The 113,151-nt window shown below is 70.9% G+C and carries 98 protein-coding genes and 1 pseudogene (2 of these 99 running past the window's edge); 42 read left to right on the forward strand and 57 right to left on the reverse strand.

The window, feature by feature from the left end:
- Window positions 1-1,038, reverse strand: partial view of a malto-oligosyltrehalose trehalohydrolase gene (gene treZ / locus ACIBW9_RS32475; RefSeq protein ID WP_398960589.1) — the 5' portion only. The gene continues 708 nt to the left of window position 1, outside the view; only the first 1,038 of its 1,746 coding nucleotides appear in the window; its start codon is at window positions 1,036-1,038; the stop codon falls past the left edge of the window.
- 173 nt (window positions 1,039-1,211) lie between these two features.
- On the opposite strand from treZ, the gene ACIBW9_RS32480 reads away from it, so the two are divergent.
- The 3 genes from ACIBW9_RS32480 (at window position 1,212) to ACIBW9_RS32490 (ending at window position 3,704) form a co-directional block, all read left to right on the forward strand.
- Window positions 1,212-1,763: an FHA domain-containing protein gene (locus ACIBW9_RS32480; protein WP_398960590.1), complete on the forward strand. Its 552-nt coding sequence runs from the start codon at window positions 1,212-1,214 to the stop codon at window positions 1,761-1,763.
- A 160-nt stretch (window positions 1,764-1,923) separates the two neighbouring features.
- The gene (locus tag ACIBW9_RS32485; RefSeq protein ID WP_398960591.1) at window positions 1,924-3,288 is read left to right on the forward strand and encodes a M14 family zinc carboxypeptidase; all 1,365 of its coding nucleotides are present in this window, start codon (window positions 1,924-1,926) and stop codon (window positions 3,286-3,288) included.
- Complete coding sequence (locus ACIBW9_RS32490) at window positions 3,285-3,704, forward strand: SSI family serine proteinase inhibitor (RefSeq protein ID WP_398960592.1); 420 nt, start codon at window positions 3,285-3,287, stop codon at window positions 3,702-3,704. Before ACIBW9_RS32485 ends, ACIBW9_RS32490 begins: the two co-directional genes overlap by 4 nt.
- A 43-nt stretch (window positions 3,705-3,747) precedes the next feature.
- Here ACIBW9_RS32490 and ACIBW9_RS32495 read toward each other — a convergent pair whose 3' ends face one another.
- The 3 genes from ACIBW9_RS32495 to glgX form a co-directional block, all read right to left on the reverse strand.
- The gene (locus ACIBW9_RS32495; RefSeq protein WP_398960593.1) at window positions 3,748-4,998 is read right to left on the reverse strand and encodes a M14 family zinc carboxypeptidase; all 1,251 of its coding nucleotides are present in this window, start codon (window positions 4,996-4,998) and stop codon (window positions 3,748-3,750) included.
- Between the two features lie 171 nt (window positions 4,999-5,169).
- Window positions 5,170-7,527 (reverse strand): malto-oligosyltrehalose synthase, encoded by a 2,358-nt coding sequence (gene treY, locus ACIBW9_RS32500; protein ID WP_398960594.1) that lies wholly within the window; start codon window positions 7,525-7,527, stop codon window positions 5,170-5,172.
- 296 nt (window positions 7,528-7,823) lie between these two features.
- Window positions 7,824-9,953 (reverse strand): glycogen debranching protein GlgX, encoded by a 2,130-nt coding sequence (gene glgX / locus ACIBW9_RS32505; protein ID WP_398960595.1) that lies wholly within the window; start codon window positions 9,951-9,953, stop codon window positions 7,824-7,826.
- Between the two features lie 193 nt (window positions 9,954-10,146).
- Between glgX and ACIBW9_RS32510 the strand changes: the two genes are divergently transcribed.
- The 4 genes from ACIBW9_RS32510 to ACIBW9_RS32525 all read left to right on the forward strand — a co-directional run bounded on the left by ACIBW9_RS32510 (window position 10,147) and on the right by ACIBW9_RS32525 (window position 14,515).
- Complete coding sequence (locus ACIBW9_RS32510; RefSeq protein WP_398960596.1) at window positions 10,147-10,947, forward strand: Tat pathway signal sequence domain protein; 801 nt, start codon at window positions 10,147-10,149, stop codon at window positions 10,945-10,947.
- Window positions 10,948-11,003: 56 nt separating this feature from the next.
- Window positions 11,004-12,326 carry a copper amine oxidase gene (locus tag ACIBW9_RS32515; RefSeq protein WP_398960597.1) on the forward strand — a complete coding sequence of 441 codons (1,323 nt, stop codon included), beginning with the start codon at window positions 11,004-11,006 and terminating at the stop codon, window positions 12,324-12,326.
- Between the two features lie 80 nt (window positions 12,327-12,406).
- Entirely contained in the window at window positions 12,407-13,684 is a 1,278-nt protein-coding gene (locus ACIBW9_RS32520; protein ID WP_398960763.1) for an SAV2148 family HEPN domain-containing protein, read from the forward strand.
- A gap of 102 nt (window positions 13,685-13,786) precedes the next feature.
- On the forward strand, window positions 13,787-14,515 hold the full coding sequence (locus ACIBW9_RS32525; protein WP_398960598.1) for a 3'-5' exonuclease: 729 nt from the start codon (window positions 13,787-13,789) through the stop codon (window positions 14,513-14,515).
- A gap of 88 nt (window positions 14,516-14,603) precedes the next feature.
- Here the strand turns inward: ACIBW9_RS32525 and ACIBW9_RS32530 are convergent, their stop codons facing one another.
- Window positions 14,604-15,476 carry a phosphotransferase enzyme family protein gene (locus ACIBW9_RS32530; RefSeq protein ID WP_398960599.1) on the reverse strand — a complete coding sequence of 291 codons (873 nt, stop codon included), beginning with the start codon at window positions 15,474-15,476 and terminating at the stop codon, window positions 14,604-14,606.
- 187 nt (window positions 15,477-15,663) lie between these two features.
- Between ACIBW9_RS32530 and ACIBW9_RS32535 the strand changes: the two genes are divergently transcribed.
- The 5 genes from ACIBW9_RS32535 (at window position 15,664) to mgt (ending at window position 21,101) form a co-directional block, all read left to right on the forward strand.
- Window positions 15,664-16,599, forward strand: coding sequence for a carbohydrate ABC transporter permease (locus tag ACIBW9_RS32535; protein ID WP_398960600.1), 936 nt, complete (start codon window positions 15,664-15,666; stop codon window positions 16,597-16,599).
- Window positions 16,596-17,447, forward strand: coding sequence for a carbohydrate ABC transporter permease (locus ACIBW9_RS32540; protein WP_398960601.1), 852 nt, complete (start codon window positions 16,596-16,598; stop codon window positions 17,445-17,447). Before ACIBW9_RS32535 ends, ACIBW9_RS32540 begins: the two co-directional genes overlap by 4 nt.
- Complete coding sequence (locus ACIBW9_RS32545) at window positions 17,447-18,754, forward strand: ABC transporter substrate-binding protein (RefSeq protein WP_398960602.1); 1,308 nt, start codon at window positions 17,447-17,449, stop codon at window positions 18,752-18,754. The genes ACIBW9_RS32540 and ACIBW9_RS32545 overlap by 1 nt, the downstream gene beginning before the upstream one ends.
- 297 nt (window positions 18,755-19,051) lie before the next feature.
- On the forward strand, window positions 19,052-19,831 hold the full coding sequence (gene erm(O), locus ACIBW9_RS32550) for a 23S rRNA (adenine(2058)-N(6))-methyltransferase Erm(O) (protein ID WP_398960603.1): 780 nt from the start codon (window positions 19,052-19,054) through the stop codon (window positions 19,829-19,831).
- A gap of 49 nt (window positions 19,832-19,880) precedes the next feature.
- Entirely contained in the window at window positions 19,881-21,101 is a 1,221-nt protein-coding gene (gene mgt, locus ACIBW9_RS32555; protein ID WP_398960604.1) for a macrolide-inactivating glycosyltransferase, read from the forward strand.
- 88 nt (window positions 21,102-21,189) lie between these two features.
- Here mgt and ACIBW9_RS32560 read toward each other — a convergent pair whose 3' ends face one another.
- The gene (locus ACIBW9_RS32560; protein ID WP_398960605.1) at window positions 21,190-23,448 is read right to left on the reverse strand and encodes an MMPL family transporter; all 2,259 of its coding nucleotides are present in this window, start codon (window positions 23,446-23,448) and stop codon (window positions 21,190-21,192) included.
- A gap of 389 nt (window positions 23,449-23,837) precedes the next feature.
- On the opposite strand from ACIBW9_RS32560, the gene ACIBW9_RS32565 reads away from it, so the two are divergent.
- Genes ACIBW9_RS32565 through ACIBW9_RS32580 form a run of 4 tightly spaced genes read left to right on the forward strand, consistent with a single transcriptional unit; the run spans window position 23,838 to window position 26,763 of the window.
- Complete coding sequence (locus ACIBW9_RS32565) at window positions 23,838-24,386, forward strand: DUF1697 domain-containing protein (RefSeq protein WP_398960606.1); 549 nt, start codon at window positions 23,838-23,840, stop codon at window positions 24,384-24,386.
- A 56-nt stretch (window positions 24,387-24,442) separates the two neighbouring features.
- Window positions 24,443-25,483 carry a ketopantoate reductase family protein gene (locus tag ACIBW9_RS32570; protein WP_398960607.1) on the forward strand — a complete coding sequence of 347 codons (1,041 nt, stop codon included), beginning with the start codon at window positions 24,443-24,445 and terminating at the stop codon, window positions 25,481-25,483.
- Window positions 25,484-25,493: 10 nt separating this feature from the next.
- Complete coding sequence (locus tag ACIBW9_RS32575; protein WP_398960608.1) at window positions 25,494-26,090, forward strand: TIGR03086 family metal-binding protein; 597 nt, start codon at window positions 25,494-25,496, stop codon at window positions 26,088-26,090.
- A gap of 55 nt (window positions 26,091-26,145) precedes the next feature.
- Complete coding sequence (locus tag ACIBW9_RS32580; RefSeq protein WP_398960609.1) at window positions 26,146-26,763, forward strand: DsbA family protein; 618 nt, start codon at window positions 26,146-26,148, stop codon at window positions 26,761-26,763.
- A gap of 313 nt (window positions 26,764-27,076) precedes the next feature.
- Here ACIBW9_RS32580 and ACIBW9_RS32585 read toward each other — a convergent pair whose 3' ends face one another.
- Window positions 27,077-28,387, reverse strand: coding sequence for an MFS transporter (locus ACIBW9_RS32585; RefSeq protein ID WP_398960610.1), 1,311 nt, complete (start codon window positions 28,385-28,387; stop codon window positions 27,077-27,079).
- 56 nt (window positions 28,388-28,443) lie between these two features.
- On the opposite strand from ACIBW9_RS32585, the gene ACIBW9_RS32590 reads away from it, so the two are divergent.
- Window positions 28,444-29,433: an ArsR family transcriptional regulator gene (locus ACIBW9_RS32590; RefSeq protein WP_398960611.1), complete on the forward strand. Its 990-nt coding sequence runs from the start codon at window positions 28,444-28,446 to the stop codon at window positions 29,431-29,433.
- 27 nt (window positions 29,434-29,460) lie between these two features.
- Here ACIBW9_RS32590 and ACIBW9_RS32595 read toward each other — a convergent pair whose 3' ends face one another.
- From ACIBW9_RS32595 to ACIBW9_RS32670, 16 genes and pseudogenes are all read right to left on the reverse strand, one after another.
- The gene (locus ACIBW9_RS32595) at window positions 29,461-30,204 is read right to left on the reverse strand and encodes a sirohydrochlorin chelatase (protein ID WP_398960612.1); all 744 of its coding nucleotides are present in this window, start codon (window positions 30,202-30,204) and stop codon (window positions 29,461-29,463) included.
- Between the two features lie 5 nt (window positions 30,205-30,209).
- Window positions 30,210-31,088 (reverse strand): ABC transporter permease, encoded by an 879-nt coding sequence (locus ACIBW9_RS32600; protein WP_398960613.1) that lies wholly within the window; start codon window positions 31,086-31,088, stop codon window positions 30,210-30,212.
- Window positions 31,075-31,860, reverse strand: a complete 786-nt coding sequence (locus ACIBW9_RS32605) for an ABC transporter ATP-binding protein (protein WP_398960614.1) — start codon at window positions 31,858-31,860, stop codon at window positions 31,075-31,077. Before ACIBW9_RS32605 ends, ACIBW9_RS32600 begins: the two co-directional genes overlap by 14 nt.
- Before the next feature lie 34 nt (window positions 31,861-31,894).
- A complete protein-coding gene (locus ACIBW9_RS32610; protein WP_398960615.1) occupies window positions 31,895-33,004 on the reverse strand; it encodes an aliphatic sulfonate ABC transporter substrate-binding protein in 1,110 nt (369 codons plus the stop codon).
- Window positions 33,005-33,235: 231 nt separating this feature from the next.
- On the reverse strand, window positions 33,236-34,564 hold the full coding sequence (locus ACIBW9_RS32615; RefSeq protein ID WP_389080443.1) for a sulfate adenylyltransferase subunit 1: 1,329 nt from the start codon (window positions 34,562-34,564) through the stop codon (window positions 33,236-33,238).
- A 2-nt stretch (window positions 34,565-34,566) separates the two neighbouring features.
- Window positions 34,567-35,505, reverse strand: coding sequence for a sulfate adenylyltransferase subunit CysD (gene cysD, locus ACIBW9_RS32620; RefSeq protein WP_398960616.1), 939 nt, complete (start codon window positions 35,503-35,505; stop codon window positions 34,567-34,569).
- Window positions 35,502-36,068 carry an adenylyl-sulfate kinase gene (cysC, locus tag ACIBW9_RS32625; RefSeq protein WP_398960617.1) on the reverse strand — a complete coding sequence of 189 codons (567 nt, stop codon included), beginning with the start codon at window positions 36,066-36,068 and terminating at the stop codon, window positions 35,502-35,504. Before cysC ends, cysD begins: the two co-directional genes overlap by 4 nt.
- Window positions 36,065-36,775, reverse strand: coding sequence for a phosphoadenylyl-sulfate reductase (locus tag ACIBW9_RS32630; protein ID WP_398960618.1), 711 nt, complete (start codon window positions 36,773-36,775; stop codon window positions 36,065-36,067). Before ACIBW9_RS32630 ends, cysC begins: the two co-directional genes overlap by 4 nt.
- Complete coding sequence (locus ACIBW9_RS32635; protein ID WP_030940226.1) at window positions 36,772-36,951, reverse strand: hypothetical protein; 180 nt, start codon at window positions 36,949-36,951, stop codon at window positions 36,772-36,774. Before ACIBW9_RS32635 ends, ACIBW9_RS32630 begins: the two co-directional genes overlap by 4 nt.
- A complete protein-coding gene (locus tag ACIBW9_RS32640; protein WP_398960619.1) occupies window positions 36,948-38,645 on the reverse strand; it encodes a nitrite/sulfite reductase in 1,698 nt (565 codons plus the stop codon). The genes ACIBW9_RS32635 and ACIBW9_RS32640 overlap by 4 nt, the downstream gene beginning before the upstream one ends.
- A gap of 126 nt (window positions 38,646-38,771) precedes the next feature.
- Window positions 38,772-38,855: a putative leader peptide gene (locus ACIBW9_RS32645; protein WP_309486338.1), complete on the reverse strand. Its 84-nt coding sequence runs from the start codon at window positions 38,853-38,855 to the stop codon at window positions 38,772-38,774.
- A gap of 127 nt (window positions 38,856-38,982) precedes the next feature.
- Window positions 38,983-39,555, reverse strand: coding sequence for a GNAT family N-acetyltransferase (locus ACIBW9_RS32650; RefSeq protein WP_398960620.1), 573 nt, complete (start codon window positions 39,553-39,555; stop codon window positions 38,983-38,985).
- Window positions 39,556-39,688: 133 nt separating this feature from the next.
- Window positions 39,689-40,963, reverse strand: a complete 1,275-nt coding sequence (locus ACIBW9_RS32655) for a hypothetical protein (RefSeq protein WP_398960621.1) — start codon at window positions 40,961-40,963, stop codon at window positions 39,689-39,691.
- 174 nt (window positions 40,964-41,137) lie between these two features.
- Window positions 41,138-42,427, reverse strand: coding sequence for a GAF domain-containing protein (locus ACIBW9_RS32660; protein ID WP_398960622.1), 1,290 nt, complete (start codon window positions 42,425-42,427; stop codon window positions 41,138-41,140).
- 293 nt (window positions 42,428-42,720) lie between these two features.
- Window positions 42,721-44,355: an acyl-CoA dehydrogenase family protein gene (locus tag ACIBW9_RS32665; protein ID WP_398960623.1), complete on the reverse strand. Its 1,635-nt coding sequence runs from the start codon at window positions 44,353-44,355 to the stop codon at window positions 42,721-42,723.
- 175 nt (window positions 44,356-44,530) lie between these two features.
- A pseudogene (locus ACIBW9_RS32670) lies at window positions 44,531-44,911 on the reverse strand (2,3-diaminopropionate biosynthesis protein SbnB); the annotation flags it as partial.
- 250 nt (window positions 44,912-45,161) lie between these two features.
- Here ACIBW9_RS32670 and ACIBW9_RS32675 point away from each other — a divergent pair.
- Window positions 45,162-46,304 (forward strand): YihY/virulence factor BrkB family protein, encoded by a 1,143-nt coding sequence (locus ACIBW9_RS32675; RefSeq protein WP_398960624.1) that lies wholly within the window; start codon window positions 45,162-45,164, stop codon window positions 46,302-46,304.
- 43 nt (window positions 46,305-46,347) lie between these two features.
- On the opposite strand, the gene ACIBW9_RS32680 is transcribed toward ACIBW9_RS32675, so the two are convergent.
- On the reverse strand, window positions 46,348-47,190 hold the full coding sequence (locus ACIBW9_RS32680) for an NAD(P)H-binding protein (RefSeq protein ID WP_398960625.1): 843 nt from the start codon (window positions 47,188-47,190) through the stop codon (window positions 46,348-46,350).
- Between the two features lie 80 nt (window positions 47,191-47,270).
- Between ACIBW9_RS32680 and ACIBW9_RS32685 the strand changes: the two genes are divergently transcribed.
- Together ACIBW9_RS32685 and ACIBW9_RS32690 are read left to right on the forward strand one after the other, a co-directional pair.
- Complete coding sequence (locus tag ACIBW9_RS32685) at window positions 47,271-48,245, forward strand: cupin domain-containing protein (protein WP_398960626.1); 975 nt, start codon at window positions 47,271-47,273, stop codon at window positions 48,243-48,245.
- A gap of 505 nt (window positions 48,246-48,750) precedes the next feature.
- Window positions 48,751-49,437, forward strand: coding sequence for a helix-turn-helix domain-containing protein (locus ACIBW9_RS32690; protein WP_398960627.1), 687 nt, complete (start codon window positions 48,751-48,753; stop codon window positions 49,435-49,437).
- Here ACIBW9_RS32690 and ACIBW9_RS32695 read toward each other — a convergent pair.
- The 3 genes from ACIBW9_RS32695 to ACIBW9_RS32705 all read right to left on the reverse strand — a co-directional run bounded on the left by ACIBW9_RS32695 (window position 49,420) and on the right by ACIBW9_RS32705 (window position 51,737).
- Window positions 49,420-49,821, reverse strand: a complete 402-nt coding sequence (locus tag ACIBW9_RS32695) for a VOC family protein (protein ID WP_398960628.1) — start codon at window positions 49,819-49,821, stop codon at window positions 49,420-49,422. The two genes, ACIBW9_RS32690 and ACIBW9_RS32695, sit on opposite strands and share 18 nt — an antisense overlap.
- Window positions 49,822-49,874: 53 nt before the next feature.
- Window positions 49,875-50,507, reverse strand: a complete 633-nt coding sequence (locus ACIBW9_RS32700) for a VOC family protein (protein WP_398960629.1) — start codon at window positions 50,505-50,507, stop codon at window positions 49,875-49,877.
- Between the two features lie 189 nt (window positions 50,508-50,696).
- Entirely contained in the window at window positions 50,697-51,737 is a 1,041-nt protein-coding gene (locus ACIBW9_RS32705) for a LacI family DNA-binding transcriptional regulator (protein WP_398960630.1), read from the reverse strand.
- A 317-nt stretch (window positions 51,738-52,054) separates the two neighbouring features.
- On the opposite strand from ACIBW9_RS32705, the gene ACIBW9_RS32710 reads away from it, so the two are divergent.
- Window positions 52,055-53,641, forward strand: coding sequence for a carboxylesterase/lipase family protein (locus ACIBW9_RS32710; protein ID WP_398960631.1), 1,587 nt, complete (start codon window positions 52,055-52,057; stop codon window positions 53,639-53,641).
- Between the two features lie 131 nt (window positions 53,642-53,772).
- On the opposite strand, the gene mmuM is transcribed toward ACIBW9_RS32710, so the two are convergent.
- Window positions 53,773-54,696 (reverse strand): homocysteine S-methyltransferase, encoded by a 924-nt coding sequence (gene mmuM / locus ACIBW9_RS32715; RefSeq protein ID WP_398960632.1) that lies wholly within the window; start codon window positions 54,694-54,696, stop codon window positions 53,773-53,775.
- A gap of 124 nt (window positions 54,697-54,820) precedes the next feature.
- Here mmuM and ACIBW9_RS32720 point away from each other — a divergent pair, with 124 nt between their 5' ends.
- Entirely contained in the window at window positions 54,821-56,209 is a 1,389-nt protein-coding gene (locus tag ACIBW9_RS32720) for an amino acid permease (protein ID WP_398960633.1), read from the forward strand.
- Between the two features lie 24 nt (window positions 56,210-56,233).
- Here the strand turns inward: ACIBW9_RS32720 and ACIBW9_RS32725 are convergent, their stop codons facing one another.
- Entirely contained in the window at window positions 56,234-58,330 is a 2,097-nt protein-coding gene (locus tag ACIBW9_RS32725; protein ID WP_398960634.1) for an autotransporter, read from the reverse strand.
- A gap of 186 nt (window positions 58,331-58,516) precedes the next feature.
- Between ACIBW9_RS32725 and ACIBW9_RS32730 the strand changes: the two genes are divergently transcribed.
- Together ACIBW9_RS32730 and ACIBW9_RS32735 are read left to right on the forward strand one after the other, a co-directional pair.
- Complete coding sequence (locus ACIBW9_RS32730) at window positions 58,517-59,617, forward strand: family 43 glycosylhydrolase (protein ID WP_398960635.1); 1,101 nt, start codon at window positions 58,517-58,519, stop codon at window positions 59,615-59,617.
- 1 nt (window position 59,618) lies between these two features.
- Window positions 59,619-61,028, forward strand: a complete 1,410-nt coding sequence (locus ACIBW9_RS32735) for an RICIN domain-containing protein (RefSeq protein WP_398960636.1) — start codon at window positions 59,619-59,621, stop codon at window positions 61,026-61,028.
- Window positions 61,029-61,030: 2 nt separating this feature from the next.
- Here ACIBW9_RS32735 and ACIBW9_RS32740 read toward each other — a convergent pair whose 3' ends face one another.
- Window positions 61,031-62,707 carry a rhamnogalacturonan lyase B N-terminal domain-containing protein gene (locus ACIBW9_RS32740; protein ID WP_398960637.1) on the reverse strand — a complete coding sequence of 559 codons (1,677 nt, stop codon included), beginning with the start codon at window positions 62,705-62,707 and terminating at the stop codon, window positions 61,031-61,033.
- A gap of 207 nt (window positions 62,708-62,914) precedes the next feature.
- On the opposite strand from ACIBW9_RS32740, the gene ACIBW9_RS32745 reads away from it, so the two are divergent.
- Window positions 62,915-63,958, forward strand: coding sequence for a rhamnogalacturonan acetylesterase (locus tag ACIBW9_RS32745; protein WP_398960638.1), 1,044 nt, complete (start codon window positions 62,915-62,917; stop codon window positions 63,956-63,958).
- 81 nt (window positions 63,959-64,039) lie between these two features.
- Window positions 64,040-65,746, forward strand: coding sequence for a DUF2264 domain-containing protein (locus tag ACIBW9_RS32750; RefSeq protein WP_398960639.1), 1,707 nt, complete (start codon window positions 64,040-64,042; stop codon window positions 65,744-65,746).
- A gap of 78 nt (window positions 65,747-65,824) precedes the next feature.
- Here the strand turns inward: ACIBW9_RS32750 and ACIBW9_RS32755 are convergent, their stop codons facing one another.
- On the reverse strand, window positions 65,825-66,829 hold the full coding sequence (locus tag ACIBW9_RS32755) for an esterase/lipase family protein (protein WP_398960640.1): 1,005 nt from the start codon (window positions 66,827-66,829) through the stop codon (window positions 65,825-65,827).
- Between the two features lie 691 nt (window positions 66,830-67,520).
- Between ACIBW9_RS32755 and ACIBW9_RS32760 the strand changes: the two genes are divergently transcribed.
- Window positions 67,521-67,784, forward strand: a complete 264-nt coding sequence (locus ACIBW9_RS32760) for a hypothetical protein (RefSeq protein WP_398960641.1) — start codon at window positions 67,521-67,523, stop codon at window positions 67,782-67,784.
- 104 nt (window positions 67,785-67,888) lie between these two features.
- Complete coding sequence (locus tag ACIBW9_RS32765) at window positions 67,889-68,308, forward strand: NUDIX hydrolase (protein WP_398960764.1); 420 nt, start codon at window positions 67,889-67,891, stop codon at window positions 68,306-68,308.
- On the opposite strand, the gene ACIBW9_RS32770 is transcribed toward ACIBW9_RS32765, so the two are convergent.
- From ACIBW9_RS32770 to ACIBW9_RS32785, 4 genes are read right to left on the reverse strand one after another with little or no spacing between them, the layout of a single operon-like run.
- Window positions 68,303-69,034, reverse strand: coding sequence for a hypothetical protein (locus tag ACIBW9_RS32770; RefSeq protein WP_398960642.1), 732 nt, complete (start codon window positions 69,032-69,034; stop codon window positions 68,303-68,305). The genes ACIBW9_RS32765 and ACIBW9_RS32770 overlap by 6 nt on opposite strands.
- A 46-nt stretch (window positions 69,035-69,080) precedes the next feature.
- Window positions 69,081-70,472, reverse strand: coding sequence for a hypothetical protein (locus ACIBW9_RS32775; RefSeq protein WP_398960643.1), 1,392 nt, complete (start codon window positions 70,470-70,472; stop codon window positions 69,081-69,083).
- Between the two features lie 29 nt (window positions 70,473-70,501).
- Window positions 70,502-71,320 (reverse strand): alpha/beta fold hydrolase, encoded by an 819-nt coding sequence (locus ACIBW9_RS32780; RefSeq protein WP_398960644.1) that lies wholly within the window; start codon window positions 71,318-71,320, stop codon window positions 70,502-70,504.
- The gene (locus ACIBW9_RS32785; protein WP_398960645.1) at window positions 71,313-71,921 is read right to left on the reverse strand and encodes a TetR/AcrR family transcriptional regulator; all 609 of its coding nucleotides are present in this window, start codon (window positions 71,919-71,921) and stop codon (window positions 71,313-71,315) included. The genes ACIBW9_RS32780 and ACIBW9_RS32785 overlap by 8 nt, the downstream gene beginning before the upstream one ends.
- Window positions 71,922-72,084: 163 nt before the next feature.
- Between ACIBW9_RS32785 and ACIBW9_RS32790 the strand changes: the two genes are divergently transcribed.
- Window positions 72,085-72,999 (forward strand): NAD-dependent epimerase/dehydratase family protein, encoded by a 915-nt coding sequence (locus ACIBW9_RS32790; RefSeq protein WP_398960646.1) that lies wholly within the window; start codon window positions 72,085-72,087, stop codon window positions 72,997-72,999.
- On the opposite strand, the gene ACIBW9_RS32795 is transcribed toward ACIBW9_RS32790, so the two are convergent.
- Complete coding sequence (locus ACIBW9_RS32795; protein ID WP_398960647.1) at window positions 73,000-73,464, reverse strand: hypothetical protein; 465 nt, start codon at window positions 73,462-73,464, stop codon at window positions 73,000-73,002.
- Window positions 73,465-74,039: 575 nt separating this feature from the next.
- On the opposite strand from ACIBW9_RS32795, the gene ACIBW9_RS32800 reads away from it, so the two are divergent.
- The 3 genes from ACIBW9_RS32800 to ACIBW9_RS32810 all read left to right on the forward strand — a co-directional run bounded on the left by ACIBW9_RS32800 (window position 74,040) and on the right by ACIBW9_RS32810 (window position 76,442).
- Window positions 74,040-74,675 carry a sigma-70 family RNA polymerase sigma factor gene (locus ACIBW9_RS32800; RefSeq protein ID WP_398960648.1) on the forward strand — a complete coding sequence of 212 codons (636 nt, stop codon included), beginning with the start codon at window positions 74,040-74,042 and terminating at the stop codon, window positions 74,673-74,675.
- Between the two features lie 7 nt (window positions 74,676-74,682).
- Window positions 74,683-75,402 (forward strand): hypothetical protein, encoded by a 720-nt coding sequence (locus ACIBW9_RS32805; RefSeq protein WP_398960649.1) that lies wholly within the window; start codon window positions 74,683-74,685, stop codon window positions 75,400-75,402.
- A 95-nt stretch (window positions 75,403-75,497) separates the two neighbouring features.
- A complete protein-coding gene (locus ACIBW9_RS32810) occupies window positions 75,498-76,442 on the forward strand; it encodes an MFS transporter (protein ID WP_398960765.1) in 945 nt (314 codons plus the stop codon).
- A gap of 28 nt (window positions 76,443-76,470) precedes the next feature.
- Here ACIBW9_RS32810 and ACIBW9_RS32815 read toward each other — a convergent pair whose 3' ends face one another.
- From ACIBW9_RS32815 to ACIBW9_RS32880, 14 genes are all read right to left on the reverse strand, one after another.
- Complete coding sequence (locus tag ACIBW9_RS32815; protein ID WP_398960650.1) at window positions 76,471-76,836, reverse strand: signal peptidase I; 366 nt, start codon at window positions 76,834-76,836, stop codon at window positions 76,471-76,473.
- Window positions 76,837-76,966: 130 nt separating this feature from the next.
- On the reverse strand, window positions 76,967-78,685 hold the full coding sequence (locus ACIBW9_RS32820; protein WP_398960651.1) for a hypothetical protein: 1,719 nt from the start codon (window positions 78,683-78,685) through the stop codon (window positions 76,967-76,969).
- 31 nt (window positions 78,686-78,716) lie between these two features.
- Window positions 78,717-79,169, reverse strand: a complete 453-nt coding sequence (locus ACIBW9_RS32825; protein WP_398960652.1) for a hypothetical protein — start codon at window positions 79,167-79,169, stop codon at window positions 78,717-78,719.
- 54 nt (window positions 79,170-79,223) lie between these two features.
- Window positions 79,224-80,024, reverse strand: a complete 801-nt coding sequence (locus ACIBW9_RS32830; protein WP_398960653.1) for an ABC transporter permease — start codon at window positions 80,022-80,024, stop codon at window positions 79,224-79,226.
- A gap of 5 nt (window positions 80,025-80,029) precedes the next feature.
- Window positions 80,030-80,833, reverse strand: coding sequence for an ABC transporter permease (locus ACIBW9_RS32835; protein ID WP_398960654.1), 804 nt, complete (start codon window positions 80,831-80,833; stop codon window positions 80,030-80,032).
- Window position 80,834: 1 nt separating this feature from the next.
- A complete protein-coding gene (locus tag ACIBW9_RS32840) occupies window positions 80,835-81,842 on the reverse strand; it encodes an ATP-binding cassette domain-containing protein (protein ID WP_398960655.1) in 1,008 nt (335 codons plus the stop codon).
- Window positions 81,839-82,924 carry an MFS transporter gene (locus ACIBW9_RS32845; protein WP_398960766.1) on the reverse strand — a complete coding sequence of 362 codons (1,086 nt, stop codon included), beginning with the start codon at window positions 82,922-82,924 and terminating at the stop codon, window positions 81,839-81,841. Before ACIBW9_RS32845 ends, ACIBW9_RS32840 begins: the two co-directional genes overlap by 4 nt.
- An 89-nt stretch (window positions 82,925-83,013) precedes the next feature.
- Window positions 83,014-85,887, reverse strand: coding sequence for a glycoside hydrolase family 2 TIM barrel-domain containing protein (locus ACIBW9_RS32850; protein WP_398960656.1), 2,874 nt, complete (start codon window positions 85,885-85,887; stop codon window positions 83,014-83,016).
- Window positions 85,888-85,915: 28 nt separating this feature from the next.
- A complete protein-coding gene (locus ACIBW9_RS32855) occupies window positions 85,916-86,782 on the reverse strand; it encodes a carbohydrate ABC transporter permease (protein ID WP_351467331.1) in 867 nt (288 codons plus the stop codon).
- Window positions 86,779-87,747 (reverse strand): carbohydrate ABC transporter permease, encoded by a 969-nt coding sequence (locus ACIBW9_RS32860; RefSeq protein ID WP_398960657.1) that lies wholly within the window; start codon window positions 87,745-87,747, stop codon window positions 86,779-86,781. The genes ACIBW9_RS32855 and ACIBW9_RS32860 overlap by 4 nt, the downstream gene beginning before the upstream one ends.
- Before the next feature lie 20 nt (window positions 87,748-87,767).
- Window positions 87,768-89,036 carry an ABC transporter substrate-binding protein gene (locus ACIBW9_RS32865; protein ID WP_398960658.1) on the reverse strand — a complete coding sequence of 423 codons (1,269 nt, stop codon included), beginning with the start codon at window positions 89,034-89,036 and terminating at the stop codon, window positions 87,768-87,770.
- 246 nt (window positions 89,037-89,282) lie between these two features.
- Window positions 89,283-91,127 carry a glycoside hydrolase gene (locus ACIBW9_RS32870; protein ID WP_398960659.1) on the reverse strand — a complete coding sequence of 615 codons (1,845 nt, stop codon included), beginning with the start codon at window positions 91,125-91,127 and terminating at the stop codon, window positions 89,283-89,285.
- An 11-nt stretch (window positions 91,128-91,138) separates the two neighbouring features.
- Window positions 91,139-92,380 carry an ROK family transcriptional regulator gene (locus ACIBW9_RS32875; RefSeq protein WP_398960660.1) on the reverse strand — a complete coding sequence of 414 codons (1,242 nt, stop codon included), beginning with the start codon at window positions 92,378-92,380 and terminating at the stop codon, window positions 91,139-91,141.
- 128 nt (window positions 92,381-92,508) lie between these two features.
- On the reverse strand, window positions 92,509-93,762 hold the full coding sequence (locus ACIBW9_RS32880; RefSeq protein WP_398960661.1) for an FAD-binding protein: 1,254 nt from the start codon (window positions 93,760-93,762) through the stop codon (window positions 92,509-92,511).
- 124 nt (window positions 93,763-93,886) lie between these two features.
- On the opposite strand from ACIBW9_RS32880, the gene ACIBW9_RS32885 reads away from it, so the two are divergent.
- From ACIBW9_RS32885 to ACIBW9_RS32900, 4 genes are all read left to right on the forward strand, one after another.
- Window positions 93,887-94,894 carry a hydroxyacid dehydrogenase gene (locus ACIBW9_RS32885; RefSeq protein ID WP_398960662.1) on the forward strand — a complete coding sequence of 336 codons (1,008 nt, stop codon included), beginning with the start codon at window positions 93,887-93,889 and terminating at the stop codon, window positions 94,892-94,894.
- A 130-nt stretch (window positions 94,895-95,024) separates the two neighbouring features.
- Window positions 95,025-95,405, forward strand: coding sequence for a pyridoxamine 5'-phosphate oxidase family protein (locus ACIBW9_RS32890; protein ID WP_398960663.1), 381 nt, complete (start codon window positions 95,025-95,027; stop codon window positions 95,403-95,405).
- Window positions 95,372-96,691 (forward strand): radical SAM protein, encoded by a 1,320-nt coding sequence (locus tag ACIBW9_RS32895; protein ID WP_398960664.1) that lies wholly within the window; start codon window positions 95,372-95,374, stop codon window positions 96,689-96,691. The genes ACIBW9_RS32890 and ACIBW9_RS32895 overlap by 34 nt, the downstream gene beginning before the upstream one ends.
- Window positions 96,692-96,905: 214 nt before the next feature.
- A complete protein-coding gene (locus ACIBW9_RS32900) occupies window positions 96,906-98,387 on the forward strand; it encodes a cellulose binding domain-containing protein (protein ID WP_398960665.1) in 1,482 nt (493 codons plus the stop codon).
- Window positions 98,388-98,461: 74 nt separating this feature from the next.
- On the opposite strand, the gene ACIBW9_RS32905 is transcribed toward ACIBW9_RS32900, so the two are convergent.
- The 3 genes from ACIBW9_RS32905 to ACIBW9_RS32915 are packed head-to-tail and all read right to left on the reverse strand — an operon-like array spanning window position 98,462 to window position 101,340.
- Window positions 98,462-99,457 (reverse strand): ABC transporter substrate-binding protein, encoded by a 996-nt coding sequence (locus ACIBW9_RS32905; protein WP_398960666.1) that lies wholly within the window; start codon window positions 99,455-99,457, stop codon window positions 98,462-98,464.
- Window positions 99,458-99,472: 15 nt separating this feature from the next.
- Window positions 99,473-100,537 (reverse strand): ABC transporter permease, encoded by a 1,065-nt coding sequence (locus ACIBW9_RS32910; protein WP_398960667.1) that lies wholly within the window; start codon window positions 100,535-100,537, stop codon window positions 99,473-99,475.
- Window positions 100,534-101,340, reverse strand: a complete 807-nt coding sequence (locus tag ACIBW9_RS32915) for an ATP-binding cassette domain-containing protein (protein ID WP_398960668.1) — start codon at window positions 101,338-101,340, stop codon at window positions 100,534-100,536. The genes ACIBW9_RS32910 and ACIBW9_RS32915 overlap by 4 nt, the downstream gene beginning before the upstream one ends.
- Window positions 101,341-101,485: 145 nt before the next feature.
- On the opposite strand from ACIBW9_RS32915, the gene ACIBW9_RS32920 reads away from it, so the two are divergent.
- From ACIBW9_RS32920 to ACIBW9_RS32935, 4 genes are all read left to right on the forward strand, one after another.
- A complete protein-coding gene (locus tag ACIBW9_RS32920; RefSeq protein WP_398960669.1) occupies window positions 101,486-102,502 on the forward strand; it encodes a LacI family DNA-binding transcriptional regulator in 1,017 nt (338 codons plus the stop codon).
- A gap of 232 nt (window positions 102,503-102,734) precedes the next feature.
- Window positions 102,735-103,832: a ribosome small subunit-dependent GTPase A gene (gene rsgA, locus ACIBW9_RS32925; protein ID WP_398960670.1), complete on the forward strand. Its 1,098-nt coding sequence runs from the start codon at window positions 102,735-102,737 to the stop codon at window positions 103,830-103,832.
- 256 nt (window positions 103,833-104,088) lie between these two features.
- A complete protein-coding gene (locus ACIBW9_RS32930) occupies window positions 104,089-105,483 on the forward strand; it encodes a DNA-3-methyladenine glycosylase 2 family protein (RefSeq protein ID WP_398960671.1) in 1,395 nt (464 codons plus the stop codon).
- Window positions 105,483-105,992, forward strand: a complete 510-nt coding sequence (locus ACIBW9_RS32935) for a methylated-DNA--[protein]-cysteine S-methyltransferase (protein WP_398960672.1) — start codon at window positions 105,483-105,485, stop codon at window positions 105,990-105,992. Before ACIBW9_RS32930 ends, ACIBW9_RS32935 begins: the two co-directional genes overlap by 1 nt.
- Here the strand turns inward: ACIBW9_RS32935 and ACIBW9_RS32940 are convergent.
- Entirely contained in the window at window positions 105,989-106,357 is a 369-nt protein-coding gene (locus ACIBW9_RS32940; RefSeq protein WP_398960673.1) for a PPOX class F420-dependent oxidoreductase, read from the reverse strand. The genes ACIBW9_RS32935 and ACIBW9_RS32940 overlap by 4 nt on opposite strands.
- A gap of 67 nt (window positions 106,358-106,424) precedes the next feature.
- Complete coding sequence (locus ACIBW9_RS32945) at window positions 106,425-106,907, reverse strand: DUF456 domain-containing protein (RefSeq protein WP_398960674.1); 483 nt, start codon at window positions 106,905-106,907, stop codon at window positions 106,425-106,427.
- Window positions 106,908-107,091: 184 nt separating this feature from the next.
- Between ACIBW9_RS32945 and ACIBW9_RS32950 the strand changes: the two genes are divergently transcribed.
- On the forward strand, window positions 107,092-108,606 hold the full coding sequence (locus tag ACIBW9_RS32950) for a protein phosphatase 2C domain-containing protein (protein WP_398960675.1): 1,515 nt from the start codon (window positions 107,092-107,094) through the stop codon (window positions 108,604-108,606).
- A 63-nt stretch (window positions 108,607-108,669) separates the two neighbouring features.
- Here the strand turns inward: ACIBW9_RS32950 and ACIBW9_RS32955 are convergent, their stop codons facing one another.
- Window positions 108,670-110,010 carry a helix-turn-helix domain-containing protein gene (locus ACIBW9_RS32955; RefSeq protein WP_398960676.1) on the reverse strand — a complete coding sequence of 447 codons (1,341 nt, stop codon included), beginning with the start codon at window positions 110,008-110,010 and terminating at the stop codon, window positions 108,670-108,672.
- Between the two features lie 309 nt (window positions 110,011-110,319).
- Between ACIBW9_RS32955 and ACIBW9_RS32960 the strand changes: the two genes are divergently transcribed.
- Entirely contained in the window at window positions 110,320-110,781 is a 462-nt protein-coding gene (locus ACIBW9_RS32960) for a hypothetical protein (protein WP_398960677.1), read from the forward strand.
- Here ACIBW9_RS32960 and ACIBW9_RS32965 read toward each other — a convergent pair whose 3' ends face one another.
- Window positions 110,782-113,151: the 3' portion of an alpha-mannosidase gene (locus ACIBW9_RS32965; RefSeq protein WP_398960678.1), read on the reverse strand. 639 nt of this gene lie beyond the right edge of the window; only the last 2,370 of its 3,009 coding nucleotides appear in the window; its start codon lies beyond the right edge, outside the window; it ends in the stop codon at window positions 110,782-110,784.

Here is a 113,151-nt window from a genome sequence, read left to right on the forward strand (position 1 = left end):
GTCGTGGAAGTAGCCGCGGGTGAGGGTCCGGGCCACAGCGGCGAGCGGAGCGCGGGCGAAGTCCGCGTAGTAGCCCTGGGACTCGCCGGTCAGCGCGGTGTGCAGGGCGTGATGGAAGTCGTCGTTCCACTGCGCCTGCAGCCCGTACCCGCCCTGTGTCCGGGGCGTGATGAGTCGCGGGTCGTTGAGGTCGGACTCGGCGATCAGGAACAACGGCCGGGCCAGGTCGGCCGCGAGGGCGTCCACGGCCGTCGACAACTCCTCGAGGAAGTGGCACGCGCGCGTGTCCGCCAGCGCGTGCACCGCGTCCAGGCGCAGCCCGTCGATGCGGTAGTCACGCAGCCACGCCAGCGCGCTGCCCAGCAGAAACGCCCGCACCTCGTCCGAGCCGGGCGCGTCCAGGTTGACCGCGGAACCCCAGGGCGTGTGGTGCGTGTCCGTGAAGTACGGGCCGAACGCCGGCAGGTAGTTCCCCGACGGGCCGAGGTGGTTGTGCACGACGTCCAGGACCACGCCAAGCCCGAGTTCGTGCGCCCGGTCGACGAACCGTTTCAGCGCCTCGGGTCCGCCGTACGGCTCGTGCACGGCCCACAGCGAGACGCCCTCATAACCCCATCCGTGCCGGCCTGGGAAGGGGCACAGCGGCATCAACTCGACATGGGTGACGCCCAGTTCGACCAGATGCCCGAGCCGCTCGGCGGCCGCGTCCAGGGTGCCCTCGCGGGTGTACGTGCCCACATGGAGCTCGTACAGGACCGCGCCCGGCAACGGGCGCCCGGCCCACTCGGTGCGCCATGCGTACCGTTCGTGCTCGACGACCGCGCTCAGCCCGTCCGGCCCGTCCGGCTGCCGGCGCGAACGCGGGTCGGGCAGCACGGGACCGTCGTCCACCGCGAACCCGTACCGCGAGCCGTCCCGCGCCGCGGCCTCCGTCCGCCACCAGCCCTCCCGGTCCTGATCGCGCTCCAACGCGTGCGTGGCGCCGTCGCACTGGAGCGTCACTCGGCCGGCCTGCGGTGCCCACACCTCGAACTGCACGGACGGTTCCCCTTCGTCTGCTCACCGTGATGTAGCCCGTCCATGGTGCTTCAAACGAGATCAATCCGCTTTTGATTCACCCCATTCAAGGTGGGTGTCGTCACGTACGCGCGCGTGGCGGCCGTTTTCTCGTTTTCTGGACACCCGCGGTTCACTGACCGACAATCACCAACGTGACGTCGTCTTTCGAGTTCAACACGTACCCCGCGCGGCTGTCCGACGGGGAGCGCGACAAGGCGCTGAAGGTGCTGCGTGACGGCGTCGCCATGGGACGGCTCTCGCACGACACGTTCGTCCGCCGCATGGAGCTGGCCCTCACCGCCCGCCGCTCCGAGGAACTCGCCGCACTCACCGCCGACCTCCCGCAGGAAAGCCGCGTCGCCCGCCTGGTGTTCGGCACCGTGGAGGCGGTCTCCGGCTTCACGGTACGGCTGCGCAGGGCGTGGCAGGCCGAGCGCCTCCCCAAGCTGCTGCTGCCCCACCCCGCGGGCGGTTACCCGCTGCGCATCGGTCGGGATCCGGCCAACGGACTGCGCCTCACGCATGAAACCGTGTCCCGTGTGCACGCCGAACTCAGCCGCCAGGGCGGCATGTGGGTGCTGCGCGATCTCGGCTCGACCAACGGCACGACGGTGAACGGCCGGCGGGTCATCGGGGCGGCCGTGGTCCGCGAAGGCGATCAGGTGGGCTTCGGGCGGATGGCGTTCCGCCTCGCCGTCGATTGAGCCCTGACTGAGTCACGCCTTAGCTTTGGCCTGGGCATGACAGCCTGTTGACGTGGGGTGATGGCGCAAATCGCATTGTGCTCCATGGTGTTGACGTACCCGTCAAGTCGTGACTGACTGTGCGTACGCCATGCACATCAGGTGAACCGACGGCGCCACATTGTGGAGGTGTGCCCTGCCGCCCCTCCTGCGCTACCCGACCGTCGACGAGCTCGGCGCGCGGGCGGCAGTACTCGTCTCCCGGCGTCCGAGCGACGCCCGTCTGCGCCGCGTCGGCACCTCGCGCGCGGGCACCCCCATGTGGCTGCTTTCCGTCGGTCACGGCAGCCGCCAGGCCCTCGTCGTCGCCGGACCGCACGCCAACGAACCCGTCGGCGGCGCCACCGTGCTCCGTCTGGCCGAACGGGTGCTCGCCGACCCCAGGTTCACGGAGGGCGCCGACGCCACCTGGAACCTGCTGCTGAGCCTCGACCCCGACGGCCTGCGCCGCAACGAGGGCTGGCTGCCGGGCCCGTACAGCCTCGGCCGGTACTTCCGGAACTTCTTCAGACCCGGCTTCCTGGAACAGCCCGAATGGCTGCCCGACGGCGCGGCCGCCGCCGCCCTGCCGGAGACCCGTACCCTGCTCGACCTCCAGGACGAACTGCGGCCCTTCCTGCAGTGCTCCCTGCACGGCGTCGACGTGGGCGGCGGCTTCGTCGAGCTCACCCACGACCTGCCGGGCCTCGCGGGCCGTATCGCGCACACCGCCGCCCGCCTCGGCATCCCCCGCGAACTCGGGCCCTACGACACCCTGTACTGGCCGAGCCTGGGCCCCGCCGTCCACCGCATCCCGCCGCCCCGCATCGGCGACCTGGCCGCGGCCATCACCGAGGCGGCCGTCGAGTCGACCTGGTTCCACCCCTACCGGCACGGCACGGTCACGGCGGTCGTCGAGGCGCCCATGTGGGGCGTGGCGGCCGTCGAGGACGGCTCCCCGCCCGCCGACGCGGCCGGCGTGCTGCGCGCCGTCAGCCACACGCTGCGCCACGACGCCCGGCTTCTGGAGGTGCTCCTCGCGCGGCTGCGGCCCCATCTCGCAGGCATGCCGGACGCGGCACGCCTGCTCGCCCCGGTGGACGACTATTTACTGGTCTGCCCCGGGCTCGCCGACGCGTGGGACCCCGACGTCGCCGACGGGGCGCGCCCCCTCCCGCCGCTCAGCACCGCCCATCTGGCCGCCCTGCGCATCGCCGGACGGCGGCTGGCACTGCGCACGGCGGGCCTGCTGCACCAGCTCGTGACCCGCGCCGGCCGTGACCCGGCCGGTGTGCTGCCTGACCTGGACCGTCTCGTCGACGACTGGTGCGCCGACTACCGCGACGGCATGGGGGCGCGCTGGATCCCGGTCCCGCGCCAGGTGGAGTACCAGTCACGCGTGGTGCTCGCCGCGTTCGAACTCGCCCTGCGGCACGCGCCCGCGTGCTCCCGTTCGGGTGAGTCGGGGTGGGGTTCCCAGGCTGCCGTGCCGATGCATCGGGAATGACGATCAGCACCACAGTGAAAGCGGTACGGGGCTCGCTGCTGGCGGCCGCCCTCCTCGCCGGCGGCGCGGCCCCGGCCCAGGCGGCGTCCCCGGGTTTCCCACCGACCGACTGGCTCTACCTCACGGTCACCAAGGGCGACGCCCGTTCCCCCCACACGCGTGACACCCTGCTGCTGTGCGACCCGCCCCAGGGGCATGCGCGAGCGGCCGACGCATGTGAGGAGCTGGCGGCGGCGGACGGCGACATCGCCCGCATCCCGTCGAAGAAGAACATCTTCTGCCCGATGATCTACGCGCCGGTTACCGTCCACGCCCGCGGGGAGTGGAACGGCCGACGAGTCGAGTACACCCAGACCTTCTCCAGCACCTGCGTCATGGCCGGCCGCACCGGCTCGGTGTTCGCGCTGGACGCCTGACCCGCGCGCTGCGGCGGCCTGCCGGGCGCGGGCCGGCTCGCGGTCAGGCCGTCCGGTCGCGCGCGTGCAGCGCCGCCGCGAGGACCGTCCGCAACTGGTGCTCGACCTGGTGCTCCAAAGGCACCCAGCGGGCACGGAAGCGCTCCGCGAAGGCGTCGCTCCAGGTCGCCACCAGCCGCTCCAGGCCCGGTGCCGCCCGGTCGTCCGCCTCCTGCAGGACACGCAGCAGCATGGCCGCCGCCCGCAGCGGCAGGCGGCGGCCGAACGCGTCCACACTGCCGACGTACGCCATCGTGTTGTCGGCGGGCGGCGTGCGCATCCAGTCCGCGGCCAGGCCCGGAACCAGTTCCAGCGCCCACTTGGCGGCCCGCAGCAACGGACCGTCGAGGCCGTCCAGACGCGGCAGCGCCTCGGCGAGCACCCGCTCCACCTCCAGCGCGTCCCGCAGCAGCCGGCGCGCCAGCCGGCGCATCGCCGCGGCCGGAGCGGGATGCGGAGCGGGGTCGTCCACCAGGTCACTCGCCCACATCGGCACCTCGACCACCGCCGTCAGACCGCCGTGGCGGTGGGTGTCGTACCAGGTGCTGTGGCGTGCGTCGTCCGGCATGCTCGGATACGCGGCACCCGCGCCGGCGGAGGGCATCACATGCACCCCGGGCCCGGACGCGGCCCAGCCCGCGGCGTCCGAGGCGCCCGTCTCCACCGGGATGTGCAGCTCGGCCGCGGATTTCGCGAACGGCTCGGCGAGACCCGGTATGTCCTTGGTCAACTGGACCCAGCTGCCGCCCAGGTCGGTCCCGTGCAGGGTCGCCTGGAGGTAGGGGCGCAGCTCGTCGATGACCCGGGTCAGCGCGCGCGTCTCGGGCGGCAGCCGGTGCGGCGGCAGCACCGACGGCGACCACTCCGGCTGCTCCTCGGCGGCCGGCCGGAAGAACCCGAGGTGGTAGTCGAACAGGCTGCGCGGTGCCGGGGTGCGGTGCAGACTCGCCCCGTCGGGATCGGCGCACAGCAGGAAGTGCCAGGAGGTGTCCGCACGCAACTCCCGCTCGGCCACCACCCGTTCGGCGAGCGCGAGCGCCGTGGAGCCGCCGGTCGGCTCATTGGCGTGGGCGCCCGCGACGACGAGCACGGCCCGCCGCGCAAGGCCCACGGACAGCAGGTGCAGCGGTCTGCCCGCCCGGGAGACGCCGACCTGCCTCAGCGTGCACAGACCGGGTCTGTGAGCGGCCAGCGCGCCTGCGGACGCGACGAGTTGAGTCACGGTGGGGTAGCGCAGCTGCAGCAGGAGACTCACCCCCGTTACGTCCGCCCGGCTTCGCAATCCGCAGTACCCCACGCTCCAGGTGAAGTGTCAATAACGCCTGGGGGGAGGCTCCAGGGGGCGCCCAGATGCATTCTGGCCGAAGCCCGCCGCGATCGGCAGCGCCCCATGGCGCGGAGCCGCAAACAGACAGCCCGCGAAGGCTCAGTCCGCGGCGACCCGCTCCAGCAAGGCCACCGGCAGCCGCCCGAAGAGCTCCCCCACGCGCGCGTGCCCCTCGAACTCCCGCCCCGGAGACAGTACATCGGACCAGCGCCCGCCCGGCAGCGGCAGCACGGTGTCCCGCCAGCCCCCTGCCTCCGCCAGCCGCAGCGACAACCGCGTCACGGCCGTGACGACCTCTCCGGACCGCGCGAACGCCACGCAGTGGCCCGCCGCCGGGCCCTCGGCGGTCAGCGGCGCGTACGTCGCCCCCTCCCCGAAGGCACCGGGCCGCCGCGCACGAAGCCGTAGCGCCGCCGCGGTCACCTCACCCTTCTCGCCGGGATCCGCGGAGGGCGGGAACCGCACCGGACGCCGGTTGTCCGGGTCCACCAGCGCCAGGTACTCGCCCTCGGTGCCCTGGTAGAGATCCGGCACGCCCGGCATCGTCAGCTGGACCAGGGCGGTGCCCAGCACGTTCGCCCGGATGTGGGCCTCCAGCGCCCCGCGCAGGGCCACCACGTGCTCGCCCGGAGCCCCGCAGGGCCCCGCCGAGACGAACGCCGCCACCGCCTCCTCGTAGGCGGGCTCCTGCTCCGTCCAGCTCGTCAGCAGCCCCGCCTCGCGCACATGCTTCAACAGGGCCTGCTGAACGCGCTCCTCGGCCGCCGCACCGAGCCCGAACACCGTCTGCCACGCCGCCCACGCCACCTGCGCGTCCGGCACGCCCTCGCCCGCGCGCGTCACCTCCGCCAGCACGTCCGCCCACCGCTGCGGGCACTCGGTGAGCACGGCCAGCGCCGCCCGTACGTCGGCACTGCGCTTCGTGTCGTGCGTCGACACGACGGTCCCGGTCGCGGGCCAGTCGCGCTGCACGCGCGCGCAGTAGGCATGAAAGTCCTCCACGGACACCCCGGGGCTCCCCGGGTTGCCGCCCACCTCGTTCGCCGACAGCAGCGGCACATACCGGTAGAACGCCGTGTCCTCCACGGACTTGGCCCGCAGCGCGGACGCGGTCTGCGCGAACCGCGCCCGGAACTCCACATGGTCGGGCCCGTCGCCATGACGCCCGAGGACCAGATCCCGTACGACGTCCACCGCGCCGGCCTCCTCCGGCACGGTGAAGGCGAGCTTGGCCTCGGCCGCGGCCTCCTCGGTGACCACGGCGGCCGCGTCCCCGGAGGCGTACGGCCGGTAGACCTCCAGGCGGACCAGCAGTTCCTGCAGCGCCGTGCGCAGCGCCCAGGGAGCGCGGTCGCGCAGCGCGGGGTCCGGCGCGGTGGCGCACAGTCGGCTCGCCACCCGGGTCAGCCGGTCCATCTCGGTGGCCAGCTCGTGCGTGAGCACCTTGTACGCCGCCCGCCGTACCGTCGCCGCCCAGTCGCCGCCGCGGTCCGTCTGCGGGGCCGCGAAACGCCGGTACTGGCCGAGGAGTTCCCCGAACCCGGCCGGATCGGTGAAGAGGCCGTCGATGTGGCGCAGGGCGTCGTAGCCGGTGGTGCCCGCCACGGGCCAGGAGGCCGGCAGGGGCTCCCCGTCGGACAGGATCTTCTCCACGACCGTCCAACGGCCGCCGCCCGCCTCGTGCAGCCGCCGCAGATACCCGTCGGGATCGGCGAGCCCGTCGGGATGGTCGACCCGCACCCCGTCGAGCACGCCCTCGTGCAGCAGCTGCAGGATCTTCGCGTGCGTGGCCTCGAACACCTCCGGGTCCTCGACCCGCACCCCGATGAGCTCCGAAATGCTGAAGAAACGCCGGTAGTTGAGCTCGGTGCGGGCCAGCCGCCACCACACCGGGCGATACCACTGCGCGTCCAGGAGCTGCGGCAACGGCAGCTCCTCGGTGCCCTCACGCAGCGGAAACGCATGGTCGTAGTAGCGCAGCACGTCACCGTCGACCCGCAGCTCACCGATGACCGAGCCGAGCGGGCCACCCAGCACCGGCATCAGCACCTGGCCGCCCTGCGCCTGCCAGTCGATGTCGAACCAGCGCGCGTACGGCGACTTGGGACCCTCCCGCAGCACCTCCCACAGGGCGTGGTTGTGGCGCGGAGCCATGGCCATGTGGTTCGGCACGATGTCCGCCACCAGACCGAGACCGTGCTCCCGCGCGGTCCGCGCCAGCGTGCGCAGCCCCTCCTCGCCGCCCAGTTCCTCACGCACACGCGCGTGGTCCACGACGTCGTAGCCGTGTGCCGAACCCGGTACGGCCTCCAGGACGGGGGACAGATGCAGGTGCGAGACGCCGAGCGAGGCCAGATACGGCACGGCGGCCGCCGCGGCCGCGAACGGGAACTCGGGCTGCAGCTGCAACCGGTAGGTGGCCGTGGGAAGCAGGGGGGCGGGTCGCTCAGGTGTCATGCAAACCTACGTACCCGCCCTGCCGCCCTTCGTGTCATCGTCCCCTCCACGGGTGCACACGCGCGGCTGCCGACGGCCACGATCCCGTTGGCGGCCCACTGCCCGTGGCCTGCACCAGCGGCCCGCCGGGCGCCGCGGGGCCGGCTGGCGGGGCGCCTCGCCGACCGCACGGCCGCCGCGATCGCCCTTCTCCCATGCCGCCGATCGGCCCCCCGGGCCACGCCCGTCTGGTGGCGCCGCCCGCAGCCCCCCGAGCGGCCGGCCACACCGACGCAGGAAGGGGACCTGGAGCCGACCTAGACCGGCCGCTGCAGCACCGTCAGGCTGCGGTCCACCAGGGTCAGCCGGTCGCCCGCCTGCACCTTCGGGCCGGTGTGGGGCGGCACCCCGTCCGGGCGGGCGGTGTCGACGACCACCTCCCACTGGCGGCCGTGGTTGACGGGCACCACGAAGTCCAGCGTCTTCGGCGAGGCGTTGAACATCAGCAGGAACGAGTCGTCGGTGATCCGCTCCCCGCGCGTACCCGGCTCGGAGATCGCGTTGCCGTTGAGGAACACCGTCAGCGCCGAGGCCGGCGCCGAGTCCCAGTCCCGCTGGGTCATCTCCTTGCCCTCCGGGGTGAACCAGGCGATGTCCGACAGCTCGTCATGGGTGCCCTCCACCGGCCGCCCGTGGAAGAAGCGGCGCCGACGGAAGACCGGATGGTCCTTGCGCAGCCACACCATCGCGCGCGTGAACGCCAGCAGCTCGCTGTCGGCCCCGTCCTCCTCCGCGTCCGGATCCGCCCATTTCACCCAGGAAAGCTCGTTGTCCTGGCAGTACGCGTTGTTGTTGCCGCGCTGGGTGCGCGCGAACTCGTCACCGTGACTGATCATCGGCACGCCCTGGGAGAGCATCAGCGTGGCGACGAAGTTCCGCATCTGGCGCGCCCGCAGCTTCAGCACCTCGGCGTTGTCGGTCTCGCCCTCCTCCCCGCAGTTCCAGGACCGGTTGTGACTCTCCCCGTCCCGGTTGTCCTCGCCGTTCGCCTTGTTGTGCTTCTGGTTGTACGAGACGAGGTCGTGCAGGGTGAAACCGTCGTGGCAGGTGACGAAGTTGATCGAGGCGAGCGGGCGCCGCCCGTCGTCCTGGTAGAGGTCCGAGGAACCGGTCAGCCGGGACGCGAACTCGGCGAGCGCACGCTGCTCGCCGCGCCACAGGTCCCGTACCGTGTCGCGGTACTTGCCGTTCCACTCGGTCCACAGCGGCGGGAAGTTGCCCACCTGGTAGCCGCCCTCGCCGACGTCCCACGGCTCGGCGATCAGCTTCACCTGGGAGACCACCGGGTCCTGCTGCACCAGGTCGAAGAACGACGACAGCCGGTCCACCTCGTGGAACTGGCGGGCCAGCGTCGCCGCGAGGTCGAAGCGGAAGCCGTCGACGTGCATCTCGGTGACCCAGTAGCGCAACGAGTCCATGATCAGCTGCAGGACGTGCGGGGACCGCATGAGCAGCGAGTTCCCGGTGCCCGTGGTGTCCATGTAGTAGCGCGGGTCCTCGGTGAGCCGGTAGTACTGCGGGTTGTCGATGCCCTTGAAGGACAGCGTCGGGCCCAGGTGGTTGCCCTCGGCCGTGTGGTTGTAGACCACGTCCAGAATGACCTCGATGCCCGCTTCGTGCAGCGCCCGGACCGCCGACTTGAACTCCAGGACCTGCTGGCCGCGGTCGCCCCAGGAGGCGTACGCGTTGTGCGGGGCGAAGAAGCCGATCGTGTTGTAGCCCCAGTAGTTGTTCAGGCCCATGTCGACCAGCCGGTGGTCATTGACGAACTGGTGCACCGGCATCAGCTCCAGCGTCGTCACCCCCAGCTCCACCAGATGCTCGATGATCACCGGGTGGGCGAGCGCCGCGTAGGTGCCGCGCAGTTCCTCCGGCAGCCCCGGATGCTGCATGGTGAGGCCCTTGACATGGGCCTCGTAGATCACCGTCTCGTGGTAGCCGCGCCGCGGCCGCCGGTCGTCGCCCCAGTCGAAGTACGGGTTGACCACGACGGACGTCATCGTGTGCGGCGCCGAGTCCAGGTCGTTGCGCCGGTCGGGCGCGTCGAAGTGGTAGCCGTAGACCTCCTCGCCCCAGCGGATGGAACCGCTGATCGCACGCGCGTACGGGTCGAGCAGCAGCTTCGCCGAGTTGCAGCGCAGACCGCGCTCGGGGGCGTACGGGCCGTGCACCCGGAAGCCGTAGCGCTGTCCCGGCATGATGCCGGGCACGTACGCGTGCCGTACGAATGCGTCGCTCTCGCGCAGTTCCACCGCCGTCTCCGAGCCGTCGTCGTGCAGCAGACACAGCTCTACTCGGTCCGCGGCCTCCGTGAAGACCGCGAAATTTGTGCCGGCGCCGTCGTATGTGGCGCCGAGCGGATACGCCTCGCCAGGCCAGACCTGCATGGACACGACTCTTTCAGGTGGAACGCGCCGCGGGGGGCGCCTTGGCGTCGAGTGTCCCCGAAAGTGATGGAACCACCTATGACTTACGTCCCTCTTACCGGGCGACCTGTGCATACGCCGTATGGCAACGCCGTATGCCCATCAGTGGGGCAGAAAAGTACTCCCGGGGAAAAAGGGGGAGTAGGGGGTAAATGTGCGCAAGATAGTGCACCGCCACCTTGGCAAGGTGGTGGCCGGTGCGGCCATAGCGGTGGCCGGAACTGCCGTGATGGTCGGGATCACGCTACCGGGGACGGCGGGGGCCGACGATTCGGGAGGGACCAGGGCGGGGCAGGCCCGGCAGGCGGCCCAGGCGAACGGCACGCCCGCTCCGGGCGTGGTGGAGCGGGCTCCGGCCGAGGGCGAGAAGGGCAAGGGCCTCGACCCGCTGACCGACGACGAGACCAAGCGCGTCGAGAAGATCGCCCTGAACCGGCAGCTGCTGAACTCCGGTGAGAACGTCAAGGGCGCCCGCGGCCCGCAGCGGCTCACCGTGGAGCTGACCGAGCCGGACACCGACCAGCCGGACAGCGTGAACGCGCCCCGGCGCGCGGACGTGACGTTCTACGACTACCGGAACGACACCGTGGTCACCAAGACCGTCAACCTGGACACCGGGAAGGTCGAGGAGACGAGCACCCAGCACGACGTCCAGCCGCCGCTCAGCATCGCCGAGCAGACCGAGGCGGCCCGGCTGCTGATCGCGGACCCGCTGGGCGCGGGTCTGAAGGCGGACTACAAGGACGCCACGGGCAAGGAACTCACCTCCCCGGACCAGCTGACGCTCACCAGCATGGTGTTCCGGGCGGCCCCGGGCGTGAAGCCGGCCGAACTCGGCACATGCGGCGAACACCGCTGCACCCGGCTCTTCCCGAAGGTCAAGAACGGTGCCTGGATCGACACCCGGGACTTCGTGATCGACCTGAGCGCCCGCAAGGTCGTCAAGCTCGGCTGAGCCGGGCTCCGTTCAACTTTCCACACTTGCTTCTCCTGTGAGGGAGTCACTTCGTCATGCACGTCAACAGAGACAGCCGTGCCCGCCGCAGTGCGCTGCGCAGACGGGCCCTGGTGGGCCCGCTCGCGGTCGGGCTCGCCCTCGGCGGCACGGCAGCGGCACCGGCCTTCGCCGACCACAAGGAGGCGGCCGCCGCCGCGGCCCCCCAGTGCAGCGCGGCCTACCAGATCGAGCAGAAGCTCTCCTCCGGCACCACCTGGCGGATGTGCTGGCGCTTCGAGAGCAGGTCCGGAGTCATCCTGGACGACATCTCCTACCAGCCGCCCGGCGAGTCCCAGCCGATCAAGGTCCTCAACAGCGCCAAACTCGCCCAGATCGACGTGCCGTACGACGACGGCAGCGTCGAGTACAACGACGTCACGGACTACAACTTCGGCGACGGCCTGCTGAACCTGACGCCCGACGAATGCCCGGGCGGCACCATCAAGACCGTCAAGGTCGCGACGCCCTTCTACTCGGACTCGCCGAACGTCAACGGCCTGTGCGCCACGACCCGTTCCCGCGGCCACGCCTACCACCTGCTGTCCGACGCGGGCAAGACCTACCAGGCGCAGGGCAAGGACCTGCTCCTCTACACGGTCAACAAGGTCGGCTGGTACGAGTACATCACCGAGTGGCGCTTCCAGGACGACGGCACGATGAGCATGAACGCCGGCGCCACCGGCAGCCTCTCGCCCGACGACTACGACGCGGGCGACGGCCGCGGCTGGCCCATCGGCAAGGGTGCCAAGGCCTACGCCACCAGCCACAGCCACAACATCTTCTGGCGGCTCGACTTCGGCCTCGACGGCTCCTCCAAGACCAAGGTCGAGCAGTACGACTCGAAGGTCAGCGCCCCGGTGGGCGGCCAGCAGGCACCGACCAACAAGACGACCCTCACCAAGGTCACCAAGGAGCTCGCCGGCGACGCCAAGGACATGCGCTGGTGGCGTGTGGTCAGCACGGCCGGCAAGAACAAGGACGACCACCCGCGCTCGTACGAGATCGTCCAGGGCCCCACCGCGAAGTACCTGGGCCGCAGCTTCACCAAGCACGACGTGTACTTCACCGAGTACAACAAGTGCGAGCAGTACGCCAGCGGCAACCCGCTCAACTGCGGCGCCGGACACGGCAAGTCCGTCGACACATGGGTCAACGGGCAGACTCTCACTCACCCCATAGTCTGGGTGAATGTGGGTTTCCACCACATAGCCCGCGACGAGGACCAGCAGCCGATGCCGGTCCACTGGCAGGGTTTCTCCATCGCCCCGCGCGACGTCACGGCTATGAATCCGCTCACTCCGGCCGCTTTGGCCGCTCAGAACGGGCACTGGCACTAAGGCAGTTGAGAATCGACCTGTCCATCCGGCTGCACCGCTGACTGCTCCCGGAGTACCCTTCCTTGATCGTTGACACGGGGATGCTCGGGGGAGCGGAAGGCGGTGCGCGGGTGGGGTCGGGAGGGCTGGAGTTGCCCCCTGGTGACGAGGGTCACGAGGGGAACTCCACAGATGTCCCGCCCGGCACGGTGTCCCTGGCCCGGCCGATGGCGACGAGTTCCATCGGGCCGGAGCTGGACTGGGACGCCGACGCCTGGCGCGAGGTGCGTACGCGCGCCCAGCGAGCCGGCCGGGCCTACATCTGGCTGAACCTCGTCGAACAGCGGCTGCGCGCGGTCGTGGCCGCTGTTCTGCGGCCCATCTACGAACCCGTCCACGGCGACGACTGGGTGGTCGCCGCGGCCGGGCCGGCCGGCCAGGAATGGGTGCAGCGCGCGGTCGCCGTACGCGAGGTCAGCCGCCGCAAGGGCTATCTGCTCGACCCGGCCGACGACAACGTGCTCAGCTTCCTCACCCTGCCCCAGCTGCGCGAACTGATGGTGCAGCACTGGCCCTGCTTCGAGCCGTACGTCGACGACCGCCGTGACGTCGAACTCGCCCTGGACGAGCTCGAGGTCACCCGCAACGTCGTCTCCCGCAACCGGGCCCTGTCCGAGGCCGTCCTGAACCAGGCCGAGCGGGCCTCGGCGAAGCTGCTGGACATCCTCGGCGCGGCCGGGGACGTGCCGTCGGCCCGCCGGCTGCCCGTGGACGCGGTGGAGGAACTCGTCGGCGACCGGTACGCGGACGTGGTCGCCGTGCACCCCGACCGGGTGCGGCTGCTGCGCCAGTTCCCGGCCGAGGACATCTTCGGCGGCGCCCGCCGCCTCGACGCCGTCGGCATCGGCCTCAACCTGCTCGTGCAGAACTTCTCCGGACGCCGGCTGGTGCGCCTGGCCGAGGCGGGCTGCCGGGTCCGGCTGCTGTTCCTCAACCCGGCCTCCAGCGCCGTCAAACGGCGCGAGCGGGAACTGGGGATGAAGCGCGGCGAGTTGAGCCGAGCGGTCGAGATGAACATCCTGCACATGCGCCGCGTCCGCTCCAGGCTGCGCGACCCGGCCGCCTTCGAGATCCAGGTCTACGACGAGACCCCGCGCTTCACGGCCTACCTCGTCGACGGCGACGGCTCGGACGGTGTCGCCGTCGTGCAGTCCTATCTGCGGCGCTCGCGCGGCATGGAGGCTCCGGTGCTGGTGCTGCGCAACGGCAGCCGGGTGGTGAAGCCGGACGACATGGACAAGGGAGTCGAGAGCGGGCTCTTCCCGACATACCGCGAGGAGTTCGAAACGTCCTGGGCGGATTCGCGACCTGTGTCCTGAACTGTCGTCGGGGCCAAGCGGAATGCGGTCCTCGGATTGTCAGTGGCCCATGGGAAGGTGGAGACCACTGGGGGAAAGCACCACCAAGAAGGGGGGCCACGCATGGGCTGGCACCGGGAGCTGCTGATCGGCTTCGACCTGGAGACGACCGGGACCGATCCGCGTGAGGCGCGCATCGTCACGGGGGCCGTGATCGAGGTCAGGGGCGGACAGCCCATAGGGCACCGGGAGTGGCTGGCGGATCCGGGCGTGGAGATCCCGGCGGACGCCGTGGCGGTGCACGGCATCAGCAATGAGCGCGCGGCGGCTCAGGGCCGCCCGGCCGACGAGGTGGCGAACGCCATCGCGGACGTCCTGACGACGTACTGGAAGACGGGCGTCCCGGTCGTCGCCTACAACGCGACCTTCGACCTGAGCCTGCTCTCCGCGGAGCTGCGCAGATACGGACTGCCGTCCCTGCGCGACCGACTGGGCGGCCTCGACCCCGCCCCGGTCATCGACCCGTACACCATCGACCGCTGGGTCGACCGCTACCGCCGCGGCAAGCGCAACCTCGAAGCGGTCTGCACGGAATACGGCGTCACCCTGGACGCCGCCCACAACGCCTCCGCCGACGCCCTGGCCGCCGCCGGCCTGGCCTGCGCCATAGCCACCCGCCACCCCAAGATCGCAGCCCTCGGCCCGGCGGAACTCCACCTCCGCCAGATCGAGTGGTACGCGGAGTGGGCGGCGGACTTCCAGAACTTCCTGCGCGGCAAGGGGGACACGGCCGCGGTGGTCGACGCCACCTGGCCCCTGCGGGAACCCGCGCCCGAAGGGGCGCGGGGCTGAGTCGATTTGCGGCTCCGCCGCGCGGGCGCGACCAGCCACATAGGACCCGCAGTCGCCCGGCAACGACAAGCCCCGGGTCAATCGGCGCTCAGAACGAATACCACCGCACTGACTCGTCCCCGTCACGGAGTGACGCCACCCGCCGCCTGAACTCGGCCAACGCGGAGGGGTTGGACGCAGCCTGCTGCGCAACCCACGCACAACTCGCCGTCTCCCGCGCACCGCGCAGCACACCGCAGCCGTCCCACTCCCGCACATCCCACCCGTACGCCTCGATGAAGGAGTCGTAGGCCTCGGCCGGCAGGCCATACCGGTCACGGGACAGCGCCATCACCACCAGATCGTGCTCGCGCAAATCCGCGGAGAAGGTCTCCAGATCGACCAGAACGGGCCCGTCCGGCCCGACATGCACATTGCGGGGCAGCGCATCGCCGTGGATGGGGCCCGGCGGCAGATGCGGAGTGAGTGCCGCGGCCGCCGAGGCGAACCCGTCGCGGCGCTCACGCAGATACGCCGCGTCCGCGGGGTCGATCGCGTCGCCCGCGAGCCGCAACCAGCGTTCCACACCGCCCAGCAGCTCGCGGGGCGGCAGCTCGAAGGCATCGGCAGGGGGAGTGGGCAGTGCGTGGACGACCCGTAGCAGTTCGGCCAAATCCCGGGGCTCGGCCGGCCGTACCGCATCCGGGATCCGGTGCCACACCGTCACCGGGTGGCCCTCGACCAGCAGCGGCTTGGACTCCGCGGCCCGCACCGCGGGCACCCCCGCCTCGGCGAGCCACAGCGCGATGTCCAGTTCACGGCGCGCCCGGTCCAGGAGTTCGGGGTCACGGCCCACCTTGACGACCAGGTCGCCGGAGGCGAACACCGCGTTCTCGCCCAGGGCGAGCAGCCGTGCGTCACGCGCCGGGCCGGGCAGTACCCGCGCCGCGGCCAGTACCTCGCGCGCCCGTGACTCGTCCATCGCCTTCCTCCCACGTCCGCGTATGCATCGGTGAACGGCGTCGAGTTTGCGCCACCCACCGGCCCAGTCTCGCATTCGCACAGGTCGGACCGTGTGCGTACGGCCTTGACGGTGCACACCCCCTTCACGACCATGACTCAGGCCCGCCGGGTCCGAACGTCACGAGCCGCGCAAAGGAGCCGATCACGTGACACTGGTGACCGCGACGAGGCGATCGGCGCAGGGCGTGCCACGCGCAGCCGGGGGCCGTCGGCTCCCCGACCGCGGGGCCTGGTTCCTGGTGCTGCCCGCGCTGATCCCGATCTTGGTGCTGAGCGTCGGACCACTGCTCTACGGCATCCTGCTGGCCTTCACCGACGCCCAGTCGGGCCGCACCCGGTCCACCGAGTGGATCGGCGGCCTGAATTTCCAGGACCTGCTGCACGACACGCTGTTCTGGGAGTCGTTCCGGATCGGGCTGGTGTGGGCGGTCGGCGTGACCGTGCCGCAGTTCCTGCTCGCGCTCGGCCTCGCCCTGCTGCTCAACCAGGACCTGCGGCTGAGATGGCTCGCCCGGGCCCTCGCGATCGTCCCGTGGGCCATGCCCGAGGTCGTGGTCGGCATCATGTGGCGGCTGGTCTACAACCCGGACGCGGGCGTCCTCAACGAGACCCTGCACGACCTGGGCCTCGGCGACGGGCGGGACTGGCTCAGCGGCCTTGGGTCCGCGCTGCCCGCGGTGATCGTCGTCGGCATCTGGGCCGGCATGCCGCAGACCACGGTCGCGCTGCTGGCCGGACTGCAGAACACCCCGCGCGAACTGCACGAGGCGGCGGCGGTCGACGGGGCGGGCGCCTGGCGGCGCTTCCGCACGGTCACCTGGCCCGCCCTCAGACCGGTCGCCCTCGCCATCACCGCCCTCAACCTGATCTGGAACTTCAACTCCTTCGCCCTGGTCTATGTGCTGACCAACGGCGGGCCCGGCGGCCGCACCCGGCTGCCCATGCTGTTCGCCTACGAAGAGGCCTTCCGCTACGGGCAGTTCGGGTACGCGGCCGCGATGGGGTGCGTCATGGTCGCGTTGATCTCGCTGCTCCTCGCGGCCTTCCTGGTCGGCCGGCTCAGGGGAGGGGACGACGCATGACGATCACGAACGGAAGGAGGACGAGGACCGGCACCCGCGTCGGTCAGTACGCCGCCCTGCTCGCCTATCTCGTCTTCCTCGCCTTCCCCTTCCTCTGGCTGGTCTCCACCGCCTTCAAGTCGCCGCGTGAGCTGGGGAGTCTGCACCCCACCTGGATCCCCCGGCACCCCACCCTGGGCAACTTCCGGCAGGCCTTCGACGAGCAGCCACTGCTGCACGCCGCGCTCAACTCCCTGTTCGCGGCGGCCGGTGCGGCGGTGATCGTCGTACTGGTCGCGACCCCGCTGGCGTATGTCATGGCCCGGCACCGCACCCCGCTGAGCCGGGCCGCCACCGGTTGGGTGGTCGTCAGCCAGGCGTTCCCACTGGTCCTGGTGATCATCCCGCTGTTCCTCGTGCTGAAGGACCTGCACCTGATCAACTCTCTGGCCGGGCTGACATTGGTGTACGTCGTGTGGGCGCTGCCGTTCGCGCTGTGGATGCTGGCCGGCTATGTCCGGGCGGTACCGGCCGAGGTCGAGGAGGCGGCGGCGGTCGACGGGGCCGGGCGGGTACGGACCCTGGTGTCGGTGGTGGCGCCGCTGCTCGCGCCCGGGATCGCGGCGACGGGGCTGTTCGCGTTCGTCACCGCGTGGAACGAGTTCTTCTTCGCGCTGGTCCTGCTGAAAACACCGGACAGACAGACCCTGCCGGTCGTGCTCAGCCATTTCATCGGGGCAGAAGGCGTCGCGGATCTCGGCCCCCTGGCGGCGGCCGCATTCCTCGCCACCCTCCCCTCACTGGTCGTCTTCGCGGTCATCCAGCGGCGGATCACCGGCGGCATGCTCACCGGGGCGGTGAAGAACTGATGCGCGGCAGAAGCGGATTCACGGGACACGCAGGATGCGTTCTGGCCCTCGTCCTCACGCTGCTGCTCGCGGGCTGCAGCGGCGGCGGCAGCGGAGACACGGTGGGCGGGCGGATCACCCTCCGCTTCCAGTCCCTGGCCTGGCAGCAGGAGTCCGTCGCGGCCAACAAGGAGCTGGTGAAGGAGTGGAACGCCGGCCATCCGCACGTCAAGGTCGAGTATGTGCAGGGGAGCTGGGACAGCGTCCATGACCAGCTGCTCACCTCCTTCGAGGGCGGCGAGGCGCCCGACATCATCCACGACGCCTCCGACGACCTGGCGGACTTCGCCTACGGCGGCTACCTCGCCGATCTCACCCACCTGCTGCCCCCACGGCTCAAGTCGGACATCCCGCAGCGGAGCTGGCAGACGGCGACCTTCGGCGACGGCGTCTACGGCGTGCCCTTCCTCCAGGAGCCGCGTGTCCTCATCGCCAACGCGGGCCTGCTGAAGAAGTCGGGCGTACGGATACCGACGCCCCAACGGCCATGGAGCTGGGCGGAGTTCCGGCAGGTGGCGAAGCGGCTGAGCGGCAGCGGGAAGTATGGTGTCGCCTGGCCGCTCAAGGAGCCCGTGTCCGCCACCCTCAACCTGTCCCTGTCGACGGGCGGCCGGCTCTTCCACCGCGGCCCGGACGGCAAGGTCACCGTCCGCTTCGAGGCGGCCGACCAGGTCGCGCCGCGCACGATTCACGACCAGGCGAACACCGACCACAGCGCCTCGCCCACCACCCTGGGCAGCGGCGGCTCGGACACCCTGCCCGGCTTCTTCGGCGGCAGGTACGCGATGGTGCCGCTCGGCTTCTCCTACCGGCAGCAGATCGTGCAGCAGGCGCCGAAGGGCTTCGACTGGCAGGTGCTGCCCGCCCCGGCCGGCGCCGACGGCCTCACCCAGGGCGTCAGCCCGCAGACCCTGTCCATCGCCGCGGACAGCCCGCACAAGAAGGAGGCCGCCGAGTTCGTCGACTACCTGCTCCGGCCACAGAACATGGTGCGGCTGGCACTGGGGGACTGGATGCTGCCGACGGGCACCCAGGCGCTCAAGGACCCCGCCCTGCACACGGCCAAGGACGGCTGGGCGACCGGCACCGCCCTGGCCGCCCACCTCCGCTCGGCGCCCGCCCAGTCCGTCCGCGGCTACCCCGAATGGAAGGACAAGGTGGCGACGCCCGCGTTCCAGGAGTACTACAGCGGGGCCATAGGCCTCGGTGAACTGCGCAGACGGCTGGAGAAGGACGGCAACCTGGTGCTCGCCCGCTACCAGCGCTGAGAGCGGGCAGCCGGACGGCCGCCACGGAAAACCCGTTGCCCGGTGAGCGGCCGCCTGCCTAGCGTGCCGTTCGTGGCAGCGAACACCGCGATCATCAACTCCGGTCTCGGCCGGGGCTGCACGCATTCCGTCCGGATGCGTCGTGGCCCCGGAGCCCTGACCGGCCCGGGGAGCTCCACCCGCTGATCACACGCGGTGCGATCCGCCCCCGTCCTTCGCTTCTCTGCTCTTCTTGCCTTCCGGTCAGGGCCTTCGGCTGCCCCTTTCCCATTTCCCGGAAGACAAGGACCGCAGGCCATGGCCCGCCCCACCCCCGTTTCCCGCGCGCTCTCGCAGAACTTTCTCGCCGATCGCGCCACCGCCGAGCACATCGCCCGCCTTGCCGTACCGCACGAACGGCGGGCGCCCCTGCTGCTCGAAGTGGGCGCAGGAAAGGGCGCGTTGACCGAACGGCTCGCCCCGCGCTGCCGCGAACTGCACGCGTACGAGATCGACCGACGGCTCGTCCCCGTGCTGCGCACCCGGTTCTCCGGCACGGCTCAGGTGCGGGTGATCGGCGGTGACTTCCTCGACGCGCGGCCCCCGCACACCCCCTTCTCGGTCGCCGGAAACGTGCCCTTCTCCCGCACCGCGGCCGTCGTCGACTGGTGTCTGCGGGCCCCCGCCCTCACCGACGCCACCCTGCTCACCCAGCTGGAGTACGCCCGCAAACGAACCGGCGACTACGGGAGCTGGACCCTGCTCACCGTCCGCAGCTGGCCCCGCCACGAGTGGCGGCTCGTCGGCCGCGTGACCAGGACACGGTTCCGGCCCGTGCCCCGCGTCGACGCCGGGATCGTACGCATCGAACGGCGTCGCACCCCGCTGCTCGAACCCGCCGCGTACGGCAGCTGGCGGCGCCTCGTGGAACTGGGCTTCTCGGGCGTCGGCGGCTCGCTGCACGCCTCGCTGCGGCGGGCGCACCCGAGGCGCCGGGTGGACGCCGCCTTCCGGGCGGCGGGCCTGGATCCCAGGGTGCTGGTCGGGGAGGTGGCGCCGGGCCGGTGGCTGAGGCTGCACGAGGTCCTGGTCGGGTGACCTTCGAAATGATTGGACGAGACGTATCGTCTCGTCTACCTTCGATGACATGCCTACCCCGACCCCCACACCCCGTCCCGCCCACATCGCCATGTTCTCCGTCGCCGCCCACGGCCATGTGAACCCCAGCCTGGAGGTGATCCGCGAGCTGGTCGCCCGTGGCCACCGGGTCACCTACGCCATCCCGCCGGCGTTCGCGGAGAAAGTCGCCGGGACCGGCGCCGAGCCGAAGCTGTGGAGGTCCACGCTGCCGGGCCCCGACGCGGACCCGGCGGCGTGGGGGAGTGAACTGCTGGACCACGTCGAGCTGTTCCTCGAAGACGCGATCCAGGCGCTGCCGCAGCTGGCCGAGGCGTACCACGGGGACGTACCGGACCTCGTGCTGCACGACATCACGGCGTACCCGGCCCGTGTTCTCGCCCACCGCTGGGGCGTCCCCGCGATCTCGCTCTCGCCGAACCTCGTCGCCTGGGAGGGCTACGAAAAGGAGGTCGCCGAGCCGATGTGGGCGGAGCCGAAGCGGACCGAGCGCGGCCGGGCGTACTACGCGCGCTTCCAGACATGGCTGGAGGAGAACGGGATCACGCAGCACCCGGACGACTTCGCGGGCCGCCCCGACCGCTCGCTCGTCCTGATCCCCAAGGCGCTTCAGCCCAAGGCCGACCGGGTCGACGAGACCGTGTACACCTTCGTCGGCGCCTGCCAGGGCGACCGCACCACGGAGGGCGACTGGCAGCGGCCGGCCGGAGCCGAGAAAGTGGTGCTGGTGTCGCTGGGCTCCACCTTCACCGACCGGCCCGGCTTCTACCGGGAGTGCGTCGAGGCGTTCGGCGGCCTGACCGGCTGGCACCTCGTCCTGCAGATCGGCAGGCGCGTGGACCCGTCGGTGCTCGGGGACGTACCGGCGAACGTGGAAGTACGGTCCTGGGTCCCGCAGTTGGCGGTGCTCCGGCAGGCCGACCTGTTCGTCACCCACGCCGGGGCGGGCGGCAGCCAGGAAGGCCTGGCCACCGCCACACCGATGATCGCCGTACCACAGGCCGTCGACCAGTTCGGCAACGCGGACATGCTCCAGGCCCTGGGAGTCGCCCGCCACATCCCCACGGCGGAGGCCACCGCTCAGACCCTGCGCAGGACCGCCCTCGCCCTCGTCGACGACCCCGAGGTCGCCCGCCGCCTCCAGGAGATCCAGGCCGGCATGGCGAAGGAAGGGGGAACTCGGCGGGCAGCCGACCTGGTCGAGGCCCAACTTCCCGCATCGATCCGGTAGTTCGGGCATGGCGAGGGCCCGCCGGCTCCCCTGTGGCCGACGGGCCCTCGGTCGGTGAGGGTTCAACCCCGCGGGGGGTTCAACCCCTTCAGACGCCCAGTCGTTCACCCTCGTCGCGCCGCGCCGAGTGCGTGATGACCTCCGCCGACTCGTCGTGCGTCAGGTCGGGCAGCCGGTTCAGCCACTTCGGCAGATACCAGTTGCGCTCGCCCAGCAGCGCCATCACCGCCGGGAGCAGCACACCCCGGATGATCGTCGCGTCGATGAGCACCGCGGCCGCGAGGCCGACACCCATCTGCTTCATGGACTGCATGGACAGCGTGCCGAAGATCGCGAACACGGCGACCATGATGACCGCGGCGCTGGTGACGACACCGGCAGTGGTGACCACACCGTGCTGGATCGCATCCCGTGTCGTACGGCCGCGCAGCCGCGCCTCGCGGATCCGCGAGACCACGAACACGTGGTAGTCCATCGACAGACCGAACAGGATCACGAACAGGAACAGCGGCAGCCAGGTGATGATCGCGCCGACGCCCTCCGCGCCCACCAGGGAGGCGCCCCAGCCGTGCTGGAAGACGGCGACGAGGATGCCGTAAGCGGCGCCCACGGAAAGGAGGTTGAGCACGATCGAGGTGATCGCGACCGTCAGCGAGCGGAACGACAGCAGCATCAGCGCGAAGGCGAAGACCACGACGAACGCGAAGACCGGGACGACCGCGCCGCCGAGCTGGGCGTTGAAGTCGTGCGAGCCGGCGACCTGTCCGGTGATCGGCGCCTGCACGCCGTCCAGCTTGCCGAGCGTGGCGGGCCGTACCTCGTCCCGCAGCTTCTCCAGGCTGGCGCCCGCCTTGTCCAGGTCGGAGCCGCCGACCAGCGGGACGTACACGTAGGCGATGTTCTGCGCGTCGTGCAGGGTGATCTGGACCGGGCCGCGCGAGGCGCCCGAACTGATCGCCCGCGCCTTGAAGTCGGCGAGCGCGGACTTCACCTCGGGGGCGTTGATGTCCTTGGCCTTGACGACGACCTCGGCCGGCTCGGAGCCGCCCGGGAAGGCCTCGTTGACCCGGTTGTACGTCTGCACGATCGGCAGCGAGTCACCGAACTCCTGGTCCAGCGTGAGGTTCTGGGTCTTCATGCCGAGTGCCGGAGCCGCGACGGCCAGCAGCGCACCGGCCGCGACGAGCACGGAGACCAGCGGCTTGGCGAGCACACCGCGCAGGACCGCCGTCCAGAACCGGCTCTCCCCGCCCGTGCGGGCGGCCCGGCGCTCCATCGCCTTGCGCAGGAAGGGAATCCTCCCCTTCTCGACCCGCTCGCCCAGCAGCGAGAGCAGCGCCGGCAGCACCGTCACCGACCCGACCATGGCGACCGCCACGACCATCAGCGAGGCCAGCCCCATCCCCTGGAACGTGACGAGCCCGGTGAACAGCATGCCCGCCATCGCCACGCACACGGTGATGCCGGAGACGACGATCGCCCGGCCGCTGGTGGCGGCCGCGATCCGCAGGGCCGTCTGCGCGTCCCGCCCGGCCGCGCGCTCCTCGCGCTCACGGCGCAGATAGAACAGGCAGTAGTCGACGCCGACCGCCAGACCGACCAGCAGCATCACGGAGTTGGCGGTGTCGCTCATCGGCATCACATGGCTGACGACGCCCATCAGACCCATCGTCGCCATGATCGCGGTGATCGCCAGCGCCACCGGCAGCAGCGCGGCCACCAGCGCGCCGAAGGCGATGAGCAGAATGCCGAGGGCCACCGGCACCGCGGACAGCTCGGCCTTCTTGAAGTCGTCGCCGAACGCGTCCTTGAACGTCTTGTTCATGCTGGCGCCGCCGATCTCCTCGATCCGCAGCGTCTCGTGGTCCTTCTGCACCCCCGCGACGGCCTTCAGCACCGGCTCCACGTGCTCGTACGCGGTCTCGGCGTCGCCGCGCATGTCGAACTGCACCAGCGCGCTGCGCCCGTCCCTGGAGATCGTGTGCGTGACGTACGGCGACTTCACGTCCGTGACCTTGCCGGTCCCGTCGACGGCCTTCACGACCGCGTCCACGGCCGCCTTGAACTCGGCGTCGGTCGCCTTGACGTTCCCGGCCTTCGCCTGGATCAGAACCGTCTCACTGGCCGGTTCCTCGATCCCCGCATCCTCGATGATCTTGGCGGCGGTGTGTGTCTCGCCCTTGAGCTGTTCGCTCTCCTTGACGTCGACCCGACCGGCGGCCGAACCGATCCCCATCGCCAGGACGACGAACAGCACCCAGATGCCGACGGCAGCCCATCGGTGCCTGGCGCTCCAGCCGCCGGCCCGGGCGGCTATGCCCCGCACCCGCGAATCTCCGTTCCCCATGACGGGCTTGCCCCCTCGTCTGCGGTGACGGCCCCCTGCCGCCACCTTCCGCTTCGAAGGTATGGGCCGGATAAGCACGTCTCGTCGTGCTGCCCGGTGAAGTGCGGCGGGCACGGGTCCTCCCCTCGGACCCCGCTGCCTCACCGCTGGGGAGGATTTCGGCCCCTTACATCTATCGGGACTTCTCGGGGATGAAGATCGGGGTGTCCGGTCCGTCGGCATCGCTCCTCTTTGTTGTTGCGAGACCTTGTTGAACAAGTCACAGGTGCGTGTATCGGTTGAACCGGAGCCCCGGGTTCGGACAGAGTTTCGGCAGTCCGCCCGCGCGGACCGCCGCGGCCGTCGTGCCCGCCCCCACGGGGCACGACGGCCGCTCTATGGTGTGGGCCATGACGACGAGGTATGCGGCGCTGCTGCGCGGGATCAACGTGGGCGGCAAGAAGAAGCTCCCGATGGCCGAACTGCGGCAGCTGATGGACGGCCTCGGCTACGACGGCGTCCGCACCCATCTGCAGAGCGGCCAGGCCGTCTTCGCGTCCGGCCACGGCGACGAGGAGTCCCTGGCCGCCGAACTCGCGCAGGCCATCCAGAAGCACTTCGGCTTCGCCGTCGACGTGATCGTGCGCGACCACGCCTACCTCAAGTCGATCGCCGAGGCCTGCCCGTTCCCGGCCGCCGAACTGGAGGCCAAACAGCTCCACGTCACCTACTTCTCCGCCCCGGTGGACGACGAACGGTTCGCGGAGATCGACCGGGAGACCTACCTCCCCGAGGAGTTCCGGCTCGGCGACCGCGCCCTGTACCTGTACGCGCCGGAGGGCCTCGGCCGCTCCCAGCTCGCCGCCCACCTCGCCAGACCCCGTATCAACAAAGGCCTGATCGCCACGAGCCGCAACTGGAACACCGTCATGAAACTGGTGGAGCTCACGGGAGAGTGACCGGGCGGAACCCGGCTCTTCATGGCAGGTACACACGACTGTGCGAGGCTCCTCCCATGCGTTACATCATCATCGGAGCGGGAGCCGTCGGCGGTTCGATCGGCGGGCGTCTCGCGGGCGCGGGGCACGAGGTGGTCCTGGTCGCGCGCGGTGCGCACCACGCGGCGCTGCGGGACGGCGGGCTGCGCCTGAAGGTGCCCGACGGCGAGTACACCTACCGGCTGTCGACCGTCGAAGGGCCGGACGAGCTGGGTGAGTTGAGGGCCGACGACGTGCTCGTCCTCGCCGTGAAGACCCAGGACACCGTGGGCGCGCTGCAGGCCTGGGGCGCGGTGCCGGTCGCCGGCGGCGGCAGCGCGGCCGAGCGGCTGCCGTTGTTCTGCGCGCAGAACGGGGTGGAGGGCCAGCGGCTCGCCCTGCGGGTCTTCCGGCGGGTGTACGGCGTCTGCGTCTGGCTGCCGTCCACGTTCGTCGAACCGGGCGTCGTCTCCGCCGCGGGAGCCCCGCTCACCGGCATCCTGCACCTGGGCCGCCATCCGCACGGCACCGACGAGACGGCACGCCTGGTCGGTGCCGACCTGGAGAAGACGGGGTACTTCGAGGCACCGGTCGTGCCGGACGTGGCGCGCTGGCAGTACGCCAAGCTCCTGTCCAACCTCGGCAACGCGCTGGAGGCGGTCGCCGGGCCGATCGCCGATGACGAGGCCGTGGCGCTGTACACGCGCGTGCGCGCCGAGGGCCAGGCCGTGCTCGACGCCGCCGGCATCGCGTACGCGAGCGTCGAGGAACAGCAGGCGGTACGCGGCCACAAGGTCGACCTGGTCCCCCTCGAAGGCGCCCCGCGCGGCGGCGGCTCCTCCTGGCAGTCGCTCACCCGGGGCACCGGCACCATCGAGGCCGACCACCTCAACGGCGAGATCGCCCTGCTGGGCCGCCTGCACGGCGTACCGACCCCGCTCAACGAGCTGTTGCAGCACCTCGCCAACACCTTCGCGCGTGAGCGCCGGGCACCCGGATCCCTGCCGGTCGAGGATCTCGTCCGCCTCGCCGACGAGGCTGTCGCATTTGTTCAAGAGTCCGGAGCGGCCTCCTCCTAGCGTGGGGTGCATGACGTACGACGACGACCCGAAGCACCTGCACACGTTCATGACCGAGTGTGCCGCCGAGGCGGCGCGTGTGGCGCGCGGCGTCCCGGCGGACCGGCTCGGCAATCCCACTCACTGCGGCGACTGGGACGTCCGCGCCCTGGTCAACCACTGGGTCCTCTACACCTCGCACGGCCTGGAGCACCGCGCCCTGCGCAAACAGCTCCCCGAGGAGCTGACCGCCCGCGACTTCACCGCGGACCCCGACTGGCCCGCGGCCTACGCCGCCCAGCTGGACCGCGCCGTCGCCGCCTGGGCCGACCCGGCGGTGTGGGAGGGCGAGGTCGACCTGGGCATGGCGAAGATGCCCGCCGCCGAGATCGCCTCGATGGTGATCAAGGAGATGGCGGTGCACGGCTGGGACGTCGCCACCGCCACCGGCCAGCACTTCCACGTCTCGGACGAGGCGGCCCGCTTCGTCCTCGACGTGGTCGAGAAGCACGCCGAGCTCTACCGGCAGTACGACGGCTTCGCCGACCCCGTACCGGTGCCGGACGACGCCCCGGTGTTCGACCGGGCGCTCGCCGCCAGTGGACGGGACCCCAAATTGGGCCACTGAAAAGGCAATGAATTGGGCCGGTACACTGCACCACTCGACCACTACCGTCGACCCCATGACGAACACCCCGCCGACCCGGGTCGACTTCTGGTTCGACCCCGCCTGCCCCTTCGCCTGGATCACCTCCCGCTGGCTCCTGGAGGTCGAGCGCGAACGCCCCCTCGACCTCCGCTTCCATGCGATGAGCCTCTACCTGCACAACCTCGGCAACGAACTCCCCGACTGGTACCGGGAGCTGGTCGACAAGTCGATCGGCCCGGTACGGGTCGCGGTGGCCGCCGCCGAGCGGCACGGCGAAAAGGTGCTGCGCGACCTGTACACGGCGTTCGGCACCCGGATCCACGAACGCAAGGACGAGGACTTCGACGCCGTGATCGCCGATTCCCTCGCCGAACTCGGCCTCCCCGAGGATCTCGCCACCGCAGCGCACGACCCGTCGTACGACGAGGCCGTACGCCGCAGCCACGAGACGGGCACCGAGCCGGAATCGGGCGGTTATGTGGGCACGCCCACCATTCATGTCGACGGAACGGTGTGGTTCGGACCAGTGCTGAGGGCGATCCCGCGGGGAACACGCGCGGCCGAACTCTTCGACAGCTTCCGGGTGCTGGCGACCGACCCGGACTTCTTCGAGCTGAAGCGCACCCGCACGGGCGGGCTGTCCTTCGACTAGTCCCGGATGGACAAGGGGAGTTCCGCGTTCACCGTCGCGCCTTGCGGTGTGGTGCGGATGCGTCCCGCCGTTCTGATCGACACGCTCGTGCACGGAGCGGATGCCCACCCCGTGCGTCCACGGTTCGGCGCGGCTGCCGCTGTCGGCGACCGTCACGCCCAGGGCATCGCCGGGCAGTTCGAGGATGAGCACGGCCGTCGCGGCGCCCGAGTGACGGCATCGATCGTGACGACAAGGGGGCGTCCGTCGGCGGCGCGCAGATGCGTGGCGCGCCGGCGGATGGCGTCGACCAGGCCGAGTTCGTCGAGGGCATTCAGACCCGGTCGCCCCGCCACTCCCCGTCCCGCCGTGCCCATCGCACAGCGGGAGCGACCGCGAGGCCCGCGAGGGCGAACAGGACGGCGAGCACCGCCCAGCCCGCCCCGCCGTGCCGGATCGCCGTCACCGTGACCAGGGCCGGGCCCGCCATCATCCCGGCGGACATGCCCGCGCCGAACACGCCCTGGTAGACGCCGTGGGCGCGGGCGTCGGCGAGTTCGTAGCCGAGGGTCCAGCCGCCCGCCGCCATCAGCACCTCGGAGAAGACCTGCACCACCGCGCCGACGGTCAGCGCGAGCACGGCCCACACGGGGGAGAGGCCGGCCGAGACGGCGTACACCGCGCAGGCCGCGGCCAGCAGCAGTCCGGCCCAGCCCATCGCCCTTACGGCACCGGGCACTTGGGAAACCCGGCGGGCGACCCGCACCTGGAACAGGGCCACCAGCGCACAGTTCACGATCATCAGCACGGCCGCGGTCCAGCGCGGCGCCTCGGTCCGCTCGACGATCCACAGGGGCAGACCGACCTCGGACAGGGTGTACTGCACGACCAGCACGGCATTGAGGACGGTGACCGCGAGATACGGCAGGTCCCGCACGGCACGCCAGCGGTCGCCCACGGGAGCGCCGGCCGCCACCCGCTCCACCGCGTGGGGCGCGAGCGGCAGCCTGCGTACCATCAGCGCGGGCGCCACGAACGACACCGCGTTCAGCACGATCACCGTCACATACGCGCCCCGCGTGTCGAGTTGGAGAGCGACGGCCCCGAACGCGCCACCCACACCCATCGCGACGTTCGTGACCATCCGCAGATACGCGCGGGCCTCCACCCGCGTCGCCGCCGGCAGCACATCGGCGTAGATCGCGCCCTGCACCCCACGGCTCGCCATCTGCAGCCCGGTCGCGCAGACGACCGCCACGAGGAAACCGGCATACGACTGCACCAGGACGTACGCCGCCGTAGCCATCCCGGTGCCGGCCCACAGCAGCGCCCCCACCTGCCGGGCGCCCCACCGGTCAGCGGCCCGCCCGGCCGGTACGCCCGCCGCGACGCCGACCAGTCCGGCCACCGTCAGGCCGAGCCCGACCGCGGTAGCGTCGAGGCCGACGATACGGGTGAAGTACAGGACGCCGAGGGGGAAGTAGAGCCCGTTGCCGAGGGAGTTGAAGAGCGTCAGCACGGTGGCGCGGCGCAGCGCCGGGTCGGCGGGGAGGAGACCGGCGGCTCTGGTGGCCCGGTCGGGGCGGGCACCGGTCGTAAGGTCGACGTCCTGTTCCGAGCCCGGTGAGGCGGGTGTCGTGGTCATGAGAACAGCGAAGCCGGTGGCGCGTGTCCGCCGACAATGATTTAGCGTGGCGCTCAATGATCGAGTTCCGCTTCGATGTCGGTGACCTCGCGACCACCTCCTTCGCGTACTCCCCGCTGCAGGAGGCGGTGTTCTCGCTGCGCTGTCTGCACGACCCGGCCCGCTACCCGCACCACCGGCCCTGGCTGCGCCGTATCCGCCCCCGACTCGACGCGCTGGACGGCGAGCTGCTCGCCGCCCTCGCCGCCCCCTGGTTCTGGGTGCCGGACTTCCTCACCCCGCGCCCCGAACGTGCCCGCCCGGCCTTGCCCGACGAGCTCGTCCGGCTCCGCGCCACACCACCGGACGTCGTCGTCGCGGACTTCCACGCCACGTACCGGACCGCGGACGCCCTGCCGCCCGTCGTGGCCCGGGGCCTGACCGACCCGGCGGCCTTCCTCACCCGCATCACCGACGCCCTCGACGCCTACTGGCACACCTGCCTCGCCGCGGACTGGTGGCCGCGCGCCCAGAGCATCCTGGAGTCCGACCTCGCCCACCGCAGCCGGGTACTCGCCGAGCAGGGAGCGGGGGCGTTGTTCGCGGGCCTCGACGACCGCCTCACCTGGTCCGACGGCCAACTCCACCTGTCCACCAGGGACTTCGTGCTCCAGGCCCCGTGGACCGACACGAGCATCGCAGGCCGCGGTCTGGTGCTGCTGCCGAGCCTGTTCGCCCGCGGAGCCCAGCCCCTGATCGACCCCCTGCGCCCGCCCACCCTGATCTATCCGGCGTACGGCCGCGCCACCCTCGCCGAGACACCGCCCCCGCCCACCGACACGGCCCTGGTACGCCTCCTCGGCGCCCCCCGGGCCCGACTGCTCCTGCTCCTCGCGGAACCGGCCTCCACCACGGAACTGGCCCACCGCCTGCACGTCACCCCGGGCGCGGTCAGCCAGCACCTCGCGGTCCTCCACGACGCGGGGCTGCTGAGCCGCACACGCAGCGGCCGGGTCGTGCGGTACGCGCGCACGACGCTGGGCGACGATCTGTGCCGTGATCGGTAGCGGAGGGTGCGGTGCAGCGCGGCCGGACTAGGCGCCGACAGCCGCCAGCACCGGCCTGCGCGCCTCGTGGTACCGCTCCAGCAGCACCTGCGCCACCTCCGGTGCCGCGCCCAGCACCTTGGAGAGTACGTCCGCCTGCGCCGCGCCCCGCGCGATACGGTCCGGCAGGAAACCGGGGGCCAGGACGTACGGCGCCACGGCCACCCGTTCGCAGCCCAGGGCCCGCAGTTCGCGGACCGCGTCCTCGGTGCGCGGAAGAGACGCGGAGGCGAACGCGGGCCGCACGGCGCACCAACCGGTGTGCCGCCACTCCCGCGCGATTTCTGCGATCACCGCGATCGCCTCCGGGTCGGTGGACCCCGCCGAGGCCAGCACGACCCCGGTCGAGGGCTTGTCGGCGGGGCTCAGGCCCGCCTCGTACAGACGGCGTTCGAGGGCCGACAGAAGCAGCGGGGACGGGCCGAGCACCTCTGCCTGGCGGATCCGGAGCGACCGCGGCGCGTCCCGCAGGACCGCCGGGATGTCCGCCTTCGCATGGAACGCACGGGTCAGGAGCAGGGGGAGCGCCACGACGTCACGGACGCCCTCCGCCGCCAGGGACTCCAGCACCCCGTGCACCGAGGGGACGTTGAAGTCCAGGAAGCCCGTCTCCACCCGGACGTCCGGGCGCAGCGAGCGCACCCGGCGTACGAGCGTGTGCACCGTCGCGGCGTGCCGCGGGTCGCGGCTGCCGTGGGCGATGACGAGGAGGACGGGCTTCGAAGGGTGCATGGGACTCAGCTCTTCACCAGCAGACCGCGGCTGCGCAGCACCCACCGCTCCAGCGGGCTGAAGATCAGCAGGTCGATGGCTATGCCGACGAAGAGGATGAGCAGGATGGCCTCGAAGACCATCGCCATGTCGCCCGCCGTTCGACCGTTCTCCAGCAACTGGCCGAGCCCCACTCCCAGGTCGGGGAACTGGGCGATGATCTCCGCCGCCATCAGCGAGCGCCACGAGAAGGCCCAGCCCTGCTTCATGCCCGCCACATAACCGGGCAGTGCCGCCGGCAGCGTGACGTGCCAGATGCCCTTGACGCCCGTCGCGCCCATGGTGCGGCCGGCGCGCAGGAACAGCGGCGGCACCTGGTCGACGCCGGACACCAGGCCGTTGGCGATGGACGGGACCGCGCCGAGCAGGATCACCGCGTACATCATGGAGTTGTTCAGGCCCAGCCAGATCACGGCCGGCGGCACCCACGCCACCGACGGCAGCGACTGCAGTCCGGAGAGGATCGGGCCGATGGCCGCGCGCACGAACTTCACCCGCGCCACCAGCAGACCCAGCGGGGTTCCGATGAGCAGCGCGAAGACGAAGCCCAGCAGACCGCGCGAGACGCTGGTCCAGATGTAGCCGAGCAGGTCGCCCTTCAGCCACGCTTCCTTGAACGTGCTGCCCACGGCACCGGGCGAAGGCAGCTTGGTCGGGTCGTCGACGATCGGGTAGAGGAGGAACCAGGCCGTGAGGACCACGGCGAGCGCGATGATCGGCGGCAGGATCTTGTTCGTGAGGGTCTGCCGCAGGGTCGGGCGGCCGGTGGCCGTGGTCTCCAGTGCGTCCAGGCCCGCCTCGACGCTCCCGGCGTCCTGGACCGGAGGCGTGTCAGTGCTGGCCATGACGGCGGATCTCCCCACGCAGTACATCGGTGATCTCAAGGGACAGTTCGGCCACGGGCGCGTCCTCGATACGGCGCGGCTGGGGGATGTCCACCGCCCACTCGCGTGCGATACGGCCCGGACGCGACGACAGCAGGATCACCCTCTGGGCGAGCCGCACCGCCTCGCGCACGTTGTGCGTGACGAAGAGGACGGACACGCCCGTCTCCGCCCAGATCCGGGTCAGCTCGTCGTGCAGCACATCGCGCGTGATGGCGTCGAGGGCCGAGAACGGCTCGTCCATCAGCAGCAGGTTGCTCTCCTGGGCGAGCGCGCGGGCCAGCGCCGCGCGCTGGCGCATACCGCCGGACAGTTCGTGGACGCGCTTGCCGTACGCGCCCTTCAGCCGGACCAGTTCGAGCAGCTGCTCGGCCCGGCCCCGGCGGTCGTTCTTGGCGACTCCCCTGAGCTTCAGGGCGAGTTCGATGTTCTTGCCCGCGGTCAGCCACGGGAACAGGGCGTGCTCCTGGAACATCAGGGCAGGCCGCCCCTCTGTCGTGATGGAGCCCGCGGTGGGCTTGTCGAGCCCCGCCACCAGGTTCAGCAGCGTGGACTTGCCGCAGCCCGAGGCTCCCAGGAGGGTGACGAACTCGCCCGGCGCGACATCGATGCTGATGTCGTCCAGGACGAGCTGCTGCCCGCCGGGTGTACCGAAGGACTTCGACACGTGCTCGAGCCGTGCCGCGTATTCGACCGACTCGTCGGCCTTGGCGAGCGTCGTGGTCGTGGCCATGGTCGTCACCTCCTGGGAACTGGTCGGTGCTACGTCAGCTGGTGCCGAGGCCTGCGGCGTCGACCGTGCTCTCGCCCTCGGCCTTGAGGACCTTGTTGAGGAGCGTGAGGTCGTAGATGCCCTTCAGGTCCGGCTTCTGCAGCAGACCGGCCTTGACCGCGTGCTCCGCCTCGGTGTTGAGGGTGGAGGCCAGCGGGTCGTTGGTGAACTGGATCGACTTCCAGGCCGGGTCCAGGACGTTCGGCTTCAGCGCCTTGCCCGAGTCCGCCTCCAGCTGTGTGTTGGCCGCGGCCTTCGCCTGGTCGGGGTTGGCGTTGATCCACTTGTTGGCCTCGACGGAGGCCTTCAGGACGGCCTCGACGGCCTTCGGGTGCGCCTTGAGGAACTTCTGCGACACGATGATGTTCGTGATCACGAACTTCTTGTCCGGCCACAGCGATGCCTCGTCGAGCAGCACCTTGCCGCCCTCGGCGACCAGCTTGGACGCGGTCGGCTCCGGCACCCAGGCGCCGTCGATGGAGCCGGACTTGTAGGCATCCGGGGTGATCTTGTTGTCCGTGCGGACGACCGTGACATCGCCCTTGCCGCTCTGCGCGTCGACCTTCCAGCCCTGGTCGGCGGCCCAGTTGAGGAACGCCACATCCTGCGTGTTGCCGAGCTGGGGCGTCGCGATCTTCTTGCCCTTGACGTCCTTCAGGGACTTGATCTTCTTCGGGTTGACGACCAGCTTCACACCACCGGACGCCGAACCACCGATGATCTTCAGGCTCTTGCCGTTGGACTTGACGTAGCCGTTGATCGACGGGGAGGGGCCGATCCAGCCGATGTCGATGGAGCCGGAGTTGAGCGCCTCGATCTCGGACGGGCCGGCGTTGAAGATGGCGGGCGAGACCTTGGTGGCGCCCAGCTCCTTCTGGAAGAAGCCCTTCTGGATGCCGACCAGCGCGGTCGCATGCGTCAGATTGCCGAAGTAACCGATCTTGACGGAGTCGAGCCCGTCGATCTTCTTGGCCCCGGCGGCGACCTTCGTGGTCTCCTTGTTGTCCGACTTGGACCCGTAGCCGCAAGCGGCGAGCGTGAGCAGGGGAAGTGCGGCTACCACGGCTACACCGCGGCGAAGGAACGTTGAGCGGTTGACAGGCACGGGAGGTGTTCCTCTCGGAGGCCCGGCGGTCACGGTCTTTCAGGTCGTGGCCGGGAGGTCGGCAGGTCTTCGTCGCTTCCGGGACGTCGGGTGGGGGGACGGGGCGCGCAGGCAGTGCGCGTACGTCAACGCACACATCGCGCCACTCCGCCCTGCCCGCTGCCCAGAGCGCCGCTGCCGACGCGGCCGCCCTCCTTGGCGAACGTGGAGTAGTAGTCGTGGGAGTTCATGTCAGAAGTCCCAACCGTCGTCCTCGGACTCGTCCTTGACCGGCTCCGGGGACGCGAACGACTCGCCGACCATGCCCGCGGTGAGCGTGGTGCCGTCGTTCGGGTCGATCAGGATGAACGAGCCGGTGCGGCGCGAGTCGGCGTAGGAGTCCACCGGCAGCGGTTCCGCGGTGCGGATCTTGACGCGGCCGATGTCGTTGGCGACGAGCTGTCCCGGGTGCGGGTGCAGGGACAGGTCGTCGAGCGTGAGACGGGACGGGATGTCCTTGACGATGGCCTTGACCGTGCGGGTGCCGTGCTTGAGCAGCACCCGGTGGTTGATGGTCAGCGCCTGGTCGGCGACGTGGCAGACGGTCGCCTCGATGTCCTGCGTGGTCGCCGGGGCGTCCTTGCTGGGCACGATCAGGTCGCCGCGCGAGATGTCGATGTCGTCCTCCAGGAGGATCGTCACCGACTGGGTGGTCCAGGCGACGTCGACCGGCTCACCGAGCAGGTCGATGCCGGAGATGCGGGAGGCACGGCCCGAGGGGAGCACGGTGACGGCCTCGCCGACGTGGAAGGAACCCGCGGCGATCTGGCCCGCGTAGCCCCGGTAGTCCGGGTGCTCGGCGGTCTGCGGGCGGATCACGTACTGCACGGGAAGGCGCGCGTGGCAGTGGCTCAGGTCGTGCGTGACCGGGACGGTCTCCAGGTGTTCGAGCACCGTCGGGCCGCCGTACCAGTCCATGTTGGCGGACGGCTCCACCACGTTGTCACCGGCGAGCGCCGAGATCGGGATCGCGGTGACCTCGGGGACGCCCAGTTCGGTCGCGTACGCCGTGAACTCCTCGGCGATCGCGGCGAAGACCGGTTCCTTGTAGTCGACCAGGTCCATCTTGTTGACGGCGAGGACGACGTGCGGGACGCGCAGCAGGGCGGCGATCGCGGCGTGCCGGCGGGTCTGCTCGACGACGCCGTTGCGGGCGTCGACCAGGATCACGGTCAGCTCGGCGGTGGAGGCACCCGTCACCATGTTGCGGGTGTACTGCACATGGCCGGGCGTGTCGGCGAGGATGAACCGCCGCCGGGGCGTGGCGAAGTAGCGGTAGGCCACGTCGATCGTGATGCCCTGCTCGCGCTCGGCCCGCAGACCGTCGGTGAGCAGCGCGAGGTCGGGGGCCTCCTGGCCGCGGCTCGCGGAGGCGCGCTCGACGGCCTCCAACTGGTCGACGAGGACCGACTTGGAGTCGTGCAGCAGCCGGCCGACGAGCGTGGACTTGCCGTCGTCGACCGAACCGGCGGTCGCGAACCGCAGAAGGGTCGTCTCGGAGAGTTCCGTGGTCGTGCTCATGCCTAGAAGTACCCCTCGCGCTTACGGTCTTCCATCGCGGCCTCGGACATCTTGTCGTCGGCGCGGGTGGCGCCGCGCTCGGTGAGCCGGGAGGCGGCGATCTCCGTGATGACCTGCTCCAGCGTCACGGCGTCCGAGTCGACGGCGCCCGTGCAGGACATGTCGCCGACGGTCCGGTACCGGACGAGCCGCTTCTCGACCTTCTCGCCGTCCTTGGGGCCGCCCCACTCACCCGCGGTCAGCCACATGCCGCTGCGGGCGAACACCTCACGCTCGTGCGCGAAGTAGATCTCCGGCAGCTCGATGCCCTCGCGGGCGATGTACTGCCACACGTCCAGCTCGGTCCAGTTGGACAGCGGGAAGACCCGCACGTGCTCGCCGGGCGCGTGCCGGCCGTTGTACAGGTTCCACAGCTCGGGGCGCTGGCGGCGCGGGTCCCACTGCGAGAACTCGTCCCGCAGCGAGAACACCCGCTCCTTGGCGCGCGCCTTCTCCTCGTCGCGCCGGCCGCCGCCGAAGACCGCGTCGAACCTCTCCGCCTGGATCTTCTCCGTCAGCGGCAGCGTCTGCAGCGGGTTGCGGGTGCCGTCCGGGCGCTCCTTGAGGACCCCCCGGTCGATGTAGTCCTGCACGGAGGCGACGTGCAGCCGCAGCCCGTGCTCGGCCACCGTCCGGTCGCGGTACTCCAGGACCTCGGGGAAGTTGTGCCCGGTGTCCACGTGCAGCAGCGAGAAGGGCACCGCGGCCGGCGCGAAGGCCTTCAGCGCCAGATGCAGCATGACGATGGAGTCCTTGCCGCCGGAGAACAGGATCACCGGCCGCTCGAACTCGCCCGCCACCTCACGGAAGATGTGCACCGCCTCGGACTCGAGGGCGTCCAGGTGCGAGAGGGCGTACGGGGAGGCCGTACCCTCCTCGACCGCAGCGACGGTCGTCGTCATGCCAGTCCCCTTTCGGTGAGCAGCGCGTGGACCGCGGCCGCGGACTCCTGGACGGTCTGGTGCTGCGACTCGATGCGCAGATCGGGCGTCTCGGGCTCCTCGTAGGGGTCGTCCACCCCGGTGAGCCCGGACAGCTCGCCCGCCGCCTGCTTGGCGTACAGACCCTTCACATCACGTACGGAGCACACCTCGACCGGGGTCGCCACATGCACCTCGATGTACGGCGCCCCGCCCTCCTGGTGGCGCTTGCGCACCGCCTCGCGGCTGTCCGCGTACGGCGCGATCACCGGGACGAGCGCCTTGACGCCGTTGCGGGCGAGCAGTTCGGCGAGGAAACCGATGCGCTGCACGTTGGTGTGCCGGTCCTCGCGGCTGAAGCCGAGGCCCGCCGAGATGAACTCGCGGATCTCGTCGCCGTCGAGCACCTCGACCAGGTGGCCCTCGGCGCGCAGCCGGCCGGCCAGCTCGTACGCGATGGTGGTCTTGCCGGCACTCGGCAGACCCGTGAGCCAGACGGTGGCCCCGGTCGTCACGTTCGTCTCCTGAATGTCTGTCGTCGTCATCCGTGCAGCCCGCACTCGGTCTTGGCGCTGCCCGCCCAGCGGCCCGCGCGCGCGTCCTCGCCCTCCAGGACGCGGCGGGTGCAGGGGGCGCAGCCGACGGACGCGTAGCCGTCCATCAGCAGCGGGTTGGTCAGTACGCCGTGTTCGGCGACGTAGGCGTCCACGTCGTCCTGGGTCCAGCGGGCGATCGGGGAGATCTTGACCTTCTGCCGCTTCTCGTCCCAGCCGACGACCGGGGTGTTCGCCCGGGTCGGGGACTCGTCGCGGCGTAGACCCGTCGCCCAGGCCACGTAGTTCTTCAGGCCCTGCTCCAGCGGCTGGACCTTGCGGAGCTTGCAGCACAGGTCGGGGTCGCGGTCGTGCAGCTTGGGGCCGTACTCCGCGTCCTGCTCGGCGACCGACTGACGCGGGGTCAGCGTGATGACGTTGACGTCCATCACGGCCTCGACCGCGTCGCGGGTGCCGATGGTCTCCGGGAAGTGGTAGCCGGTGTCGAGGAACACCACGTCCACGCCGGGCATGGCACGCGAGGCGAGGTGGGCGACCACCGCGTCCTCCATCGACGAGGTCACGCAGAAACGCTTGCCGAAGGTGTCGGCCGCCCACTGGAGGATCTCCAGCGCGGAGGCGTCCTCCAATTCACGGCCGGCCTGCTCGGCGAGCGCCTTCAGGTCCTCGGTCGCCTTCTCTTCCTGAACCGCGGTCATATCTCGTCTCCCCCTGCTTCGGAGTGCTGAAGGCCCCGGGCGAGCAGCCCGAGGAACTTCAGCTGAAAAGCCCGGTTGCACGCCGCGCATTCCCAGGCGCCGTGGCCCTGCTCGGAGGGACGCAGGTCCTCGTCGCCGCAGTAGGGGCAGTAGAAGGGGGCGGCCCGCTCGCTCACGACAGGGCCTCCTCGGACGCACGGGAGGCCCAGGCGGCGAAGCGCTCGCCGTCCTCGCGCTCGGCCTGGAACCGCTTGAGGACACGCTCGACGTAGTCGGGCAGCTCCTCGGACGTGACCTTCAGGCCACGCACCTTGCGGCCGAACCCGGCCTCCAGGCCGAGTGCACCGCCGAGGTGCACCTGGTAGCCCTCGACCTGCTCGCCCCGGTCGTTGAGGACGAGCTGGCCCTTGAGACCGATGTCCGCGACCTGGATACGGGCGCAGGCGTTCGGGCAGCCGTTGATGTTGATGGTGATGGGCTCGTCGAACTCCGGGATGCGGCGCTCCAGTTCGTCGATCAGGGACGAACCGCGCTGCTTGGTCTCGACGATGGCCAGCTTGCAGTACTCGATACCGGTGCAGGCCATGGTGCCGCGCCGGAACGGGGACGGCTTGGCCGTCAGGTCCAGCGCATCCAGGGCCTCGACCAGCGGCTCGACCTGTGCCTCCTCGACATCGAGGATGATCATCTTCTGCTCGACGGTGGTCCGCACCCGGCCCGAGCCGTGGGCCTCGGCGACCTCCGCGATCTTCGTGAGCGTGGCGCCGTCGACACGGCCGACGCGCGGGGCGAAGCCGACGTAGAACCGGCCGTCCTTCTGCCGGTGCACGCCGACGTGGTCGCGCCAGCGGCCCGAGGGCTCGGCGGGCGCGGGACCGTCGACCAGCTTGCGCTTGAGGTAGTCGTCCTCCAGGACCTGGCGGAACTTCTCCGGGCCCCAGTCGGCGACGAGGAACTTCAGACGGGCGCGGGTGCGCAGTCGCCGGTAGCCCCAGTCGCGGAAGATGCCGACCACGCCGGCCCACACCTCGGGCACTTCCTCCAGCGGAACCCAGGCGCCGAGCCGGACGCCGAGCTTCGGGTTGGTGGAGAGGCCGCCGCCGACCCACAGGTCGAAGCCGGGGCCGTGCTCGGGGTGCTCGACACCGACGAAGGCGATGTCGTTGATCTCGTGCACCACGTCGAGCAGCGGGGAGCCGGAGATCGCCGTCTTGAACTTGCGGGGCAGGTTGGAGAACTCCTTGCTGCCGATGTAGCGCTCGTGGATCTCCTCGATCGCCCAGGAGCCGTCGATGATCTCGTCCTCGGCGATCCCGGCGACCGGCGAGCCGATGACCACACGCGGGCAGTCGCCGCAGGCCTCGGTGGTGGACAGGCCGACGGCCTCCAGCCGGTTCCAGATCTCCGGGACGTCCTCGATGCGGATCCAGTGCAGCTGGATGTTCTGCCGGTCGGTGATGTCGGCGCTGCCGCGCGCGAACTCCTGAGAGATCTCACCGATCACACGCAGCTGCTGGGTGGTGAGGCGGCCGCCGTCGATGCGCACCCGCAGCATGAAGTACTTGTCGTCCAGCTCCTCCGGCTCCAGGATCGCGGTCTTGCCGCCGTCGATGCCGGGCTTGCGCTGGGTGTACAGGCCCCACCAGCGCATACGTCCGCGCAGGTCGTTGGGGTCGATCGAGTCGAAGCCGCGCTTGGAGTAGATCGTCTCAATGCGTGTCCGCACATTGAGACCGTCGTCGTCCTTCTTGAACTGCTCGTTGCCGTTCAGCGGGGTGTGGTGCCCCGCGGCCCACTGACCCTCTCCGCGGTGACGGCTCACCTTGCGGCGGGGAGTCGAAGCGGCAGGCTTCTGCGGGGTGGCGGCCATGGTGATTACGTCCTTCGGGACAGGCGGGAAGCGGCTCTGACCTGCGCGTTCGGGCGCATGGGCATACGTGCGCGACATTGCGCAGGATAAGAGGGATGTCGTGGATGTCGGGCTGTGCTGTGGCTCTCAGCTCGCCGGACAGATGGCGCTGGACATGCGGCCGAGGTCGACGTGCCGCCGACTCACCAAGGCAATTCCAGTTCCGGACATGACGGAAGCGTGTCATGGCAATCTGGACACAGTCCAGCTTCGTCCAAGATGCGGACACCCTTGTCCCGAACTGTGAGACAAGGGTGTCGTCGATCACATCGGCTGCCGCCGGTCTTGTCGGTGCAGGTCAGGCGCGGTATGCCCCGGGCCACGGCCCTGGTGCCGCCACCTCCGCCTGCTCCTCGACCTTGGTGTCGAAGAGCTTGAAGCCCCGGCGCAGATAGTTGTCCATGGCGTGCTCCCCGTCCAGGCTGCACGTATGCAGCCAGACCCGCTTCGTCTGCGCCAGTCCGGGCCAGCGCTCAGCGAGGTCCCAGGCGCGGGCGGCGCCGTACGACAGCAGGTGCCCGCCGATCCGCCGCCCCCGGAAGGCCGGCACCAGACCGAAGTAGACGATCTCCACGACCCCGTCGTCCTGCGGGTCCAGTTCGACGTATCCCGCGGGCGTTCCCCGGTCGTATGCGACCCAAGTCTCCACCCCTGGCCGGTCCAGATGCTCCTGCCACCGCGCATACGTCCAGCCCAGCCGGTCGATCCAGCGGATGTCGCCGCCGACGGACGCATACAGGAACCGGCTGAACTCGGGCGAGGCAACCTCGGAACGAACAATCCGCACGTCCCCTTCCGGCGCGGCGGCCGGGAGGAGGTCGGTCGGGGCGGTCTGCTCCAGGGACCAGGTGGTCACGGGAATGTTGGTCATGCAGGTCAGGGAATCATCCGGTCCACAGATCTGTCGATCGCCGCGGTCCGGTAGCGCCCCGAAGCGGCGCGGCGAACTGCGCGACCGGCCACAACGACGCCGCAGACGAATGGGGACCCAGCCCGCGGAGCGACTATTCCAGAGCCCCGTCGATCGAGCTCAGCGGCAACGCGTACAACATCCGCCCGGCCTGAGACCACACCTCACCGGTCTCCTCCCCATAAGAGAGGGCCCCGGAGGGTCCGGCCCAGCAGCGGTTCGTCCCGTCCGCCGCGCACCGCGTGGCCTTCGCGTCGTGCGCGTTCTGCCGCCACAGCGTGCCGTGGCCGTCCGCGGTGTCCGCCGCGCGGGCCAGGTACCACTGTGACCCGTACGACAGGACCCCGCCGACGCCGGCCGTCTTCGTCTCGTACGCCTCGATCGCGGTCGCGCGTCCCGCGGGGTCGGTGGCCAGCAGTCCGGCGCGGGCCGGGTCGCTGCTGAACGCGTAACGCCACAGCCGGGTGTGCCGGCCGCTGTCCGCGGGCACCCACTCGCTCGCCACCAGGCTGTCCGGCGCGGTGCTGCGGTCGAGGGAGATCGTCGCCGGGAGTGCGCTCCCACCGGTGAGCCGGTACGAGCCGATGGCCGGCAGGACGTACCGCGCGCCGTCCGCGGCCCAGCCGCCGCGCACCCTGCCGACCGCGCCGCTGTCGACGGTGGTCCGCTGGATGCGGTGCATGTCGTAGACGTACAGACCGTCGGCGGCGGTGACCAGGAGCTTGTCCTGGTACCAGACCATGCCGGAGACGGGGGAGGTGAGCCCGCGGTAGTCGCGGCCGCCGTCGACGGGGACGGCGAGGGTCACCCAGGCGTAGGTGAGGCGGTCGGGGTCGCTCGCGTCGACGAAGGCGACCCGGGCGAGGCCCGGCTTCGCCGACCTGCCCGCCGGGTGGGTCCAGCCGGAGAGGATCACACGGCGGTCGCCCCAGTGGCCGTCGTCGTCCGCGTCCCCGGAGGTGGTGACCGCGCCGGCCCGCCAGCCGCGGGTGTCGGCGGCGTCCCAGCAGTAGGCGCGCGTGGCGGCGGGCGCCACCGGCAGCGCCGTGCGCTCGGTGGTCGTACAGTCGGCCGCGGCCAGCAGGGAGTGGTCGGCGTCGTCGAGGACCGTGCTCACGCCGACGGGCCTGCCCATGGCGGCGGCGAGCCGGTCCAGGGTGCTGCGCGGCACCAGCCGCTCCTGGAGCCGCAGCCCGGTCGTCCGCTCGGAAGCAGCGAGCGCCTTCAGGGCCCCGGGCCGGTCACCGACCGTGGCCTGCGAGGCGCTGATCATGGTGGCGGCGGCGGTGAGCGCGAGGGCGGTCCCGGCGAGGCAGGCGCGCAGCGCGCGGCCCCGCTTCTGCCTGCGGTGTCGGCCACGTTGCTTCATACGTCCTCCCGAGGCGGGCCAACTGCGGCCATTGGTCCTTGTGTTGACCAAAGGAGCAGGTGGGGTGGCCCGTAGAGGGATGCTACGGCAGTCCGGGGCGGTAGGGCACGAAGACCGTGCAAATATGCGGAAGATACGGCCGTGTGGTCACTGAGGGGTATGTGTCGGACACGCTCAGGGCAGGTCGGCCGGCTGCCGCACCTTGATCACCGAGGGTGCCGTCGACTGCGGCAGCAGGTCGCGCGGGTCGGCCGGCAGGAGCAGCTCCACCTCCGCGTCCTCCGCGAAGCGGTAGGGCCGGTGCTCCAGCAACCCGCCGAGGTAGCGCCGTACTCGGGACATCTCGGCGCGCACCGTCACCGTGCGGGCCGGGTCGCCGAACACCTCCTCGGCCAGGCCCGCCGCGCTGCGGCCGCCACGCTGCAGGGCGAGCAGATAGAGCAATTCGGCGTGCCGGGGGCTCAGTTCGTGGCTCCAGGAGCCCGCTGACCCGGACACCGTGACCGACCAGCGGCGCGACTGCGTCAGGTCCAGCACGATGCGCGTGGCGCCACGCGGCACCGGCTCGTCCGTGGCCCGGATCAGCCAGCCCTCGGCCAGCGGCTCCACCGAGCACAGCCCGAGCGGCGGCAGCCACCGGCGGCCCGCCGTCAGCGACTTGGGCAGGGCGATCCGGCTGGTGTACGGCATCCCGGTCACCGCCGCGGTCCAGCCGTCCCGGTCCACCACCAGGGCCCGGCCGCCGACCCGGGCCAGCACCGGCGCGGCCACCGCCCGCAGCCGCTCCAGCGAGCCCAGATGCAGCTCGCGCAGCCGGGCCTCGGCGAGCTTGGCCACCGAGTCCACCCAGGCGAGCGTGGCCGGGTGCATTGTCTCCAGCGGTCCGCTGACGTCCACGACACCGATCAGCCGGCCGTCGCGCGGGTCGGTGATGGGCGCGCCGGTACAGGTCCAGGAGGTCTGCGAGCGCACGAAGTGCTCGGAGGCGAAGACCTGCACGGGCCGGCGGACCACGGCCGGGGTGCCGATGCCGTTCGTCCCGACGACGTCCTCCCGCCAGTCGGCGCCCACTTCGAAACCGAGTCCGTCCGCCTTGCGCAGGACGGCCGGGCTGCCCTCGCGCCACAGCACCCGGCCGTCCTCGTCGGCGACCACCATGATGTGGTGCGCGACGTCCGCGACCGACAGCAGCCCCTCCCGCAGCACCGGCAGGACGTGCCGCAGCGTCGTGCGCTCCCGGCGCCGCCGCACCTCGTCGGAGGGCAGCAGCCCGGAACGGCGGTCGCGGTCGGGGTCGATGCCGCTGCGCAGCATGCGCCCCCAGGACTGCTCGATCACCGGGCGCGGCGCGACGGGGGTGCGCTGCCCGGACAGCCTGGCGGCGCGGACCTCGCTGAGTACCCGCGCCGCGCGCGCCGTGTCGACCACGGCGAGCTGCGTCACGTCCGTCGGCGGGTGCACCACGGGGCCTCCCGGAAGAAGGGCTCGGGACAACCGGTTTCTCGCCGCGTTTCGGCCACGGAGCCGGAGTCGTCCGTACTGTCCGTCCATAGTGCCGTCCGTTCCCGGCGGACGGGCCCACTCCAGCCGCAGACAGCAACAAGTTGCAACCCCTTGCAACCCTGGTGGACCGGCTCCTACTTGATTGAATATTGAGCAACGCCGTCCCGAGCGGCGTTCGTGGCCTCGAACGGGCCGGTTGGGCGGGGGTGGTGCCGTGTCGGCGCAGCACCACCCCCGTACTACATGAGCCCAGGTCAGGACACCGGTCGGGCCCGCTCGACCACCGACGCCAGGTCCAGCGTGTGGGGCAGTGTCCCGAAGGCCGCGCCCGCGTCGCCGCCCAGCCGCGAGGCACAGAAGGCGTCGGCCACCTCCGGTGGGGCGAACCGGACGAGCAGCGAACCCTGGAGCACCAGCGCGAGCCGCTCCGTCAGCCGCCGGGCCCGCCCCTCGATCCCGTCCAGATCGGCCAGCTCGGTCAGCAGGTCCTTGATCGCGGCGTCCAGGCGGTGGTCGACGCCGCGGGCCCTGCCGACCTCCTGGAGGTAGGCGTCGAGGGCCTGCGGCTCGCGCCGCAGGGCGCGCAGCACGTCCAGCGCCTGGACGTTCCCGGCGCCCTCCCAGATCGAGTTGAGCGGCGACTCGCGCACCAGCCGGGGCAGCCCCGACTCCTCGACGTACCCGTTGCCGCCCAGGCACTCGGCGGCCTCCACCGCGACCGGCGCACAGCGCTTGGTCACCCAGTACTTGGCGGCAGGCACAGCGATCCGCAGCAGCGCCCGCTCCTGCTCGCTCCCGTCGTCACAGGCGGCGGCGAGCCGCAGCGCGAGCGTGGTCGCCGCCTCCGACTCCAGCGCCAGGTCGGCCAGGACGTTGCGCATCAGCGGCTTGTCGACCAGCTTCGCGCCGAACGCCTCCCGGTAGCTGCAGTGGTGCACGGCCTGGGCGACCGCCTGCCGCATCAGACCCGCCGAGCCCAGCACGCAGTCCAGCCGGGTCGCCGCCACCATGTCGATGATGGTCCGCACCCCGCGCCCCTCCTCGCCGACCCGGCGGGCCCAGGTGCCGTCGAACTCGACCTCACTGGAGGCGTTGGAGCGGTTGCCGAGCTTGTCCTTGAGCCGCTGGATCAGAAAGACGTTGCGGGAGCCGTCCTCCAGGACCCGCGGCACGAGGAAGCAGGTGAGCCCGTCCGGAGCCTGGGCGAGCACCAGAAACCCGTCGGACATCGGGGCCGAGCAGAACCACTTGTGCCCGGTGAGCTCGTACGTACCCGCCTCGGCGAGGGGCCGGGCGGTCGTCGTGTTGGCGCGTACGTCGCTGCCACCCTGCTTCTCCGTCATGCCCATCCCGAACAGCGCCCCGGCCTTGAGGCGGGCGGGCCGCAGCTCGCGGTCGTAGACCATGGACGTGAGCCGCGGCTCCCACTCGGCGGCCAGGGCCGGGTCGGTGCGCAGGGCGGGGACGGCCGCGTGGGTCATCGACAGGGGGCAGAGGTTCCCGGCCTCGACCTGTGTCCAGACCAGGAACGCGGCGGCTCTGCGGACATGGCCGCCGGGCCGGACCCAGGCGGCGGTCAGGCCCGCCGCGACACCCTTGCCGAGCAGGCGGTGCCAGGCGGGGTGGAAGTCCACCTCGTCGACGCGGTGGCCGTGGCGGTCGTGGGTGCGCAGCCGGGGCGGATTCTCGTTGGCCTGGACCGCCCACTCCTGCAGCTGCGCCGAACCGGAGGCCCGGCCGAGCGCGGCCAGCTCGCCGTGCGCCTCGTCGAGCAGCTCGGGGTCCAGGTGCCGTTCGACGGCCTCGGTGAGGGCACGGTCGGCGCCGAAGAGGTCGTAGTCGGTCAGGGGTGGGGGCTGGTTGGTCACGGTGTGGGTGCGGCGTGCCATGCGGCGAACGTACCCCCCGGCGGTGTCGTGGGCCACCAGGGGGGCGCGCCCCCTGGAGCCCCTGTCGGCCTGAACGGCCTCGTCCTCAAACGCCGGACGGGCTGAAAGATGCCGACCGGCACCAAGAAGTCGCCCCCATGGCCGTCACACCGGGCGCACCGTCGCCGGCTCAGCTTCCCTGGGCGACGAACTCCCAGCCGATGGCGGTGAGATGGGTGTGGGGGTGGCGGGCGATGAGGGCCATACCGATGAAGCCGACCTGGGATCGGACGCGTGGGCGGCCGCGCCGCCGAGGAGGCCGTGCGCGTCGCGCTGACCACCGAACTCTCCCGGCACGCGAACGGACAACCCGTGTCGGGGTCGTTGAGGATCAGTACGGCGGAGGCGCGTGGCAGGCCGGTGATCCGGGACGTCGGGCGGTCCGGGAAGCGCAGGAAGAACGACGGCGGGGTCTCCGAGCCGCCCGCCCCTGCAGCCGGTACACGGCCTCGACGAGCTCGCCGACCTCCGGCCCCCGGCCGTGCGGAACCGACTCCACCTGCCCGCCGGAGATCACCGCGAACGGCGGGCGCCCAGGGTCTTCGAGTGGGTTCCGTGGTGGTCATGGTGCCCTGCCGCGACTGTGCGCGGTCCGGGCGTTGTCGACGAGCACGATCAGGTGGACGACGGGCGCCGTCTGCACGGCCGTCCGCATGGACACGAACAATCCCGTTAAAGTGAACATGACAGGCAAAGGGTTCGTATCCCTCCGGTGGCCACCGGGCCGGGGGATGAGCGCACTCGGCCACGGCGGATACCGTTAGGTCGTGCAGTCAGCAAGTGAATCGCCGCAGAGCAGCCCCCCCTCCGGGCGTCTCCACCGGGCGCGTGCCCTCTATCGGAACGTCTCGAAGCGCAGGACTGCTTGGCTGCTGCTCAAGGACACGGTCAACTCGTGCATGGAGTACCGCATCCTGGGCCTCGCCGCCGAGGCCGCGTTCTTCACGCTGCTGTCCGTGCCGCCCCTGCTGCTGAGCATGATCGGCCTGCTCGGCTATGTCGACGCCTGGACCGGCGCCCACTCCATCGCCAGCCTGGAGAGCAACATCCTGGAGGCGTCCCGCACGGTCCTGTCCGACAAGGGCGTCCACGAGATCGCCCAGCCGATCCTGCACGACGTGATGAAGGGCGGCCGGCCCGACGTCATCTCCATCGGCTTCCTGTTCGCCCTGTGGTCGGGCTCCCGCGCCGTGAACGTCTTCATCGACACCATCACCGTGATGTACGGCCTCGACGGCGTCCGCGGCATCGTGAAGACGCGCCTGCTCTCCTTCGCGCTGTTCATCGTGGCCCTGCTGATCGGCTCGGTCGCGCTGCCGCTGATGGTGGCCGGGCCGGACGCGGTGGTGAACGTCGTGCCGTGGTCGACGACCGTCGTGCAGGTCCTGTACTGGCCTGTGGTCATCGTCCTGTCGATCGCGTTCCTGACCACGCTGTACCACGTGTCCGTGCCCGTCCGCTCCCCGTGGATCGAGGACGTGCCCGGCGCCCTGGTCGCCCTCGCGATGTGGGTGCTCGGCAGCTTCCTGCTGCGCATCTACCTGACCAGCACGGTCGAGGGCCCCACCATCTACGGCTCGCTCGCCGCACCCGTCGCCGTACTGCTGTGGATCGGTGTGTCCGCGTTCGCCGTCCTGGTCGGGGCCGCGGTCAACGCCGCGATCGACCGGGTCTGGCCGGCCGCCGCGACCGCCGCCGCCCGCGCCGCGAACGAGCGGCTGCGCGAGGTGCAGCTGGCCGAACACGTGGCCCGCGCGGCCGCCGGCCACGAAACGGACCCGGCCGACCCCGACATGCCCTCCGAGTTCCCGGAACGCTGGTCCCGCTTCCTGCCCCCGGAGGACGTGACGTCCCGCCTGCGCACGCACGTGAAGAGCACCCACCCGCACCACAAACCGGACGGTTCCTGAAGTGTGCTGAAGGGGCGCGGGGCTGTGTCGATGGCGGCTCCCGCTAGACCTTCCACGTGCCCAAGGCGGCAGCCTCCCTCGCGAAGTCCCCGAAGTCCCGCGGCGCACGCCCCAGCACCCGCCGGACCCCGTCCGTGAGATGCGCATTGCGCCCATCGAGCAGCCCCTCGAACACCCCCACCAGAAACTCCGCCTCCTCCGCCGGCACACCGAACCCGGCCAGCGCCTCGCCATAGGCCCGCGCAGGCACCGGCGTATAGGAAACCTCCCTACCGCTCGCCGCGGAGATCTCTGCGACCGCCTCGCGGAACGACAGCAGCCGCGGCCCGGTCACCTCCACCGTCCGCCCGACGTACCGCTCCCCGGCCGTCAAAGCCACCGCGGCCACGTCGGCGATGTCCCGCACGTCGACGAACGGCTCCCGCACCTCACCGGCCGGAAACACCAGCTCCCCCCTGCGCAACTCCTCCACCAGCGGCCCCTCGCTGAAGTTCTGCGCGAACCACGCGGCCCGTACCACCGTCCAGTCCGCACCCGACGCCTTCAGCGCCGCCTCGGTCGCCAGCGCCTGCTCCTCGCCGCGCGCCGACAGCAGCACCAGCCGCCGCACCCCGAGCCCGACCGCCTCCCTCGCGAGCGCCCCGACCCCCTCCGTGGCCGCGGGGGCGCCGACGTCGGACGGGTACACCAGGTACGCCGCGTCGGCGCCCCGCAGTGACCGCGCCCAGGTCGTCGGGTCCTCCCAGTCGAAACCGTGGGCGCGGGAGGCGGGCCGCACCGCCAGCCCCGCCGCCCGTGCCGCCCGCACCACACGGCTCCCGGTGCGCCCCGAGGCACCGGTCACCACCACCGTCATGTTCTGCGTCTTCGCTGCGTTGTCAGCCATGCCTCCAGTCAAGGGCCGTACGCCCCAAGAACCCATCGCTGAACGGCTCATTCCCATGCGCGGGCGTCTACGCTCACGGCATGGACCCCCTTGCTGGTCTCCTCGACGGACCCCGCGCGCGGGGCGCCTTCATGATCCGGGCGTGTTTCGAACCGCCCTGGTGCGTACGGATCGAGGACCGCGCCCCGCTCACCGTCATGCTGATGGTCCGCGGCGAGGCGTGGATCATGCCGGACGCGGGCGGGCGAAGCGAGATGGGGGTCCCCCCGGCCGAAGGCTGGGGGAGGGTGCTGCTGCGGCCCGGCGACCTCGCCATCGCGCGTGGCCCGGACCCGTACACCTGTGCCGACGCCCCCGAGACGGAGCCGCAGGCGCTGATCCTGCCGGGTGCCGAGTGCCGCTACCCCGACGGGCGTTCCCTCAACGGCGTCATGGACCTGGGTGTGCGCACCTGGGGCGACCGGCTCGACGGGTCGGCCGTGCTGCTGATCGGCACCTATCTGTGGCAGGGCGAGGTCGGCGGGCGGCTGCTGGACGCCCTGCCGCCGCTGCTGTCCCTCACACCCGAGGTGTGGGACTGTCCGCTCACCCCGCTCCTCATGGAGGAGATCGTGCGGGACGAGCCGGGTCAGGAGGTCGTCCTGGACCGCCTCCTCGACCTGCTGGTCATCGCCGCGCTCAGGGCCTGGTTCGCCCGCCCGGAGGCGGCGGCACCGGCCTGGTACCGGGCGCTGGCGGACCCCGTGGTGGGCAGGGTCGTCCGCCTGCTCCACGACGACCCCGCCCATCCCTGGACGGTCGCCTCCCTCGCGGCCAAGGCGGGAGTCTCCCGAGCCGCCCTCGCCCGCCGCTTCACCGGCCTTGTGGGCGAGCCCCCGATGACGTACCTGACCGGCCGTCGTCTGGCCCTGGCCGCCGACCGACTGCGCGACACGGACGACACCCTGGAGGCGATCGCCCGCCAGGTCGGCTACGGCAGCGCGTTCGCACTGTCCAGCGCCTTCAAGCGGCTGTACGGCGTGAGCCCGCAGGAGCACCGGGCGCGTACGGCGTAGCCTTCCGCGGGTGTACTTGGGTGGGGCGGTCGTGTGGACGAACAGTCTGGCTGGCGGGAGTCGGATGCGTGCTGCTCGGTCGAGGGGCTGGGGCGTTCGCCCGCCCGGCCGGCTGGAGCGGCGCGTTCGCGGTGGCCGGCACCTTCAAGCGACGTGAGCCCGCAGGAGCACCGGGCGCGGGCGGCGTAGCCTTTCGCGGGTGTCTTCGGAGGGGGCGTCCCGGCTGACCGGGGCGGTCGTGTGGACGAACAGTCTGGCTGGCGCGAGTCGGATGCGTGCTGCTCGGTCGAGGGGCTGGGGCGTTCGCGCGCCCGGTGGCTGGAGCGGCGCGTTCGCGGTGGCTACGAACAGTCTGGCTGGCGGGAGTCGGATGCGTGCTGCTCGGTCGAGGGGCTGGGGCGTTCGCCCGCCCGGCCGGCTGGAGCGGCGCGTTCGCGGTGGCCGGCGCCTTCAAGCGGCGTGAGCCCGCAGGAGCACCGGGCGCGGGCGGCGTAGCCTTTCGTTCGTGTACGCGGAGAGGGCGTCCCGGCTGACCGGGGCCGTCGTGTGGACGAACATCCCGTCCGAGGCGGGTGCCGGACGTGTGCTGCCGGACGGCTGCATGGACCTGCTGTGGCACCAGGGCCGGCTGCTGGTCGCGGGGCCCGACACTCGTGCGTACGTCACCGGGGGCGAGCCGGGAGTGTGGGTCGGCGTCCGCTTGTACCCCGGCACCGCGCCCGCCCTCCTGGGCGTGCCCGCGCACGAGTTGCGCGACCGGCGCGTGGCGCTCAGCGAACTGCGTTCGGCCGCGGAGGTCCGCCGTCTCACCGCCCGTGTGAACGCCGCCGCCGAACCGGCAAACGGCCTGGAGGAGTTGGCGCTGCGGCTGGCCGCCGACACCGAGCCCCCCGACCCGCTGCTACGGCACCTGGTGACCGCCCTCGGCGAGGGCCGCCCGGTCGCGGCCACCGCGGACGAACTCGGCCTGGGAGCCCGTCAGTTGCACCGCCGCTCCCTCGCAGCCTTCGGCTACGGCCCCAAGATGCTGGCCCGGGTGCTGCGGCTGCAGCGTGCCCTGAGGCTGGCCCGGGAAGGGGTGCCGTTCGCGGAGACGGCGGCCCGGGCCGGCTTCGCCGACCAGGCCCATCTGGCGCGGGACGTCAAGGAGCTGGCGGGGCTGCGGCTCGGGCAGCTACTCGGCCGCGGGTAGCTGCGCGAACAGGTCGACACCGTTGCCGTCCGGGTCGTGCACCACGGCGTACCGCATCCCCCACAAGGCGTCCCACGGCTTGAGTTCGCCGTGGTACCCGGCGCCCACGAGCTCCTCGTAGACGGAGTCGACCTCGGCGAGTGATCCGCATCGGAAGGCGAGCGAGACCCGGCCGCCGGTGGCCGGCGGCTGCCACCCCGGGTAGAAGGAACGGACGGTCTCCTCGGGATCCAGGGCGAGGGTCAGCCCGCCGGGCAGTTCGGCCTCGACATGCGGCTGGTCCTCGGAGCCCTCGGGGAAGACGAGCCCGAGACGACGGTAGAAGGCGAGCGCGGCGGCCAGGTCGGAGACGACCAGGCCGACCACGGCGAATCGTGGAGTCATGCCGTCACCGTAGGCAGCGCCCCGGCGGCCGGTCTTGAAGGAATCGGACACCCTCAGCCGAAGGTCACCGGCCCGCGGGGAGTGTCCACCGTGAACGAGAGAGCCACCGGCCCCTCGGTCACGACCAGCTCGGCTCCGACGGCGGCCAGCAGAGGGCGTATCTCGTCCGGGTCCGGGGCGGTGGCCGACACCCTGAGCAGGGGGGTGACGGGCAGAGCCGTCGATGTCGGGTGCGCCGAGGACCCCCAGTCGATGAGGAAGGGAACGAGACCGGACGGATGCGCGGTGTCACCGTCGGTCAGGCGCCACTCCAGCAACGTGCCGTCCGGCCGACGGCGGCTCATCGGCCGCACCGGCCCGGGGTCGTACCCCCGCGCCCGCGCCGTCGCGACCGCCGTGTCCAGGTCGGGCGGGCTGATCGCCCAGGTCACCGTCCGCGCGGAGGCCAGCTGGTCGACGTCGAACGGCCGCGGGCCCTCCGCCCCGGCCTGCTCCGGGTCGGGCCCGATGATCTCCAGATAGCTGGAACCACCCAGGGAGACCAGGCAATTGCGCGTACCGAACCCCACATGCGCACCACCGGGTGCAGGCGTCACACCGGTGAGCCGAGCGAAGTCGGCCACGGTCGCCGCGAGTTCGGGGGTCGCGAGGACCAGGTGGTCCAGATGCAGGGGAATGGTGTTCATCCCGGCCGAGGCTACGCATACGGCCACCACAATGGAACGCCCGTGCGGCGGAACTGATGCAGTCGAGGGCGCGGTGGCGCCCTGACGGGGCGCGGGACTGTGCCGATGTGCGGCTCCGCCGCGTGGGCGCGACCAGAGCCACGGCGCAGCCGCAGACGAACGACGTACAGCGGCACCCCCGGCTTACGCTCAGCGCGGGTGTCCCGTACTGGAACGCTCCACGAGCCGAGTCGACAACTCCGTACGCGTCCCCTCCAGGCGCTCCCCCGCCATCATCCGCACGAGCAAGTGCAACGCCCCCGCCGCCATCTCGGACAGCGGTTGCCGGATCGTGGTCAGAGCGGGAGCGACCCACCGCGACTCGGGCAGATCGTCGAAGCCCACCACACTGATGTCGTCCGGAACCCGCAACCCCCGTGCGGCCAGGGCCTGGTACACCCCCAGAGCCATGTGGTCGGAGCAGACGAACACCGCCGTCGGCGGCTCGGGCAGGTCCAGAAGGTCCAGCATGCGCCGGTGCGCGACGCTCTCGTCGAAGCCGGCGTGCCGCACGTACTCCGGCCGATGCCGCACCCCCGCCGAAGCGAGCGCCGAGCGGTATCCGGCGACCCGGGCGCTGCTGCACATCTTGCGCTGGTGGCCGGCGATGACGGCGATGCGTTCATGGCCGAGGGAGAGCAGGTGCTCGGTCGCGGTGACCCCGCCCTGCCAGTTCGCCGCGCCCACCGAGACCACGCCCGGCGGGGGTTCGAGGACCGGGTCGATCAGGACGTACGGAATGCGGTGCGTGTCCAGCCAGGCGTACTGCGAGGGCGACAGCTCGGCCAGGTTGAACAGCACCCCGGACGAACCCCGCGTGATGAGCTTGTCCAGCCAGCCGCGCTCCGGGCGCCCGCCACGCGTCCGGGTGAGCCCCGCCGAGACGACCACCTCGAGACCCGCGTCGTGCGCCGCCGCCTCCACACCGTGCAGTACCGCCCCCGACCAGGAACTGTCCAGCGAGTGCACGACCAGGTCGACCAGCCCCGGCACCTTCGCCGCGTCGAACCGGGGTCTGCGGACGTAGCCGAGCCGGTCCAGTGCCTCGGTGACACGGCGGCGCGTCTCCGGAGCCACGTCCTCCCGGCCGTTGACCACCTTGGACGCGGTCGGCACGGACACCCCCGCCTCGCGGGCCACGACCGCCAGCGTCGGCCCGGCCGCCACGCTCGCACTCCCCGTGCGAACCATCGGGAACCACCTCTCCGGCCCGCCCGAGGGCCATGAAAAGTTTCGACCAGCGCGGAAACGGTAAGCGCTTCCCACGTTAGTTTCACCGGATCACGTCGGGAAGAGCCCGACCTTCGCAGGTCTTCATCGTTCCGAACTTTCGAAACGTCGAACGCGGCTGTGGGCGGCGCTGACCAGGGGCCGTTACCAGCACGCCAGTCGACCTTCGGCGTGGTACGCCAAGTAGCCGCCGAATCGCGCTCTGCGCCGGAATACCGGAGCGATCTGTGGTGCTCTGGTGTTACCGGTGCAGTGGCGCGGAGGAGGCTGGTGGTCGCATGACGGCAGCAGTCCAGGAAGACCCGGTGGTGAGCACGCCGTACGGAGCCGTACGCGGCCGGTACGAGCACGGCATCGCGGTGTTCCGTGGCATTCCTTACGCCGCGCCACCCTTCGGCCCCCGCCGGTTCCGGCCTCCGGTGCCGCCCGAGCCCTGGGACGGCGTGCGTGACGCGGGCGCGTTCGGGCCGACGCCGCCGAAGCCGCCGTACTCCGAGGCCTTCGAGAAGTACCTGTCCGACCCGGTCATCCCGGGTGACGACTGCCTCAATCTGAACGTGTGGACGCCTCAGCCGGGCCCTCGGGCCCGGCTCCCCGTTCTCGTGTGGCTGCACGGCGGCGCCCTGACCAGGGGATCCTCCGCGGTGCCCGTGTACGACGGGCGGAACTTCGCCCGGGACGGCGTCGTCCTCGTCTCCGTCAACTACCGGCTGGGAGTCGAGGGCTACGGACTGTTCCCGGACGCCCCCGCCAACCCCGGCCTGCGCGACCAGCTCGCCGCCCTGCAGTGGGTGCACGAGTCGATCACCGCCTTCGGCGGGGACCCCGACCTGATCACCGTCGCCGGGCAGTCCGCGGGGGCGATCAGCATCGGCGCCCTGCTGGCCGCCCCGCAGGCACAGGGGCTGGTACGGCGGGCGGTCCTGCAGAGCGGGCCGCCCGAGGCGTTCGAACGGGACAAGGTACGGCGCATGGTGCGCCGCATGGCCACCCGACTGAAGATCCCCGCGACCGCCGCGGCCTTCGCCGAGGTCGACCGCGAACTGCTCCTGCGCACCCAGGCCGACGTGGGCAAACTCAGCAGCCCGGTGCTGGGCGGCCCCTCCTTCGGGATCGTCGTCGACGGCGACCTGGTGCCGCGCGACCCCCTGGAGGCGCTCGTCGACGGCGACGCGGCGCGGGGCGTCGACCTGATGATGGGCTGGACCAGCGACGAGTACCGCCTCTGGCTCGTCCCCGGCGGCCTCCTGGAACGGGTCGATCACCTGGGCGCGGTCGCCCTCGCCGGCGCCATGGCCCGCTGCCACTGCAACACCGAGGTGCCCCGCGGCTACCGCACCCTGCACCCCGAGGCCGGCACCGCCGAGATCGTCGGCCAGATGGTCACCGACCACCTGCTGCGCCTCCCGCTGCACCACCTGGCCGACGCCCGCCCCGGCACCTCGTACGTGTACGAGTTCGCCTGGCCCTCCAACCTCCCGGGCCTCGGCGCCTGCCACGCCCTGGAGCTCGGGTTCGTCTTCGACACCGGCGATGTCCCGGAATCGCGCAAACTCGCGGGTGAGGGCGCGCCTCAGGAGCTGGCCGACGCCATGCACGCGGCGTGGGTGCGGTTCGCGACCGAAGGGAACCCCGGCTGGGAGCCCTGGGACGCCACGCACCCGGTGCGGATCTTCGACGCGGACGAGCCCCGGACCGTCCATGGGCCGCGGGACGCCGAAATCGCCCTGTGGCACGCCGACGCCCTCAGAACTCCGCCCTCGGCACCCGCACCGCTCCCGGCCGACGCCTCGCCCCTGCGCGGCACGGAGCTGCGGTCCGTGGTGCGGCGGCTGCGGCTGCCGGGCTCGGTGCGCCGGCAGTGATCACTGAGGCCGGCGCCCCGAAAGGGGCGCGGGACAGTGTCCATTTGCGGCTCCGCCGCGTGGGCGCGAGCAACCACGACTTACTGGTGGTCGCGAGCCGACAGTAGCCCTGCGGCGAGAAGGCGAACGCTTCAGCGCGCCAGCGCCCCGGCAATCCCCGCGATGGCCTCCGGTCCCACCCGGCAGCACCCGCCGATCAGCCGTGCCCCGGCGCCCCGCCATCCCGAAACCTGCTCGGCGGCGAAGGAAGACCGCCCCGCCCAGGTGCGACCCTCCGCATCCCAGGCCTCCCCACTGTTGGGGTAGACGACGACCGGTTTGCCAGTGACCCGGACGGCAGTCCGCACCGCACCGTCGACATCCTCCGGCGCACAGCAATTGACGCCGACAGCGATCACTTCGTCCACGTCGGCGGCAAGGCCGAACGCCTCCTCCAGCGACTGCCCCGCACGGGTGCGATCACCGTCCACGGTGTACGAGAGCCAGGCGGGGACGCCAAGTCCACGCACCCCCCGCAGCAGCGCCGTCGCCTCGTCGGCATCCGGCACCGTCTCCAGCGCCAGCACGTCCGGACGGGCGGTGGCCAGCACCTCCAGCCGGGGCCGGTGGAAGCGCTCCAATTCGTCGACGCTCAGCCCGTACCGGCCCCGGTACTCGGAGCCGTCCGCGAGCATCGCCCCGTACGGGCCGACGGACGCGGCCACCCACAGCGGCCGCGTGACCCCCTTCGCCTGCGCCTGCCGCGCCGCCTCGCGCGCCAACTCCACGCTCAGGGAAAGCAGTTCGGCCGCCTTCTCGCGCCCGATCCCGCGCTTCGCGAACCCCTCGAACGTGGCCTGGTAGCTCGACGTGATCGCCACGTCCGCACCCGCCTCGTAGTACGCGAGGTGTGCCTCGGTGATCGCCTCGGGCCGCTCGGCGAGCAGCCGCGCCGACCACAGCTCGTCGCTCAGGTCGTGCCCTGCGGACTCGAGCTGGTTGGACATGCCGCCGTCGAGCACGACGGTTCGGGTGGCGAGGGCCTCGGCGAGGGAGGAAGGGGCGTCGCTGGTCATGGGAAGACGCTAGCCGAAAGGGCCGGTGACGACCGTTCATGTCCATCACGTGAACAGATCGCCCAGCATGTGGGACGCCGGGTTACGATCACGCACCCCCGTCCCCCTCCGCCCGGAAAGCACCATGACTGCCCCCAGCCCCACCGAGGCCACCGCATCAGAGCCGGCCGCCACCGCCACTCCCCGCCGCACCTTCGGCCTCGCCGCGGCCACCGCGCTGGTCATGGGCAACATCATCGGCGGCGGAATCTTCGCCCTGCCCGCCGCCGTCGCCCCGTACGGCACGGTGAGCCTGCTCGCGTTCGTCGTGCTGTCGGTCGCCGCGGTGCTGCTCGCCCTGCTCTTCGGCAGGCTCGCCCGGCGCAGCCCGGTCACCGGCGGCCTGTACGTCTACCCGCGCGACGCGTTCGGCCCGTTCGCCGGGTTCCTGTCGGCCTGGTCGTACTGGACGATGTGCTGGGTCAGCATCGCCGCGCTCGCCGTCGCGGTCGTCGGCTACGTCGACGTCCTGATCCCCCTGCACGGCAACCACGCCCTCGAAGGGGTCGTGGCCCTTGCCGCGCTGTGGCTGCCCGCGGCCGCGAACTTCGCCGGCACCCGCTGGGTGGGCGCGGTCCAGGTCGTGTCGACCATCCTGAAGTTCGTGCCGCTGCTGCTCGTCTCCACGATCGGGCTCTTCTTCGTCGACGCGGACAACTTCGGCCCCTTCAACGCCTCCGGCGACAGCACGCCCGGCGCGCTGGCCGCCGCGGCCGCCCTGCTGCTCTACAGCTTCCTCGGCGTCGAGTCGGCCGCGGTCAGCGCGGGCGAGGTGGAGAACCCGGGGCACAACGTCGGCCGCGCGAGCGTCCTCGGCACCCTGGGCTCAGCCCTCGTCTACCTCCTCGGCACGGTCGCCGTCTTCGGTCTCGTCCCGCACGACAAGCTGGTGAAGTCGGGCGCCCCCTTCGCCGACGCCGTGAACGCGATCACCGGCGGCTCCTGGGGCGGCACGGCCATCGCGCTGGTCGCCGTCGCGTCGATCACCGGCTGCCTCAACGGCTGGATCCTGCTGGCCGCGCAGATGCCGTACGCCGCCGCCCGCGACGGCCTCTTCCCGGCACCGTTCGCGAACGTCGGCAGGGGCGGGGTGCCCGGCTTCGGGGTCTGGGCCGTGGCCGTCCTCGGCACGCTCCTGATCGCCCTGAACTACACGGCGGGCCCTGACACCACCTTCCGCGTCCTCGTCCTGATCACGACGTTCACCGGCTGCGTGCCCTACCTCCTGTCGGCCGCCGCGCAGCTGTACTGGCTGGCCCGGGGCACCCGCGAGCGCGTCCGCCCGGCCGGTCTCGCCCGCGATCTGGTCGTCGCCGCCCTGTCCTTCGCGTTCTCCTTCTGGCTGATCGCTGGCGCCGGTTACGCGGCCGTCTACCAGGGCGTGCTGTTCCTGTTCGCGGGGATCCCGGTGTACGTGTGGCTACAGGGCCGGAAGCGGGAAACGGCGGGGCAGACGCCTACGCCGTCCGCGTGAGGCGGTGCGGCGGTCAGGCGCCGGCTAACCGTGCGCCGCATGCCGTCCACCCCTCCGCCCGCCACCGCGCCCGCGCCTGACCGCCGGCACCACCAGCCCGACGAGCAGCCCGGCCGCCAGCACGTACGGCCACCAGCCGAGGCCGCTGTCCGCGGTGCCGACCGCCGCCGCGCCGGACGATGCCGTGTCCGGGTGGGCGGCGGTCGGGGAGTGGCCCCCGGTGGTCGCGGTCAGGGTGACGTCGTTGCCGTCGCCGCCGTGGTAACTGATCTGGTACGTGGTGTCGGCGAGCTTCAGCCGTGTGCCTTCCTTGAGCCCTTTGAAGGCGCCGGTGGTCCTCGACCTCCCCGCGTGCTCGATGACGGTGATCGCGGGGGCCGGTTTCGTCCCGGCGGCCGACAGGTCGAGGTCTCCGGCCAGCCGGACCGATGATCCCGTCACCTTCAACGGCGTGGCGCCCAGGACCAGTTCGCCCATCGCGCTCTGTGTGTAGCTCCCGGAGACCGTGACCCCGCCCGCCATGACGCCGTCGTTGGTCACGGCCCCCTTCACCGTGCCCCTGCCGGTCAGCGTGGTGGCCACGCGCAGTCCGGACGGCCCGGGGTCGAGCCGCGAGCCCGTCGAGTCGAGTCTGATCGCCTTGCTGTGGACGAGGGTCGCGCCGGAGCGCAGTGCGAGGGTGCCCTTCTGGACCGTCGTCGTGCCGGTGTACGTCACCTGGCTTCCCGTCAGGGTGGCCGTGGCGGCCCCGGTCTGCGTCAGAGATCCGCTGCCACTGATCCGGGACAGGGTCAGGTCCTTGCCCGTGTTGTTGAGTACCAGCGAGCCGTTGTCGACCACCTTGTAGAGGTCACCCTTGGTGTAGAGCCCGCCGTCCCCTCCCGGCCTGCCGCTGCCCAGTCGCAGTACCGCGCCCTTCTCGACCGTCGTCGAGCCGTTGTAGTACTGGACGGCGGCGAAGGTCACGTCGTTGCCCTTCGTCCCCTTGATGACGATGTCCCCGGCGCCGGGCGCGGCCAGCGTGTCGTGGAACCTGCCGCCGCCGATGGGAGCGCCCAGCGTCACCGGCCCGTCGTAGTCGAACGTGAGCAGCGAACGGGAGCGCGCCGCAAGCAAGTTGATGTAGACGGTCTCTGCCGTGCCGGGCATGAAGATCTTGTGGGTCGTGCCGTCGCCCCACTGGACGTTCGCGCCCTTGATGTTGGTGCCGCGCTTGTTGACGTTCTTGTGCGCGGGCGTCCAGTTCAGGGACGGGTCGCTGAGTGAGGGGTCGGTGTCGCCGCCCTGGTTCGACCAGCTGTACTGGCCGGTCAGGATCACCTTGCTGCCGGGTCGGGACTGGACGTTGATGTCACTGCCGTACTCGCGCTGGTAGAAGTCCATGCCCATGGTGACGGTCTGACCGAGAGGCGTGTCCACGGTCCAGGTGCCCTGGTTGAGGACCTTGCGCACGTTGGGCAGCGATGTGGCGAACTCCGGCGCGCCGGCGCTGAGCTGCGTGCCGTTGTCGATCACCCCCGAGAAGGAATGGGTGCCCGACAGGGCCCAGCTGCCCCACAGGAAGCGCGGCTGTGTGATCAGGCCCGAGCCGCTGATCGTGCCCAGGTTGTAGGCGCTCGTCAGCGACAGCCGCAGCGTGCCGTCGACCCGGATGTTGTCCTGGTTGAGCCGGAACCCCGGGGTGTTGTACGGGAAGTGCCCGATCAGCCCGGTCGTCCCGCCGTCGCCGTACTGCAGGGTCGCGCCCCGCTCGACGGTGATCGCGGGCGGGTCGGCGTCGGCCGTGGTGACGTACGGGTGGTTGCCGCCCTGCGTCCTCACGACCTGCCGCTGACGGGACCGGGGGAGCGTGAAGTCGCTGTCCTTCGTGAGGACCAGCGTGCCGCCGCCGCGCACCGTGAGCGTGCCCTCGCCGCGGAACACCCCGTCGTACGTCGTCGTCCCGGACGGCACGGTGACCACGGTGTCACCGGTGAGCGTCACGTCCCGGTCGGCGAGCACCTCAGCGGTGACGTCACGGGTACCGGCGGCGGCTGCGGGGGGAGCGGTGGAGAGCAGGGCGGCGACGGCCACGAGGGCTCCGGCGACGGCTGCTGTCTGGTGGGGGGTATGACTGCGCACGTCAGAGGAGACGGCCGGGAGAGCCGCCGATAACAGAAAAACTGCCGTACGGCCGAAATGGGGAAAGCGCTGTCTGCCAGTCACGTCAGACCCGTTGACCTCCCCGTTCCACGCCCTTACCTTTTCGGCGTTCGTAATCACAGATGTTGTTCGCTACCTCGAACGTCCCCCCTGAGAGGCAGCCGCATGAGCCGCAACAACGACCTGCCCCAAGTCCCCAGCCGTCGCCTGATGCTGAAGGGAGCCGCCATAGCCGCGGGCGCCCTGGCGACCACCCCCGCCGTGGCCACCGCCGTGCCGACAGCGAAGGCGGCCCCGTTCGTGAACCCCCTCGTCCGTCAGCGCGCCGACCCCTACATCCACCGCCACGCCGACGGCCACTACTACTTCACGGCCACCGTCCCCGAGTACGACCGGATCATCCTGCGCCGCTCCCGCACCCTCAACGGACTTGCGAGCGCCGCCGAGTCCGTCATCTGGACCAAGCACGCCACGGGCGTCATGGGCGCGCACATCTGGGCGCCGGAGATCCACCGCATCGGCGGCAAGTGGTACATCTACTTCGCCTCCGCGCCCGCCGAGAGCGTCTGGGACATCCGCATCTGGGTGCTGGAGAACGCCCACGCCGACCCCTTCAAGGGGACCTGGGTGGAGAGGGGCCAGGTGAAGACTGCCTGGGAGACCTTCTCACTGGACGCCACCACCTTCAGCCACCGCGGCACTCGCTACCTCGTCTGGGCCCAACACGAACCCGGCATGGACAACAACACCGCCCTGTGGCTGTCGAAGATGGCGAACCCCTGGACCCTGACCGGCCCCCAAGTGCGGCTCTCCACCCCGGAGTACGACTGGGAGACCGTCGGCTACAAGGTCAACGAAGGCCCCGCGGTCCTCGCCCGCAACGGCCGTCTCTTCCTCTCCTACTCGGCCAGCGCCACCGACTACCACTACTGCATGGGCCTGCTGACCGCCGACGCGAACGCCGACCTGATGGACCCCGCCAACTGGTCCAAGTCACCGACCCCCGTCTTCACCAGCAACGACACCACCAAACAGTACGGCCCCGGCCACAACTGCTTCACGGTCGCCGAGGACGGCCGCAGCGACGTCCTCGTCTACCACGCCCGCCAGTACAAGGAGATCACCGGCGACCCCCTGAACGACCCCAACCGCCACACCCGGATCCAGAAGCTGGGCTGGAACCAGGACGGCACCCCCCACTTCGGCGTCCCCGTGGCCGACACGGTCGCCGGCTCGGTGGCCGGCTCCGCGAAGGAGAGTGCGTGACATGAGACATGCGTACGCGGTGCTGCTCGCCCTCTGTCTGTCCCTGTTCGGCGCCCTCGCGACCGCCGGCCCGGCGCAGGCCGCCGCCCAGACCGTCCCCAACGGCGTCCAGTTCACCGACACTTCGGGCAACCCGGTCCACGCCCATGGCGGCGGCGTCATCAAGGTCGGCTCCTACTACTACTGGTTCGGCGAGGACCGCAACAGCGACAACACCTTCAGATACGTGGACGCCTACCGCTCCACCGACCTGAAGACCTGGGAGTTCCGGAACCACGTCCTGACCCAGTCCTCCGCCTCCGAGCTCGGCACCGCCTACATCGAGCGCCCGAAGGTCATCTACAACGCCTCCACCGGCAAGTTCGTGATGTGGATGCACAAGGAGAACGGCGTCGACTACAGCCAGGCCCGTGCGGCCGTCGCCGTCTCCGACACCGTCGACGGGAACTACACCTATCAGGGCAGCTTCCAGCCGCTCGGCCAGTACATGTCCCGGGACATCACCACGTTCGTCGACACCGACGGCACGGCCTACATGGTCTCGGCCGCCAACCAGAACTACGACCTGCACATCTACAGGCTCACCGCCGACTACACCGGGATCGCCTCCCTGGTCGCCAACCCGTGGCCGGGCGGCCACCGCGAGGCTCCCGCGCTCTTCAAGCGGGGTGGCGTCTACTTCATGCTGACGTCGGGCGCCACCGGCTGGAGCCCCAACCAGCAGCAGTACGCCACCGCCACCAGCCTCTCCGGCCCGTGGACCTCGATGACGAACGTCGGCGACTCCACCGCCTACGGCTCGCAGACGGCGTACGTCCTTCCCGTCCAGGGGAGTTCGGGCACCTCGTACCTCTACATGGGCGACCGCTGGGGCAACTCCTTCGGCGGCACGGTCAACGACTCGCGGTACGTCTGGCTGCCGCTGACCTTCCCGAGCTCCACCTCGATGTCCATGTCCTGGTCGCCGGAGATCACCGTCGACACGGCCGCCGGCACCGTCACCGGCACCAGCGCCACCTACAACACACTGGTCGCGCGGCACAGCGGCAAGTGCGCCGACGTGACCAATCAGTCGCTGTGGCAGGGCGCCCAGATCAAGCAGTACGACTGCAACGGCGGCACCAACCAGAAGTACTGGTTCAAGTCCGTCGGAAGCGGCTACTACCAGCTGGTCGTCAGGAACAGCTCCCTGTGCGTGCAGGAGAACGCGAGCACGGTCACCCAGGAGAACTGCAGCGGCTCGGCCACCCAGCAGTGGTCACTGACCACCTCCGGCTCCTACCTCAACGTCACCTCCCGCGCGAGCGGCGAGTGCCTGGACGTGTCCGGCGCGTCCACCGCCAACTCCGCCGCGATCATCACGTACACCTGCAACGGAGGCACCAACCAGCAGTGGACGCGCGGCACCTGACGTCAGGCCAGGAGATCGATCGCGTCGATCGCGGTGCCCGCACTGAGGAAGGACGTCGTCCCCGAGCCGCTCACCACGTTGATCTTCAGCACGTTGTACCGGCTGGTGTCGGAGAGCCAGGCACTCGCCGGAACGCTGTAGGTGAACGTGTGGTTGTTGCCCCGGTACGAGCCCACGGTCAGCGACCTGGTGCTCGGCTGGGCGGGCGGCGAGGGGATCGACGAGGTCCAGTCGTTGACACTGATCTGCGGCCGTCCGTTGGCGTACGCCGTCGTCACACCGATGCGCAGGGTGTGCGCGGCGGCGGCCTGCGCGGCCGTCAGCTTGAAGTAGACGAGGATGCCGCTGTTGACGTCCTTCCAGAGGTAGCAGGGGAAGGCCGAGGTCTCCGTCCCGCCGCCGATGACGACGTTGCCGGTCCAGGACGCGGCCCGGCTGTCGGACGGATGCGCGTACGTCATCAGGTCCGCGTTCTTGAACCCGCTGGGCGAGCCGTTCCAGTCCCCGATCCGCCAGATCGCGCTCGCGTTGCCCGGGTCGTTGGAGGAGGGGATCGCGAGGGTGTTGAGGGTGGTGGTACCGCCCGCGGTGACCGTCACCGAGGTGGTGTGGACGGCCAGTTCCCCCTTGAAGACGGTCAGGGTGTACGTCCCCGGAAGCACCCCCGGTATGGAGAACCAGCCGTCCGAGGAGCGGGCCGGACCCCAGTACTGCGCGGCCGGGTTGGCGAGCCCGACGGTGTACGGGAACGCCGTGTTCCGCCCGGTGATCCCGACGCCGGCGAGCCTGCCGCGGCCGCTCGCCCCGACGTATCCGGAGATGCCGAGCGAGTCGGCCCAGGGGGTGGTGAGGTTCGCGTGGTAGAGCGCGGAGGAGGGTGCGCCGCCGTCCGTGAAGGCGATGACGTACGGGCCCTGGAGGCCGAAGCGCTGGGCCTCCGTCTGGTTCTCGCCGTAGTAGAGGATCTCGTACAGGCCGCCGCCGTCGGCGCTCTGGTGGCGCAGAAGGGAGCGGTAGAAGGGGCCGCCGGAGGCCTTCTCGTGGTTGGAGCGGACCACGTACAGGCCGACGCTCCCCGTCGACCAGCCGATGTAGTCGTAGTCGACGACTCGCAGCTTCGAGTAGTGCTTCGAGCGGGTCTGGCCGTCGGACTTCTCGAACACGTCCGAGGCCTCGATGGTGGTGGGCGCGTAGGTGTACGAGTCGGGCTCGTCGTTGAGGAACATGCCCGCCTTGACACGCACGATGTAGCGGGTGGCGCTGACCGAGTCGTCCGCCTTGTTGGTCCACAGGTAGACGTTGTTCTCGCCGCTGCGGGCCGCGTAGTAGTGCTTGAGGGTGCCGTAGGCGACGGAGATCAGGATCGTCGAACCGGACTGCTTGATCGTCACCGTGGAGGTGCCGAGGCCGGACTCGATGTGGGAGTTCTTGCCGCCGTAGCCCTGGTACTCGGTGCCCTTGTAGACCAGCGAGGTCAGGTCGCCGTTGGTCTTGCTGACCTTGAAGACCAGGCTCGCGCCGGTGTCGACGACGTAGTTCGAGCCGTCGTCGGAGTAGCCGAAGCTCGCGGCCGAGGCGGGAGCGGCGAGCGGCCCGGTGAGGGCGGCCGTCCCGGCGGCAGCGGCGGAACCGAGGACGAAGGTGCGGCGGCCGACCGGTCTGTTCGCGGTTTCGGACATGGGGGTGCCTCCTCCGGAAGCCGGGTGGGGGGTCGTGCGGGTGGTTGTGAGGGTGACAGTTGAATCGATTTCGCGAAAGGGCTTTCGCTCGCAGGAGGTCGGGAATCTTGCGGAATCGCTTCAAGGACTAGAAAGCGCTTGTGGTGAGCGGTACGGTCCCAGCCGCCAGGCCTTGTCGTCCGGTCGTTTCCTCGGAGGGACACGCGAATGAGACGTTTCAAGCTCGCTCTGCTGGCGGCGCTGACACTGAGCGCCGGCCTGACGGCCGCACCGGCCCAGGCCCACGGGGGGCACCGCCCTCTCGGCATCGAGAACTGCACCGCCGGCGCCTGCCACTTCGACGTCCCGCCCGGCACGTACGACGTGAAGGTGCTCCTCGGCGGCGAGGCCGCGTCCAGCACGAGCATCAGCGGCGAGACCCGGCGCGCCCTGCTCCCCGAGACGGCCGCGGCAGCCGGTGAACGCGTCGCCCGCAGCTTCACCGTGAACGTGCGCACCCCGGAGGGCGAGCCGACGGGTCCGGACGGAACTCCCGGTCTGGATCTGGCCATCGGCGGCTCGGCCCCCGCGCTCGCCGCCCTCAGCGTCACACCCGCCCGGCACACCCGCCAGATCCTCCTGGTCGGCGACTCCACGGTCTGCGACCAGCCCGCCGCCCCGTACTCCGGCTGGGGCCAGCAGCTGCCGCAGTACCTCCGCAAGGGCCTGTCCGTCGCCAACTACGCGGACTCCGGCGAGAGTACGGTGACGTATCTGCACAACCCGCAGCTCTGGGCCACCGTCCAGCCGCTGATCCGCCCCGGCGACCTGGTACTGATCCAGCTCGCCCACAATGACAAGACCACCGACGAGGCGACGTACCGGGCCAACTTGGAGACACTGGTGGCAGGCGTACGGGAGAAGGGCGGCGAACCGGTGCTCGTGACTCCCGTCGTGCGGCGCTGGTTCAATGCGGACGGCACTTTGAACAACGACACCGCACTGCTGGTCAACAGCCTCGGAGTGGACCATCCTGCTGTCATCCGCTCGGTCGCCGCGGCGCAGCACGTGCCACTGGTCGACCTGACGGCCGGGACGAAGGCGCTGGTGGAGTCGCTGGGCGTCGAGGGCTCCAAGGCGATCTACCTCTACAACGAGAAGAAGGACAACACCCACACCTCCGTCCACGGAGCCACGGTGTACGCGGGACTTGTCCGCGACGCACTTGTCGCCCAGCATCTGGTACCGGAGGGTCTGATGCGGGTGCGATGAACTCCTGGGGCGTCTCGACCGGAACCGGGGCGCCCCAGGTCCCACCCTTCGTCCGTCGCCGCAGCTCCTGAAAGAGAACCGATGCATCTGCCTGCCGAGGACCGCACCGCAAGTCCGCACACCGGCTGCACCCGGGCCCACTGGGAGGCGGCCGCGGACGCCCTGCTCGCCGCGGTCGAGCCGTACGCCGCGGAGGGCGGCGCGCTCTACCACCTCCCCGGCGACCGCACGAGCTGGTCCGGCCGGCTCTCCGACGGCCTGGAGGGCTACGCCCGTACGTTGCTCGCCGCGGCCTTCCGCCGCGACGAGACCGTGCTGCAGCGCTACGCCGACGGGCTCGCGGCCGGCGCGGCGGGCGTCTGGCCGCGGATCGAGGACCGTGGCCAGCCCCTGGTGGAGGCGGCGTCGATCGCCCTCGCACTGCGGCTGACCCGCCCGCTGCTGTGGGACCGCCTCGACGACGGCGTACGGCAGCGGGCGGCCGCCTGGCTGGGGGACGCGCTGACCGCCGAAGCCTGGCCCTGCAACTGGGAGTTGTTCCCGGTGACGGTGGGCGGATTCCTCGCCGACATCGGTTACGAGACAGAGGCCTCCCGCAAAGCGATCGACCGCGGCCTGGAGCGCATAGAGGCCTGGTACGTCGGCGACGGCTGGTACACCGACGGCGACGGCCGCAAGTTCGACTACTACAACGGCTGGGCGATGCACCTGTACCCGGTGCTGCACGCCTGGCTCGCGCAGGACACCGCCCTGCTCGACCTGTACGGGGGCAGACTCTCCCGCCATCTCGAGGACTACGCCCGGCTGTTCGGCGGCGACGGCGCCCCGATGCACCAGGGCCGCTCGCTCACCTACCGCTTCGCGACGACGGCCCCGCTGTGGCTGGGCGCGCTGACGGGACACACGCCGCTGCCGCCGGGCGAGACACGGCGGCTGGCCTCGGGGGCCCTGAAGTACTTCCTGGAGCGCGGCGCGCTGGACTCCCGCGGCCTGCTCACCCTCGGCTGGCACGGCCCCGACCCGGCCGTCCTGCAAGGCTATTCGGGCCCCGCCTCCCCGTACTGGGCGAGCAAGGGCTTCCTCGGTCTGCTCCTGCCGCCGGACCACCCGGTGTGGACGGCGACGGAGGAGCCGGGCCCGGCGGAACGCTCCGATGCCCTCACCCCGCTCGCGGCCCCCAACTGGCTCCTGCAGTCCACGCGTGCGGACGGGATCGTCCGCCTCCACAACCACGGCAGCGAGGACGTCCGCTACGACCCGTACTACACGCGCCTCGCCTACTCGACGGTGACGGAGCCTTCGTCGTCGTACGACAACAGCGTGATCCTCGGGGGCGATGCGAGCCGGACGGACATCGAGCCGTTGGGTGTGGGCGACGGGTGGGTGGTCTCACGGCACACGGCGGGCGGGGCAGCGCGGGTGACCAGCGTCGTGCTGGCGCGCGGGGCCGTGGAGGTACGGGCTCATCTGGTCACGGGTGCCGAGCCGGGGACGGCGGTGCGGGTGACCGGGTGGGCGGCGGCAGACGGGCTGCGGGCAGAGCTGTCGCCGGCCGTCGGACTCTCCGACGAGCTCACCGGGGTCTGCGGCGAGGGGGACACCCTGTTCGTCGCGCTGGCGCGGCTCACCGGTGAGGAGGATCCCGTGCCGCTGGGGGAGGCGGTGCGCGTACGGGCGGACGGCGCCCGCGCGTTGACGGTGCGCTGGCCCGACGGACCCGAGCTGAAGGTCTCGCTCGACGGCCCCGGGCCCGAGATCCTCACGGAGGACTCCCGCCCCCCGGAGTGACCTTCCTCGTCGCCGCGGTGATCAAAAGGTCGCCGCCCCGGTTTCCCGAGGCGGCAGGCAGTTGTGTCGTCGACGGTCTCAGCCGCCGAGTACCGGCAGGGTGAGGCCGCAGTCGACCGGCATGGCGTGGGCGGGATCGAGGGCGTTGCGCACGAGCTGGGCGGCGTTGGAGTCGTAGGCGATCGAGACGTGTTCGGAGAGGTCCTGGCGGCAGACGTCCTGGATCGTGATGTTCTTGACGGTCGCGCCCGGTCCCGCGGTCAGGAACTGGTGCGTGTACGGGGTGACGACCTCGTCGAACTTGGTGGCGATGACGGTGTAGGAGACGCCCGGCTGTGTGTCCCCGTCCCGGTCCAGGGTCTTGTTCACCTCGGAGCCGACCATCTGGTCCGCGTACGCCTGGCCGAGGAGGAGGGAAACGGGCTGGTTGAGGCCCAGCTTGGTGGTCAGTGTGCCGAGGCCGGAGGCGGTCGTGCCGTGGTTGGAGGGCGCCAGGCCGATGAGGCTGTGCACCTTGTTCCGCTTCGGGTGCGCGGGATTCGTGCCGCCGTCGAACCGCAGGTACCAGCGGGGCGTCAGACCACCCCCCTGGGAATGCCCGACGAGGTCGACCTGTTTGGCCCCGGTGGCCTGCAGCACGCGGTCGACGTAGGCGGCGATCTGCCGGGCGGAGTCCGGGACGTGCGCGGTCGCCTTGATCGGACTGCCGGGCGCCCCGCCGTAGTTGACGGCGAAGACGCAGTAGCCCTGCTGCTTCAGGTACGGCGACAGCAGGCCCCAGTTGAGACGGGCGTTCGCAAAGGTCCCGTGCAGCAGGACGACCGGGCGCGGATGCTCACGCGTGGGCTTGCAGTTCCAGTCGTCGGCCCCGGGCGGCGCCGCATCGGGGTTGAGGAGTCCGCTGACCCCCGCCGCGGGCAGGGCGAGGAGGTTGCGCGGCGGCGGAGGAGGTGCGGGGCTGTCGGCCGCGACCGCCGCGCCCTGCTGCCCCAGGCCCAGCGCCAGAACGAGCCCGGCACCGATCGCGGCCCACCTGGCGCGCCGCCCGCCCGACCGCTTCCGGGAGACAATCCGATCCGTCATCGCGCCACTCCTCGTCTCAGGGCCGGCAGAGCGCCGACGCGGAGATGATCGAGGAGCGGCTCCAGCGGCGTGCTCGACGACCGCGCGCAACACCACTCATGGAGCAGCAGAATTTCACCCGTTCGGCCCGTGCCCCGCCGCAACCCGGCGGAGCGGAACGCCTCGGGCGTGACAGTTCGGCCGGCACCGAAGGGCCGCGCTCCCAGGGCCTGTCGTCTGGATCAGGTCGGCTGTCAGCCGACGGCGCTTCCCGGTGCCCCGAGCGGGGCCATGGGAGTCCCCCGCTCGGGCGAAGCCGAGAGTGGGGGAGCGTGCAGCTGCAAGGCGGAGGAGGCTGTGACATCAGCCGCGGCCGCGGCGGGCGACGCGGAGCGATGGGGCCCCTCCCGCTCGAGCGAGTTCGAGAGTGGCAGCGAGTGACGACAACGCGGCTGGGGTCCCCCAAGCCGTTAAGGCAGTGGGGAGGGCGAGCCAGGCCCGCGACGCCGGGCTGACCCCAATGACAGGCCCCAGCCAGCCGACATGAGCCCAACCCGCAGGAAACACCCGCACGGGACCGTCACCGGCATGATCGACCACGTCCTGGAACCGGCCGCCACCTGGACGCACTGGGACGCCAAGCCGCCCATGTCGACTGCTGCACAAGGCGATCCGCCAGGTCGTCGACCACCTCGCCGAGCTGGAGGCCCGGTTGGCGGGCGAGGAGCCGCAGCCCGACCACTGGCGTGCCTCCGCCATGACGGTCGAGGCGGACCTCGCCCCCTTCGCCCCCGCAGACCTCGACGAGGCCCGCGGTCGCCTCACCCGTCTCGCGCGCATCTGGGCGAACCGTCTCGACTCCCTCCGTGTCGACCAGCTCGACCACTCGCCGGGCGAGGGCCGGCGTTTTCGTGAACTCGCCCTGCACCTCAAGGGATCGACGTACTCCGCCTACTCGGTGGGCGGCCCCTCATGACCCGGCTCACAGCGCTCGGCGGTGAGTCCTTGGTAGAGTGGGGGCTTTCGTGGGTATCAGACCCTTTGGGCTCATCTCCGGCGAGGGACCGAGGAACCATGGACATGGACATCCCCGGCGACAAGCGACTGGCGGCTGCCGTCGTCATGGACGACGAGGGCCGGGTGCTCCTGGTCCGCCGCAGTGAGACGGAGGAGTTCCTGCCCCGCGTGTGGGGCGTCCCCTGCGGCAAGCTCGAGCCGGACGAGAGCGCCCGGGACGGTGCGCTGCGGGAGCTGAAGGAGGAGACGGGGCTCCTCGGGGAGGTCGTCCGCAAGATCGGCGAGTCGTCCTTCGTCAGCGCGTACCGCGGGCAGGAGATCAAGAACTGGCAGGAGAACTTCCTGGTCAGGCCATTGAGCCGGCAGATCACCCTGCCTCGGGCCGACCAGGCCTACGCCTGGCTCGCCCGTTCCGAACTCAGCACGGTCGAGATCGACGAGTACAACCTCGACATCGTGGACCAGGCCTTCACGAACTCATGAGCTTCTGAGCAGCTCGGCGAGCCCGTTCAGCGCTGCCAGGTAGTCGTCCGTCTCCAGCGGCACTTTCGGTACGGCGCCCGGATGCGGGCCCGCCGCGGTGAACACGTCGGTGTGCCGGCGTCGTCCGTTCCCCGTCTCCAGGAACAGCGTCACCGTGGGTACGTCCGTGTCGCACCACGCGCGGTGCAGGGTGTGCGCCGGCAGGGCGTAGGCGCTGCCCGCCGCGTACTGCCCCACATGCGTCATCCGCAGCCTCGCCGGACCGGCAGGCTCCAGTTGCCAGTCCGCCGAACCCTCCTTCAGCGACTCCTCGTACCGGGCGGCCGTGATGCCGTCCCTGCCGCCGCCCTCGACGTCGTACAACTCCATGGCGAGCCGCCCGCGTACGACATAGGAGGCCAGTGCGGAACGGTGGTTGTGGATGTCCTCCTTGCCGATCGCGCCGACGCCCGGATGCCACAGGTGGGCGCGGAGCATGAGCCGCGGTCCGCCGTCGATCAGCAGCAGCTTGTCGAAGCCGAGGACGTGCCGGTACGAGAGCCGGGCGCACCCTTCCGGATCGCCCTCCCCGGAGGCCAGTTCGGCGATCAGCTCCAACAGCCGCTCCGGCGCACCGAGTTCGGCGACGACGGAGCGAGCCGCGGCGACCCGTTCGTGTTCGGGCAGGTCACCGTCCAGCGTCCCGGCCAGCAGTCGTCGCGCCGCCAGAACCTGCCGACCGCCCATGCACACCTACCTCCGCGCTCACTGCTCTCGGGTCACCGCTTCCGGTTCATTCCCCCGGCCGATACATCCATACGGCATGGGCCCGCAGCGCCGAAAGACCCTGGTAGGTCATCCACATGGGATGCCGCAGCTCACTGCTGTCGGTCCGGCCCCAGGACCAGATCCCGTCCGTCTGCCCGGCCCACACGGCGGCCGCCGCACCGTCCAGCCGCTCCCGCCACGCCTCCTCGAGCCCGTACTGCGCCGCCACCTCGCGGGCGCCCGGGGTCATCAGGGCGCGCAGCACCCAGGAGGCGGTGAAGTGCCGTACGTTCAGCACCTCGTGGCGCTCGGGGTCGTCGGTGCGGGGGCGGCGCACCTCCTCGCGCAGGTTCCGCAGGTCCGGGCAGCGCGCGTGGGACGCGCCCGCGCAGCCCAGCAGCCAGCGCACGCCGTCCTCACGGGCGGAACGGGCGCCCGCGCCCTCGGGTTCGTCCAGCACCCGTGCGGCCCGGTCCAGGGCCACCACCGCCTGCGCGGTGTGCAGCGCGGAGGGCATGCCGTACGGCGGGTCGAGACGGTAGCTCCAGCAGCGCAGGTGCTCACGGCGCGGGTCGCTGATCGCGCCGTCGGCCAGGGCCTCACGCAGCACGGGCAGTACGGCGGAGTCGGGCGCGGCGCGCAGCAGCCCGCGCAGCACGGTCGTCACCACATGGGTCGACTCCCGCCCGGCGCGGTCGAGTTCGCGGGTGAAGCCGGCCGCGCAGCGGCCCACCTCCTCCGTCAGCCGCTCGCCGGACGCCCCCGCCCGGGCCAGCGCGCCCAGCACCAGCGCGGTGACCTCGGGCCGTGGCTCCGCGCCCTGCGACCGTGCGGACCAGCCGCCGGCGGGCAGTCGCAGCCGCCACAGAGTGTCGACGAGATCCCCGGTGCGCAGCCGTCCGTCGGGCACGCCGAAGTCGAGCATGATGTGCAGGCCGTACGCGGTGCCGACGGAGGTGGGGCGGGGCGGGCTGCTCTCGCCGAGGGAGTGCGACCAGCCGGTGAGCCGCCCGCGGGCGGGGTCGTCGACCACGCACACCTTGTCGACGAGCGTGCCGTACGCGGCGGCGAAGACCTGGGGGAGCGGGCCCGGCGCGGCGGGCGCCGCGGCGACCGGGGCCGTGGTCGCGGGCCGGGAGGATCCGGCCGCGGCCCGGGCCCTCAGCAGTGCCGCCGCGAGCCAGGCGGCCACGCCGGTCCCGATCCCGCTGACCCCTGAGATCAGGTACTTGGCAGCCTCCCCGCCGAGGGAGCCGGGCAGCACCCCGAACAGGAACTGGAACACGGCATACCCGGCGGCAGCGCAGCCGAGGCTGCCCAGCCAGCCGACGAACCGTGCGGCCTCGCTCGGCCCGCCGGGTTCCGGTGCGGTGCCGTCCGATCTCAAGGGACCGCGTCCCAGCTGCTGTTGAGACAAGGCACGCTCCCTCCCCCGAAGCTTCCAGTCTAAGTGGTCAGCGGGACAGGTGTGCCGCCGCCTGCGAGCAGCGTCCCGGCGAGCAGATCGGCGAACGCGACGGGATGCTCGGCCACACCGGCATGCCCGCCGGGAAACTCGAGGAATCGGCTGCCGCTGTGCTCGGCGAGGAACCGGGCGGTTCGATGAAGGAGTTGACCCCCGGAGTCGGCTCCTGCGGCCAGGGTGAGGCGGGTCGCGGAGGCGGTGAGCGCAGAGAGGTCAGGGGCATACGAGGTGAACTGCCGCAGGACATGAGCGAGGAAGAGAGCCATCGGCATGCCCAACTCCTCGTCCCGCGGGAGGGGTTGACCCGGCGGATTCTTCTCCGGCTCCTGCCCCGCCAGTACGGCGCCCAGTCCGACGGCGGCCGCCTGCGGCCCGGCGGTGCGATAAGTGTCGTACACCTTCTGGAACATGGCCTGCTGTCGTGTCCCGTCCGGGAGCACCCCCACGCACGCCGGCTCGTGCGCCACGACGTGCCGCAGCCGCTCGGGGTGCCGGGCGAGCAGGTCGAGGACGGCGATACCGCCGGAGCTGGTCCCGAAGACGTACGCGGACTCGTCCTCGACGAGGACCTCGTCGAGGACGCGGCGCGTCCCGTCGCTCCACTCCTCGACCCGCTGGTCGCCGACGGGTGCGCCGAGCCGCCCGTGGGCGAGCCCGAGGGGGTCGTACGTCACGACGGTGAAGCGGTCGGCGAGCACATCCGTCAGCGGGGCGAGACCCATGGGATGCCCGGCCCCACCCGGGACGATCAGCAGGACGGGCCCCTTGCCGCGTACGTCGTAGTGCAGTTCCTCAGCCATTGCTCTGCTCCTCGCTGTTCTGCCCGCTGTTGTTCTCCCGGGGCCAGTTCTCGAGCGTCACGTGCAGGGCGTCGACCGCCTTGTCCCAGGACTTCTGTACCTCGCGTGCGGCGCCGAAGCCGCCGGTGGCCTCCAGGGCGCAGTAGCCGTGGAAGGTGCTGCGCAACAGGCGTACGGCATCGGTGAGATCGGGCTCCTCGAGGCCGTAGGCGCGGAGCATGCCGTAGGTGATCTCGGCGGTGCGGCGGAAGTCGGGGGAGGCGGCGATCAGGGCCTGGTCCATACGGATCTGGGTGGCTGCGTACCGCCCGGGCCGCTCCAGCGCGTACTCCCGGTAGGCACCCGCGAAGGCGGCCAGCGCGTCCTTGCCCGCCCGTCCCGCGACCGCGAGGGCGATGCGGTCGATCAGCTCGGCGCCCGCGAACAGCGCGAGGCGCGTGCGCAGGTCGTCGAGGTTCCGGAGGTGCGAGTAGAGGCTCGCGTCCTTCACGCCGAAGTGGCGGGCCAGGGCGGACAGGGTGACGTTCTCGAAGCCGACCTCGTCGGCGAGGTCGGCTGCCGCCGCGACGATGCGGGCGGGGGTGAGGCCGGCTCTGACCATGGATTGAATGCCCTTCCTAGGAGACCTAGGAAATAACCTAGTAATCCAAGCTGCTTCTCGGCGAACGAATTTTGATTCCCGTGTCACAGGCGGCCCGGCTGTCTCGTCCCAGATCTCGAAGAAAGGCTCCGGAAACAGGTTCGGGATCAGGAAGGTGATGGTCATGCGGGTGTTCGTGGCAGGCGGGAGCGGGGTCCTGGGGCGGCGGCTGGTGGGGCAGTTGGTGGCCCGGGGGCATCAGGTGACGGCCACGACGACGAGTCCGGCCAAGCTGGACCTGCTGAAGCGGCTGGGTGCCGAAGGGGTCGTGATGGACGGGCTGGATGCGGTGTCGGTCGGTCAGGCGGTGGCGGGGGCCCGGCCGGACGTGATCGTGCATCAGATGACGGGCCTTTCCGAGGTGCACGCGGGCAAGCCCGACATGAGGAAGGCGGAGCGGTTCTTCGCCACCACCAACCGGCTCCGCACCGAGGGGATCGACCATCTGCTGGCCGCCGCCGAGGCCGTCGGCGTCTCGCACGTCGTCGCGCAGAGCCACGCCAGCTTCAACGGGAACCGGGAGGGCGGCTGGGTCAAGACCGAGGAGGACCCGCTGCAGGTGGTGGAGGGGACCAAGGCCATCGGTCACCTCGAGGACGCCGTCGTCAGCGCCGGCGGCGCGGCCCTGCGCTACGGCGCGTTCTACGGGCCGGGCGCCAACGACGACCAGGTGAGGATGGTGCGCAAGCGGATGTTCCCGCTCGTCGGGGGCGGCACCGGCTACACCTCGTGGGTGCATCTCGACGACGCGGCGAGCGCCACCGTGCTGGCCGTGGAGCAGAAGGCCACGGGTGTCTTCAACATCGTCGACGACGAGCCCGCACCGGTCGCCGAGTGGCTGCCGTATCTCGCGCGGTGCGCCGGCGCCAAGCCGCCGCGGCGGCTCCCGGCGTGGCTGGCCCGGCTGCTCGCCGGCGAGATGGTGGTCGCCATGATGACCGAGGGCCGCGGCTTCTCCAACGCCAAGGCGAGGCGGGAGCTGGGCTGGGAGCCGCGGTACCCGTCGTGGCGCCAGGGGTTCCGTGCGGAGTTGGCGTGATCACCGTCCCCGCCGGAGCGTGTCGAGCTCTCCGACCGCCGCCCGTACGTGCTCCGGGTCCCGCCCGGCTCCGGCGCACCGCCACACGGGCCGCCCGTCCGCCTCGCCCAGATGCATCCCGAGGTCGTGCACGGTGCACACCGGCCACGCCTGCCACAGGCACTCGGTGACGGTGTCCTGCGCCGCCTCGGCGACGGCGGCGAGAGCGCTGAGGGGCTCCTCGCGGGGCGAGTCGGGGGAGCCCTGCCAGAGCGGGTTGCCCCACCACCCCCCGTTGGGCAGGGTGACGTACACGTTCTCCGGCTCGCCCTCCTCCCAGGGCGGCAGGGCCATCAGCTGAAGCGGCCCCTGGTCCGGCAGGGTCGCGGCGACGTCCCGGTTGACCAGGGCGAGGGCCTCGTCCAGCACGGGGTACTCGCCCGGCCCGACCTGACGGGGCGTGGGATCGTCGAAGGGCCTGTGCATGGCCCCATCCTCCGCGGTGGGCCGCACCCCGCACGTGCGAATGTGACCTATGGCACATCACTTCAGGGCTGCGCCACGTCACGTTCGCGCAAACGGCGTTCGAAGTTCTTCGCTCCGGGCGGATGCGCAGTTCGGCAGGGGTGGCGCATGAGGTGCGAGGGTCGGCGGACCGTGGCGGTGCGCGGCTGTGAATTCGCCGCTGCCCAACCGTCAGCGGAAAGTTACCCTCCGTTATAAAGATCTGTTCGAAGGACTGCACGTTTTCCGGGTCGCGTCCGGTTGTCTGTTTCCCAGAGCAACGAGGCTCTAGGTGCCAGGCCCGTCCAGTGCGGGGGACCGGGCGGTAACGGCACTGTCCGAAAGAGAAGGAAAACAGTCACTGTGAACTACGACGTAGTCAGCCTCGTGCTGGCCTTCGCCGCCGTGGCGCGCTCGTACGCGCCCGACGTGTGGTTCTTAGTGCGGCGTCTGCTCGGCGCCGGAGTCCGCGTAGGGGCCCTCGCCCTGAGCGAACAGCAGCCTCCCCACGCTCCGACACCCCCCGCCCCGGCCTCCTGGACCGAAGGAGGCCACCGATGACCAGCCCGCAACCCGACCCGGCAGGACGCACGAGGCGCAGTGCCGACTTCGTCATGCCGCCCGAGTTCTGGGACTTCCACGCCCGCTACGACCGTGCGTGCTTCGAGTACAGCCGCATCCACCTCGGCGGCAACGCCCTCGCAGCCCGTCGGCTGGTCAACCGCACCTTCCTGTACCTGGCCACCATCTGGCCCCGCCTGGAGGCCATGGAGAATCCCGGCGCCTACGCCTGGGCCCTGTTCAAGCAGCGTGTCCACGGCGAACTCGCCGCCCAGGGCCGCAGCCCCGCCACGACCGAGACCCTTGCCTTCGCACGGGCCATCCGTGCGGCCAGCGCGCCCCTGCTCGGCGCCTTCCGCAGCGCCTTCCAGGCCGAGTACGGAGAGGAGATCGCCGAACTCGAGGAAGGGCTGGGCCTGTTCCGCCAGATGTCACGGCTGAGCGAGCGCCAGTTCGACGTGATCCTGCTGCGTGACGTGCTCGAGTTCGACACCAGGGACACGGCGCTGATCATGGGCATCCGTGAGGCCACCGTCCGGTCCACCCGGCGCACCGCGATCCACCGGCTCGCGACCGCCATGGGCTACCGGACCGAGAACGCCCCGGACACCGCCGACGACGAGAAGGAGTGACCCACCCGTGAACCGCACCCCGCGCAGCATCGAGGAGGCCCTGCGCCGTTCCCGCGTCTTCCAGGGCGAGTACGGCTACGCCGACCTGGAAGCCGCCCGGCACGACCTCGCGCGTGACCTGCACGAGCTGCGCTGGATGCGGTTCCTCAACACCGCCGCGCACTGCGGCCACGGCGCCGGGGCCAACCCGCTCCCGGCCGCCCTGCACGAACAGGCGGCGCACGACCTGCGCCTGCTGTGCCGCGGCACCGTCCACCACCACGGTGCCGCCCGCCGCATCACCGCCTTCGACACCGAACGCGACCCCGATGGCGCCCTCACCTTCGCCTGTCTGCTGTACCTCGCCGACCAGGAGGAGGGCGCCCAGTTCTGGTGGCGCTACACCGCGGGTGCCGGCAGCGTCACCGCCGCCCTGTGCCTCTACCTGCTCCATCTGCGCCGCGGTGACATGCGTGACGCCCAGCACTGGGCCGACCAGATCCACCGCCTCAACAGCCTCGACTGGACCAGCTACACACCCGTACCGCACCACGCCGACACCACCCCCCACCCCTGCGACGGCCCGGGCGTCCGCTACACGCTGCCTCCCGTGCCACCGGCCGTCTCCGAACGGGCGGTCAAGGACGCGGTGGACGAGTTGGAGGCACCGTACGACGGAGGCCTCGGCCCCGTCCCGCAGCCCATCCCGGCGCTCGCCGACCACTGGGACGAGTTGGTCACCGCGTGAACGGCGGCGGAGCGTGGCTCAGACGTCCGAAGGCATCCGGCAGCCGCGAGCCCCAAAGCAGCGCACCCGACACCGCACCCCCGGCTGACCGACCCCTGTGGCGGCAACGGGACTTCGGTGTCTTCTGGGCCGCCCAGACGCTGTCCGTCCTCGGTGACTCCTTCGCCCTGATCGCCCTGCCCCTGCTGGTGCTCCAGGCCACCGGGTCGGTCGCCCGCATGGGGCTGCTGACGGCGGTGGGCACGGCCGCCGCCGTCCTCGCGGCGGTGTTCGCCGGGGTCGTGGTGGACCGTGCCGACCGCCGCAGACTCCTCATCGCCTGTGACCTCGTAAGGATGCTGCTGTACGGGCTGATCCCCGCCGTGTGGCTGTTCGGGCCGCAACTGTGGCTGCTGTACGTGGTGCTGCCGCTGTGCGAGGCCGTCGGCACGTTCTTCGCCGTCGGCTACGTCACCGTCGTCCGCAGCCTGGTGGGCAGCGACCGGCTGACGGAGGCCAACGGCCGTCTGAACGCCACGGCCGCCGGGGCCGGGGTGCTGGGACCGCTGGGTGCGGGACTCGTCGCCGCCTGGACCGGGCCGGCCGCAGCCGTCGGCGTGGACGCGGCGAGCTTCGGGGTCTCGGCGGCCTGCATGCTCCTCGTACGCTTCCGCGCCCGCCCCCGCGACGAGAGCCCACCCGAGCGCACCGGCCTCTGGCGGGACCTGCGCACGGGGGTGTCCTTCCTCTACGGCCACCCGGTCCTGCGCGCCCTCACCGCCCTGCTCTTCGTCTTCAGCTTCCTCACCCTCGGCCTGACCGACCTGGTCATCTACCACCTCGAACACGACCTCGGCCACGACGACGGCACGGTCGGCACCGAATGGGACGGCGGCAGCGAGAGCTGGGCCCCGCAGAAGGAGCACACCGACCCCACCCCTCTCCCTCCGGGCTACCCGACGACGAACCTCACGATGATCGGCATCGCCGGCGGCTACAACCTCCAGGTCCACGCCTGCCCGGCATCCCCGGACCACCCGCACATCGAACTGGTCCAGTGAACGAGGCTGTCGCCCTCGCACACGCTGCTCACCCGGCTGCTGCGTAGCCGGGCACGGACGGCCACCGAACGGTCAGTACGACCGACTCTTCCTCCGCGAACCATGAGTGGTCGACCCCGCGCCCCCACACGACGTAATCGCCCTGCTGCTCCAGAAGCACACTGCGGCCAGGAAGTTCAACGCGGAAGCGACCACTGATGAGAACCAGCAGAGCGGTGCGCTCCTCGCCCTTGACCCACTGCGGTCGCTCATCGCCGCGCGGGTGGACGCCCCATTTGATCTCCACAGCCTCGCTGTGACGCGGATCGCCCACGTCCTTGAAATGGCCCAGCAGCCACCCCCGGTCCAGTGCCGCATCCTTGCCCGCATTGCCCACGTACACGCTGTTGTTCACGTGGCCGGACTTTAGTGCGCTTCAACTGCCCTATGACAACGCGAAGTTTGCAGAGGGGGAAGACGAGCGGGTCGTATGCCCAGGACGCAGCCGGAAGATCTCCCGGGTGAGCGCAGGTGACGCAGGACAGCTACCCCTTCGGTACCGGGATGTCGGCGCTGCTCAGTGTCTGAGGTCGGTCCGTGAACACTCTCAGTCGCACACGCAGATGGGCTCGTTGCGGGACGGAGTAGCGTCCGGCGCTCGGCACCAGAACGTAACGCGCCGACTCGTGCGGGCGCAGCACGGCCGGGCCGCTGCGGACGGTCCAGTACCCCGAGGAGTTCTCGCTGGTGCTGGCCGCGAAGTTCGGGGTCAGCGGGGTGCCACCGGTGTTCGTCGCCTGTACGGTGAGCCGGCTGATCCCGCGGCTGTCACCCCGTACCTCACCCACTGCCAGTCGGATCGGCGGGCCGCTCGCGGTGGCGACGGCCACGCACACCGCGGCCGGAGCCAGCACCGCTGCAGCGAGGGCCGCGCTGACGGCCCGCCGTCGGCCGAACGGCAACCGGGGCTGCCAGGCCGAGGTGAAGGCGGACGCAGGGGCGGTCGCGGCGGCTGCCACCCAAAGCGGCGTCATCAGCAGGTAGTAGCCGTCCTGCGACCGCGTGGCCAGGTAGAACGCGCACCACGGCAGCACGGTCGCGGCCGGGCCCAGCCGCCGTACGAACAGCACGAACAACACGAGCAGCCCGGCGGCAAGCAGCATGCTGCCGTACGAGTAGAAGTCCAGCCGACTGCTGCCCTCGGAGAAGTAGTACGACAGGCCCATGATGCCCTGGCCGTGCAGCACCCCGTGCTGGGTGAAGGGCAGAAGCAGGCCGGAGAGCCAGGCCCGAGGGCTCTGCGCGATGAAGTACGCGTTCGCGGCCAGCGCCACGACCACCGCGATCCCGGTGAAACGTGCGACCACGCCGAGAGCGGCCCGCGCGGGCAGTTCCCCGCGCCGCAGCGCGTACACACCGACCAGCAGGAACGGGGCGAGGAACCAGGGCAGTTGTTGCGTCGCACACGCGGCCCCGAGGAGCCCGGCGCGCACGATGTCCCAGCGGCCGAGCCGCCCCCCGGCACCTGTTGCGGGCCAGCCGATCACCACCGGGATGAGCAGCACGAGCGCCGGGATCGCCGGATAGCCCATGGCCGCATACCCCTTGAGCATGGGGAAGCCCAGACAGACCGCCGTCGCCGCAGACCGCCACGGCGCCGGCAGCAGCCACCACAGCACCGCGGCGCCGACGATCAGCAGGAGAGTCGGGACGAGGGTGACCGCCTTGGCGCCGATCACCGCGTACACGGGGGCGATCAGCAACAGCGCGAACGGTGGATAGGCGAACGAGTAGTCCGCACCGCCCGACATCGTCTTGGTCACACCGACGTGGTGGTGCTGAAACACCCACGGCCACTCATGCCCGTACACCGCATGCCCGTGCACCAGCTCGTGTGTGGCCTGGGTCATCAGCACCGTCTCGTCGTTCATGCCACTGCTGACGGCGTAGGAGCACAGGGCCAGCGTGCACCCCAGCAGCAGTGCTCCCGCGTCGACTTGCACGAGGGCGCGGCGGCTGCGCACCGCGACGGCGAGGATGGAGAGGATCAGGATCCCCGCGTACCCGACGGTGATGACGCCGCCGACCACCGGCCGCTTCATGATCGCGGCATTCCAGTCGGCACGAGTACCGATGAACAGGCTGATGAGAGCCAGCAGTGTGATCGCTCGGTGCAACGGCGCAGGGTCAGCCGGTAACGGCAGCCCCGCACGGGTGGACGCAGTATCGGGCACGGAGACGGTGGCGTCGGCGGTCTTGCTCATGCAGAGAGCTCCTCGGGCGGGCGAACCATGATCAGATGAGGGAGCTCTCGTAGTAGAAACTCGCCATTTTGTCGGTGTCGGTGGCCGAGTTCTCCGATGCGAACCCCATGGCCAACCGGCAGGCGGCCGTATTGCTGGTGTCCGGAATCTGAATGGCAAGGCCTTCGGGCTCCCGATAATACAGGCTCTGACCGGCCTTGGTGAGCTGACGGTCGCTCGTGGAACCGGTGTTCCAGTCGATTCTGGTGACGTAGGCATTGCCGTCGGGGTTGGAGGCGCAGTCGTCGTACTGTTCGCGTACGCGAATGCGTTTCCGTCGATCATGTACAGGTATTGCCCGAGGCTCGTGAAGCCCCGGAAGTCGGAATACGCGCTGCCGGTCGCCTGGGTGACGGTGGCCGGCGGTGTGAACGTCGCCAGGTCGTAGAGGCTGAATTGGAATACGTTGTTGAGTCGTTGCGTGCGGCGGCTGTCGCGACGCCATGGCCGAATCTTTTGAGATACATGCGGCCGATTTCCGCACGGGTGGCGGTCGCCGTCAGCCATTCACCCCTGTGTAGTGGTCGAGACTCCAGCGCCACAGCAGCCGTGCCCCGAGGTACGCGAGCACGCCGAGCAGTGGGGAGGCCGCCGCCAGCCAGTACGGGACCCCGGTGTCGTGCCCGTGCCCGGTGAGCACCGCGGCCGGGAAGTAGGCGACGAACGCGAGCGGGAGGCCGAAGGTGAGGAAGCCGCCCACCGCCTTGGGCAGCACGTTCAGCGGGTAGCTGCCGAAGGTGCCGAGCAGCTCCTCGAGCCAGCGGCCCCAGTAGTCGGCGGCCGGGAAGCGGAGCGCGGCGCAGGCGACCGCCGTGAACAGGGCGGCCTCCAGCAGCATGGCGCCGAGCACACAGGCGATGAGATACGTGATCCGCCCCGCCGTCCAGTCGAGGTGGCTGCGGGACAGCGCGCCGACCATCAGGCCCACGGCGACCGTCAGGTCACCGAAGGCATTGGTGGGGAAGAACTGCAGCTGCACCTGCCGGTGGACCGGCATCGGCCGCAGCAGATAGATGTCGATCTTCCCTTCCTGGACGAACCGGCCCAGCTGGTGCACCCGGCCCAGACACAGCACGAACAACCCGTGGGCCAGCATCCGTGTCGCCGGGATCAGCAGCACCTGAGAGCTGTCCCAGCCGCCCATCCCGGTGAACCGGGTCAGCAGCACGGTCGCGAACACGATCACCGACACCTGCCAGATCGCACCGATCGCGATGTTCAGCAGGAACTCGATGCGGTACTCCATCTGGGCGCGGATGTTGAGGCGTGTGATGCGCCAGGCGATCCGGACGGCGTTCATGGGCCTCAGCCTCCCTGGGAGATGACCCGGTGCGCGGCCCGCCGCCACAGGAACCGGGTGAGGAAGAAGAGCAGGACGACCCACACGGCCTGGATCGCCAACTGCCCGCCCGCGTCGGCCAGTCGGATCCGGCCCACGTACAGCGACAGGGGCACGCTGAGCGTCGCCTGGAAGGGCAGGAAGGTGCTCATGGTGCGGAACCAGCCGGGGAAGAACCACAGCGGGGCGTACACCCCGGACAGCAGGTTCTGCGCGAAGAGCAGGATGAGCATCGCGGAGGTGTTGCGGATGGTCCAGAAGCACAGCTGGTCCAGGAGCAGCATCACGAAGTAGAGGACCAGTTGGCCGAGCAGCAGGCTGAGGACGAACACCCCGGCCACCGCCGCCGACCCGGGCGGCTCGATCACCCCGGCGGCGAGGCACACCGCGTATCCGGCGAGCGCCCACGCGGCCCCGTAGACCTGCTCGCCGAGGGCGCGCAGCGCGTGGTAGCGGGCGGGAGACAGTGGGCGCAGGTACCAGTAGACGATGGTGCCGAAGTGCATGTGCTGGATGACCGTGTCCCGGCCGGCGTACTGGTCCAGCTCCCGCAGCCGGGAGGCGAGCACGGCCAGCACGGCGTAACTGATGGCCTGCTCGCGGGTCATGCCGGCCGTGGCGCCGGAATGCGCGTACAGGCCGCTCCACAGGGACGCCACCAGGACCACCTGGACGACCAGCCGGACCAGGACGGCCGTCATCCGGGGCGGGGCGTGCAGCTCGCCGAGCGGGGTGACGCGGGCGGCCCGCCATGCGTGCAGAACGGCCATGTCAGACCCCTTCCGCCGCGGGCTCCGCATGCGCGTACGCGACCCGCATCACGTCCTCCAGGTCCGCCTCGTCGATGGCGATGCCGGTCACCTCGTACCGCTCGATGACCGCCTTGAGCGCCTGGTGGACCGTGGGCGCCTCGGGCCCGTCCGGGCCGAACACCACCTGCGGGCCGTCCTGTCGCAGCAGGGCGATGCCCGGGGGCGGTACGACGTCGGTGTGCCCGTCGGCGAGCGTCGCCCGCACCTGCCAGGTCGAGCCGAACTTGCGGCGGATCTCGTCGAGGGAGCCGTCGAGGACCAGCCGCCCGTGGTTGATCAGGACGACCCGCTCGGCGAGCCGCTCGACCTCCGTCATGTCGTGCGTGGTCAGCAGCACCGTACGGCCGCGCTGCTCGACCTGGTGGCGCAGGAACTCCCGGACCTGCTCCTTGACCACCACGTCCATGCCGATGGTCGGCTCGTCGAGGAAGACGACCGGCGGGTCGTGCAGCAGCGCCGCGGCCAGGTCGCAGCGCACCCGCTGGCCGAGGGAGAGATGGCGCACGCGGGTGTCCCAGAAGGCGGACAGTTCGAGGATGTCGTCGAACTCGCGCAGCCGGGCGGTGTGTTCGGCATCCGGCACGTCGTAGATGTCCCGCAGGATCGAGAACGACTCCCGCACCGGCAGGTCCCACCACAGCTGGGTGCGCTGCCCGAACACGGCGCCGATGTTACGGGCGTTGCGCTCCCGCTCCTCGTACGGCACCACGCCCGCCACCCGGGCCTCGCCGGAGGTGGGCGTGAGGATGCCGGTGAGCATCTTGATGGTGGTGGACTTGCCGGCGCCGTTCGGGCCCAGCAGGGCGAGGAGTTCACCCGGCGCCACGTCGAAGCTGATGTCGGAGACGGCGTGCTTGACGGCCCGCTCCGGATTGACGAGGGACCTGAGCGCGCCCGCGAAGCCCGGACGGCGCACAGTGGTGTGGAAGGAGCGGGAGAGGGAGCGGACCTCGATACTGCCGATCACTCGATGAACCTCCGGGTGAGCTGGATCAGCCAGACGGTCACCGCGAGCGAGGCGGCGGAGAGCGCGGTCAGCAGCCAGGGGACGGCCTGGATGCCCGAGGCCTCGATGCCCGCCCCCAGCAGCGGGGGAGCCGCCACTCCGCCGATCATCGACGCGGCGATGACCCAGGCACCGGCGCGCCTCGCCTGGGGAAGCGCCCTGTTCAGCCAGGGCAGTCCGGTCGGGAAGACCGGTGCGATGAACAACCCAACACCGGCGTAGGCCACCGGCGCCACTCCTTTTACACGTGCCAGCAGCAGACACACCGTCATGCCGGCCGCGCAGATCGTCAGGATCCGCTCGGGGGAGTGCTTCAGGGTGATCGGCACGACGAGGAAACGGCCCGCCGTCATCATCAGCCAGTACACGGAGGTCGCCGAGGCGGCCACGGCCGTGCTGTAGCCGACGGTCTCCAGATGCGTGGGCTCCCAGCCGCCCACCCCCGCCTCCACGCCCACGTTCAGGATGTACAGGGCGAGGAAGCCGACGAGGACGCGGGACAGGCCGCCGCCCCGCGATCCGGGCTGCCGCTCCTTCTCCGACGGCTCGACAGGGCGCGTACGCACGCCGCTCGATCCCAGCGGGACCAGCACCGCGGCCAGCACCGCACACGCCCCGAAGGCGTACGCGTATTCGCCCGGACCCAGCCAGGCCACCACCGCCGGGCCGAGCACCGCCCCGATGCCGAAGTGGGCGTTGAGCACGTTGAGCATGGCCGTGGAACGGTCGCCGAAGCCGACCGCGAACAGCTGGTTGAGCCCGTAGTCGAGGCCGCCGAAGCCGAGGCCGCCGAGGAAGGCGGCGGCGAGCGCGAGGGGCCAGTTCGGGGCGAGCGCGAAGCCCGCACCGCCCAGCGTCATCAGCCCGTAGCTCGCCGCCAGCAGCGCCCGGTTGCTGATCCGGGAGTGGATCGCGTTGAAGGCCAGGACGCCCGCGACACCGCCCGTGAAATGCAGGCTCAGACCGAGCCCGGCACCGGACGGGGACAGCCCGAACTCCGCGCGCAGACCCGGCACCGAGGGGCCGTACAGCGCCTGGAGCATGCCGATGAGGACGAAGCCGAGACAGGACGCCACCGCGGCCGCCCGACTGAAGAGCCGGCCGGCCGCGGTGGACCGTATGTCCGTGTCCGTCAACTGATCTCCGAGAAGACGAAGGAGAACTCGGCCGGCTCGGCGCGCAGGGCGTACTGCGGCAGGACGCCCGGGCCGCAGGACCCGGTGCCGATGCCGTGCAGGGCGTGGTCGAGGTTGACCCAGACCGTGTCACCGGGGGTGAGGTCGGTGCGGTGCGAGGCCGCGTCCAGCTGTTCGGTGGTCCAGCGCCGGGCGCTGAAGGAGAACTCCGGATCGCCCTCGATGCGCAGCCCGCCGATCTCGGCCCAGCGGACGTCGGCGCGTGCGCCGTTCTCCTGCGGGCGCAGGTACGGCGTCTGCAGTGCGTCGAGCGTGGACTCCCAACGGCCGAGCTGCGAGGCGGACTTGGTGTCCGGGTACCCCTCACCGGGACCGCCGCCGAACCAGCGCACACGGTCGGCGCTCGCGTCCAGCCCGAAGCGGACGCCGAGCCGCGGCAGCGGCACCGTCCACTCGCCCTCCGGGCCCACCGAGACCGTCAGCTTCAGACGGTTGCCGTCGGACGTCCAGCGGTACACGGTCGCGAGGCCGAACTCCCAGGCGGCGGGGGCCACCCGGGTCCGTACGGTCAGCGCGTCGTCGCCGATCTCGACCCCGTCGAGCCGGTGCCGCATGCGGTGCAGGCCGTACTTGCGCCACAGCTCCGCGTAGCGCGTGTCGGTCTGCCACTCGGCGCCCTCGTCGTTGTCGGTGGTCGCCCGCCACACATCGAGGCGCAGACCGTTCACCGCGACCCCGCCGATGGTCCTCAGCGCACCGGTGCGGGCGTCGAAGGAGGCCGGGCCCAGGGTGATGACCCGCTCGCCGAGGACGGGTCCGTCGGTCGCGGCAACCCTCGGCAGCGGCCGCGCGGCCACCGCGAACTGCCCCCACGCCACCGGGTGGCCCTTGGGCGCCCACGCCGTGTCGGCCGCGAGCGAGGCCCGCACCGTCCACTGCGTCTCGCCGCCACCACCGTCGGCGGGCGGCTCGGGCAGCTTCACATCGCCCGACTCGCCCGGGCCGAGCGAGGGCACCGACAGGGAACCCGACTCGACGGTCTCCCCGTCCACTTGGTACGACCACTCGAACGCAAAGGCGGACAGGTCGGCGAAGTCCTGCTTGTTCGTGACCCGCACGGTTCCGGCGGAGCCGTCGCCCTCGATGCCGACCGGCTCGACGACCTTCTTGAACTCGACCAGCCCCGGTGACGGGGTCCGGTCCGGGAACAGGAGTCCGTCGCAGACGAAGTTCCCGTCGTGCAGCTCCTCGCCGAAGTCGCCGCCGTAGGCGTAGCCCAGCTCGGGGTGGGTGATGCCGTGGTCGATCCACTCCCACACGAAGGCGCCCTGGAGACGCTCGTACGTCTCGAACAGCCGCTGGTAGTCGGCGAGTCCTCCGGGGCCGTTGCCCATGGCGTGCGCGTACTCGCAGAGGATGAAGGGGAGCCCACGCCGCTTGTGCGTGCCTCCGTCCAGCTCCTGGCCGATCTGCTCGACCTCGGCGTGGTCGGCGTACATCCGCGAGTACATGTCCGTGTCACGGCAGTTCCAGTCGCCCTCGTAGTGCACGAGGCGCGAGGTGTCCCGGCCGTGGATCCACTCGGCCATGGCGGTGAGGCCGCGCCCGGTGCCGGCCTCGTTGCCCAGCGACCAGATGACGACCGAGGGGTGGTTCTTGTCCCGCTCGACCATGCGGGCCGCGCGGTCGAGGAGCGCCGGGGTCCAGCGGTCGTCGTCGACCGGGTTGTCCCGCCAGGCCTGCTCGGTGAAGCCGTGGGTCTCCAGGTCGCACTCGTCGATGACCCACAGGCCGTACTCGTCGCACAGGTCGAGGAAGGCCGGGTGCGGCGGGTAGTGGGAGGTGCGGACGGCGTTGACGTTGTGCCGCTTCATCAGCAGCACGTCCTCACGCATGGTCTCGAGGTCGAGGGCTCGGCCCTTGTCGGGGTGCCACTCGTGGCGGTTGACGCCCTTGAAGAGGACCGCCTTGCCGTTGACCTTGATCAGACCGTCCTCGAGGGCGACGGTCCGGAAGCCGATGCGCAAGGGGACGCGCTCGCCCTCGGTCACCAGCTCGCCGTCGTACAACTTCGGCGTCTCGGCCGTCCACGGCTCGACCGGGACCGTCACCGGCTCACCCGTGGCGACATCGATGTCCAGCGCGGGCACGGTCACCCGTCCGTCGACGTCGGAGTCGACGCGCAGGGTGCCCTCGCCCGTGACGTGGTCGTAGGAGGCGTGCACGAAGAAGTCGAGGGCGCTGCCGGCCGGGCGGTGCAGCAGCGTCACGTCACGGAAGATGCCGGGCAGCCACCACTGGTCCTGGTCCTCCAGGTAGGAGCCCGCGGACCACTGGTGCACGCGTACGGCGAGCACGTTGCCGCTCGGCTTCAGCAGGTGCCCGACCGCGAACTCGTGCGGCAGCCGGGAGCCCTTGAACTCGCCGATGTCCGTGCCGTTCAGCCAGACGCGGGCGCAGGACTCGACACCGTCGAAGCGGATGACGGCCCCGCCGTCGGCCGGCCAGTCCGCGGGCAGGTCGAAGACGCGCAGATGGTCGCCGGTCGGGTTCTCCGTCGGGACGTGCGGCGGGTCGACCGGGAAGGGGTAGAGGTGGTTGGTGTAGATGGGCAGGCCGAAGGCGCCGTCGCCCTGGAGGACCCAGTGGCCGGGGACCGTGACCTCGGGCCAGCCGCCGGCGTCGAATCCGGGCTCGGCGAACGAGTCGTCCTCGGCGTCGCTGGTCGGCGAGACCCTGAGGCGCCAACTTCCGTTCAGTGACAGGGACTTGGCGTCCGAGGACGCGTACCAGGCGCGGGGCGGCAGGGCGCCGCTGCCCGGGGAGACGTCCTCGACGTAGTCGACGGCCGTTGTTGTGCGGGAAGTCATCGGTCTCCAGGTCTCGGGATTGCGGGTGTCAGCCCTTGATGCCGGTCTGCGCGATCCCCTGCACCAGCCAGCGCTGGAGGAAGAGGAACACGAAGATCAGGGGCAGGATGGAGATGGCGGTGGCCATGAAGATCAGATGGAAGTTCACGGTCTGGTTGGTCATGAAGGAGGACAGCGCGATCTGGACGGTCCAGGAGCTCGGGTCCTGGCCGATGACCAGTGGCCACAGGAAGGAGTTCCAGGCGCTGATGAACGTGATCGTGGCGATCGCCGCGAAGAAGTTCAGCGAGTTGGGCACGACGATCCGCCAGTACGCGCCCCAGTAGCCGAGCCCGTCCACGCGTGCCGCCTCCTCCAGCTCCTTCGGGAATCCGAGGAAGTACTGCCGGAAAAGGAAGCAGGTGAAACCACTGAAAAGGCCCGGAATGATCAGGCCCCGGTAGGTGTCCACCCAGCCGAGTGACGAGACCAGCACGAAGCTGGGCACGAAGGTGACGGCCGTCGGGACCATCAGGGTCGCCAGGACGGCGTAGAACACCTTGTTGGCGTGCTTGTACGGGATGCGGGCCAGGCCGTAGCCGGCCAGGGAGCACACAAGGAGGGTGCCGAAGGTGGTCAGGACGGCGACGACCAGCGAGTTGATCATGGAGCGGCCGAAGTCGACCGTGGGGTCGTCGAACAGCTCGGAGATGTTGCCCCACTGGAACGAGGGCAGCACCTTCCAGTTCTCGCCCGTGATCTCCAGATCCGTGGAGAGCGAGTTGCGGACGATCAGATAGAACGGGATCAGGAAGAGCAGCGCGGCGACACCGACGGCGATGTACAGCCCCGTGTTGCCGAAGACGCCCCGGCCCTTCTTGCGCTGCTTTCCGACCTGAGGTGCGGTGGTGGTCACTTGGACTCATCCCCCCTTCCGAAGCCCATGAACTTGCCCTGGATCAGGGTGACGAGGCAGATGAGCAGCGACAGGATGACCGCGCCCGCGCTGCCTGCGCCGTAGTCCTGGCTGGTGCCGAGGGCCGACTTGTACAGCACCATGAGCGGTGTCTGGGCCCAGGTCGCCTTCTGCCCGATGATGTTGAAGAACTCGTCGAACGCCTGGTAGGCGGCGATGAGCAGCAGCAGGATCACCGCTGTGGAGGTGGCCCGCAGTTGCGGCAGCGTGATGTACCGGAAGGTCTGCCAGCCCTTCTTCGCCCCGTCGATGGCGGCGGCCTCGTACAGCTCGGTCGGGATGTTCTGCAGCGCCGCCAGGAACAGGATCATGTAGAAGCCGGACTGGATCCACAGGCGCAGGGTCACGATGACCAGCCAGTACCAGGGCGGGGTGGGGTTGGACATCCATGCGACGGTGTCGGCGCCGAACCAGCCGATGACCGTGTTCGCGAGTCCGAAGCGGACGCCGCTGAAGATGGACATCTTCCAGATCAGGGCCGCGGCCACGTAGGAGACGGCGGTCGGCAGGAAGAACACCGAGCGGAAGAACGCCCGCATGAACCTGAGCCGGTTGACCAGCAGAGCGAGGCCCAGCGACAGCGCCCAGGTGGTCGGCACGATGAACGCGGCGAACACGGTGAACGTCACCAGTGAGCCGGGGAACTCGCTGTTGGTCAGGATCTGCTTGTAGTTGTCGAAGCCGATGAAATGGCTCGGCGTGACGGTGTAGCGGGCGTCGAAGAAGCTGAGCCAGATGCTCCAGACGATCGGCACGAAGACGAAGATCGCCAGGCCGATCAGAAAGGGCCCGGTGAAGAGCCAGAAGTTGACGGTGGCGTTGCCCCGCAGGCCCCGCCGCGGCCGGGCCTGGGAGGCCTTGGCCGGGGCGGGCTGGGCGACCCCGCGTGTGGTGGTGGTCGACATGTCGTGGTCTTCCCGGCGGCCTATCCGAACAGCTTCTTGAGCTCGACGTTGACCTTCTTGTCGCAGGTGTCGAGCGCCTTCTCCGGGTCGCCGTTCTTACGGACGGAGGACGCGATCACCTCGGCGAACGCGTTCTGCATGGTCTGGTCGTAGGCGATGTTGTCGAAGTGGCCGTAGTCCGTGAAGAGCTTCACGCCCTCGGCCGGCAGACCCGACTTGAGCTTGGTGGCCTTGTTGGCGATCGAGGTGCGCGGCGGGATGTGGAAGCCGTACGAGGTGGCCCAGTCCTCCTGGTACTGCGTCTGGTCGATCCACAGCCACTTCACGTACTCCTTGGCCGCCTCGACGTTCTTGCCCTTGGCATTGACGAAGATCGACCAGCCGCCGTTGTAGACGGACGGCTTGCCGGCGCTGCCGATCTTCGGGAACGGGAAGATGCCGAGATCGTCGCCGAGCGCCTTCTGCATGGCGGGCATGGACCACATGCCGCCCCACTGGATGGCGCACAGACCCTGGTTGAGCGCGGACGGGTCCCAGAAGTCGGTCGGGGCGTCGAGGAGCACGTTGCCACTGGTGAACAGCGTGCGAAGCTTCTTGAGGCCCTCGATGACGCCGTCCGTGTGGTAGGCGATCTCGTTCTTGTCGTTGATGGTGTCGGCACCGGCGGACCAGATGATGGGGTTCTGGATCGCGCTGAAGTCGTTGCCGAGGAAGACGCCCTTGACCTTGCCGGTGGTGAGCTTGGCGGCGGCCTCGATCAGCTCGTCGAGCGTGGTCGGGACGTCGACCTTCGCCTTCTCCAGCATCGACTTGCGGTAGTAGAAGAACTGCGGGTCGTCGATCATCCGTATCCCGTAGATCTTCCCGTCGACCGTGTGGGACTTGATGTCGTTCTGGTTGAAGTCGCTCTTGACCGGGTCGATGAGGTCGGTCAGGTCCGCCACCTGGCCGCTCTTGACGAGCTGCAGCTGCGGGTGGAACTCGAAGACGTCGGGCGCCTTCGAGGTGAGCAGTGCCGCGAAGAGCGCGGACTCGAAGTTGTTGCCCGTGATCCAGTTGGTGTTGACGTTGGCCTTCTTGTAGGCCGCCGCGTACCGCTTGAGGGCCTGCTCCGTGCCCGCCTCGCCGTAGGCGTGGAAGTACTGGGTGAGCTGCTTGCCCGACCCCCCACCGCTCCCGCCCCGCCCGTTGTTGCTGCCGCACGCAGCCAGCGTGCCCGCGGCGGCCATGCCCGCGGCGGCCCGGAATATGGACCGACGGGAGAAGTTGCTGTTGCTCATTGCCGACATGCTGACGTCCTTGTCTCGATTGCGGCTGCGGCTCCACGGCTCCAGCGCACCTGGCTGCTACGTGGCTCGAATTGCGTTGTGGTGCGGGGACGTTAACCTTCGGCTAAGGCTTCGGCAAGGGGTTGGACGAAGCCTGTTCGAAGCGTTAAATCCGGTTCGGAATCCCGAACATGGGGTGGTGCGGGGGTGAGGGCCACCGGGTCAGGATGTGGCCGGCGGCCCTCGGCACCGGGGACTAGGCCAGGACTAGGCCTTGTTCCAGACCTCGTTGGTACCGCCGTTGCAGCTGTACAGGATCACTTTGCTGCCGTCCGCGGTCGCCTGCCCGCTGACGTCCAGGCACTTGCCGGACGCCTCGCTGAGGATCTGGCCGTTGGCGTTCAGCAGCCAGCGCTGGCTCGCGTCACCGGTGAAGCCGGCGGTCGTCGTCAGGCCCGAACTCCCGGCGGTGAGATAGCCGTTCGGCCCCTTCAGGGCGCCCTTGCCGTCGTACGACCACGACTGCTCGGTACCGCCCGTGCACGTGCTGATGGCGGCCCCGGACGCGCTCGCGGTCAGGCACTTGCCGGACTGCTTGCCCTGCAGCGCACCCGTGATCGCCGAGCTGCCCTTGCCCTTCTGGTCGAAGACGTACGTCGTGATGGAGCGGGCCGCGAGGGTCGTGGACGCCGTGCCGCCGCTCACCGTCGGCCTGGCGACGTTCGCCCAGTCCTCGGTGGCCGAGGTCCGCACGGCCTGCTCGGCCCGCACCGGCGTCTTGTTATTGAAGTGCAAACTCAGCGGTGTGTCGGTGGAGTTGTGGTTGTTGACCACGACCACCCATGTGCCGTTCCGGTCGTACGACGACACCTCGACGCCGTCCGGTGCCCCGGTCACGTCGTGCGCGACCGAACCCGGCCTCACGAACCTGCTGTACTGGCCGAGCGCGTAGTACCGCTTGGTGAAGTACAGCTTCTGGTTGCCGTTCGTCGCGTAGTCGGGGTCGTAGTAGATCAGGCCGTCGTTCCAGCCCGTGTCGTTGCGCTCGGTGGGGGAGCTGCCGTAGCCGCTGGCCAGGGCCACCCACCACTGGAACGCCGAGTCGTGCGAGCTCGCGAAGTCCTTGTAGATGATCCGCGACATCAGCAGGGCGTTGTCGATGGTGGGGTCGTACTCCTGGTTCCAGCCCGTGGTGCCCTTGCCGAAGCAGCAGATCTCGGTGGCCCAGGACTTCTTGCCGACCGTCCTCGACGTCTCGTAGACGTTGCCCAGCTGGCCGTCATTGGGGTTGTTGTACGTGTGGTGGGCGAGCGCGGACACGTACTGCGCGGTGCCGGGCTGCGAGATCCACTGCGGCAGCTCGTCGGTGAACTGGGTCGTCTTGCTGGACTCGTCGGCGATGATCGACGTTCGCTGCTTGCGGGCCCGCTGCTCGGCGCCGAGCGCCCGCACGATGTCGTCACGCTGGTCGACGGTGACCTTCATGCCCTCCTGGCCGCAGTCCCCGAAGTCGTTGTCCGGCTCGTTGAACGGGCTGATGTAGTCCAGCTTCACGCCCTGCTCGGCGAAGTGGTCGGTCACGTCCGCCACGTACGTGGCGAAGTCCTGCTCGCTGCCCGCCTTCAACTGGCCGCCGCAGCTCTGGCCGTTGGTCGTCCACTGCGCGGGCGCGCTGTTGACGAAGCCGATCAGGTCCTTGACGCCGTACTTCGCGGCGTACTTGAGGAAGGTGCGGCCGCCGTTGTCATTGCTCCAGTCGTACGAGCCGTCGGGGTCGAGGAAGTCCTGGGCGGCGCGGGCCGGGGTGGTGACCGCGACGCCGCCACCGCCGATGTTGTAGCGGTACGAGGAGAGGGCCAGGCCCTGCCGGGAGAAGAGCAGGCCCGCGACCCGGGCCTGCACCTCGGGCTTGAAGTGCTGCAGGTCGTTGACCCACCAGGCGCCCGAGGCGCCGATGTCGTCGATGGTCTGGGCGGCGTGCGGGGAGACCTCGGCCGCCGTGGGGGTGGCGGCCGAGGAGGTCGGGGCGGATATCAGGGGGCCCGCGACGGCGAGCGCGGCGGCGGCCGTCCACAGGGCGGATCTGCGGGGGTGGGGGTGAGACACGTGCATCCCTTCCGTCGTCATGAAGGTGGTGCGGTACGGCTCCTTGCGGGGGTGCGTTTCGCATTCCTCTGCCCGACGGACTGCAACGCGCCTTCCAGCGCGAACGTCGCCGCACCCAGACACGCCGGGTCGGTGGGGATCGGGGAGAGGACGATCTCGGTGGCGGCCATCGGACGCGGCAGCGCGTGCCGGGCGACGGCCTCGCGCACCTCCGCGACCAGGGGCTCGCCGAGGGCGGCCGCGACCCAGCTGCTGAGCACGACCACTTCGGGGTTGAACAGGTTGACCAGGTCGGCGATGCCGGCGCCGAGGTAACGGGCGGTGTCCCGGACCACCTTGACCGCCACCGGGTCGTGCTCGCGCATCCCCTGGGCCAGGGCGGCGATGGTGGCCGTCTGGTCCTCCGGGTGCAGCAGCGGGCTGCCGGGGCTGAGCTCCCGCAGGTTCAGCATGATTCCGGGCGCCCCGACATACGTCTCCACGCAGCCGTGGTTGCCGCAGTGGCACAGCCGGCCGTCCAGGACGATCGTGTTGTGACCCCACTCGCCTGCGCTGTTGCTGATACCGCGGTGCAGTGCGCCGCCCAGGACGAGTCCGGCGCCCACGCCGGTCCCGAGCGTGACCACGACGGCGTCCCCGCGCCCGCGGGCGGCCCCGAACCACAGCTCGGCGACCGCGACGGCACGCAGCGGGTTGTCCAGGTACAGGGGGTAGGCGATGTGCTCGGTGAGCAGGTCGAGCAGCGGCACGTCGTGCCAGTCCCAGTTCGGGGCGTACTCGGCGATGCCGGTGGCGCGGTCCACCTGTCCCGGCACGCTGACGCCCACGCCCAGCACCCGGGCACCCTCGATGCCGGCCTGCGTGACCACCGAGCCGACGGCGGCGGCCACATGGCCGACCAGCTGCACGGGGAGGCTCTCGCCGGGGTGGACGTCCTCCTCGGCCCGGGCGAGGACGTTCAGCGCCAGGTCGAACAGCTCGACATGGACGTACGTCTCCGCGATGTCGACGCCGATCAACGCGCCCCCCGACGCGTTGACGGCCACGAGACCCCGGGGGCGGCCGCCCGCCGAGTCCTCGAACCCGACCTCGGTGATCATCCGCAGATCGAGCAGCTCGCCGACGAGCGTGGCGACCGTCGCAAGGCTCAGACCGGTGGCGGCCGCCAGCTCCTGCCGGGAGGTGGGAGACGCGGCGATGATCTGGCGCAGCACCTCGTAGCGGTTCGCGGTGCGGATGTCACGTGATGTGCGCTTCACCGGTGGCCTACCCCCGTCCCTTCGCTCAGGCGCACCGGGCACGTCGGCACCGGCGCGGCGCAAGGCTATGGCCTGCGGGGGCTTTCGACAAGGGGTTAGGAAAGGGGGTTTATAAAGTGCTTCGTAGGTCAGTCGTCCAGCACTGTCCGCACAAAGGGGTTGGCGAATTTTCCGTCCCCGTCCAGCGTCCGCGCAAGCGCCCGGAAGTCGGCCAGCCGGGGGTAGCGGCCGTGCAGCACCGCCGCGGGCGTGGTGAAGACCTTGCCCCAGTGCGGACGGGCGTCGAACGGGTCCAGCGCCTTCTCCAGCAGCCGCACGACCGGCAGCACGGCCTGCGTGTCCTCCACCCAGGTGAAGTGCGCCGCCACCGTGTCCCGCCCGTACGCCGGGCTCAGCCACTGCCGGTCGGCGGCGACCGTCCGTATCTCGCAGGTCTGCAGCACGGGCGCCACCGTCGCCCGGATCCCGTCGAGGGCACGCAGTACGTCGACGGCGTGCTGCCTCGGCAGCAGATACTCCGACTGCAGCTCGGCCCCGCTGCTCGGTGTGAACTCCGCCCGGAAGTGCGGCAGCCGCTCGTGCCACGGCCCCGGCACCCCGAACTGCTCCGTGCAGTTCACGGCCGGCATCCCCGGCACGGGATGCAGCTTCTCGGTGGCGGGCGCGGCCCACGGGAAGTCCGGGAGCGGCTGGTCGGTGCGCCGCTTGAGCCACACCTGCCGGAAGCCGGGCTCCCGCCAGTCGGTGAACAGGCTCACGCTGTACGCCGCCGAAGCGATCGTCTCGAACGTGTGCGGGTCCAGCCCGGCGAGGGGGAGTTCGGTGAACACGTGCTGCTCGACCTCGAAGGCCGGCTCCAGGTCGAGGGTGAGGGCGACCACGACGCCGAGCGCGCCGAGCGAGGTGACGGCGCCGTCGAACCGTGCGTCGCCCCGCGCGATCCGCACCGTGTCGCCGTCGGCCGTGACCAGCTCCACCTCGCTCACCGGTGCCGCCAGCGATCCATTGGTCACCCCCGAGCCATGGGTGCCGGTCGCCACCGAACCGGCGACGGAGATGTGCGGCAGGGACGCCATGTTGGGCAGCGCGAGCCCGTGCGCGTGCACCACGCGGGCCAGTTCCGCGTACCGGACGCCGCCCGAGACCCGTACCGTGCGGGTCGTGGTGTCCACGTCGATCACCGGAGGCAGCCCGGCGATCGAGAGCAGAGTGCCCTCGGGGCCCGGGTCGGCGATCTCGTTGAAGGAGTGGCCGCTGCCCAGGACGCGGACCTTGGCGCTGCCGGCCACGAGGGTCCTGAGCGCGTCGAGCGAGTGGGGGCGGTGCCACTCCTTTGCCGTATAGGTGATGTTGCCTGCCCAGTTGGTGACCGTCTCCGTCATTCCCTGTCGTCCCTCCGGCGAGCGCGGGTGCATGGACCCCTCTGCATTGACCCTCTCATCTGCCGCGACCTAGCGTGGAGAGCGTTTTCCACAACTTCCTCGCCGAAGCCGGAGGGCCCACGCCTTGCCTGAACGTCCCCAGGCTCTGTTCGCCATGACCGCCGAGAACCTGCCGCTCGTCTTCCCCGCAAGGGTCCTCGCGCGACTGCGCGAGGCGGTGGACATCGATCCGGACCTGATCGCCGAGGACTTCACCGAGCCGCGCGTCCGGGAGGTGCTCGCGCGCACCGAGATCCTGGTCACCGGTTGGGGCTGCCCGCGCCTGGACGCCGCGGTCCTCGACGCGGCGCCGAAACTGCGCGCGGTCCTGCACTCGGCAGGCTCGGTGAAGGGCTTCACCACGCCCGAGGTCTGGCGGCGCGGCATCGCGGTCTCCTCGGCCGCCGCGGCCAACGCGCTGCCGGTCGCCGAGTACACCCTCGCGATGATCCTGCTCGCCGGGAAGGACATCCTGGGCGCCCGGGAGCGCCTGCGCACCACCCGGGCCCACCCCGGCTGGGGCGTCGTCCCGGGCATCGGCAACCACGGCCGCCGTGTCGGTGTGATCGGCGCCTCCCGCATCGGCCGCCGCGTCATCGAGCTGCTGGCCCCCTTCGACCTGCGGGTGAGCCTCACCGACCCGTACGTCACCGAGTCGCGAGCGGCCGAACTCGGCGTGGGTCTCCTGCCGTTGGACGACCTTCTGCGCACCTCGGACATCGTCACGATCCACGCGCCCGAGACCCCGGAGACCCACCACCTCATCGGCCGCCGGGAACTCGCCCTGATGCCGGACGGGGCGACCCTGATCAACACCGCCCGCGGCGGCCTGGTCGACCACGAGGCCCTGGTCGACGAGGTCCGCACCGGCCGTCTGAACGCCGTCCTCGACGTCACCGACCCCGAGCCGCTCCCCGCGGACTCCCCTCTCCACGACCTGCCGGGTGCCTTCGTGACCCCGCACCTCGCGGGCTCCCAGGGCAACGAGCTGTCCCGCCTCGGCATGACGGTCGCGGAGGAGGCCGCACGCCTGCTGACGGGCGCGGAGCCGGCCCATCCGGTCGATCCGGGGGCGCTGCAGCGGCAAGCGTGAGCACCTGGCGCTCCGCGGGAAGTGCCACCCCCCTTCGGGGCGCGGGCGGACCTCCCGTCTGCGCCACTCAGGTCCGTCTCGCGAGCGCCGAGTCGGCTGCCCCTGCGAGGGTCCGGGGGCTGCCCCCGGAATGACGCAGTACCGTCACGCACGTGGACGGCCGGTCCTCGTCCGTTCGGTCTCCGAGCACCGCGTCAGCTACCGCAGCCCGGTGATCCACGGCGAGGCCCGCAAGGTCACCGACCCCGAGGAGAAGCCGGAGGGACTGCGCCGGCTCACCGAGCGTGCGGCGCCGGGCCAGTGGCCGTACGACCGACTGCCCGATCGCAAGGACTCGGGCGCCGGCCCCCCAGCTGCTGCCGCCGGACACCCCCGTACCAGGACACATCCCGCGCCGCGGGGGGACCCGGCACGGCTGACGTGGGTGCCAGGGCATACCGTGAGGAGTCGAACGCCTGAGCCGGAAGGAGAGTCGGGATGGGCAGCCGTACCGCACTGGTCGAGGATCTGATGGAGCGTTTCCCGCACGTACCGCGGGAAGCCGTCTTCAAAGAGGACCTGCTGCGTGGAGGCGTGGCCTTCGACCCGTCCGCGCTCAGCGACAACGAGTCCGGCGAGGTCAAGCCGAAGTCGTACTTCATCTTCTCCTTCGACCACGGCACCCTGCCGGAGCTGGGCGAGGCCGCGCTGAGGCGTCCCCCGGAGGAGATCATCCTCACCGGCGGCCCCTACGACCTGCGCCGCACCGTCGTCTCCGTACGGGTGAACCCCACCTCGCCCTACCGCGTCGCCGCTGACGACGAGGGGATGCTCGGGCTCTACCTCGACGGCAAGCGCATCGCCGACGTCGGGGTGCCGCCGATGCCGGAGTACTACCGGCACACCCTCTCCAACGGAAAGTCGGTCATGGAGGTGGCCCCGACCATCCAGTGGGGCTACCTGATCTATCTGACCGTCTTCCGGGTCTGCCAGTACTTCGGCGCCAAGGAGGAGTGCCAGTACTGCGACATCAACCACAACTGGCGTCAGCACAAGGCCGCCGGGCGGCCGTACACCGGCGTGAAGGACGTCGACGAGGTCCTGGAGGCGCTGGAGATCATCAACCGCTACGACACCGCGAAGGCCTCCACCGCCTACACCCTCACCGGCGGCGCCATCACCTCCAGGCTCCAGGGCCGTGACGAGGCCGACTTCTACGGCATGTACGCCAAGGCCATCGAGGAGCACTTCCCGGGCCGCTGGATCGGCAAGGTCGTCGCCCAGGCGCTGCCCAAGGACGACGTGCAGCGGTTCAAGGACTACGGCGTGCAGATCTACCACCCCAACTACGAGGTGTGGGACGAGTATCTGTTCAAGATGTACTGCCCGGGCAAGGAGCGCTACGTCGGCCGCGACGAGTGGCACAAGCGGATCCTCGACTCGGCGGAGATCTTCGGCGCGCGCAACGTCATCCCCAACTTCGTGGCCGGCGTGGAGATGGCCGAGCCCTTCGGGTTCAAGACGGTCGACGAGGCCATCGAGTCCACCACCGAGGGCCTGCGCTTCTTCATGTCGCACGGCATCACGCCCCGCTTCACCACCTGGTGCCCCGAGCCCACCACCCCGCTCGGCAAGGCCAACCCCCAGGGTGCCCCGCTGGAGTACCACATCAGGCTGCTGCAGGCCTATCGCCGGACGATGGACGACTTCGGCCTCTCCTCCCCGCCCGGATACGGCCCGCCCGGACCCGGCCGCGCGGTGTTCTCCGTCAGCTCGTTCATGGACAGCCTCCCGGCACAGGAGGCGGCCGAGGTGTGAGTGAAGGACGGGGACTTTGAGTCAAAACGGGTCCCCGTCCGTACATCCGGCCGGAGTTGTGTCTCCGGCCGGATCACAGGTTCTGTCAGGGCAACTGAACACAGCGCTTGTCAGTTGTGTTGAAAACGTGAAAGGCTCCTGTCCTGCCGCGAGGTTCCCCCCAACTCCTTCGCCGAAATGGTGAGTTGACCTCGCTTGTGGATGCAGGAGACTCATGCCCGACCTGCCGACCCCGAAGGACGCCGCCGAAGCCGCGCTGTTCTCCGAGTGCTGGGACGCGGTGCTTTCCTACGCCGACCTGTGCACGGCCGGTGCCACGGCGGCCACTCAGCTGGCCAAGGAGGCGTTCGCGCTCGGTATGCGCGAGGTCCGCGCCGCCGAGACCGCAAGCGCCCGGAGCAACGGCCGCCGCTCGCCCCGGCTCCCCGTGATCCCCCTGCTGCTGACCGCCGTACGCACCACGGCGGCGGCCTGGGAGGCCGACGGCCAGGGCCAGGACCTCGACCCCGACCTGCGCCTGTGGCTCAACTCGGAGAAGGCCGCCCGCTACACCGGCCCCCCACTGCGCCGCCCGATCGCCCTGCGCGGTCTGCGCGACCTCCAGGAGGCGGATGCGGCGCTGCTGTGGCTGTCCGAGGTGGAGTCCTTGCCGCGGTCCGTGGTGGCCCGCAGGCTCGGCCTCGACCCGGCCCTCGTGGGCGAGGAACTCGACCAGGTGCGGGGCCTGTTCAGGGACCGCTGCCACCGCAACCACCTCGACACGCCGATGGACGCGCGGTGCCGCAGCTATGCGCGCCTCCTCGACGCGATCACCAGGTCGCCCGCCGCCGACATCCCGCCGGACCTCTCACGGCACCTCGCCACCTGCGTGGACTGCGCGGAGGCCGCCGCCTGTCTGCGTCCCCAGGGCGGCGGGCTGCCCGCGGCCCTCGCCGGCGGTGTCATCGGCTGGGGCGGCCTCGCCTACCTGGAGCGCCGCCGCCGGGCCGCCGAGGTGCGCCTCGGGGTGGGCCGACCGGAGGCGACAGACGGGCAGAGCGTCGAACCGAGGACCCTCGTCGACCGCGCACGCGTCGTCCGGGGCGGGCTGCTCGTGGCCGCCGTGATGGTGTCGCTGCTGGCGCTGGCCACGTCGATGATGCCGTTCGGCGGCAGCGACAACGAGGCCGCCGGCAGCGCCGCACCGACCGACAGCAGCCCGGTGGCGGCCCCGCGCCCGTCCCTGCCGTCCGCCACCCCGACACCGAAGAGCGCCTCCCCGACCCACTCCGCCTCCGCCACCCCGACGAAACCCGACGGGGGCAAGCACTCCGACCCGGAACCCCAGGGCACCTCCGCCACCACGCAGAGCAGCGCCCCGGATCCCGGTACCACTGCGTCCGCCACCTGCAAGGTCGCCTACCACCTGGACAACCAGTGGACCGACGGCTTCCAGGCCACCGTCACCGTGACCACCGCCGACGCCCTCGACACCTGGCGGGTCGCCTGGTCCTTCCGGGACGGCCAGAAGGTCGGCCAGATGTGGGACGCGAGCGTCTCCCAGAACGGCTCCCGGGTCACCGCGACCGCCGCCGACTACAACAAGGCCGTCCCCGCGGACGGCAAGATCACCTTCGGCTTCCTCGGATCCTGGCAGGGCAAGAACTCCTCGCCGTACGACTTCACCCTCAACGGGCTGGCCTGCGCGAAGAGTTGACCTCGCACGGCCCGTCACGGAAGCCGCGACCGGGTGACCTCGCCAGAGCCACCCGGTCCTTCGAGGAATCTCGGTCAGCAGCCCGACTTGTAGAAGTACTTGCTGACCGACGGGTCGTCCATGTTCGCCTTCGTGATGGCGACCATGTTCGTGCCGATCGACTTCTGGACGCTCTTGCCCTCGAAGGCGGCCGCCAGCTGGTCGACGGCCTCCCTGCCGATCGCCGCCGGGTCCTGGGCGACCAGGACCTGGAGCGTGCCCGCCTTGAGGGAGGCGACCTCGTCGGGTTCGGCGTCGAAGGCGGCGACCTTCACCGCGCCCTCCTTGCCGGCCTGCTTGAGGCCGGTGGCGATGCCCTGCCCGGTGTTGGTGTTGCCCGCGAAGACACCGCCCAGGTCGGGGTGGGCCGCCAGCGTCGACTGGATCTGGGAGGCGGCGGTCGCCGGCAGGTCGTTGTCGTAGAGCGTGGGCAGCATCTTGATCTTCGGGTACTTCTTCATCTCCTCGGTGAAACCCTTGATCCGGGCGTCGGTCGTGGAGACACCGGGCTTGACGCTGATGACGATGGCCGAGCCCTTCTCGCCCATCAGCTTGGCGAGCGCGTCGGCGGCGACGCGGCCGCCCTTCTCGTTGTCCGAGGAGATGCGGGTGATGCCGATCGAGTCATCGGTGACCGTGGTGTCGACCAGCGCGACCTTGGTGCCCGCCGACTGGATCTGCTTCAACGACGGCGTGAGCGCGCTGGTGTCCACCGGCGAGATCATCAGCCCGTCCGGCCGGGAGGCCGCCACCGAGTCCAGCAGCGGACGCTGCACCGACACGTCCCACTGCGCGGAACCGTCCGCGCCGAAGTCCATGCCCTTGGCCTTCGCCTCCGTCTTCGCCGCGCAGGTCATGGTGATGTAGAAGGGGTCGCTCTTCACACCGGTGATCAGCCGCACCTTCTTGTGCGCGGCACCGCCCGACGACCCCGACCCGCCACCGCTGGACGAACCGCACGCGGCGGCCCCGGTCAGGGCCAGTACGGTGCCCGCGGCGACCAGTGCGCTGCGCCTGCTGCGAATGCTCATCATCGAGACATCTCCTCAATCTTGCTCTCGGGTCTTCCTGCGCATCTGGTCGACGTAGACGGCCGCGACGAGCACCACGCCCACCGCGACGTCCTGCCAGTACTGCTGAACGCCGATGACGATCAGTCCGGTGGTGAGCACGGCCGGGATGAACACACCGATCACGGTGCCCAGCACCGAGCCGCGCCCGCCGAAGAGGCTGGTGCCGCCGAGCACCACGGCGGTGATCACCTTCAGGTTGTCGGTGGAGTGCCCGGCGATCGACGTGGTGCCGTACGAGGCCAGCCACATCACCGCGCCGAGCCCGGCCAGCAGGCCCATCAGCCCGTACACCATCACCAGGTGCCGGCCGACCCCGATTCCCGCACGCCGTACGGCGGTTGGATTGGAGCCGATGGCCAGGGTGTGCGTGCCGAACCTCGTCGCCCCCAGCACCAGCCCGAACACGGCCGTCACCACCGCGGCCAGGACCACCAGCCAGGGAATGCCGAGCACCTTGCCGAAACCGAGGCTGTTCTGCAGATGCGTGGCCGCCGCACCCGCCGGGTCCTGGCCCCCGGTGGCGAGTTCGGCGATCCCCAGCGCCGCTCCCAGGCCGCCGAGCGTCACGATCAGCGGCGGCACCTTCCCCGTCGCCACCACCGCACCCTGCAGCACACCCCAACCGGCGCCCACCGCAAGGGCGATGACCACACAGTCCGCGACCGTGCCCCAGCCGGCGTCCGGCCCGCCGTGGTGGATGTTGTACTCGCCGGCGGCCACCGCGGACAGCACCAGCACCGAACCGATCGACAGATCGATCCCCGCCGTGATGATCACGAAGGTCATGCCGACGCCCAGCACCAGATAGATGGCCGCGTTCACGGCGATCTGCGTGAGGTCGTACTGGGTGAAGAACTTGCCCGGCGCGGCGACGGTGAAGAACGCCACCAGCACCACGAGGATCACGAAGGTCCACAGTTCGCTGATGCCGGCCGCCCGCCGCAGCCAGTCCGGTACGGTCCGGCCCGCACCGTCCGAGGCGGGCGGGGCCTGCTGCTGTGCCGCGGCCGGCCGGACTTCCTTGCTGTCGGCGGTCATCGCCCGTCCTCCGCTTTCCTCAAGGACCCGTTCTGCCCGGCGGGTTCGTCCAGCGACCCGGTCATCGCCCCGACGAGCTCCTCGATGGTCGTGTCCGCCGCGGTGAACGAGGCGACCCGGCGCCCGAGTCGCAGCACCTCCACCCGGTCCGAGACCGACAGCACCTCCGGCATGTTGTGACTGATCAGCACGACACAGATGCCCCGGTCGGCGACCCTGCGCACGGTGTCCAGGACCCGGGCGCGCTGCACCACCCCCAGCGCGGCCGTCGGCTCGTCCATGAAGATGACCTTGTTCGCGAACGCGACCGCACGCGCCACGGCCACCGACTGTCGTTGACCGCCGGACAACGTTGTCACAGGAGCCGTCACATCTTTCAGCTCCACGCCCAGCTCCGCGAACGCCTTGACCGCCTCCCGCCGCATCGCCGGCCGGTCGAGCACGCCGAGGCGGCCGAGCAGCCCGCCGCGCACGACCTCCCTGCCCAGATAGAGATTGGCCGCCGCGTCCAGATCCGGCGCGAGCGACAGGTCCTGGTAGACGGTCTCAAGTCCGTGCCGCTGAGCGTCCATCGGCCCGCCGAACCGGACCGCCCGCCCCTCCATCCGCACTTCGCCCTCGTCGGGTGCGAGCACCCCCGACAGGACGTTCACCAGAGTCGACTTGCCTGCGCCGTTGTCCCCGATCAGGGCGACGACCTCGCCCGCGTACGCCGTGAAGTCGGCGCCCTGCAGCGCCTGGACGTGACCGAAACGCTTGACCACACCGTGTGCCGCGAGAAGTGGTTCCCTTGCAGAGGCCATGTTGTGCCTTCGCGTTGGTATCGTTAACAGTTCGTCGATTCTGGGAGCCCCGTGGGTGGGCGTCAAGGGTCGTGTGTGACCCGTTCTCAAGAGGTTGCACAGCGGCCCGGGAGCCGCCCGCCCGACTGCCGAGGAGGACTGCGGCGTGGTCGGCCGCCCCACGATGAAGGACGTCGCAGCCGAGGCGGGCGTCAGCGCGATGACGGTGTCCCGCGTGGTCAACGGCGCGGGGAGCGTGGCACCGCGGACCGCCGCGAGAGTCGAGGCCGCCGTCCGCAAACTGGGCTACCAGCGCGACGAGTTGGCACGCCAGCTGCGCCGCGCGGACCAACCCAGCCGGACGATAGGCCTGTTGGTGGACAACGTCGCCGACCCCTTCATGGCCGCCGTCGCCTCCGCCGCCGAGGACGTCGCCCGCCGCCGCGGCAGTGTGGTGCTGATCGGCTCCAGCCGCGCCGACCCGCGCCGCGAGCGCGAGGTCGTCGCCGCCTTCACCGCCCGCCGCGTCGACGGCCTCATCCTCACGCCGGCCGCGGGCAGCCACCGGTTCCTGCGCCCGGCCCAGGAACAGGGCACCAAGATCGTGTGCGTGGACCGGGCCGCACCCGGACTGGAGGCGGACACCGTGGTGGTGGACAACCGCGCCGCGGTCGAGGGGGCCGTACGGCACCTGATCGCGCACGGCCACCGCCGTATCGGCTACCTCGGTGGCCGGCCGGACATCTGGACCAACGGCGAGCGCCACCAGGGCTACCGGGCGGCACTTCAGGGCGCGGGCATCGCCGCCGACCCCGGGCTCGTCCGCCACGGTCTGCGCTCGGCGCCGTCCGCCGCCGAGGCCGTCACGGCCCTGCTCGCCTCCGCCGAGCCGCCCACCGCCCTCCTCGCCGACAACGAGAACCTCGCCCTCGGCGCGCTGACGGTCCTGCCGCCCCGGATCGCCTTCATCGCCTTCGACGACTTCCCGCTGGCCGAGCGGCTGACACCGCCCGTCACCGTCATCGCCCAGGATCCCGTCGCGCTCGCCACCACGGCCGCGCACGTCCTGTTCGCCCGCATCCACGGGGACACCTCGCCGCCCCGCACCCTCGTCATGCCGACGGAACTGATCAGGCGGGGGTCGGGAGAGGTGCCGGGGCCCTTCGCCGGGCAAGGGCGTTGAGGGGCTCTTCGAATATTCCGTGGCGCCCGGCGGACGTACCGCTCTATGGTGAGTGGGCAGGGAGCGGTGGCCGGTGGCCGCCGCTGTCCAACGAGTCCGGAACTGGGAGGTGTTGACCGATGGCTGTCTTTGCGACGAGCGCTGCCCGCATCCAGATCATCAAGCCCACCTCCGTGGCCTTCGGCTGACCTCAAACTCCTTTCGCCGGGGCCACCCTTGTGAAGGGTCACCCTTGACTTCCAGCTCGGCTTCCCCTGTTTTCTCCGCGCTCGCCCCCTACGGCTGGGACGAGGCATGGGCGGACGCGTTCGCCCCCCACGAGCCTGAGGGGCTCCTGCCCGGACGAGTGATCCGGGTCGACCGCGGCCAGTGCGACGTGGTCACCGCCGACGGCGTCCTGCGGGCCGACACCGCGTTCGTCACCCCGCACGACCCGATGCGGGTCGTGTGCACCGGCGACTGGGTCGCCGTCGAACCCGGCGGCAACCCGCGCTACGTACGGACGTATCTGCCGCGCCGTACCGCCTTCGTGCGCTCCACCTCCTCCAAACGGTCCGAGGGGCAGATCCTCGCCGCCAACGTCGACCACGCGATCGTCGCCGTGTCCCTGGCCGTCGAACTCGACCTCGGACGCATCGAACGCTTCCTGGCCCTCGCCTGGGAGTCCGGTGCGCAGCCGCTGGTCGTGCTCACCAAGGCCGACCTGGTGCCGGACGCGGTGACGCGTGCGCATCTCGTCCAGGACGTCGAAATGTCGGCGCCCGGCGTGACCGTGCTGACGGTCAGCGCCGTGGACGGGGACGGGCTCGACGTTCTCGTGAGTCTGGTCTCCGGCGGTACGTCCGTGCTGCTCGGGCAGTCCGGTGCGGGCAAGTCGACCCTCGCCAACGCCCTCCTGGGCGAGGACGTGATGGAGGTGCAGGCCGCGCGGGACGTCGACGGCAAGGGGCGTCATACGACGACCACCCGCAACCTGCTCGCCCTGCCCGGCGGGGGTGTCCTCATCGACACACCCGGGCTCAGGGGCGTCGGCCTCTGGGACGCCGAGAGCGGGGTCGGACAGGTCTTCTCCGAGATCGAGGAACTGGCCGAGCGGTGCCGCTTCCACGACTGCGCGCATGACGCGGAGCCGGGGTGTGCGGTGCGGGAGGCTGTCGAGAGCGGGGAGTTGTCGCATCGGCGCCTGGAGAGTTACCGCAAGCTGATGCGGGAGAACCAGTGGATCGTCGCCAAGACCGATGCGCGGGTCCGTGCGGAGCTTCGGCGGGAGTGGAAACGGAAGGGTGCTGCGGGGCGGGCGGCCATGGAGCTGAAGCGGGGGCGGCGGTAAGGGTGCCGGGGGTGGGGGCGCAGGCTGGGGGCTGCCGCCCCCAGGCCCCCGCTGTCGGCCTGAACGGCCTCGTCCTCAAACGCCGCACGGGCTGAGATGGGCTGACGTGGCCTCGTGCGTGCACGCCGGACGGGCTGGAGTGCCGGCCGGCGGCTGAGAATGCCTGGCCGGGCTGGTAAGCCCGGCCGGCAGTTCAATCGCCGTGTCCGATTTCCGCTAGCCCAGTCGTCCCGTCCGGCGGAGACTGGAGGGCGTGATGGACGAGGACAGCAGGTACGAAGCCGTGCGGAGCCGGGATGGCCGGTTCGACGGGGAGTTCTTCTTCGCCGTCCGGACGACCGGGATCTACTGTCGGCCGAGTTGCCCGGCCGTGACGCCGAAGCGGCACAACGTGCGGTTCTTCGCGACGGCCGCCGCCGCGCAGGGCTCGGGGTTCCGGGCCTGTCGGCGGTGTCGGCCCGATGCCGTGCCGGGGTCGGCCGAGTGGAATGTGCGGGCCGATGTGGTGGGGCGGGCCATGCGGCTCATCGCGGACGGGGTCGTGGACCGGGAGGGGGTCACGGGGCTGGCGGCGCGGCTCGGGTACAGCGCTCGGCAGGTGCAGCGGCAGCTGACCGGTGAGCTCGGGGCCGGGCCCGTCGCTCTTGCCCGGGCCCAGCGGGCGCACACCGCGCGGGTCCTGCTGCAGACGACGGAGCTGCCGATCACGGAGATCGCGTTCGCGTCCGGGTTCGCCAGTGTCCGGCAGTTCAACGACACGGTCCGGGAGGTGTACGCATCCACGCCGAGCGAACTGCGGGCAGCCGCTCCCAGGGCCGGTCGGCGTGCGGCCGCCCCGGCCGCGGGGATTCCGCTGCGGCTCGCCCACCGGGGGCCGTACCAGGCCGGTGCCGTCTTCGATCTGCTCGCGGATGAGGCCGTGGGCGGGGTCGAGGAGGTGAGTGGGGTGCGTGGGCGGCGGACCTACCGGCGTACCCTCCGGCTTCCGCACGGCAGCGGCATCGTCGCCGTCGACGAGCGGGCGGGGGCGGCCAGGTCTGCGGCCGGTGCCCATCCCGGTGGCTGGCTGGACGCCCGGCTGCAGCTCACCGATCCCCGTGATCTGACCACCGCCGTGGGGCGGCTGCGGCGGCTCTTCGACCTCGACGCCGATCCGTACGCCGTGGACGAGCGGCTCGGCCGTGACGAGCGGCTCGCGCCGCTGGTCGCCGCCCGGCCGGGGCTGCGGTCGCCGGGGGCCGCCGATCCCGAGGAACTGGCCGTGCGCGCGCTGGTGGGGCGGGCGGAGGCCGAGCGGCTCGTGCAGCAGTACGGGAAGGCGCTCGACGCGCCGTGCGGGAGCCTCACCCGGCTGTTTCCCGAGCCCGCCGTCCTCGCGGAAGCCGAACCGCACGGCACCCTGGGCGCGCTCACCGCCGCCCTCGCGGACGGCGCCGTACGCCTGGATCCGGGTGTCGACCGCGACGAGGCGGAGGCCGCCTTGCTCGCCGTGCCCGGCATGGACGCGGATACGGTCGCCGTGATCCGCACCCGGGCGCTCGGCGATCCCGACGTCGCCCCGCCCGGGCCGGACGTTCCCGACAGCTGGCGCCCCTGGCGCTCGTATGCCCTGCAACACCTGCGCGTAGCGAGAGAGTGGGACCGATCCTGATGAGTGTTCTCTGGAGCCGCTTCGACAGTCCTGTCGGGCCCCTCCTCCTCACCGCCGACCCGGCCGGTGCCCTGACCTCCCTGTCTGTGCCCGGACAGAAGAAGGGGCCCGAGGTACAGGCCGGTTGGCGGTTCGAGCCCGCCGCCTTCCGTGCTGCCGAGGAGCAGCTGGCGGCCTACTTCGCCGGTGAACTGAAGGAATTCCGGCTGGAGTTCAGCACCGTCGGCAGCGAGTTCAGGGAGCAGGTGTGGTCCGCTCTCGACAGCGTTCCCTACGGGGCGACCACCACCTACGGCGAGATCGCCGCCCGGATCGGTGCCTCACGGGCTGCCGTACGGGCCGTGGGCGGCGCGATCGGCGCCAATCCGCTGCTGATCGTCCGGCCCTGCCACCGGGTGATCGGAGCGGACGGTTCGCTGACCGGGTACGCGGGCGGCCTCGAACGCAAGGTGCAGCTGCTGACGCTGGAAGGTGTCCTCCAGCAGCCCTCGGCCGCGCCCTCCGTCTAGTCCTCCAGGCCCCAGCTGTGGATCCGGCGCGGGTGGATGCGGATCAGCTCCTCGCTGAAGTGCGGGCCCAAATCGTGGGGGCCCGTGAGGAGTTCGGCCTCGCCCCGGATGTCGACGCCCCGTACCTTCCACGGGCGCAGGCTCACGATGTCGTCGACGACCAGGGCGACCTTGGGGTTCCGCCGGAGGTTGCGCCACTTCTTGGTGCGGCCCAGGGCGTAGCCGCCGATCAGGATGGTGCCGTCGTCCTGGGGGAAGAAGCCGACCGGGTTGGCCTGCGGCTGCCCGTCCGGGTCGACGGTGGCCAGCCGCCCCAGGCGCTGCGACTTCAGATACGCGCGTTCCGCCTCGCTGAATTCGGTCATGGGAGCAGCGAAGCACGCCCGGCCCGCGCCGCACATCGGATCCTCGCCCTAGTCCCGTGGCCCTACGTCAGCCCCAGATCACCGCGCCCAGCCAGGCCCCTGCGATCAGCACACAGGTGAACAGCTCCGCCAGCACGCTGGAGCCGCCCGAGCGCATCGCGGTGCGCAGGGCCGCCTTCGCCTCGCCGTGCCGGCCGAGGCGGAGGCGTTCGTACAGGTAGATGCCGCCGATGAAGCCGGGGATCGTGCCGAGCACGGGGATGAGGACGAAGCCCAGGAACGCGCCCGCCCCCGCGTAGACCCCCATCCGGGGCGTGGCGCCGCTCTCGCGCAGCCGTCTGGGGGGCAGTGCCCAGCGGACCACCTGGGAGAGGAACATCGCGAGGGTCGCGCCCACCAGGATCCACCAGGACACCGGCTCCGTGGACTTCAGCGCCCACCACAGGACCGCGGCCCACACGAGCCACGATCCCGGCACCCCGGGCACCAGCACTCCGCACAGGCCGAGCAGGAGGACCAGTCCGACCAGCAGGAGGTCCCACACTCCCATCTCACCAGAGTGCCGGAGGGAAGGAGGAGACGCAGGTCAGCGGTCCGGGCCCGGGTCACACCGGCCACTCTTTCCGCACCGCCGTTCGACGGCTCACCCTCGATGACCGTCTCCCGCGGAGTGCTGTACCGGTTTTTCCTGATGCCCCGTTTTCATACCGCCCATGCGGTGGACAATTAGGGGCATGAGCCAGCAGGGGGGAAGTCCCACCGGTGAGGACGACTGGTGGGGGCAGCTGTACGACGACTCCACCGAGGACACGGGCCCCGCACCCGCACCCGACACCCTGGACGACCGGTTCGCCTCGGTGGCCGGGGCCATGGGAGCCGAGGCCGGGGCGGAGGGCGTCGACGAGGGATTCGGCCGGCGGAAGGCACCCTGGGACCTCCCGCCCCCGCCGGGCGGCCTCACCTCCACGGAAACGCCCGGCACGACGGTGCCCGAGTCGCGCATGCCCCCCGAGGCGCCCGCGCAACCGTCCGCCGCCACGGACCCCGCCCGGGACGGCTCACCCGCCGCCACCCCGGTGGACGCGGAGCACCGCCCGCACCACGCCGCGGACAGCCCTCCGCCGCAGGTCACCGACGGCACGCTCCCGCACAGCGCCCGCCATCTCGCCGCCGCCGAGCAGCCCCTCCCGCAGCAGGCCGTCGCCTCGCCGGTGCCGACCTCCGCGGCCGACGCCGGTCCCGCCCGTACCGCCACCCACCTCGACCTCCCCACCCTCCCCCCGGCCCCCCTCGACTACGTCGGCTCGGGCCCGCCCACCTACGACGCCGAACCCACCGCCCTCCCGCCCGCCGACCCCGACGACCTCGACGACCTGGTCGCGGACACCGTGCTGGACGGCGCCCGCTACGGCGCCTGCACCCTGCGTGCCGTCTCCGTCCGCGGGGACTCCGCCCGCTACCGGGGCGAGCCGCGCCGCGACTCCCTCCTCACCGCCCGCTTCGGCACCGGGGAGCACGCGCTGGTCCTGGTGGCGATGGCCACCGGAGCCCGCGCCACACCCGGCGCGCACCGGGCGGCCGCCGAGGCCTGCCACTGGATCGGCCGTGCCGTCGGCCGCAGTCACGCCCGGCTCGCGGAGGACATAAGGGCCGCCCGGCGCGGCGACCTCAAGTCGGGCCTGCACCGCCTCACCGACCGCAGCCTCGGCAAACTCCGTGCCAGCGCCGCCGAGCAGGGCATCGAGCCCGAGGAGTACGCGGCCACCCTGCGCTGTCTGCTCCTGCCCGCCGACCCGAACTGCCGTACGCGGGTCTTCTTCGGGGTGGGCGCCGGCGGACTGTTCCGGCTGCGCGACGGCGACTGGCAGGACATCGAACCGCGGGTCGCCGAGGTCACCGGAGAGCCCGTCGTAGGCTTCGGCTCGCTGCCCGCCGAGACCCCCGAGGGCGACCGGCTCACCATGGACCTCGGGATCCCGACCCCGCCGAGCCCGTACGAACCCGCCCCCGAGCCGCCCCGCGAGCCCTTCCGGTTCCGTGCCTCCGTCGCCCACCCGGGGGACACGCTCCTGATGTGCTCCGGCGGCCTCGCGGAGCCGTTGCGCGGCGAACCCGATCTGTGCCGCTATCTGACGACCCGGTGGTCCGGTCCCACCCCGCCGGGCCTCGCCGCGTTCCTCGCCGACACCCAGGTCAGGGTCAAGGGGTACGCGGACGACCGTACGGCTGCCGCCGTTTGGGAGGCGTGACGGCAGGGCGACTTCCTGACCCTGGTGCAGCACGACTCCAACCTGCGGACCCCCCGCCCCTGACTAACTGTCGGTCGGTACCCACTGCCGTACGCCGTGGCCGTCCGTGCCGTACCAGTAGCGGGGCAGGTCCTTGATGCTGCTGGTGCGGAAGGGGCGGCCATGGTCGTCGATGCGGACCGTGCCGGTGCGGCCCTGGGAGGACCAGTCGAGTTCGAGGTACCAGGAGCAGTCGTACGTCTCGGTCGTCGCGGTGACCAGCAGCACCTCCGGGTCCTGGGCGGAGACACGGTAGGGGAACTGCACGGCGGGAGCGGGGTCTCCTCGGTCGTCGGCACCCGCGACCGCGCGGGCGATGGGGCGGTTGATGTCGAGGTTCACATCGAAGGAGCGCGGGCCGAGGCCGCCGCCGCAGCCCTGTGCCATGTCGTACGTGGTGCCCTTGAGCGGGGTGCCGCGGCTGACGACGCGGACCCGGAGGGCGTTCAGCACGACGGCCGTGGACGACTTCCCCTGCACCGAGATCTGCACCATCGTCTGCCGCCCGTGCACCGCTCCCTGTGTCGCCGCCCAGGCGGCGGCGTCCTGCGGCACCGGCGGTGGGGGTACCTGGTCCGGCTGTTTGTCGATGACGTAGTCGTGTGCGCAACCCCCGTCCCAGATCTGTGAGTCGGCGGACCAGGCGAGGGGGACACCGGTGGCGGCGGGCGCTCCGCTTTTCCCGCCGGCCGTCGCCCCGTCCTTCGAGGTGGGGTGTGCTGAAGCCGCTGCGCCTGCCGGACCTGAGGCCGGGGAGCCGGTGGGGGAGGGGCCGGCCGCCGTGGCCGAGGGGCGGTGGGACGCGGGGGGTTCGGTGGTACGGGACTGTCCGGGGGCCTTGGCCGAATCGCCCGGCGAGCGGTCGGCCGACAGGGCGGAGAGGCTGCCGAACGTGACGAGCAGTACGGTCGCCACGGCGGTCCCGAGCAGGGGGCGTCGGCGTCGGAACCAGGGAGCAGCTGACGGGCGCACCGGCTCCTGCGGGCGCGACGGTCCCCCGGGACTCGTCGTCTCCCCGGGGCTCCGGTCCTCCAGTGCCTCCGTCGGCTCCGCGCCGGCCCCCTCGCCCGCGGCCCGCGGCCGCTGCCGTGCCGCCACCGCGAGCAGCCACAGCCGGTGCAGTTCGAGCCGCTCCTCGGGTGCCGCCGCGCAGAAGGCCGCGAGCCGTTCCACGGGTGCGAAGTCCTGCGGTACCGCCTCGCCCGCGCAGTACCGGTGCAGCGTGGAGGTGTTCATGTTGAGGCGGCGGGCCAGGGAGCCGTAGCTGCGGTCCGTGCGGTCCTTCAGCTGCCGTAACAGCGTCGCGAACGCCTCGACGTCGTCCCGAGTCTCCAATGTTCCCCCGTAGTCCAGCGCATCCCGCATCCCAGGCACTCATGTATCTGCACGTCAGATGGGCTGGGATGGTTCCACCGTCGCGGATGGGGCGCCTGCCGTTGCGCCGGCCCGCCGTGACCGCCGATGCTCTTGGTGTCGCACCGACCAGGGCCGGACCGACCATCCGGCGCCGGGCGACGACCGACACCCATGCACTCGTTCACGGGCACACCCATGCCCGAACGGACCAGGGCCGCCCTCCCGCCTCGGGGGTCGGGAGGGCGGCCCACAGCACAACTCGACCACTCGACCGCTTGATCACTCCATTACTGAGTTACTCGAAACGGGGAACCGAACATGAGCAGCAAGACCCGCACCGTCCTGACCGCCGGCCTGCTCGCCGTGGCCCTCGGCCTCGGTGCCACCGCCCAGGCCTCCGCCGGCGCCGCGCACAGCGTCAGCGGAAAGCCGGCCGACAACATCAGCCGGATCGCGGACTTCTACGGCGCCTACATCGACGCGGTGACCGACGAGGACAGCGGCAACCTCGGGGACGCACTGCGCGCCCACTACCTGACCCCCGCCTTCCAGAAGGAACTGGCGGCCTGGGAGGACCGGGAGCACGCCGACGGCGTCCTGCGCGCCCAGAACGTCCCGCTCGCCTGGAAGGTCACCGACAACGGCAGCACCGCGAACCGCACGGAGGCCGTCGTCACCCTCACCTGGAGCCGTAACTCCACCAGCACGCTGGTGGTGGACATGGCCCGCGACAGCCGCCAGATCTTCCACATCGGCGAGAAGGCCGCACAGGGCAAGTAGTCACTCCGGTCGCAGCCGCACCGTGAGGATCTGGAACGGCCGCAGCTCGAAGCTCAAGTCGCTTTCGTGCTGCGGCCGTTCCAGCAGGTCCGTCACCTCCGCCCGGCCCACCGGGAAGCCGGGCGTCAGCGTGGCCCGCGCCCGTCCGCCCCGGGACTCGTACAGCCGTACCACCACATCCCCGCTGCGGTCCTCCGCGAGCTTCACCGACTCGACGGTCACGGCCGGGTGGTCCACGCGGACCAGCGGCTCCACGACCGGTGCCTGCGCCACCCGCAGCGGCAGGTTCAGGGCGAGCCCCTCGGCGACCGCTCGCCCGACGTCCGCACCCGGCAGCAGCGCGTACGTGAAGTGGTGCGTGCCCAGGTCGGTCTCCGGGTCGGGGCTGTGCGGGGCGCGCAGCAGCGTCAGACGTACGGTCGTGCCGAGGCCGCCCTCGTGCGGGGTACGCGTCACGTCGTGCCCGTACGTCGAGTCGTTGAGGACCGCCACGCCGTAGCCCTCCTCCGCGACCCTGAGCCAGCGGTGCGCGCAGATCTCGAAGCGGGCCGCGTCCCAGGACGTGTTGGTGTGGGTGGGGCGGTGGATGTGCCCGAACTGGATCTCCGCGGTGGAGCGTTCGGCGTGCACGTCGAGCGGGAAGGCGGCCTTCAGCACCTTCTCGGACTCCTGCCAGTCGACGTCCGTGACGATGTCGAGGCGCCGGGCGCCGGCCGCGAGGCGGATCTCCTGGGTGATGCGTGACTTCCCGAACGTCCGCGTCACCCGCACCGCCGCCGTCAGCGGCCCGTCCTCGACCAGCTCCACCGACTCGACGTCCGTCAGGTCCGTGTGCCGGCGCCGGTAGTGCCGGTCGATGTCCCAGGCGTCCCAGGCGTTGGGATGGTCGGGGTGCAACTGGAGGAGGTTGCCGGGGCCGCACAGCACCTCACGGTCGGCGGCGAGATCGCGGACCGAGGAGAGCAGGCCCCGTGCGTCCACGGTGACCCGGAGCCGGGAGTTCTCCAGTACGCAGGTGCCGTCGTCCTCCTCGGCCCGTACGACCTCGCCCGCCGCCCCCACGACCGGCGCACCGCCCAGCCCCGGCGTGGTCACCAGCACGCCCCCGGCGATCTCGGTGCGCTCGTACGGCGAGGCGTTGAGCACCACGGGCCCGCCCGTCCCCAGTGCCTGCACGGCCGCCGCCGTGAGCTCCTCCACCTCCGCCAGGACCCGCGCATAGGTGTCCCGTGCCTCCCGGTGCACCCAGGCGATCGAGGATCCGGGCAGGATGTCGTGGAACTGGTGCAGCAGCACCGTCTTCCACAGCCGGTCCAGGGCGCCGTACGGGTAGGCGTACGACGGATCGCGCACGGCCGCCGTGGTGCACCACAGCTCGGCCTCGCGCAGGGCGTGCTCCGAGCGCCGGTTGCCCTGCTTGGTCTTCGCCTGGGTGGTGTAGGTGGCCCGGTGCAGCTCCAGGTACAGCTCGCCCGACCATACGGGCGCCTGCGGTCCGTACTCCTCCTCGGCCGCGGTGAAGAAGGCCGCCGGCTTCTCGACCTCGACCCGGGGCGAGCCTTCCAGGGAGCGCAGCCGACGGGCCTTCTCCAGCATTTCGCGGGTCGGGCCGCCGCCCCCGTCGCCCCAGCCGAACGGCACCAGCGAGCGGCTGGCGCGTCCCTTCTCGGCGAAGTTGCGTTCCGCGCGGGCGAGTTCGCGGCCGTGAAACTGCGAGTTGTAGGTGTCGACGGGCGGGAAGTGCGTGAAGACACGGGTGCCGTCGATGCCCTCCCACCAAAAGGTGTGATGGGGCATCTTGTTCGACTGGTTCCAGCTGAGTTTCTGGGTGAGGAACCATCGGATTCCGGCCAGTTTTGCGAGCTGCGGGAAGGCCGCGGTGTAGCCGAAGGAGTCCGGCAGCCAGATCTCCTCCGTCTCCACGCCCAGTTCTTCGGCGAAGAACCGCTTTCCGTGCACGATCTGCCGCGCCAGTGCCTCTCCGCCGGGCATGTTGGCGTCCGACTCCACCCACATCGACCCCACGGGCGCCCAGTTGCCGTCCGCCACCGCCTTCTTGATCCGCTCCCAGATGTGCGGCTGGTGCTCCTTCACCCAGGCGTACTGCTGGGCCTGCGAGCAGGAGAACACCAGCTCGGGGTAGTCGGCGGCGAGCGCGGTGACGTTGGCGAAGGTCCGCGAGGCCTTGCGGACGGTCTCGCGCAGCGGCCACAGCCAGGCCGAGTCGATGTGGGCGTGCCCGGTCGCGGAGATCCGGTGGGCGCTCGCCGAGGCCGGGCGGGACAGCACGTCGGTGAGCGTGGCCCGGGCGGCGGCCGCCGTACCGGAGACGTCGTGCAGATCGAGGACGTCGAGCATGTCCTCGAGGGC

The sequence above is a fragment of the Streptomyces sp. NPDC049541 genome, assembly GCF_044465725.1.
Taxonomy (GTDB): domain Bacteria; phylum Actinomycetota; class Actinomycetes; order Streptomycetales; family Streptomycetaceae; genus Streptomyces.

What these genes read in the sequence shown, in the direction of transcription:
- ACIBW9_RS32915 (WP_398960668.1), bottom strand. Translation starts at nt 101,340, where the DNA reads ATGGCCTCTGCAAGGGAACCACTTCTCGCGGCACACGGTGTGGTCAAG.
- ACIBW9_RS32645 (WP_309486338.1), bottom strand. Translation starts at nt 38,855, where the DNA reads ATGTCCGGAACTGGAATTGCCTTGGTGAGTCGGCGGCACGTCGACCTC.
- ACIBW9_RS32520 (WP_398960763.1), top strand. Translation starts at nt 12,407, where the DNA reads ATGCTCGGGGGAGCGGAAGGCGGTGCGCGGGTGGGGTCGGGAGGGCTG.
- ACIBW9_RS32540 (WP_398960601.1), top strand. Translation starts at nt 16,596, where the DNA reads ATGACGATCACGAACGGAAGGAGGACGAGGACCGGCACCCGCGTCGGT.
- ACIBW9_RS32585 (WP_398960610.1), bottom strand. Translation starts at nt 28,387, where the DNA reads ATGACCACGACACCCGCCTCACCGGGCTCGGAACAGGACGTCGACCTT.
- treY (WP_398960594.1), bottom strand. Translation starts at nt 7,527, where the DNA reads ATGACACCTGAGCGACCCGCCCCCCTGCTTCCCACGGCCACCTACCGG.
- ACIBW9_RS32575 (WP_398960608.1), top strand. Translation starts at nt 25,494, where the DNA reads ATGACGTACGACGACGACCCGAAGCACCTGCACACGTTCATGACCGAG.
- ACIBW9_RS32600 (WP_398960613.1), bottom strand. Translation starts at nt 31,088, where the DNA reads ATGGCCAGCACTGACACGCCTCCGGTCCAGGACGCCGGGAGCGTCGAG.
- ACIBW9_RS32605 (WP_398960614.1), bottom strand. Translation starts at nt 31,860, where the DNA reads ATGGCCACGACCACGACGCTCGCCAAGGCCGACGAGTCGGTCGAATAC.
- ACIBW9_RS32565 (WP_398960606.1), top strand. Translation starts at nt 23,838, where the DNA reads ATGACGACGAGGTATGCGGCGCTGCTGCGCGGGATCAACGTGGGCGGC.
- ACIBW9_RS32615 (WP_389080443.1), bottom strand. Translation starts at nt 34,564, where the DNA reads ATGAGCACGACCACGGAACTCTCCGAGACGACCCTTCTGCGGTTCGCG.
- ACIBW9_RS32960 (WP_398960677.1), top strand. Translation starts at nt 110,320, where the DNA reads ATGAGCAGCAAGACCCGCACCGTCCTGACCGCCGGCCTGCTCGCCGTG.
- ACIBW9_RS32955 (WP_398960676.1), bottom strand. Translation starts at nt 110,010, where the DNA reads ATGCGGGATGCGCTGGACTACGGGGGAACATTGGAGACTCGGGACGAC.
- ACIBW9_RS32795 (WP_398960647.1), bottom strand. Translation starts at nt 73,464, where the DNA reads ATGCACAGGCCCTTCGACGATCCCACGCCCCGTCAGGTCGGGCCGGGC.
- ACIBW9_RS32835 (WP_398960654.1), bottom strand. Translation starts at nt 80,833, where the DNA reads ATGGCCGTTCTGCACGCATGGCGGGCCGCCCGCGTCACCCCGCTCGGC.
- ACIBW9_RS32650 (WP_398960620.1), bottom strand. Translation starts at nt 39,555, where the DNA reads ATGACCAACATTCCCGTGACCACCTGGTCCCTGGAGCAGACCGCCCCG.
- ACIBW9_RS32825 (WP_398960652.1), bottom strand. Translation starts at nt 79,169, where the DNA reads ATGGCGTCGCGACAGCCGCCGCACGCAACGACTCAACAACGTATTCCA.
- ACIBW9_RS32590 (WP_398960611.1), top strand. Translation starts at nt 28,444, where the DNA reads ATGATCGAGTTCCGCTTCGATGTCGGTGACCTCGCGACCACCTCCTTC.
- ACIBW9_RS32700 (WP_398960629.1), bottom strand. Translation starts at nt 50,507, where the DNA reads ATGAACACCATTCCCCTGCATCTGGACCACCTGGTCCTCGCGACCCCC.
- ACIBW9_RS32940 (WP_398960673.1), bottom strand. Translation starts at nt 106,357, where the DNA reads ATGACCGAATTCAGCGAGGCGGAACGCGCGTATCTGAAGTCGCAGCGC.
- ACIBW9_RS32755 (WP_398960640.1), bottom strand. Translation starts at nt 66,829, where the DNA reads ATGACGGATCGGATTGTCTCCCGGAAGCGGTCGGGCGGGCGGCGCGCC.
- ACIBW9_RS32730 (WP_398960635.1), top strand. Translation starts at nt 58,517, where the DNA reads ATGAGCCGCAACAACGACCTGCCCCAAGTCCCCAGCCGTCGCCTGATG.
- ACIBW9_RS32845 (WP_398960766.1), bottom strand. Translation starts at nt 82,924, where the DNA reads ATGCTCCAGGCGCTGTACGGCCCCTCGGTGCCGGGTCTGCGCGCGGAG.
- ACIBW9_RS32870 (WP_398960659.1), bottom strand. Translation starts at nt 91,127, where the DNA reads ATGCACGTGTCTCACCCCCACCCCCGCAGATCCGCCCTGTGGACGGCC.
- ACIBW9_RS32525 (WP_398960598.1), top strand. Translation starts at nt 13,787, where the DNA reads ATGGGCTGGCACCGGGAGCTGCTGATCGGCTTCGACCTGGAGACGACC.
- ACIBW9_RS32695 (WP_398960628.1), bottom strand. Translation starts at nt 49,821, where the DNA reads ATGACTCCACGATTCGCCGTGGTCGGCCTGGTCGTCTCCGACCTGGCC.
- ACIBW9_RS32665 (WP_398960623.1), bottom strand. Translation starts at nt 44,355, where the DNA reads ATGGCACGCCGCACCCACACCGTGACCAACCAGCCCCCACCCCTGACC.
- ACIBW9_RS32820 (WP_398960651.1), bottom strand. Translation starts at nt 78,685, where the DNA reads ATGAGCAAGACCGCCGACGCCACCGTCTCCGTGCCCGATACTGCGTCC.
- ACIBW9_RS32560 (WP_398960605.1), bottom strand. Translation starts at nt 23,448, where the DNA reads ATGGGGAACGGAGATTCGCGGGTGCGGGGCATAGCCGCCCGGGCCGGC.
- ACIBW9_RS32850 (WP_398960656.1), bottom strand. Translation starts at nt 85,887, where the DNA reads ATGACTTCCCGCACAACAACGGCCGTCGACTACGTCGAGGACGTCTCC.
- ACIBW9_RS32685 (WP_398960626.1), top strand. Translation starts at nt 47,271, where the DNA reads ATGGACCCCCTTGCTGGTCTCCTCGACGGACCCCGCGCGCGGGGCGCC.
- ACIBW9_RS32745 (WP_398960638.1), top strand. Translation starts at nt 62,915, where the DNA reads ATGAGACGTTTCAAGCTCGCTCTGCTGGCGGCGCTGACACTGAGCGCC.
- ACIBW9_RS32765 (WP_398960764.1), top strand. Translation starts at nt 67,889, where the DNA reads ATGGACATCCCCGGCGACAAGCGACTGGCGGCTGCCGTCGTCATGGAC.
- ACIBW9_RS32705 (WP_398960630.1), bottom strand. Translation starts at nt 51,737, where the DNA reads ATGGTTCGCACGGGGAGTGCGAGCGTGGCGGCCGGGCCGACGCTGGCG.
- ACIBW9_RS32655 (WP_398960621.1), bottom strand. Translation starts at nt 40,963, where the DNA reads ATGAAGCAACGTGGCCGACACCGCAGGCAGAAGCGGGGCCGCGCGCTG.
- ACIBW9_RS32830 (WP_398960653.1), bottom strand. Translation starts at nt 80,024, where the DNA reads ATGAACGCCGTCCGGATCGCCTGGCGCATCACACGCCTCAACATCCGC.
- mmuM (WP_398960632.1), bottom strand. Translation starts at nt 54,696, where the DNA reads ATGACCAGCGACGCCCCTTCCTCCCTCGCCGAGGCCCTCGCCACCCGA.
- ACIBW9_RS32570 (WP_398960607.1), top strand. Translation starts at nt 24,443, where the DNA reads ATGCGTTACATCATCATCGGAGCGGGAGCCGTCGGCGGTTCGATCGGC.
- ACIBW9_RS32490 (WP_398960592.1), top strand. Translation starts at nt 3,285, where the DNA reads ATGACGATCAGCACCACAGTGAAAGCGGTACGGGGCTCGCTGCTGGCG.
- ACIBW9_RS32710 (WP_398960631.1), top strand. Translation starts at nt 52,055, where the DNA reads ATGACGGCAGCAGTCCAGGAAGACCCGGTGGTGAGCACGCCGTACGGA.
- ACIBW9_RS32740 (WP_398960637.1), bottom strand. Translation starts at nt 62,707, where the DNA reads ATGTCCGAAACCGCGAACAGACCGGTCGGCCGCCGCACCTTCGTCCTC.
- glgX (WP_398960595.1), bottom strand. Translation starts at nt 9,953, where the DNA reads ATGCAGGTCTGGCCTGGCGAGGCGTATCCGCTCGGCGCCACATACGAC.
- ACIBW9_RS32515 (WP_398960597.1), top strand. Translation starts at nt 11,004, where the DNA reads ATGCACGTCAACAGAGACAGCCGTGCCCGCCGCAGTGCGCTGCGCAGA.
- ACIBW9_RS32910 (WP_398960667.1), bottom strand. Translation starts at nt 100,537, where the DNA reads ATGACCGCCGACAGCAAGGAAGTCCGGCCGGCCGCGGCACAGCAGCAG.
- ACIBW9_RS32865 (WP_398960658.1), bottom strand. Translation starts at nt 89,036, where the DNA reads ATGTCGGCAATGAGCAACAGCAACTTCTCCCGTCGGTCCATATTCCGG.
- ACIBW9_RS32580 (WP_398960609.1), top strand. Translation starts at nt 26,146, where the DNA reads ATGACGAACACCCCGCCGACCCGGGTCGACTTCTGGTTCGACCCCGCC.
- ACIBW9_RS32860 (WP_398960657.1), bottom strand. Translation starts at nt 87,747, where the DNA reads ATGTCGACCACCACCACACGCGGGGTCGCCCAGCCCGCCCCGGCCAAG.
- ACIBW9_RS32630 (WP_398960618.1), bottom strand. Translation starts at nt 36,775, where the DNA reads ATGACCGCGGTTCAGGAAGAGAAGGCGACCGAGGACCTGAAGGCGCTC.
- ACIBW9_RS32545 (WP_398960602.1), top strand. Translation starts at nt 17,447, where the DNA reads ATGCGCGGCAGAAGCGGATTCACGGGACACGCAGGATGCGTTCTGGCC.
- ACIBW9_RS32595 (WP_398960612.1), bottom strand. Translation starts at nt 30,204, where the DNA reads ATGCACCCTTCGAAGCCCGTCCTCCTCGTCATCGCCCACGGCAGCCGC.
- ACIBW9_RS32720 (WP_398960633.1), top strand. Translation starts at nt 54,821, where the DNA reads ATGACTGCCCCCAGCCCCACCGAGGCCACCGCATCAGAGCCGGCCGCC.
- ACIBW9_RS32930 (WP_398960671.1), top strand. Translation starts at nt 104,089, where the DNA reads ATGGACGAGGACAGCAGGTACGAAGCCGTGCGGAGCCGGGATGGCCGG.
- ACIBW9_RS32785 (WP_398960645.1), bottom strand. Translation starts at nt 71,921, where the DNA reads ATGGTCAGAGCCGGCCTCACCCCCGCCCGCATCGTCGCGGCGGCAGCC.
- ACIBW9_RS32530 (WP_398960599.1), bottom strand. Translation starts at nt 15,476, where the DNA reads ATGGACGAGTCACGGGCGCGCGAGGTACTGGCCGCGGCGCGGGTACTG.
- ACIBW9_RS32905 (WP_398960666.1), bottom strand. Translation starts at nt 99,457, where the DNA reads ATGAGCATTCGCAGCAGGCGCAGCGCACTGGTCGCCGCGGGCACCGTA.
- ACIBW9_RS32780 (WP_398960644.1), bottom strand. Translation starts at nt 71,320, where the DNA reads ATGGCTGAGGAACTGCACTACGACGTACGCGGCAAGGGGCCCGTCCTG.
- cysC (WP_398960617.1), bottom strand. Translation starts at nt 36,068, where the DNA reads ATGACGACGACAGACATTCAGGAGACGAACGTGACGACCGGGGCCACC.
- ACIBW9_RS32945 (WP_398960674.1), bottom strand. Translation starts at nt 106,907, where the DNA reads ATGGGAGTGTGGGACCTCCTGCTGGTCGGACTGGTCCTCCTGCTCGGC.
- ACIBW9_RS32750 (WP_398960639.1), top strand. Translation starts at nt 64,040, where the DNA reads ATGCATCTGCCTGCCGAGGACCGCACCGCAAGTCCGCACACCGGCTGC.
- mgt (WP_398960604.1), top strand. Translation starts at nt 19,881, where the DNA reads ATGCCTACCCCGACCCCCACACCCCGTCCCGCCCACATCGCCATGTTC.
- ACIBW9_RS32895 (WP_398960664.1), top strand. Translation starts at nt 95,372, where the DNA reads ATGGGCAGCCGTACCGCACTGGTCGAGGATCTGATGGAGCGTTTCCCG.
- ACIBW9_RS32735 (WP_398960636.1), top strand. Translation starts at nt 59,619, where the DNA reads ATGAGACATGCGTACGCGGTGCTGCTCGCCCTCTGTCTGTCCCTGTTC.
- ACIBW9_RS32880 (WP_398960661.1), bottom strand. Translation starts at nt 93,762, where the DNA reads ATGACGGAGACGGTCACCAACTGGGCAGGCAACATCACCTATACGGCA.
- ACIBW9_RS32790 (WP_398960646.1), top strand. Translation starts at nt 72,085, where the DNA reads ATGCGGGTGTTCGTGGCAGGCGGGAGCGGGGTCCTGGGGCGGCGGCTG.
- ACIBW9_RS32640 (WP_398960619.1), bottom strand. Translation starts at nt 38,645, where the DNA reads ATGGCCGCCACCCCGCAGAAGCCTGCCGCTTCGACTCCCCGCCGCAAG.
- ACIBW9_RS32935 (WP_398960672.1), top strand. Translation starts at nt 105,483, where the DNA reads ATGAGTGTTCTCTGGAGCCGCTTCGACAGTCCTGTCGGGCCCCTCCTC.
- cysD (WP_398960616.1), bottom strand. Translation starts at nt 35,505, where the DNA reads ATGACGACGACCGTCGCTGCGGTCGAGGAGGGTACGGCCTCCCCGTAC.
- ACIBW9_RS32950 (WP_398960675.1), top strand. Translation starts at nt 107,092, where the DNA reads ATGAGCCAGCAGGGGGGAAGTCCCACCGGTGAGGACGACTGGTGGGGG.
- ACIBW9_RS32900 (WP_398960665.1), top strand. Translation starts at nt 96,906, where the DNA reads ATGCCCGACCTGCCGACCCCGAAGGACGCCGCCGAAGCCGCGCTGTTC.
- ACIBW9_RS32770 (WP_398960642.1), bottom strand. Translation starts at nt 69,034, where the DNA reads ATGGGCGGTCGGCAGGTTCTGGCGGCGCGACGACTGCTGGCCGGGACG.
- ACIBW9_RS32680 (WP_398960625.1), bottom strand. Translation starts at nt 47,190, where the DNA reads ATGGCTGACAACGCAGCGAAGACGCAGAACATGACGGTGGTGGTGACC.
- ACIBW9_RS32890 (WP_398960663.1), top strand. Translation starts at nt 95,025, where the DNA reads ATGACGCAGTACCGTCACGCACGTGGACGGCCGGTCCTCGTCCGTTCG.
- ACIBW9_RS32800 (WP_398960648.1), top strand. Translation starts at nt 74,040, where the DNA reads ATGACCAGCCCGCAACCCGACCCGGCAGGACGCACGAGGCGCAGTGCC.